This window comes from Mesorhizobium sp. Mes31, from assembly GCF_024519675.1.
In the GTDB taxonomy this organism is placed as follows: domain Bacteria; phylum Pseudomonadota; class Alphaproteobacteria; order Rhizobiales; family Rhizobiaceae; genus Mesorhizobium.
Map to the genome: position 1 here is coordinate 113172 of NZ_JALJRL010000004.1, position 115343 is coordinate 228514.

Genomic DNA, 115343 nt, shown 5'->3' on the forward strand with positions numbered 1-115343 from the left:
TCCAGTGGAAAACAGTCCTGACATCCCGATGGTCGATAAGGGCCTGGACGAGGCGGCTGCCGACGCCCTGCCCGCGATACCCGGGCCAGATGATGATATCGGCGAGATAGGCGAACACCGTGCGGTCCGTGTTCGCCCGGCCAAAGCCGACTTGCTTGCCATCGCTGTAAGCGCCGACGCAAAGCGAATTGGCAAAGGCGCGGCGATGCATCTCCTCGCTGCGCCCGGCACCCCAATAGCTGGCCATCAACAGGTCGGATGTCGCCCGGAAATCAATCCGTGACATGTCGAAGCTGATTTCACAGTCAGGCATGGCTACACTCGCCCTGCGGCATGGCGTGAACTTTCGCTCGGGAAACGGCGTCTAGCCGCGATCCCTGAACCGGTTCGTGATGGGATAGCGGCGGTCGCGGCCGAAATTCTTCCTGGTGATCTTCACACCGGGTGCCGCCTGCCGGCGTTTGTATTCGGCGATGTAGAGCAGATGCTCGATGCGCGTCACTGTCGCCCGGTCATGGCCGCGTGCGACGATATCGTCGACGCCCATCTCGTTTTCGACCAGGCATTCGAGGATATCGTCCAGCACCGGATAGGGCGGCAGCGAATCCTGGTCGGTCTGGTTCTCGCGCAGTTCCGCCGACGGCGCCTTGTCGATGATGTTCTTCGGGATCACCTCGCCGGATGGCCCGAGCGCGCCCGGCGGCACGTGGCTGTTGCGCCAGCGCGACAGCGCGTAGACCTGCATCTTGTAGAGGTCCTTGATCGGATTGAAGCCGCCATTCATGTCGCCATAGAGCGTGGCATAGCCGACCGACATCTCGCTCTTGTTGCCCGTCGTGACGACCATCGAGCCGAATTTGTTGGAGATCGCCATCAGGATGGTGCCGCGGGCACGGCTTTGCAAATTCTCCTCGGTGATGCCTTCCTTGGTGCCTTCGAACATCTGTGTCAGCGCGTGCAGAAAGCCTTCGACCGGCTCGAAGATCGGCACGATGTCGTATCGGCAGCCGAGCGCGCGAGCACAGTCCTCGGCATCCTTGAGCGAGTCCTTCGACGTATAGCGGTATGGCATCATCACCGCGCGCAATCGCTCCTCGCCGAGCGCATCGACGGCAAGGGCCGCGCAGATAGCCGAATCGATGCCGCCGGACAGACCGAGCACGACATTCTTGAAGCCGTTCTTGTTGACGTAGTCGCGCAGGCCCAGCATGCAGGCGCGGTAGTCGGCCTCTTCCCTCCCCGGGATCTTCGACATCGGCCCTTGCGAGCAGATCCAATGATCGCCTTGCCTGTTCCAGGTCGTGACATCGACCGCGTCCTCGAACTGGCTCATCTGGAAGGCCAGTGTCTTGTCCGCGCCGATGGCGAAGGATGCGCCATCGAAGATCAGCTCATCCTGGCCGCCGAGTTGGTTGGCATAGATGATCGGCAGCCCGCATTCGATGACCTGGCGGATGACGACCTGATGGCGGACATCGATCTTGGCGCGGTAGTAAGGCGAGCCGTTTGGCACCAGCAGGATTTCCGCCCCACTTTCCGCCAGTGTCTCGCAGATGCCGACATCGCCCCAGATGTCCTCGCAGATGGGAACTCCGATCCGCACGCCACGGAAATTGACCGGTCCCTGGATCTCGGGTCCGGCCTGGAAGACGCGCTTTTCGTCGAACTCACCGTAGTTCGGCAGATCGAGCTTGTAGCGCTCGGCGATGATCTTGCCGCCATCGGCAAAGACGATCGAGTTGTGCGTGCCGCTCTTGCGCTTCAGTGGCGTGCCGATGATGACGCCCGGGCCGCCATCGGCGGTATCGGCGGCAAAGTCCTGTGCCGCCTTTTCGCAGGCTTTCAGGAAGGCTGGCTTCAGCACCAGATCCTCCGGCGGATAGCCGGCGAGGAAAAGCTCGGTATAGAGCACGAGGTCGGCGCCCTGGCGGGCGGCGTCCGCCCTCGCCTCACGCGCCTTGGCGAGATTGCCGGCGACGTCGCCGACGGTCGGATTGAGCTGGGCAACGGCGATGCGCAGGATATCGGGCTTCTTGGTCATGCCTGCGGTTTAGCGCGGCAAAATTCGCCGGGCAATGGCGTTCATTTGGGCCACTCCAGACCGATTGAGGTATGTCAATCGTGTAGGACCGATTGACATGTGCCATTCGTGTCGGACCGAATGCCATATGCCATTCGTGTCTTGAGCGATCGATGGATTTCGATCGCGCCTGGGCGACCTGCGTTCAGTCCTGGTCACCCACGTATTCGCGCAAGGCTTCCGGCGAATTGTTTTCACCAATCGACATCGCCAGGATGCGCGAAATATGCCGGCGCGGCAGGCCCATCTCCGCAGCCCAGGTGTTGATCTGCACCTGGATCTTGTCGAGATCCTTCTTCGAGGTCGGGCTCTCGGCGATGTCGAGGCCGGCGTCGCATAGCGCCGCCGCCATATCGCCTGAAATGACGAAGGCGTCCCAGCCCAGCCAGCGCAGAAGATACTGCCCGGTATTGCCGCCGAGCCGGCTGCCATGCTTGCCGAGATAGGCCATCAGTCCGACCTGGTCGCCGGCCGGCCAGTTGGCCAGGAATTTGCCGAAGCCTCCATGCTCCTTCGATACGCGCTCGACGAACGCGGCGTTGTCACGCACGGACTTGATCTTCTGCGGGTTGCGAACGATGCGCTTGTCAGCCGTCAGATCGTGCCAGAAATCATCGGGCTGGAACAAAAGCCGCTTCGGCTCGAAGTGGAGAAAAGCCTCCTCGAAGCCCGGCCATTTCTGTTCGATGACGCGCCAGACGAAACCGGCGGCAAAGACGCGCTCGGCCATCGTCGACAAAATGCGATCGTCCGTGATCTCGGCCACGGCCGCATTGTCGGGCACCGGCCCCAGCAGCGACGAAAGCTCCGCCTCGCCGCCCTTGCGTTTGGCCGCACGAGCGCGGATTTTGGCGAAATCTGGCATTCTGCTCCGATCTCCATGTCGTGCTTTTGACGACCCCGCATCTTCCTATATGGAAACCAGGCTGCCAAGCCGATGCTTTTGTACGGAGACATCCATGAACAGAACCGTGCCCGAACTGGCCAACCGCTGGCTGAGGCGAAACCCGGAGAACCTGAGCGAGCTCGAGAGGCGGGTGCTGCAGAGTACCGTAGACCGCAAGCCTATATCTCAGGACATCAACAACAGCCTTGCCGGCATTCAGGGTGCAGGCGACCGTATCGCCGACGCCATCGCCCGTGTCGGCGGCTCGTGGGCGTTCATCCTGTCCTTCATCGCCTTCCTGATCCTCTGGATAGGTGCCAATTGGTGGCTGCTGGGGCGAGATTCGTTCGACCCCTACCCCTTCATCTTCCTCAATCTCGTCCTCTCGATGATCGCTGCCTTGCAAGCGCCGGTGATCATGATGTCGCAGAACCGCCAGGCCGCGCGCGACCGCATCGACGCCGCCCATGATTACGAGGTCAATCTCAAGGCCGAAATCGAGATCATGGCGCTACACGAAAAGCTGGACGAGTTGCGCCACAGCCAGATCATCGGCATGCGCGACGAGATCGCGCAGATAGCCGAACGGCTGAAGCGGATCGACGAACGGCTCACTCCCCAGACCCAGCCCTCATGACGGACGCTATCCATCATTTCATCGAACAGTATGGGCTGCTTGCCGTCTTTTTCGGCTGCGTCGCCGAGGGTGAAAGTGCTGCTATCCTCGGCGGCTTCTTCGCGCATCAACAGGTCTTCGTGCTGTGGCACGCCTTCGTCGCGGCCGCCCTCGGCGCGTTTGTCGGCGACACCTTCTTCTTCATCCTGGGACGAAGCTTTGCCGACCATCGCTATGTCGTCAGATTGCGCAAGCGGCCTGGTTTCCGCCGCGCCTTTCGCCTGCTCAACACCCATCCCAACATTTTCGTGCTGTTGAACCGCTATGTCTACGGCATGCGCCTCGTCGGCGGCATAGCAGCAGGGCTGTCGCGCATCACGGTGCAGCGTTTCGTTATGCTCAACGCGCTTTCATCGACCATCTGGGCCGTTCTGTTCGGCACCATCGGCTATGTTTTCGGGCTGGGCGCCGAACACATTGTCGGACAGGCACTGGCCCACCATGAACGGTTGTTGATCGCGCTTGCCATTGGCTTGGCGGTTGCGGTCGCTGCCTGGTTCGTCGCCCACCATGGCGCGAGGAAACAACGCGCCAGGGAGAGTTGATCGTCAGTCAATGCCGAGCGCCCGATCGCCCCGATCGAGGATCAGCGGGATGATCAGGTCTTCCTCGTCGGCAAGATGCCGGGTCAGCATGGCGATCAGCCGGCTGTTTTCGGCGGCATAAGCGTCGGCGGCAAAGCGCTGTCTGTCCTCGCTCTCCTGAAGCGTGTTGATGAAGACATTGGCTGCCTCGGCATTGCGCTCCAGCCCATCGTGAATGGTGTGGTGATCGGCATCGAGAATCTCGAAACCGCGCGTCAGGCGCGTCTCCGCTTGGGCGAAGACCGGAAAATAATGATGATCCTCGACATTGTGGTGACCGTCGAGATGGCCGAGAAAATGATTGAGGCGCGGCGCGAACCAGCGCGCGAAGTCGGGCGCCGTCAGCCTGCCCTCGCGATAGTCGCCAATGCCGTTGGTCAGCATGCCGCCGAGTTCGCGGAACATGTCGTGCCGCTGCAGCCACATGGTGGCGACGCCATGGATGTTGGCATGGCCCTGCCAGTTTTCGCGCGGGTATTTTTCGGCCAGCCAGCGCAGATCGTCCGGCAGCCGCACCCGTTCAAGCAACAGAAAATTGCCGGCCCCGCTCATGGCAGTCTCCTTTGGTGACCGTCATGTAGGGATCGAAAGGCTGGAAGGCCATAGCAGACATAGATCTCGTCATCCCGGGAAGACGGCGCGTCGTGACGCCCCGTTGGTGGCCAATGCTCCAGATCGATGCTTGAGCCGCCGGGCTGGCCTTACCGCCTTGGCCTCCTGTCGCGCGGCAGAGCGCTGACGAACCGCTTGATTGCCTCGAGCACCGGTTGCTGAGCGCCCGCAAAGAACCAATGATCATTGCCGTCGAGTTCAACGAACTGAGCGCCAGCGATTTGGCTTGCCATGTCGCGGCCCGCCGCAATGCGCACGGCCCGGTCATCCCGGCGGTGCAGCACCAGCGTGGGCACGGAAACCCGTGGCAGGAGGTGTCTCACGTCGGTGTCGCGCAACGCCTCGAGCACGGCCCAAATACCGCCGGGACTGGAGGCCGCGCGCAACAGCCCGGCCCACCAGGCCCTCGCTTGCGGATCACGCGAAAGGCTCGGCCCGAAGGTTTCGATCCCGGCAGGGCCACCCCATTCGGTGACGAGCTGCTGGCGCCAGGCGTCGTATTGGCTTGCCCGCAACGCGTGCGGAAAGTCCGGCGCCCAGCAGCCTTTGGCCAATGAGCCGAACAGAATGAGGCCAGCCACGAGGTGGGATTGATCGGCCGCGAACTTGATGCAGGCCGGCCCGCATTCCGACGCCCCGAACAGGACGACCCGACGCGCGTGCGCTGCCCGCAGGACAGTGCCGATATCCTCGGCCGTGACTTCGACGCTCGGAGCCGATCCGACCCGGTCCGACAGCCCGATCCCGCGGCGATCGAACAAGATCAGCCGCCCAAGCGTCATCAAGGAAAGTAGAAATGCCCGGCACGAGGGAAGCTCCCAAAGCCGTTCCACATGCGACACGAAGCCAGGCATGATCAGGATATCGAGCTCGCCGCTTCCGTATGTCTGATATGCCAGGTGTACGCCGGCGCCCTTTACGTAGAGTGTTGTTGGAACAGCATGGGCCAGCGGCGCCGTGGCGGGCTCCATGAGTGCTTCGGTTGCGGCTTCGGGCGCAATCCCAAGCTCGTCGCGCAGTCGCTGTCTCAGTGCCGCGTAGTGTCGTTCCGCCGAACTTCGATCGCCGGCAAGCAGCAGGCTGCGGATCAAATGTCGGCCATACACCTCGCTCAGCGGATCGAGCTCGACAAGGCGTCCCGCGTGCGCTGCCGCGGCAAAATGTTCGCCGGCGGCATTCTTGTCATGCACGAGGCGTTCAAGCCCATGCATCAGCCGCCCCCTGAGCGCCTCGCGGCGATAGAACGCCCAATCGTCGAACTCGGGACAATCGTGCAGAGAGAAGCCCGCTAGGAAATCACCCCGATAGCGCAGGCAGGCTTCCTCGAAAGCGCCCCCATCGCAGGCGCTCTCGAACAGATGCGAGTCAACTTTCAGTTCGACCGCCGGAGACCACCGCACGCTGGTGCGATCGGTCTCGAAAATATGCCGGCCGAGCGCAAGCTCGATACGATGAAGCATGCGCCGCAATCGCGCGCGGGCGGTCTCCAGGGGACTTTCGGGCCATAGCAGCGTGGCCATGACCTCTCGTGCAACAGCGCCCCGGGCCTCCGCGAGATAGATCAGCAGTGCGAGACCCTTGCGCAGGTTCAGCTTGATCGGGCGGTCGTCACCGTGGATCTCCGGAAACCCGAATGTCTGAAGCGAGAACCCAGTCATGAAATCTCCCGTTGCCTGTCGGCGCCCCAAGGGACGCGCAGGGGACGGTCCATGGATAACAGTCAGACCTGATCGAGCCTGATCGCTATCGCAGACACCTGCATGCGGCACCGCTGGCGCCGGCACAATAGGGAAACAGCCATGTTCGCACGCCTCCTGATCCTATTCTACGCCATCCTGAGCTATGCCGTATTCCTTGTTTCATTTCTCTACGCGCTCGGTTTTGTCGGCAACTTTCTCGTGCCCAAGTCGATCGATGTCGGCGGCCCGACGAATGTGAGCGAGGCCATCGTCATCGACCTGCTGCTGCTCGGCCTATTTGCAGTTCAGCACAGCATTATGGCGCGCCCGGCCTTCAAACGATGGTCGGCCACGATCTTTCCGGTGGCCTGCCAGCGCAGTACCTACGTGCTGCTCTCCAGCCTGATCCTTCTGCTGCTGTTCTGGCAGTGGCGGCCGATCCCGATCCAGATCTGGCAGGTCGACGGAATTGCGGCCTGGTTCCTGATCGGCGTCTACTGGCTCGGCTGGTCGATCGTGCTGGCCTCGACCTTCATGATCGATCATTTCGATCTATCCGGCCTGCGTCAGGCTTTCTTCGCGCTACGCGGGGCCGAGATGCCCGGTCAATCGTTCAAGACGCCGCTGCTCTACAAAATCGTGCGGCATCCGCTCATGCTGGGCTTTCTGCTCGCGTTCTGGGCCACGCCTGAGATGACCGCCGGCCATTTGCTGTTCGCGACCCTGACCACAGCGTACATCCTGGTCGGGCTGCAATTCGAGGAGCGGGATTTGATTGCCGAGTTCGGCACGACCTACCTGCGTTATCGCCGGCATGTTCCCATGCTTGTCCCGCTCCCGGGTCGCAAGTTCGTCGATCCGAGGGACGCCGACGTCTAGGGTCTGGACCCTAGATCGGTAGGCCCATGATCCGCTCGATGATGGCGATGCCCCAGACGCCGGCAACGATCAGCACCGAAATCAGCACCGCCAGCGAACCGCAGTCCTTGGCCAGCTGGATGTCGACATTGAACTCGCGGCTGAAGGCGTCGCAGGCCGCTTCGATGCCGGTGTTCAGCACCTCGACCATGATCAGCAGCAGCACCGCGCCGATGAGCAGGGCATAGCCGCGCCACGAGATCGAAACAAACCAGCCGAGCGGCAAGGCGAGCGCAAGCAGCATCAGCTCCTGCTGAAAAGCCTTCTCGCTGACGGCCAGCTTGCGAAACGCCCGCACCGAATTGAAAAAAGCGTCGATCAGCCGCTGCATGCCAAACCCCTTTCCGAATCACCGGCACGGGATAATGCAATGGCTGGCCAGATCAATGGAATAAGGCGACTTGTCCAAGATTCATTCGGCGACCGGTATGGCAGGCGTCGACTTTTCAAACTGCGGCAGCCCGTCATCGATCGAATAATAGTCGCCCTTGTCGCCGACGAAGATATGGCATTCGCCCTGGAGGTCTGTCGGCCTGTCGAACGATCCAGCCATGACCGAAATGTAATCCTGGTCGCGCGGCTTCCAGAACAGCAGCGATCCGCATGCCTTGCAAAAACCGCGCCTGGCGAAGGCAGACGCCTCGTACCAGGTGATGCTTTCCGCACCTTCGACCACGATGTTGGCGGCGGCGACATTGGTCGCGGCATAGAAATGTCCGCTCTGCTTCCTGCATTGCGAGCAATGGCAGTAGACGACGCCGCGCAGCGCTCCGCGCGTTCTGAAGCGAACCGCTCCGCACAAACACGATCCCCGGTGACTGTCACTCACGTCGAGCCCTCCTTGAAGAACTGCCTGACATCGGCATCGTCACAAGGATTCCAGCTTTACGGCCGCCACACGCAAGCAAATGCGACATGCACTGGTGTGGCGAATCCGAAATCCGGTTTCACTTTTGAAACAGCTCAATGCGCGAATTCCGAAATCAAGCCAACGAACTGGCGTTGTTTCGGATTATTGATGCACAATTCGATGCTTCTGCAGACGCAGGCAGAGAAAACCCCGTGCAATCTCCGCGAATTAAGGAAACTTTAGCGCCGCCGCATTTATGGTCGCTGCAAGTGAAGGTCGTGGGTGGGGACCCGTCTCTTCGCAAATTGTTCTGGACTGTCGGGTTGCGTTCCCCTGGTCGGCGACAATTGGAACCCCGGAAATTCCGCGGCGTGCTCCGAGGGGAAGAGTGAATCGAAGATGCAGCCGGCAGCAATCCAGACCGAACGAAGCACCGACATCGCAGCCACGGTTGTCGCCACGATGCGCCAGCTGGGCGTCCTCGGACTGCCGCGCAACTATGAGATCTTCTACGAGGCGCTGAGCGGCACCAATCGCGAGCTTAGCCTCGCCGTCGTTTCACTGAGCAACCGGCCGACACAGGACGAGCTTGACCAGATCGGGCGCACCTTCTTTGCACATAACCATGGGCCCAGCATCGTCGAGCATGCGCGAGACGTCATCGCCAAGGAGCTCGAGGACGTAGCGCTGCTGCTGAGAAGCGAACGCAGCCACATCGAGAAATACGGCAGGATTCTCGATGAAACATCGAGCGGATTGAGCAGCCGCAGCCTTCTCTCACAGGATCTTCTGCACAAGATCGCCAACGCCATGGCAATTGCCACCAATTCGACGATCGACCACGGCAGGCAGGTCGCCTCGACGCTCAGCGACAAGACCGCCGAACTCGAGAGCGTCAAGTCGAAGCTCGAGGAATACAAGCGGCTAGCCGATACCGATCCCTTGACCCACATCTGGAATCGCCGCGCCTTCGACAAGGAAATCACCAGAATCTACAACAGCAACAAGGGCATCCTGTTCAACGCGTTGATCCTTGCCGACATCGATCGTTTCAAGGACATCAACGATCGCTATGGCCACCCGGTTGGCGACAAGATCATTCAGATCATCGCCGACATTCTCCAGACCAGCATCCGTGGCGACATGTTCGTCGCCCGCACCGGCGGCGAGGAGTTCGCGCTGATCATCGAGGGCGCCAGCGAGGACGCCACCTACGAGATCGCGGAGCGCATTCGCGCACTGATCGAGCAGACGCCGTTCACCAGCAGCCAGACCGGCACGAACTACGGGACCGTCACTGTCTCGATGGGTATCTGTATGGCATCCGAAGCCGATGGTCCCGAAGACCTCTATACCAAGGCCGACCGGGCGCTTTATCGCTCCAAGGTCAGCGGCCGCAACCGCGTCACCAAGCATTCGACGATGGCCGGCCGCGCCGGCAAGAGCTGGCTGCTCTACAAGAAAGACTGATATCTTCGGTCTTTGCCGATCCCCGTCCGCCCGCGCCGGGAGCGCGGGTGCCGAGCTGAAAACAGAAAAGGCGCCGGATTTCTCGGGCGCCTCTTTCATGGGTTCCCTCGGATCGCGGCGAAAATCAGCCGTTGACGGCCTGCTTGTGCTGGACTGGATGGCTCTTCTTGAGCAGATCCGAGACCAGGAAGGCCAGTTCGATCGCCTGGTCGGCATTGAGGCGCGGGTCGCAGTGCGTGTGGTAGCGGTCCTGCAGCTCCTCGGCTGTGATGGCGCGCGCGCCACCGGTGCATTCGGTGACATTCTTGCCGGTCATTTCGACGTGGATGCCGCCCGGATGGGTGCCTTCGGCGCGATGCACCTCGAAGAAGGTCTGCACCTCCTTCAGGATGCGGTCGAACGGCCGCGTCTTGTAGCCGGCGGCCTCGATGGTGTTGCCATGCATCGGGTCCGACGACCAGACCACGCTGCGCCCTTCCTTCTTCACCGCGCGCACCAGCTTAGGCAGATAGTCGGCGACCTTGTCGGAGCCGAAGCGCGCGATCAGCGTCAGCCGACCGGGTTCGTTCTCCGGATTGAGCAGGTCGATCAATTCCAGCAAGCCGTCCGGTGTCAGCGACGGACCGCATTTCAGGCCGAGCGGGTTCTTGATGCCGCGGCAGTATTCGACATGGGCATGGTCGGGCTGGCGCGTGCGGTCGCCGATCCAGATCATGTGGCCGGAGGTCGCGTACCAGTCGCCGGAGGTTGAATCGACACGGGTCAGCGCCTCCTCATAGCCGAGCAGCAGCGCCTCGTGGCTGGTGTAGAAATCGGTCTCGCGCAGCGCGTAGTTGGTTTCCGAGGTGATGCCGACGGCCTTCATGAAGTCCATCGTCTCGGTGATGCGGTTGGCGAGCGACTCATATTTCTCGCCCTGCGGGCTGTCGGACACGAAGCTGAGCATCCAGCGATGCACATTCTCCAGGCTGGCATAGCCGCCCTGCGCGAAGGCGCGCAGAAGGTTGAGCGTCGCCGCCGACTGGCGGTAGGCCATCTCCTGCCGTGCAGGATCGGGAATGCGCGACTTGGCGTCGAACTCGATGCCGTTGATGATGTCGCCGCGATAGCTGGGCAGCGTCACACCGCCCTTGGTCTCGTTGTCGGACGAGCGCGGCTTGGCGAACTGGCCGGCAACGCGACCAACCTTCACCACCGGCTGTGCCCCGGCAAAGGTCAGCACCACGGACATCTGCAGGAAGACGCGGAAGAAGTCGCGGATGTTGTCGGCGCCGTGTTCAGCAAAACTCTCGGCGCAGTCGCCCCCCTGGAGAAGGAAGGCGTCGCCGGCGGCGACGGCCGCGAGCTGCTTCTTCAGCTTGCGCGCCTCACCTGCAAAAACGAGCGGCGGAAACGTCGCCAGCTGGGCTTCCGTGTTCTTCAGCGCGGCAAGATCCGGATAGGCAGGAACCTGCTTGATCGGCTTTGCTCTCCACGAATTCGGCGACCATTTCGTCATCGCTGCACCCAACGCTCTTTCCAGCGGCCTAGACTCCGCCATTCCCGGCCCCATACGGGGGATCGCGGCTCCATACACGAAGCCGATTTCCTATTCTAGACCGGAATTTCAGCGCTGGCGAATGATGGTCGGCAGGTCATTGCAAGTGGTCGGTCAGCCCCAGATAGAAAAAGCCCATCCCCAAAACCAGGCACAAAGGGCTGAAAAGCAAAGTGTCATAGCTGGCGAAGCGTGTTGTCCTGACCTTCTTGAACAAACCGACATATCTCGACCAACTCAGCGCTCGCGCGCTGAAGACGACCGCCCAAAACAGCACAGCTGCCTTCAACCATTCTTGCGGCACCGGCAAATGGATCCCGCCGACGAGGCCAAGAACGAGCAGCAACACCAGCGCCAGTATCAGCCCCACTATTGTGGCGCCGAAGGCCGTCGCCTTCACGGCCGTGCTGCCATCTTCGCGCTGCGGGAGCGAAACGCCAACGCCGATGTGACCGCCGAGACCCCAATAAAGATGAAAGCCGGCTGCGAACAGCAGAATGGCCGAGCAGAGGGCGACGACCGCCATTGTCATGCTTGTCGGGCGGCCTCGTTCACTCGCCTAAGGTGGCGGCCAAGGCCTCCAGTCAGGTCGAGTGCAAGCATGCGGAGCAGCGCGATGGCGCTCCACAGGGGGCGATCCGCGAAAGGCTTGTTGCTGTTGTGCTCGAGCAAAGGATGGGTGAACAGAGCAGCAAGGTAGAAGATGGGAATGATGACGAGGAAGGCCCACCAGACGACAAGAAATGACGCCGCGACCCCGGCGATCGGTGCGAAGAACAGGCCGAGGTAGTGGATAAACCGGGTCGAAGGTTTCGAATGGCCAGCGAGATAGCCGAGCCAGTATTCATCGAAGGTTTGCGGGTTCATGGATTCCCCCTTCAGCGATGAGTTGCAAGACCATCTGAACCCTTGGGCCAAAATACTTCAATTGCCCCAATCGTCGCACATCTCCCCCGCAGATACCGCTTGGTCCCTGCGCTTCAGTTACTTTCCCTTTCAACAACCCACAGGCGGCCGAAGGCCACCGTCCCCGTCAAAAAGGCGCCAGCCATGATACTACGCGGCCTTCTCCACCAGACGCGCCAGCTGCGTCATCACCACAGCGGAGCCCGCCAGCCGCTTCTCGGCCGTTGGCCAGTCGCGCACGAACACGACGCTGTGGTCCGGCCTGATCTTGGCCAATGACCCCTGCTCGCCAATGAACTGGACCAGCCCGACCGGGTTGGAGAACTCGCGCTTGCGGAAATGGATGACGACGCCCTTCGGCCCGGCGTCGAGCTTCTCGACATTGGCTTTGCGGCAGAGCGCCTTGATGAAGACGATCTTGAGCAGATGCTTCACCTCCTCCGGCAGCGGGCCGAAGCGGTCGATCAGCTCGGCGCCGAAGGCATCGATTTCCTCGGTGTTTTCGAGATCGCCGAGACGGCGATAGAGCGCCAGCCTGAGCTGCAGGTCCGGCACATAGCTTTCCGGGATCATCACCGCCGTGCCGACCGCAATCTGAGGCGACCAGCCGCCATCCTGGACTTCGCCGGAATCCTTTACCTCCGCAACGGCCTCTTCGAGCATCTGCTGGTAGAGTTCGAAACCGACCTCCTTGATGTGACCGGACTGCTCTTCACCCAGCAGGTTGCCGGCACCTCTGATATCCAGATCATGGCTGGCCAGCTGGAAGCCGGCACCCAGCGTGTCCAGCGACTGCAGCACCTTCAGCCGGCGCTCGGCAGTGTCGGTCAGCTTGCGGTTGGCCGGCAGCGTGAACAGCGCATAGGCGCGCACCTTCGAGCGGCCGACGCGGCCGCGCAACTGATAGAGCTGTGACAGGCCGAACATGTCGGCGCGGTGCACGATCAGTGTGTTGGCGGTCGGGATATCGAGGCCGGATTCGACGATGGTCGTCGACAAGAGCACATCGTACTGGCCGTCGTAGAAGGCGTTCATGATGTCGTCGAGTTCGCCAGGTGGCATCTGGCCATTGGCCACCGCCACTTTCAGTTCGGGAACGGATTCACGCAGGAAATCATGGATTTCGGCGAGATCGCTGATGCGCGGAACAACATAGAAGGAATGACCGCCGCGATAGCGTTCCCGAAGCAGCGTCTCGCGGATCACCAGCGGATCGAACGGCGAGATGAAGGTGCGCACCGCCATGCGGTCGACCGGAGGCGTTGCGATGAGCGACAGTTCGCGCACCCCGGTCAGCGCCAGCTGCAGCGTGCGCGGGATCGGCGTCGCCGACAGCGTCAGCACATGGACATCGGTCTTCAGGTCCTTCAGCCGTTCCTTGTGCTTGACGCCAAAGTGCTGCTCCTCGTCGATGATCAGCAGGCCGAGATTCTTGAACGAGATCGCGGACCCGAGCAACGCATGGGTGCCGACCACGATGTCGACCTGCCCTTCGGCGATGCCCTTCTTGGTTTCGGCCAACTCCTTGGCGCCGACCAGCCGCGACGCCTGGGCGACGCGGATCGGCAGACCGGAAAAGCGCTGCGAGAATGTCTTGAAATGCTGGCGCGACAAAAGCGTGGTCGGCACTACCACCGCCACCTGGAACCCTTCCATCGCTGCGATGAAGGCGGCGCGCAGCGCCACTTCCGTCTTGCCAAAACCGACATCGCCGCAGATCAGCCGGTCCATCGGCTTGCCGGCGGCAAGGTCATCCCGAACCGAGTCGATCGCCGTCTGCTGGTCGTCGGTCTCTTCATAGGGGAAGCGGGCAGCGAATTCGCCATAGAGGCCCTCGGCCGGCACCAGCGCAGGTGCTGCGCGCATCTGCCGTTCGGCGGCGATGCGGATAAGTTGCCCGGCCATGTCGAGCAGGCGTTTCTTCAGCCGCGCCTTGCGCGACTGCCAGGCGCCGCCGCCAAGCTTGTCGAGAGTCGCCTCGGCCGAATCCGATCCGTAGCGCGATAGAAGCTCGATGTTCTCGACGGGCAGGAACAGCCGGTCGTCGCCGGCATAGTGGATTTCCAGGCAGTCATGCGGTGCACCCACGGCTTCGATGGTGCGCAGGCCGATGAAACGACCGATGCCGTGATCGGCGTGGACCACGATGTCGCCGGCTGACAGCGCCGAGGCTTCGGCAATAAAGTCCGAGGCGCGCTTCTTGCGCTTCGAGCGGCGGATCAGCCGGTCGCCGAGAATGTCCTGTTCGGCGACGACGACCAGTCTTTCGGTCTCGAAACCGGATTCCAGCGGCAGCACGGCAAGGGCCGCCTGCCCAGGCTCGAGCTTTTCCGCCTCCGCCAGCGTGGCGACTTGCTTGAGATTGCCGAGATGGTGCTCAGCAAGGATCTGGCCGAGCCGGTCGAGCGAGCCTTCGGTCCAGCCGGCAATGACGATCCGGCGGCGCGCCGCGCGTTCGTCGGCAATGTGTCTGACGACGACGTCGAAGACATTGACGTTCGGATCGGCGCGCTCCTCGACGAAGCTGCGGCCGTGACGCGAGCCGGCATGAAAGACCTTTTTCGCGCCGGCATCAGGCGCGTCGAAGGGCGTGAAGTCTATCGCCTCACGCGGCCCGAGCGAGGCGATCAGGTTTTCTGGCGAGAGATAGAGCAGGTCCGGCGGCACCGGCTTGTAGGGCACGGCATCCTTGAGCGCGCCGTCGGCCTGCTTCCTGCGCGCTTCGTAGTGATCGAGGATCAGCGTGTGGCGTTCGGCGAGCGCTTCATGCGCCAGATGGTCGAAGACGACAGGTGTATCGGGCAGGTAGTCGAACACGGTCTCCAGTCGCTCGTAGAAGAACGGCAACCAGTGCTCCATGCCGGCGAAGCGCCTGCCCTCGCTGACCGCCGCATAGAGCCCGTCGTCGCGCTGGGGCGCGCCAAAGGCCTCGATATAGGAGCGGCGGAAGCGGCTGATGGTTTCCGGCGTCAGCGCCACTTCGCTCATCGCCTGCAGCGCCATCGACTTGCGCTGGCCGGTGGTGCGCTGGGTGGCGGCGTCGAAGACGCGGATCGATTCCAGCGTGTCGCCGAAGAAATCAAGCCTGAGCGCTTCGGTCCAGCCGGGCGCGAACAGGTCGAGAATGCCGCCGCGCACCGCGAATTCACCGATGCCGCGCACGGTCGGCACCCGCTCGAAACCGGACGTCTCCAGCCGCGACACCAGTGCGTTCATGTCGATCTGGTTGCCGGGCCTAGCGTGGAAGGTCTGGGCCTCGACCAGCCCGGCCGGCGGAATGCGCTGCAGCAGCGCATTGGCGGTGGTGAGGATGACGGCGCGATGTGGCTTCTTCGCCAGCGCGATCATGGCGGTCAGCGCATCGAGGCGCTTGGCGGCAGCGTCCGAGCCGGGCGAGACGCGGTCGTAGGGCAGACAGTCCCAGGCCGGCAATTCCAGCACTGGCAGGCCGGGTGCCGCGAAGGACAGCGCCTCGATGATCGCCGGCAGGCGCTGGCCGTCACGCGCCACGAACAGGACCGGCTTGTCGGGCGCGATCTCGAGTGCTGCCTGCACCAGCGCGAAGGCCTCGTAGCCATCGGCGACACCGTCGACAATGAACTGGCCGGCGCGCCCTTTCGGCAGGCCGATGGTGGGGATGAGGCTCATGAAATCACGTCGTTCAGAATGTCATGGAGTGGCGGAAAGCCAGGATCTTTTGCAGGACGGCACAATCAATATCCGCCGGGACCGGGTGTTCGCCGGTGACCATGGGCAGGAATTCGGTGTCGGGAATGTCGAGGAGCCTCTCATATTGGTCCATCTCCTCGCTGGTCAAGGCGCCGATTTCGGCGTCGGCGAACGTGCCAAGGATCAGGTCCATCTCGCGCAGGCCGCGATGCCAGGAGCGAAACAGCAGCTTGCGGCGACGGGCGTCGAGCCCCTCGCTTGCCAACCCGGCACTTGATCTCGTCGTTCCGGTCATTGTGCCGCATCCTCACTTGCTGCGGCGCATATAGCGTGGATAGAAGGTGCTGTCAGCCTTGCGCTGTGGCCGTCGCGACATAAGCTGACTTCATGCGTCCTTCCCTGCTCGACCCCTTGTTCGTCCCGATCACCTCGCTTGCCGGCGTGGGCCAGAAGGTTGGCGCGCTGATCGAGAAGGTCGTCGCCGCCGATCTCGGCGATCGCGTGGCGCGTGCCGGCGACCTTCTGTTCGTGCTGCCGCACACCGTCATCGACCGCCGCAACCGTCCGGGCATTGCCGGTTCGGCCGAGGGCGCGATCGTCACGCTCGACGTGCGCATCGACCGCCACCAGCCGCCGCCGCGCGGCAACAGGTCGGTGCCATACCGGGTTTACGCCCATGACGATACCGGCGAGATCGCGCTGACCTTCTTCCATGCTCATGCCTCTTATCTTGAAAAGGCGATGCCCGTGGGTGAGCATGTCGTGATCTCCGGCCGCATGGAATGGTTCAACGGCCGCCCGACCATGGTCCATCCCGACCATATCGCGCTCGCCAGCGAGGCGGGGAACCTGCCGCTCGTCGAGCCGGTCTATCCGCTCACCGCGGGGCTCTCGGGCAAGGTGCTGCGCCGGGCGATCGGCCAGGCGCTCGCACGCTTGCCCGTGTTGGCCGAATGGCAGGATAGCGCATTCATGCGCCGACAGAGCTTTCCTGCCTTTGGCGACGCGCTCGCCCGCATCCACAATCCGGCGGACCCAATCGATGTCTCCGTGGACGGTGCCGCCTGGCGGCGCCTCGCCTATGACGAGTTGCTGGCAGGCCAGGTCTCACTGGCGCTGGTGCGGGCTAAAGTCCATCGCCTGTCCGGGCGGCCTCTCATTGGAGACGGCCGCATTGCCGAAAGACTGCGCGAGGCCCTGCCCTATTCGTTGACGGCCAGCCAGGAATTCGCGCTTGCCGAAATCAATGCCGACCTCGCCGATCCCGAACGCATGTTGCGGCTTCTGCAGGGCGATGTCGGCTCCGGCAAGACTGTCGTCGCGCTGCTCGCCATGGCACGCGCGGTCGAGGCCGGAGGCCAGGCAGCACTGATGGCACCGACCGAAATCCTGGCACGCCAGCATCTGGCGACGATCGCGCCCCTTGCCGCCAGGGTCGGGCTGCGGATCGCCATCCTGACCGGCCGTGAAAAAGGCCGCGAACGCACCGACACGCTGGCCGGTCTGGCGAGAGGCGAGATCGACATCGTCGTCGGCACCCACGCGCTATTTCAGGAGACGGTGATCTTCCGCGACCTGGTCTTCGCCGTCATCGACGAGCAGCATCGCTTCGGCGTCCATCAGCGGCTTGCCATCACCGCCAAGGGCGACGCGCCCGACATGCTGGTGATGACGGCCACACCCATCCCGCGCACGCTGGTGCTGACCGCCTTCGGCGACATGGATGTGTCGAAGCTCACGGAAAAGCCGGCCGGCCGCCAGCCGATCCGCACCGTCACGCTGCCGCTCGAACGGCTCGACGAACTGGTCGGCCGCATGGTTGAGGCCGTCGCCGGTGGCCAGAAGATCTACTGGATCTGCCCGTTGGTCGAGGAATCCGAAGAAATCAAGCTGATGTCGGCCGAGGACCGTTTCGCTTCGCTGAAACCGCTGTTCGGCGACCGCATCGGCCTTGTTCATGGCCGCATGAAAGGCGCCGAGAAGGATGAAGCGATGCGCGCCTTCAAAGAGGGCGAGACGCGCATCCTGATCGCCACCACGGTCATCGAGGTCGGTGTCGACGTGCCTGACGCCACTGTCATGGTCATCGAACATGCTGAGCGCTTTGGCCTAGCGCAATTGCACCAGTTGCGCGGCCGTGTCGGACGCGGTGACATCAAGTCTTCCTGTGTGCTGCTCTACAAGGACCCGCTTGGCGAGACGGCCAAGCGACGACTGTCGGTCATGCGCGAGACGGAAGATGGCTTCCTGATCGCCGAGGAGGATCTGAAGCTGCGCGGTGAAGGCGAGTTGCTAGGCACCCGCCAGTCCGGCACGCCGGGTTTCCAGGTGGCGCGCATCGAGGCGCATGCCGACCTTTTGGAGGCCGCCCGCGACGACGCCAAGCTGATCCTGTCCCGCGACCCGGAGCTGCAGTCCGATCGGGGCGCTGCGTTGCGCCTGCTGCTTTACTTGTTCGGCCGCGACGAGGCGGTGCGGCTCTTGCGCGCCGGCTGAGCCAAGGCGCCAACCGACGGGTTGGCAAGCACGCCCTCGATCGGTTCGCCATTCACGACAACCGCTTTCGACTTGACCTCGGGCGCAACCAGCCCGGCAGACACGATCAGCTTTGCGCCGTCCTCGATCGTCATGTCGAGCAGCACGATGTCCGACTTCGGCACGTACATGAGAAAGCCCGTCGTTGGATTGGGCGTGCAGGGCATGAACACGGCGATCAGCGGATCGCCTTCCTGATCGAGCTTCTCATTGATCTCGTTTTCCTTCTCGCTGGCGACGAAGACCAAGGACCAGACACCCTTGCGCGGATATTCGACCAACCCGACCTGGCGGAACATGTCGCCCTTGTTCGACAGCACGGTCTCGAAGATCTGCTTCAGCGAACCATAGATACCGCGCACCAGCGGCATGCGGCCAAGCAGGCGTTCGCCAAAATTGACGATGGCGCGGCCGACGATGTTGGCTGTCAGGAAGCCGATCAGCGTGATCAGGATCAGGGCGACGATCAGTCCGAATCCCGGAACAGGAAACGGCAGATAGGAATCCGGGCTATAGCGCGCCGGAATGTACGGTTTTACCCAGGAATCGACCCAGCCTATGAACGACCAGGCGATATAGGCGGTGATCGCCAGTGGCGCGCAGACGATGAAACCTGTGAGGAAATAATTCCTCAACCGGGTCATGCCGGAAGTCTTCGGAGCATCGGACATGGTTCACCGGCGCGTGCTATTGCGACGCAACATTAGTGAACCGGAAGGCGCTTTGGAACTGCGAAGTTTTTAAAGGCGCCTATTCCACAGTCACCGATTTCGCCAGATTGCGCGGCTGGTCGACATCGGTGCCCATGAACACGGCGGTGAAATAGGCGAGCATCTGGATCGGCAGCGCGTAGATGATCGGTGAGATGATTTCGGGCACGTCCGGAAGCACGATCGTCTCCATCGTCTTCACGCTCGCAAGCGCTGCGCCCTTGCTGTCGGTGATCAGGATGATCTTGCCGCCCCGCGCCGCCACTTCCTGCATGTTCGACACGGTCTTTTCGAAAATCCGGTCATGCGGCGCGATGACGATCACCGGCATGTTCTCGTCGATCAGCGCGATCGGGCCATGCTTCAACTCGCCGGCGGCATAGCCCTCGGCATGGATATAGGAGATTTCCTTGAGCTTCAGCGCCCCTTCCATGGCCAGCGGGAAATTGGTGTCGCGGCCGAGATAGAGCACATCGCTGTAGCGCGACAATTCCCGTGCGATCCGTTCGATCTGCTCTTCAAGCTTGAGCACCTGGTTGGCATAGCGCGGCGCTTCCGAAAGCTCGCGCACCAGGGTTTTCTCCTGCTCCTTCGAAATCGTCCCGCGCGCCACGCCGGCACGCACGGCAAGCGAGGCCAGCACCGAGAGCTGGCAGGTGAAGGCCTTGGTCGAAGCGACACCGATCTCCGGGCCGGCCAAAGTCGGCAGCACGACGTCGGATTCGCGCGCCATGGTCGATTCACGCACGTTGACGACCGCGCCTATCTTCATCCCCGCCTTGCGGCAATAGCGCAGCGAGGCCAGTGTGTCGGCGGTCTCGCCCGACTGCGAGATGAAGAAGGCGGCATCGTCCGCCGACAGCGGCATCTCGCGATAGCGGAATTCCGAGGCGACATCGATGTCGACCGGCAGCCGCGCATAGCGCTCGAACCAGTATTTGCCGATCAGGCCGGCGAGATACGCGGTGCCGCAGGCTGAAATCGCCAGCCGGTTGATCCTGGCAAAGTCGAACGGCAGGTCGAGCGGCTTGCAGACGCCACCGACGAAATCCAGATAGTTCGCCAGCGTATGCGAAATGACCTCGGGCTGTTCATGGATTTCCTTTTCCATGAAATGGCGCCGATTGCCCTTGTCGACCATGAAGCTGGTGGAAAGCGACTGCTGGCGTTTGCGGTCGACCTTTTTGCCGTCGATGTCGAAAATGATGACGCCGTCGCGATGCACCACGGCCCAGTCGCCATCTTCCAGATAGGTGATTGAATTGGTGAACGGGGCGAGTGCGATGGCATCGGAGCCCAAAAACATCTCGCCATCGCCATGGCCGACAGCCAGTGGCGGGCCATTGCGCGCGCCGACGATGAGATCCTCGTCGCCCTTGAACATGATGGCCAGAGCAAAGGCGCCTTGCAGCCGCTTCAGCGCCTGGTGCGCGGCCTCGACCGGCTTCAGCCCCTTGGCCAGCTCGCGCGCCACCAGATGGGCGACGACTTCGGTGTCGGTCTGCGAGGAAAAACTGTAGCCGTCGCGGATCAGCTCGTCGCGCAGCTCGGCGAAATTCTCGATGATGCCGTTATGGACGATGGCGACGCCGTCCGAAAAATGCGGATGCGCATTGGTCTCGTTCGGCACGCCATGCGTCGCCCAGCGCGTGTGGCCGATGCCGATCGTGCCGTTGAGTGGCTCGTCCTTCAGCTTGCGTTCGAGATTGATCAGCTTGCCCTCGGCGCGACGGCGGCCGAGTTGGCCATGGTCGATGGTGGCGACACCGGCCGAGTCATAGCCGCGATATTCGAGCCGCTTCAGCGCATCGACGATGCGCGGCGCAACCTGCGAATGGCCGACGATTCCAACGATACCGCACATGCAGACAGCCCCAATTCCTTGCAGAACCCAGCGCTATTTAGGGATCGCCGGCCTGCCGCGAAAGTCACATTGCATTTCGTCCCGTATCAGCGGAACGGTCAACCTAGCCGATGCACCATGACAGACCGCTCTTGCAATCCGGTTACTGTAATCGCTCCGTTTTTCCGGGCCGGTTTTACTTCTTCTTGGCGGCCGCGGCCGAAGCAAACCGTTCGCGCAGTTCCTTGCCCTTGCCTGGGATCGTCTTCTGGCGGGCGCGGCCGAAGGCCAGCGCATCATCGGGTACGTCTTCGGTGATGACGCTGCCCGAGGCGATGTAGCCGCCCTTGCCGATCGTTATCGGCGCCACGAGCGCGGAATTCGAGCCTACGAAAGCCCCCTCGCCGATGTCGGTGAAGAATTTCGAATAGCCATCGTAGTTGCAGGTGATGGTGCCGGCGCCGATATTGGCGCCAGCGCCGACGCGGGCATCGCCGATATAGGTCAGGTGGTTGACCTTGGCGCCCTCCTCGATGGTCGCCTGCTTGACCTCGCAGAAATTGCCGACCTTGGCCTTTTGCTTGAGATCGGCACCCGGCCGCAGCCGCGCGAACGGTCCGACATCGCAGTTCGAGGCAATGGTGGCACCTTCTATATGGCTGAAGGCGTGTATCCTGGCGCCCGTGGCGATTTTCACGCCTAGGCCGAACCAGACATTGGGCTCGACGATCGTGTCGGCGCCGATCTCGGTGTCGTGCGAGAAGAACACGGTCTCGGGCGCTATCAGCGTCACGCCCGACAGCATTGCCTCGTGCCGCCGGCGTTGCTGCCAGATGCCTTCGGCTTGCGCCAGTTCGGCACGGTTGTTGATGCCGAGCGCATTCTCGAAACTGGCTTCGGTGGCGACGACATCAAGGCCTTGCCCGCTGGCGATCCCGACGATGTCGGTGAGGTAATATTCCCCCTTGGCATTCTTGTTGCCGACCGCGTCGAGCAGCTTCAGCGCGCGGCCACCGGCCACCGCCATCAGCCCGCCATTGCAGAAGGTGATCTTCTTCTCTTCGTCACTGCAGTCCTTCTCCTCGCGGATGGCGACCAGCTTGCCGCCCTTTTCGATCAGCCGGCCATAGCCGGTTGGATTGGGCGTGCGGAAACCGATGACCACCACGGCCGCGCCTTCGGCCAGTTTCAGCCTTGCCACGGTGAGCGCGCCCGGGTCGATCAGCGGGGTGTCGCCGAACATCACCAGGACATCGTCGTAACCCCTTGATATCGCTTCGCGAGCGGCAAGCACGGCGTGCGCGGTGCCGAGGCGTTTTTCCTGCACGAAGGTCTCGGCGTCAGGCGCGAATTTTGCCGCGGCCTTGCGCATTTCTTCCGCCCCGTGGCCGATCACCAGCACCTGGTCGCCGGCACCGGCGGTTTCGGCGGCCTTCACGACATGGGCGACCATCGGCAGACCGGCGATCTGGTGCAGGACCTTCGGCAACGCGCTTTTCATGCGCGTGCCTTCGCCGGCGGCAAGGATGACGGACAGGCAGGTTCTCTGGCTCATGGAAGGACAACCATATGAAAAGGGTTGGGAATCAAGACAGGATAGCAGTGGCGCCATGCTGCACCAATGCGGTTAAATTCCGGTGAGGTGGTGGAGCTGCTGACTCTTAGTCAGCGAGTCTTGGTATTGCAAAAAAATTTCAGGGATAGTGGCGCTGGCATGCTCTGAAAAAGGCCCCTGTAAATGTTGAGCCGTGACCTGCACGCTCTTGACGCGCTCGCAATTTTTCTTTGCATATTGATCTGCTCGGGAACCGCTCGGGCCGACTACTCCACCCCGCATGCCGAGGTGGTTTGCCAACCCGGCCACAATGTCGCGTTGGTCCGCTTCACAATGACGGCGGACGAAGATCCAGTTGTCTATCGTCAATTGCCGGCGAGCGCCGACCAGGGGTTGTCGGCAACGCCTACCCTCGGCCAATCGAATTGCACCATGGCCAATGGCTGGACAATCCGCCTTCGCGACGGACAGAAGCAAGCCTTTGGCTATGGCATGGGTGGCGCCGATCCGCCGGCCTTCTTCAGCCTCTGGATTGCAAAACGAAAGATTCTATCGCGCAAACAATGGAAGCCCGGCTACGCGATGGACGAAGACCCCTGGCTGATCGGACTCGTCATTCGGCCGGATCGGCTGAGCTATTGCTATGTTGCCCGCAGCTACACCGCGCCGCACGATGGGGCGATTACCTGTCGAGACGAGTCATTCCAGCTAAATCGCCATGAGATTGATCACGTCGAGTATGGGACATCCGGTCGTCGGCCGCCAGTCGGAACGATATTGCTGGCGCGTGGGACCACCCAGCCGCGTCTCTGCCGAAAATTCCTGCGGCTCCGGCCAAAAGGATTTCAAAGCGTTAGCACCACCGTGAACGACACCGCCAATGTCTTCCCCGTGGAGACTGCGGGGCAAGATATCAACATCGCAACAGTCGAAGTGTCGCCCGGCGTGCTTCGCAAGCTTGTCCGTTGGAGCGGAACCAATCATTATTTCGACGGCGACCTTATGCTGCTGGCACCGGTCACAGCCGACCCTTCAAAAATTCTGAAAGAGAGCATGCTTGATGACGATGGGGACAAGTTCTCTGCGGACAAATTACCATCGGGATGGAGCGTCATTGCCGGACACATGCCACGGCTCTATCCGGATGTGAGTTGGCGCTACGTCCATTTCGATACGCAGCGGATCGACGGAAGGCTCTATCTGCTGGCCCAACCAACCAATTGGGAAGAGCGCCCAACCGCTATCCTGGTCCAGCTGCTCGCCAACGGATTCAAAAGTGTGTGCGTCATCCAGCGTATCGAACCTCACTTTTGACAGCACTCAAAAGCGTGCGTCCGGATCGCTACCCCAGCCGCCCCAGCACCGGGAAATTCTCCAGCAGCCAGTAGGACACGGTCTGCACGCCGCCGGTGAGGAAAAACACGCCGGCAACGACGAGCAGCGCGCCGATCGCCTTTTCGACGCGGCCGAGATGGACGCGGAATTTGCCGAGGAAGCGCATGAAGGCGCCGGAAAACAGCGCCGCGATCAGGAACGGGATGCCGAGGCCGAGCGAATAGGCGGCGAGCAGCAGTGCGCCCTCGCCCACGGTTTCACGGCCGCCGGCCAGCGTCAGGATGGGCCCCAGCACCGGGCCGATGCACGGCGTCCAGCCGAAGGCGAAGGCCAGCCCCATGACATAGGCGGCAAGGGCATTTGCCGGCTTTCCTTGCGACTGGAAGCGCGCCTCGCGCGACAGCAGCGGAATGCGCAGGATACCGAGGAAATTCAGGCCCATCAGGATGATGAGCACACCGGCCGCCATCGCCAACGGCTCCTGCCAAACCCGTAGCCAATGGCCGATGGTCGAGGCGCCGGCGCCGAGCGCCACGAACACGGTCGAGAAGCCGAGCACGAAGGCGACCGATGAATAGAGCAGCGCGCCGCGCGTGCCTTCCCGAGCCGTCACGCCCGCATCGCCGCGAAAATCGTCGACCGAGACGCCAGCCATATAGCAGAGATAGGGCGGCACCAGCGGCAGCACGCACGGTGACAGGAACGAGATGGCCCCCGCCCCGACCGCGCTGACATAGCCAATGTCCAATGCCATTCCAAAACTCCGACTGTCCCGGCGCCGATATAGGCTCGACGCTGCTTCTCCACCAATCACCATTTTGTGGCAAGTCGACGCTGCATGCTGAGGCCGGGGAAGAAAGAACCCGCGGCTGGCGTTGATGCAGCGAGGCCGCGATTTCCGCGCCTCTTTGGAACATCCAGGGAGATCCCATGAAAACCATAACAGTCGGGTTAGCCGCGCTTCTGCTCAGCACCGCCGCATCCTTCGCCGCCGACGCGTGGAAGGAAGCCGAGGTCGGTGGCACCAAGATCTACACCGACGCCAACGGCATGACGCTCTATACCTATGACAAGGACGGGAAGGGCAAGTCCAACTGCTACGACAAATGCGCCACCAACTGGCCGCCGCTGAAGGCCGAGGCTGGCGCCAAGGGGGATGACGAATGGAGCGTCGTCGACCGCACCGACGGCAGCAAGATGTGGGCCTATGACGGCAAGCCGGTCTACACCTTCATCAAGGACAAGAAGGCCGGTGACATGAGCGGCGACGGCGTTGCCGACGTCTGGCACGTCGTCAAGGCCAACTAGACCCCTCAATGCCAATTCCCGCCCCTGGCGGGACATCAGCTGGTCGCCGGGCATCTTTCCATGCAGCCGGCGGCCAGTTCTTGTCTGTGGACCGTGTCACCCGGCCCTGGCACGGCATTCCGGCGGGTTTTTCCCCGACTCGCCAGAAAATGAAGCTGGTCGTTTCGGCGACTGGGGACCACCATCTCCACTGACCGGAATTCTGTGATTTCCATCATACACTCTAAGAGTGTATTGCTACGGGCATCCCCGCAATTTGGGACGCTTCCCCTTGACCGGATGCAAAAGCGCGGCCATGTGAGCGACAAATAGAGCGAGATTTCGTCGCGAGCAGCGGAATTCTTCTGCCGCATCACAGCTGATATGAGACCTCATGGACGTCGTCGTCGTCGAATCGCCGGCCAAGGCGAAGACAATCAACAAATACCTCGGCAAGAACTACAAGGTTCTGGCCTCGTTCGGCCATGTCCGCGATTTGCCGGCCAAGGATGGCTCGGTGCGTCCGGATGAGGATTTTGCCATGTCCTGGGCGGTCGACACCGCCTCCGGCAAGCGGCTTGCCGACATCGCCAAGGCGGTCAAGGATGCCGACGGCCTGATCCTCGCCACCGACCCGGATCGTGAAGGCGAAGCGATTTCCTGGCACGTGCTGGAAGTGCTGAAGCAGAAGCGCGCGCTCAAGGACAAGCCGGTCAGCCGCGTCGTTTTCAACGCCATCACCAAGTCCTCGGTGCTGGAAGCGATGGCCAATCCGCGCCAGATCGATGCGCCGCTGGTCGATGCCTATCTCGCTCGCCGGGCGCTGGATTATCTCGTCGGCTTTACGCTCTCCCCCGTGCTGTGGCGCAAATTGCCGGGCGCCCGCTCGGCCGGCCGTGTCCAATCGGTTGCATTGCGTCTGGTCTGCGATCGCGAATCCGAAATCGAGCGTTTCATCCGCGAGGAATACTGGCAGATATCAGCTCTTCTCGGCACGCCGCGCAACGAGAATTTCGAAGCGCGGCTGACCGCCTTCGATCGCAAGAAGCTGCAGAAGCTCGACATTTCCAACAAGGCGCAGGCCGACGACATCAAGTCGATGCTCGAAGGCGCGACCTTCAAGGCGGTGTCGGTGGAAGCCAAGCCCACCAAGCGCAATCCCGGTCCGCCCTTCACCACCTCGACACTGCAGCAGGCCGCCTCGTCGGGCCTCGGCTTTTCGGCCAGCCGCACCATGCAGGTGGCCCAGCGCCTTTACGAAGGCATGGAGATCGGCGGGGAAACCACCGGCCTGATCACCTATATGCGAACCGACGGCGTGCAGATGGCGCCGGAGGCGATCTCGGCCGCCCGCGACGCCATCGCCAAGGAGTTCGGCCCAAAATATCTGCCGGAAAAGCCACGCCAATATACCGCCAAGGCCAAGAATGCCCAGGAAGCGCACGAAGCGATCCGCCCGACGGATTTCATGCGCACCCCGGCATCGGTCAGGCAATATCTCGATTCAGACCAGATGCGGCTCTACGAGTTGATCTGGAAGCGCGCCATCGCCAGCCAGATGCAGTCGGCCGAGATCGAGCGCACCACCGCCGAGATCGAGGCGGTCAATGGAACCCGCACGGCGGAACTCCGCGCCATCGGCTCCGTCGTTCGCTTCGACGGCTTCATCGCCGCCTACACCGACCAGAAGGACGACGATTCGGAAGACGAGGAGAACCGTCGGTTGCCGGAGATCCGCGCCGGCGAGCAGCTTGCGCGGCAGGCGATCAATGCCACCCAGCACACCACCGAGCCGCCCCCGCGTTATTCGGAAGCCTCGCTGATCAAGAAGCTGGAAGAACTCGGCATCGGCCGACCTTCCACTTATACGGCGATCCTGAAGACGCTCGAGGACCGCGACTACGTCACCATCGACAAGCGCCGGCTGGTGCCGCAGGCCAAGGGCCGGTTGCTATCGGCCTTTCTCGAAAGCTTCTTCAAGCGCTATGTCGAATACGACTTCACCGCGTCCCTCGAGGAAAAGCTCGACGAGATCTCGGACGGCAAGCTCGCCTGGAAGGACGTGCTGCGCGACTTCTGGAAGGATTTTTCCGGCGCCGTCGCCGACATCAAGGAACTGCGCGTCACCGACGTTCTCGACGCGCTGAACGAGGAACTGGCGCCGCTGGTGTTCCCCGCGCGGGAAGACGGCTCGAACCCCCGCATCTGCCCGAAATGCGGCACCGGCAATCTGTCGCTGAAGCTCGGCAAGTTCGGCGCCTTTGTCGGCTGCTCGAACTATCCCGAATGCTCCTTCACCCGTCAGCTCGGCGATGCCGCCAATCCCAATGGGGAGAACGGTGGCGGCGAGGACGGCACCAAGGTCATTGGCAAGGATCCGTACACGTCAGAGGAAATCACGCTGCGCAGTGGCCGCTTCGGCCCCTATCTGCAGCGCGGCGACGGCAAGGAAGCCAAGCGCTCGAGCCTGCCGAAGGGCTGGACACCCGATTCGATCGATCATGAAAAGGCGCTCGCCCTGCTGTCGCTGCCGCGCGATGTCGGCCAGCACCCGGAAACGGCCAAGATGATCTCGGCCGGGCTCGGCCGTTACGGGCCGTTCGTGCTGCATGACGGCACCTATGCCAATCTCGACAGCATCGAGGATGTGTTCTCGATCGGCCTCAATCGCGCGGTGTCGGTGATCGCCGAGAAGCAATTGAAGGGCAAGGGCGGCCGCAATGGCGGCACTGCTGCTGCGCTCAAGGAGCTTGGCGACCATCCCGATGGTGGCGGCAAGATCGTCGTGCGCGACGGCAAATACGGACCATACGTGAATTTCGGCAAGGTCAACGCCACGCTGCCGAAAGGCAAGGACCCTCAATCGGTGACCATCGAGGACGCGCTGGCGCTGATTGCCGAGAAGGAAGCCAAGGGTGGTGGCGGCAAGAAGCCGTTCCGCAAGGCCGCGGCGGCGGCCAAGGCGCCTGCAACCAAGAAGGCGCCTGCAACCAAGAAAGCGGCGGCCAAGAAGCCGGCCGCGAAGAAAAAAGGATAGGACAGCGTGGCGCGCAGGATCACCGGTAGGAGCCACGGCGATCCGCGCACCGCCGACACGAGGGCCGGGGTCAAGGATGACTATCGGCCATCGCGTGACGAAATCCTGCGCTACATCGCCGAAAATCCCGACCGCGCCGGAAAACGCGACATCGCCAAGGCGTTCGCGTTGCGCGGCGACGACCGTATCTGGTTGAAGGACATTTTGCGCGACCTGCAGGACGAAGGTGTCCTGACCAAGGAGCGCAAGCGACTGGCGCGCGTCGGTGCCCTGCCCCACGTCGCTGTACTCGACATTTTTGGCCGCGATGGCGACGGCATTTTGCTGGCGCATCCGGCGGAGGCCGTGGGCGCGGGCGAGCCCCCGGTGGTCTCCATCCGCGTATCGCGTAGCGGCAATAGTCCGGTGCCCGGCATTGGCGACCGCGTGCTGGCCAAGACCTTCCCGACCGATGAGCCGACCGGCCCCGCCTATACCGGGCGGGTGATGAAGATCTTCGAGAAGCGCACCGATGCCGTTCTCGGCGTCTTTCGCGTGCTTCAGGACGGCACCCTGCGCATCGAGCCGGTGGAACGGCGCCAACCGGAATTGATCGTCGACAAGGAATTCCAGAACGGTGCCAAGAACGGCGACCTGGTCGAGGTCGAGCCCGCACGGGCCTCCCGCTATGGGCTGCCGAGGGCCAAGGTGCTCAACGTGCTGGGTTCGCTGACCAGCGAAAAGGCGGTTTCGATGATCGCCATCCACGCCCATGACATCCCGCATATCTTCCCGGCCGACGTCATCGCCGAATCCGAAGCGGCAAAGCCTGCAACGATGGACCACCGCGAGGACTGGCGCGAGCTGCCGCTGCTCACCATCGATCCGGCCGACGCCAAGGACCATGACGATGCCGTCTTCGCCACACCGGACATCAATGAGAAGAACCCTGGCGGCGTGGTCATCACGGTCGCCATCGCCGATGTCGCCGCCTATGTCCGCTATGGCACGGCACTCGATCGCGAAGCGTTGAAGCGCGGCAATTCAGTCTATTTCCCGGATCGCGTCGTGCCGATGCTGCCCGAGCGCATTTCCAACGATCTCTGTTCGCTGCGCGAAGGTCAGGACCGGCCGGCGCTGGCGGTGCGCATGACCTTCTCCGCCGATGGCCACAAGATCAGGCACTCCTTCCACCGCATCATGATGAAGTCGGCGGCAAAGCTCGCCTATGCGCAGGCGCAGGCCGCGATCGACGGCATGCCGGACGACAAGACGGGACCGATCCTCGACACGGTGCTGAAGCCGCTGTGGGACGCCTATGCGATCCTCAAGCGCGGGCGCGACGGCCGCCAGCCGCTCGAGCTCGACCTGCCGGAGCGCAAGATCATGCTCAAGCCGGATGGCACCGTCGATCGCGTCATCGTGCCGGAACGGCTCGATGCCCACAAACTGATCGAAGAATTCATGATCCAGGCCAACGTCGCCGCCGCCGAGACGCTGGAGGCGAGGAAACAGGAGCTGGTCTACCGCGTCCATGACGCGCCTTCGCTGGCCAAGCAGGAATCGCTGCGCGAATTCCTGCAGACGCTGGGCCTGTCGCTGGCGCGCGGCGCCCAGATGCGGCCAAGCCAGTTCAACGGCATCCTGGAGCGCGTGCGCGGTGCCGACAATGAAGGACTGGTCAACGAAGTGGTGCTGCGCTCGCAGAGCCAGGCCGAATACTCGCCGAAGAACATTGGCCATTTCGGCCTCAATCTCAGGCGCTACGCACATTTCACATCGCCGATCCGCCGCTACGCCGACCTCATCGTCCATCGCGGACTTATTGCCGCACTCGGGCTCGGTCCGGGCGGGCTCACTCAGGACGAAGCGGCACGGCTCGAAGATGTCGCGGTGCTGATCTCCGGCACGGAACGCCGCGCAATGGCGGCCGAGCGGGATACGGTCGACCGGCTGATTGCCGCCTATCTCGCCGAGCGCGTGGACGACCGGTTCGACGCCCGCATCTCCGGCGTCACCAAATCGGGACTATTTGTCCAATTGCCGCAGTATGGCGCGGATGGTTTCATCCCGGTGTCAACTTTGAACGGCGATTACTATATATACGACGAAACGGCCCGCTCCCTGTTCGGGGAACGCTCGGGCAAAGGCTACCAGCTCGCGGACCGCGTCGAGGTCCGACTGATCGAGGTGGCGCCGATGGCCGGCGCGATGCGCTTCGAGATGTTGACCGATCCGAAGCCTTTGCCCGGCTCCAAGCGGTCGTTTCACAAGGCCAAAGGCCGCGCCCGTGCGTCGCAATCGCGATCGGGTTCGCGCGGCAGGAGACGATGATGGAACAACAGGTTTTTGGCGGCGAACATCACTCAGGCCGGGTTGCCCGTCCGCTGTGGACTGCAATGAAGCGCGGCCTGCTCGGCCGCTGCCCGCGTTGCGGCGAAGGCAAGCTGTTTCGCGCCTTCACCAAGACCGTCGACACATGCAGTGTCTGCGGCGAGGAACTGCATCACCATCGCGCCGATGACCTGCCCGCCTATCTCGTCATCGTCATCGTCGGTCATATCGTGCTCGGCGCCTTCATGGGCGTGGAGGCGACATCGACCTTGTCCACATGGCAGCACATCGCCATCTGGGTGCCGTTGACCATCCTTCTGTCGGTCGCGCTTTTGCAACCCGTGAAAGGTGCCGTCATCGGACTGCAATGGGCCTTCTATATGCACGGCTTTGGCGGTGAGCAGGACATGATCGAGCCCCATCCCGGGGTTTAGACCAAGCTCCACTGCGCGCGCTGGCGCAACATACCGACCGTGAAAGGCCACTTTCGCTTGCCAGAAGTTTCCGCTAGGTCCTGCGCATGGACGGTATGACCAAGGCGGAAGTCGACAGGATCGAGCGGAGCATGATCGCTCATAGCGACCAGCCAATTCGCCCGCGCGACGCGGCAACCCTGATCCTTCTCGACCGCAGGGGCGATGAAGTGCTGGTCCTGATGGGCCGCCGCCACGCCGGCCATGCCTTCATGCCAGGCAAGTTCGTCTTTCCCGGCGGCCGTACCGACCCAGCCGACAGCCGCATCCCGATCGCCACCGGCTTGCACCCCGAGCAGGAAGCAAAACTCCTCGCCGGTCCCGGCCGCACCAGCGCGGCGCGGGCCCGCGCCATCGCCTTGTCGGCGATCCGCGAGACCTATGAAGAAGCCGGGCTGCTGATCGGCCGCAAAGGCGCGTTCGCCACGGCCAGGGCCGACTGGCAAGGCTTTGCCGAACACGGCGTGCGGCCTTCTCTGGACATGCTGCGCTTCGTCGCGCGCGCCATCACGCCGCCCAACCGGGTGCGCCGCTTCGACACGCGGTTCTTCAGCGCCTGGCGCGACGATGTCGCGGTCGAACTGCCCGGTGGCGGTCCGACCAACGAACTCGAGGAGCTGGTCTGGCTGCCGCTTGCCAAGGCCAGGGAAGCTGACATACCCGACATCACCCGGATGATCCTGGACGAGCTCGAAAAGCGGCTCGCCCATGATCCGCTGCTGCGTCCGGGCGGCCCGGTGCCCTTTTACCGGCTTGTCCGCAACCGCTTCACCCGCGAACTTCTGTAGAGTGTCCAGCATCCCATGACGGTCGATACCCAACCACAGGGCGACGAGCGCGTACACTGGCTGCCGATGGTGGCGGCGATCTCGTCGATCAGCGTCGTCGGCATCGCCATCGGCCTCGGCATGCCACTGCTCAGCGTCATCCTGGAAACGCGCGGCCATTCGGCCTCGATGATCGGCCTCAACACGGCCGTCGCCGGCCTGGCATCGATCGCCGGTGCGCCGCTGGCGACGCCGCTCGCCATGCGTTTCGGCGTCGCCTGGACCATGATCGCCATGATTGCCGCCGGCGCCCTGGCGTTTGTCGGCTTCCATTTCGCGCCGGATTTCTGGATGTGGTTCCCGCTGCGCATCGTGCTGCATATCGCGCTGACGGTACTGTTCATCCTGTCGGAATTCTGGATCAGCACCTCGGCGCCGCCACACCGGCGTGGCCTTGTCCTCGGCATCTACGCCACTGTCTTGTCGCTCGGCTTTGCCGCCGGACCGTGGCTGTTCGCCCATCTCGGCAGCTCCGGCTTCAGGCCTTTCGGCGTCATCATCGGATTGGTGACGTTGGCCGCGATACCCGTGCTGGCGGCGCGCAACGAGAGCCCGACGATCGTCTCCGACGGTGAGACCAGCAACTTCCTCCGCTACATCTGGCTGGTGCCGACGGCGACCGCCGCGGTGCTGGTGTTCGGCGCGGTCGAAACCGGCGGCTTTGCGCTGTTCCCGGTCTACGGCAACCGCATCGGCTATTCCGAAGCCGACGCGGCCCTTCTCTTGACCATGATCGGTCTCGGCAATGTGCTGTTGCAGATCCCCATCGGCATGATCAGCGACCGCGTCAGCGACCGCCGCTATCTGCTGCTGGCCTGCGCCACTGTCGGCCTTGCCGGCACGATCTTCATGCCCTTCTTCGCCGAGAACTGGCATCTGATGGCGGCACTTCTGTTCGTCTGGGGCGGCGTCGTCGCTGCCATGTACACGATCGGCCTTGCCCATCTCGGCTCGCAACTTTCCGGCCACGAACTGGCATCCGCCAACGCCGCCTTCGTGCTCTGCTATGGCGTCGGCATGGTGCTCGGCCCGCAGGCGATCGGCATCGGCATGGATGCGTTCGGTCCGTCCGGCTTCGGCTGGTCGCTCGGCCTGTTCTTCGCCGCCTATGTAGCCCTGGTCTGCGCCAGGCTGATCCGCAAGATTGTCCTGTAGCGCGACCGAGCCCCCGCATTCCACACTGGCGCGATGACAGGCTGCTGACAGAACCATGTCAGCAGCCCTCGGCTATAAAGTTGCCTCAAAACACCTGAAGTTGAGGACACTCCCATGATCGACAGCGGCTTTGAAACCACTTCGTTGCGAATGACACTGCTCCTGCTCGTGAGCTTCCAGGCGCCGGCCGCCGATGTCGATCGCATCATGGATGCGGTGGTAGCGATAGCGCCGCTGGTCATGGGCAAATATGATCGCAATGCCTATCAGTCGGCGCATGGCATCGAGCGCTACAGGCCGCTCGACGGTGCCGAAACCGAATTGCGGCGACGCCCGGGCACGGTGGAGGTTTCGTTCGAACTGCCCGATGACCAGGCACTGGCCGCCCGCGTGGTCGAGGCGATTTTCCAGGCCCACTCCTACCAGGAACCGGTGATCCGGCTCCAGCCGATCCTTGCCAGCCGTTCCAAGGGAATGGACGACCGCGCCAATCCGAATCGCTGGTGGAACACGACCGGAGACTGGAAGAAGGTTTCCGCGCCCGAGGCGGAAACCGCATGATTTGAAGCCGTTTGCCGGCCGCGGCGGGCCACATGAGCTCTGCCGGGCTTGACTTTCCGGGCGCGTTCTTTATGTGTCGCGCCAAGTTTCCCGCGTCCGGGTGTTTGCCCGTGCTCCAGCGGCCAAAACTCCACGAACATTAATGGACTGATATCATGGCCAAAGCCGCAAACATCAAGATCAAGCTTCTGTCGACCGCCGACACCGGTTTCTTCTACGTGACCAGCAAGAACAGCCGCACCAAGACGGACAAGCTGTCGTTCCGCAAGTACGACCCGGTCGCCAAGAAGCACGTCGAATTCAAGGAAACCAAGATCAAGTAATCTGGGTTTCCCCCTCCTCTGACAAAAACGCCGCCCGTTGGGCGGCGTTTTTGTTTGCACCGTGGCTGAAGTGCCTTCAACCCGGGCTGAGTCCCTCAGCCGATGCGATCGCCGCTTTTCGGATCGAACAGATGCAGCGACGCCGGATCGGCCGACAGCCGCACGATGTCGCCGGGCCTCACGCCGGCACGGCCCATGGCGAAGACGCAAAGCAGCTGGCCGGCCAGCTTGACATAGAACTGCGTCGACAGGCCGAGTGGCTCCACCACCACCACCTCGCCTTGCAGCGTGCCGTCATCCGCCAGCCGGATATGCTCGGGCCTCAGGCCGACGGTTATCGCGTCGCCATCCTTCAGCGGCAGGCCGTCCGGCAACCGCAGTGTCTGGCCGTCGGCCAGCACCGCGTCTGACTTCCCGCCGTTGCGAACCGCCGCCGGCAGGAAATTCATCCCCGGTGAGCCGATAAAGCCGGCGACGAATATGTTGGCCGGCCGGTCATAGAGATCGAGCGGCGCACCGACCTGCTGGATCATCCCGTCATGCATGACAACGATCCGGTCGGCCATGGTCATCGCCTCGATCTGGTCGTGGGTGACATAGACCGATGTGGTTTTCAGTTGCTGGTGAAGCGCCTTGATCTCCGCGCGCATGTGGACGCGCAGCTTGGCGTCGAGGTTCGACAGCGGCTCATCGAACAGGAAGACCTTGGGATCGCGCACGATGGCGCGCCCCATGGCGACACGCTGGCGTTGGCCGCCGGACAATTGCCGTGGCAGGCGTTGCAGGAAACTGTCCAGCCCGAGTCGCTTGGCAGCGCCATCCACCCTCGCATCGATCGTGGTCTTCTCCGCCTTCTTCAGGAGCAGGCTGAAGCCCATGTTCTTCGACACATCCATATGCGGATAGAGCGCGTAGGACTGGAACACCATGGCGATGTCACGGTCCTTCGGCGCGACGTCGTTGACCAGCCGCTCGCCGATACGGATCTCGCCACCGGAAGCCTCTTCCAGCCCCGCGATCATGCGCAGCAAGGTCGACTTGCCGCAGCCGGAAGGGCCGACCAGGACGACAAACTCGCCGTCGGCGATCTCAAGGTCGACCGCGTGCAGGACGCGGACGGCGCCATAGTCCTTGCGGACTTTTTCGAGTGTAACAGAAGCCATCGATCTATCCTTTGACGGCGCCGGCGGTCAGGCCGGTGACGAGATAGCGTTGCAGGAAGGCGAAGAAGATGCAGACCGGGATCAGCGCCAGGATCGACGCCGCCATCATCTGCCCCCAGTCGACGGCGAACTTGCCGATGAAAGTGAGCAGGCCGACGGCAAAGGTTTTCTGGTCGTCACTGGAAATCAGCATCAGCGCGAACAAAAGCTCGCTCCAGGCGGCGGTGAAGACAAACCCCAGCGTCGCCCCCATGCCCGGCAGCGTCAGCGGCACGATCACCTTGCGCATCGCTTGTGCGCGTGTGCAGCCGTCAATCATTGCCGCCTCTTCCAGGTCCTTCGGAATGCCATCGAAGAAGGACTGCATCAGGAAGGTGGCGAAGGCGGTGTTGAAGGCGGTGTAGATGATGATCAGCCCGGTCAGGCTGTTGATCAGACCGATCTGCCCCATCACGCGGTAGATCGGCGGAATAACCATCACCAGCGGAAAGGTCTGGGTCAAAAGCAGCATCAGCGCCAGCGCCGCCTTGCCGCGAAAGGTGAAACGCGACATCGCGTAACCGGCCAGCGTCGCAATGATCGTGACCAGCGCCGCGGTCGATACCGAGACGATGACGCTGTTGAGGAAATAGCGCGGGAAATCGGTGGCCTCGAGCACCGTGACGAAGTTCTGCAACGTCATTTGCGACGGCCAGAAGGTGATGCCCTCGGAATAGAGAAGCCGCTCAGGCGTGACCGAGATCTTCAGCGTCCAGTAGATCGGAAACAGGGCGAAAATCACATAGGCGGCGACGGCGGCGTAGAGGCCGATGCCGCCGAAGAAGCGCTGCGAGGCTGAACGTCCTGCGATCATCAGACGTGCCTCACTAATGTGCGACGAATGCCTATCAGCGCAATCGCATAGGCAATCAGCAGGACAAGCAGCAGCACGGCCACCGCCGAGGCATAGCCCTTGTCCAGCGACTTGAAGGCGCTGACATAGATGTAGACGGGCACCGTGTTGGTCGAGCCGGCCGGTCCGCCCTCCGTCATGACGAAGATCAGGTCGGCGAAGGTGGCGATCCAGATGGTGCGCAGCATGACGGTGATGGCGATGGTCGGCGCCAGGAACGGCAGCGTGACCTTGGTGAAGCGCTGCCAGGGCGAAGCGCCATCGATCGCCGCCGCCTCATGCAGCTCGGATGGAATGGATTTTAGCGCCGCCAAAAGCGTGATGGCGAAGAAGGGAATGCCGAACCAGACATTGGCGATGATCGGCCCCCACATGGCGGTTGAAGGATCGGACAGAATGTTGGTCGGCTCGGCTTTCAGCCCCAGCGCGAAAAGCCAATGCGGCAGCGGCCCGATGATCGGATTGAACAGCCAGGCCCAGGTCAGGCCCGAAAGGAAGGACGGCACCGCCCAGGGCAGGAACACCAGCGCCTGCACCACCTTGCGGCCCGGGAACGGCTTGTCGAGCAGCAGCGCCAGGCCGAGACCGAGGAAGAACTGGAAAAACAGGCTGGCCGCCGTCCACCACAAGGTATTGACAAGCGCCTGCCCCAGCACCTGATCCGACAGCATCGCCTGATACTGTCCGAGCCCGACATATTCGGACTTGAAAGCCGAGAACTTACGGAACGAATAACTGATGCCGATGACCAGCGGCACCAAAAGCACCACGATCAGCAGGATGATCGCCGGGCTGAGATAGAGCCATGGCTCGATAGCGGCATGCGATAGCCGCTTGCGACGCGGCTTGCCGGCGGATCGTATTTCGGACACGGCATAGGTCATTGGCTGCGGATCGGCTCCAGGAAGCATCGGGATAGGCAACAAGCGTCCTTCTCCTCGTTCACGGGGAGAAGATGCCGGCAGGCAGATGAGGGGCGGCGTGAGCCTTGAAATGCTTGGCCTGCCCCTCATCCGGCCTTATCGGGCCACCTTCTCCCCGTGAAACGGGGAGAAGGAAGAAGGCGTTATTTCTTGTTCTTCGCCAGCCAGTCCTGCTGTTCCTTGGTCAGGAAGGCAGCCCACTGGTCGGCGACGTCCTTGGCCGTCTTCTGGCCAAGCAGCACTTCCTGGAAATTCTTGATCGCCACCTGGTCGACGAAATTGCCGAGGTTCTCCAGATGCGTCGGCGGGGTCACCATTTCATATTTGGAGGTGTCGCTCAGCTCCGTGAACCATCCCTTGAACTGCTCGGTCTTGAAATGGGCATCCTGGTCGGCGCCCTTGTGGATCGGGACGACGCCGACTTCCTTGGCCCATTCCAGATTGTCCTTCGGCGACAGCAGCGTCGCCATGAGCTTCCAGGCGTCGTCCTTGTGCTGCGAGTTGGCAAACATCGCCCAGCCGGCATAGCCCAGCGTCGGATAGGACTTGCCGCTCGGCCCGACCGGCATCGGCGCCACCGCAAAGTCGTCGGCACTCATCTTGTCGGCGATGCCGAGCAGAGCGTCCGGATCCTGATTGAGCATGGCACAGGTGCCGGAATAGAAGCCGGTGACGGTCTCGTTGAAGCCCCAGCTCACCGCATCCTTCGGCGCCAGTCCGTCCTTGTACATGTCGGCCAGCATCTGCAGGCCCTTGACCGAGCCTTCGTCGTTGATGGTCGAGGTGCCGTCCTCGTTGAAGTAGCCACCCTTGCCCGCGGCGATGTTCATGAACATGTGCATGCCGTTGAAGGCGCCCGGCCCACCGCGCAGGCAGTAGCCATATTTGCCCGGCAGGGCCGAGATCTTCTTGGAGTCGGCGATGAAATCGTCGAGCGTCGCCGGCGGGCCGTCGAGGCCGGCCTCCTTGAACAGCTTCTTGTTCCAGAACAGCGCGTTCACATAGTAGCCGTAGGGGATCATGTACTGCGTGTTGTTGACCGTCGAGCCGAACTGCTTGGCACGGTCGCCGAGTGTCTTGGCATCGTCCCATTTGACCATGTAGGGCCCAAGATCCTCGAGCTGGGCATTGTTGGCATAGAGGCCCATCCAGCGTTCCGGCATCTCGACCACGTCGGGCGTATCGCCGGCCTGCACCATGGTCAGGAATTTCTCGAAGGCCTGCCCCCAGGGCAACGAGATCAGCTCGACCTTGACGCCGGGATTGGCCGCCTCGAACTCGGCGATCTGCTTTTTCAGGAATTCGGTGCGCGGCGGGCTGGTGATGACTTCGACCATCTTGAGGGTCGAATCGGCCAGCGCGCTCCCGGCGGAAATCGCCAGCCCCGCAACGGTGGCAAGCATGACGGTCAGTTTTTTCATGTTCAAGACTCCCATTTTGAACCCGCTTGTTATTTTCTGGCTTTTTCGAAGGCTTGGGCGACATCCGCCCAGAGGTCTTCGACACTTTCCAATCCGACATTGAAGCGGATGGTTCGGGGGCTGACGCCGAAGCGCGCCATCGAATTCAGTCCCGGCGTCTGCTCCAGCGACGCCTTGGCCGGCACGACCAGGCTTTCATGCCCGCCCCAGCTGACGCCGATGCGGAAATATTTCAGCGCGTCGACGAAGACGGGGATATCGATGTCGTCCGTCACCTCGAAGGAGAACAGTCCGGCATAGCCGGCCAGCGTCGCCTTGCCCGGGTGGTTCGAATAGACGGGATGATTGACCCGCTCGACATTGGCATGCGCCTTCAGCCGTTCGGCGATTGTCAGGCCGCTCTTCATGTGATGTGGCAGACGCAGCGGCAGCGTGCGCAGACCACGCAAGAGCAGCCAGGCTTCGAACGGCGACAGCTTGCCACCGAGATAGGAATAGGTCTGCTCGTTGATCTGCTTGATATGCGCGGCCGAACCCGCCACCACGCCGGCGACGGTGTCGCTGTGGCCGCCGAGATATTTCGAGGCCGAGTGCAGCACCAAGTCGACGCCATGCATGATCGGCTTCTGGAACACCGGCGTCGCCCACGAATTGTCGATCGTGGTGATGATGCCCTGCTCCTTGGCCAGCCGGGTCAGATGCGGCAGGTCCTGCAGCTCGAACATCATCGAGGTCGGGCTTTCCAGATAGAGCAGCTTGGCGCCGGGAAGTGCCGCCGCGACCGCATCCGGATCGGAACCGTCGACATAGTCGACCTTGATGTTGAGCCTCGGCAAAAGCCGCTCGAACAGCCGGTAGGCATCGCCGTAGCAGTTGCGCACCGCCACGATGCGCTCGCCCGCCCCGACAAAGGCGAGCACCGTGGCGCTGATCGCCGCCATGCCGCTGGAAAAGCCACGCGCGGCCTCAGCGCCCTCGAGTGCCGCCACCCGCGCCTCGAACTCCATCACCGTCGGATTGTCGCCACGCGAATAGATCGGCTGCCTGCGCTTGCCGGCAAAAGTGTCGGCCATCTCGGCATAGTTGGCGAAGGTGAACAGCGAGGTCTGGTAGATCGGCGGCACGACGGCGCCGCCCGGGAACGGCTCATCATGCGCCAGCAGCGTTGCCGCCTCGGCAAGGTAGTCGTGATCGAAACCCGATGGATGCTCGTTCATGTCTGGCTCGAAAGTTTGAGTTTGGCGGCACCGCGCTTGAGATCGTCCTCGACGGTGGCGATCAGCTTCAGCGCCTCGGCGCGCGCGCCTTGCGGATCGCGCGCAGCGATGCAATCGTAAATGGTGCGATGGTAGGGAAAGCTGGCATGGCCGAAGTCGCGCACGCCGAGTGGATGCTCCCAAAAGCGATGGAACAGCTCGTGCATGGCGGCGATGATCTGTTCGAACAGCGGATTGCCGGAGACCCGATAGATCGCCTGGTGGAATTCCCAGTCTTCTTCCGCCGACATGCCGTCGCGCGTGCGGAACGCCTGCTCCATGATGTCGAGCTTGCGCTCGATCTCGGCAATGTCGGCCGGGCTCGCCCGCTCGGCGCACAATGCCGCTGCCTCCGCTTCCAGGGCGCGGCGGATTTCAAGCGTCTGCATCAGGCTGGTGAAGTCGTTGCCGCCCGACAGCGTCAGCGGCATGTGCAGCATGTCGGGTGACACAGCCGCCTTGAGATAGGTGCCGCTGCCTTGCCGGCGTTCGACGAGACCGAGCCCTTCCCAGCGCGTCAGCGCCTCGCGCACCGTGTTGCGGCTGACCTTCAGCCGCTCGGCAAGGATACGCTCGGTCGGAAGCTTTTCGCCGGGCCGCAAGGCCTCGGCGCCGACAAAGCCCACCAACGCCTTCAGCACGGCGTCATCACGCGCCGTCGTCTGAATGGGTGGCAGGCTGTTCTGGTCCACAAATCCTCCAAGTGGTCCAATGGTCCAACCAATTTCTGCATAGATGGAAACTCCTGTCAACCGGTTGTCAGGAGGCCGCCCGCTAATTCGCGACCGGCGGCCCGAACCAAGTCGTCAGCGCATCAGCCAGCCCCTGTTGGGTTCCAACCCTAACCCAAGCCACATATCCATCGGGCCGGATCAAAACGGCCTCGGGCGCGGCGACCGTCCCGAGCACCGGAAGCTCCCAGGCACCGGCATATCTCGCGTCGATCTGCCGGACCCGATCCGCCCAAGGCGCAATGTCCAGTGTGCCTGGTTCACCGAGGTTGAGGAACATCGGCCGCGCGTCGTGCAGGAAGCTGAACAGCCGCAACGGGCCGTTGGTGGTGACCAGATCGAGGTCGGGCATTCGCCGCCCAAGGAGTGGGTGCCCCTCCCCGAGGTTGTAGTGGACACCCAGGCCGGACATCTCCGCGGCGATTCGCTTGCGGGGCTCGTCCATGCCGAGCAACTCGGCAACGGTATCGCCCAAGGCCTTGGTACGGTCGTCCATACGACGAAGCGCAACCTGCGCCATCGTGTTGCGCAACGCGCGGGCGGCGACCGGATGGCGCTCGGCGTGGTAGCTGTCGAGCAGGCCTTCCGGTGCTGTCCGGCTGACCACCTGGGCCAGTTTCCATCCCAGGTTCACCGCGTCCTGCACGCCGATGTTGAGGCCCTGTCCACCCATCGGGGGATGGACGTGCGCGGCGTCGCCGGCCAGCAGGACGCGTCCGTCGCGGTAGGCAGCGGCCTGGCGCGTCATATCGGTAAACCGGGAGATCCATGTGGGACTGTGGACCCCGTAGTCGGTGCCATAGACGGCTGTGAGCGCCTCGCTGAGATCGCGCAAAGTCGGCTCGCCGCCAGTGCTCAGTTGCCGTTCTGTCAGCACGACACGCACCGGCCCGCCCTCCTCGGTCTTGCCCATGGCATGGATACCGTAGGCGTCGCTACGAAAGCCCGATGCCGGCTCCTCCGACATCTCAACCTCCGCGATCATCCAGCTCATCGTCGAATCCCACCCCGCGAAATCGATGCCAGCTGCCTTGCGGATGACGCTGCGTCCCCCGTCGCAGCCGACGAGATAATCCGCTGTCACTCTTTGGCCGTCAGAAAGCTCGACCTCGACGCCGCTATGGTCTTGCGCGAAACCAGAAACCTCCTGTCCGCGATAGATCGGCACTCCCAGTTCGCCGACCCAGTCGGCCAGGATGCGCTCGATGTGGTTCTGCCACAGCCCGAGCACATAGTTGTGCCGGGTGGGAAAGTCGCTGACGTCCAACCGGATCATGTTGAAGCCCACGGACTGCGACCGCCGTCCTTGCGAGAGAAACCGGTCGGCGATTCCGCGCTGATCGAGAACCTCGATCGTGCGTGCGTGCAGCCCACCGGCGCGCGAGCCGACGAGTTCCTGCTTATGGCGCCGCTCGACAAGGGCGACGTCGACACCCGCCAGTGCAAGTTCGCCCGCCAGCATCAACCCTGTCGGACCACCGCCCGCGATCACCACCGCATGACGCACTCCATCTGCCGGCAACATCACACGCATTCTCATCACTCCCGTTTCCTTGGCATGGGCCGCGGTTTTACGGGAGGAGCCAGGCCTTGAAGCAAGTCCCTTGTGCGCCATATCTATGAAGTGGAGAGGGTAGCTGCTCACCCTCCCTTGATGAGCGGCAGCGAAAAACCGCCTCTTGCGAAGTGGCGGCGCGCCATTTGCGGCTGAAGCCGCCACAATCCGGTGAAACGCTATTAGATTTCGCGCACGCCAAAAGCCCCGCTTCTTTCGGGGCTTGGTACGGAATCCTTACGTCTTGATTTGAAGAAAAGGGGGCCGGTCGGCGTTTGGCAGCGGTACGAGGAGGCCACTATGTGCCAGCGCCGGCCGGCCGACCCCACGGACCCAGGAGATGCGGCGGACCTGAGCATCATGGGGTATTCTTGGGATCGAGCCGGCTGCCTACCCTCGTGCCGGCGTCGCTTGCGTCTATGGCCAGCACATTTGCGCAAGAGCTTATGAAAATCAACAGTTTCTTAACCAAGGCTCGCGAATCGCTTGGATTAAGGTAAATGGGTAACCCTGTCGGGTTGACTGGATAATCGGGGCTGGTCGTCACGCCGCCTTGGCGACGACGCGGTTGCGGCCACCGCTCTTGGCTTCGTAGAGCGCCAGGTCGGCGCGCTTCATCAGCGCCGCCACCGTGTCCACCCCCTTCAGCACGGACGACACGCCGACGCTGACGGTAACTTCGATCGTCTTGCCATCCGGACCGATCGCAAAAGGCGCCTGGGCGATTTCGGCGCGTATGCGCTCGGCGACCTTCTCGGCCACTACGCCCTCGGTGTCCGGCATCACCACGACGAACTCCTCGCCGCCGAAACGGCAGGCAAGGTCGATGCCGCGGACATTCTTGCGCAGCCGCCGCGCGAATTCCCGCAACACCTCGTCGCCACCGTCATGGCCGTACGTGTCGTTGATCGCCTTGAAGCGGTCGAGGTCGGTGATCATCACCGACAGCGGCCGGCGTCGCGCCACGGCGCGGTCGAACAGCGTCTGCAGATGGCTGTCGAGGTAACGACGGTTGTGCAGCCCGGTCAGGCCGTCGGTTACCGCCATTTCGATAGTCTGGGTGACGCTGGCGCGCAACTGGTCATTGTAGCGTTTGCGGCGCACCTGGGTGCGCAGCCGCGCCGTCAGCTCCTGCTGGTCGATCGGCCGCATCAGATAGTCATTGATGCCGAGTTCGAGGCCACGGATGATGCGCTCCTCCTCGCCCTCTTCCGCCAGCAGGATGATCGGCATGAAGCGGGTGCGGTCGAGCGAGCGCAACTGCGAGCAAAGCCTGAGCGGGTCAAAATCGGCAAAGGCGGTCGAGATCATCACGCATTCATAGGGAGTCTCGGCGGCCTGGAAGAAACCGGCATGCGGATCGCTGGCAATGTCGAGGTCCGCGCGGTCGCGCAGCATCTTCTGGATGCGCTCGACGGATGATTTGCGCTCGTCGATCAAAAGCACTTTCGGCGTGGTGTCTTCCGACGCGAAATTGCGGCTCAGCAGCTCTTCGATGCCGATGTTGCGCGTGGTCGAGGCACGCAGCCGCAACTCGTCGGTCAGCGACTTCAGCCGGACCAGGCTCTTGACGCGCGTCATCAGTTGCAGGTCATTGACCGGCTTGGTCAGGAAATCGTCGGCACCGGCCTCGAGCCCGCGCACGCGGTCGGAGACCTGGTCGAGCGCGGTGATCATCACCACCGGAATGTGCGACGTCGCCGGATCGCTCTTCAGCCGCCGGCAGACCTCGAACCCGTCCATGTCGGGCATCATCACGTCGAGCAGCACGACATCGACCTTGCCGTTCTCGCAGGTCTCGATCGCATCCGGCCCGTTGGTGGCGGTCAGCACTTCGAAATATTCGGCCAGCAGCCGGACTTCCAGCAGCCTCACATTGGCAGGGATGTCGTCGACGACGAGGATCCGCGCAGTCATTTCACAAGGCTCCGGCTCGGCTGAAAGGGCACATCAGGCATCGCCCAGATAGGATTTGATGGTCTCGATGAAACGCGGCACCGAGATCGGCTTGGAAATATAGGCCTCGCAGCCACCCTGGCGGATGCGTTCCTCGTCGCCCTTCATCGCGAAGGCGGTCACCGCGATAACCGGGATGACGTGCAGCTCGTCGTCCTCCTTCAGCCATTTGGTCACCTCCAGTCCCGACACTTCGGGCAACTGAATATCCATCAGGATGAGATCCGGCCGGTGCTGGCGCGCCAGATCGAGCGCTTCCAGACCGTTGCGGGTGCGCACGGTCTCGTAACCGCTTGCTTCGATGAGGTCCCGAAAGAGCTTCATATTGAGCTCATTGTCCTCGACGATCATCACCTTCTTAGGCATCGATATCCCGTCCCGGCCGTCCTTCCGCTCGAAAGTGGCCGTCATGCGCTCTGTCTCGGAACGCACCAAACCCTGCTTCACTCTACGGCAATATGATTGACGAAACGGAAACCTGCGGCTGACAAACAGCGCGAATTCCACCTCGACCCCTGCGCATCCAAAGGACGCGCCACGCCGGTAATGGCTTGCCGCAAGCCACTCTTGCCATTACTGCGGGAGAGACTCATTCCACACACCGAAGGTAGTGATGGCAAACGCAGCGTCAATGCGCGAAGAAGCGGAAAACATTGCCGTGAAGGCCCTGGGCTTTGTCGCCTCCGATCCGGAGCTGTTGCCGCGTTTTCTGGCGATCACCGGCATAGAGGCGCATTCGATCCGCAAGGCCGCCAGCGAGCCGGGATTCCTGGCCGGTGTTCTGCAGTTCATTCTCGCCCATGAGCCGACCCTGATGCGCTTTGCGGAGGAAACCGGCACGCCGCCAGCCTCCGTCGGCAAGGCTTTGCGCGCATTGCCGCTGGGCGACGACAACCACGAGCATTCCATATGAGCGATGATCCCGAAACGGCGCGACAGATCGAGGAACTGGCTGCCGACGACCGGCCACTGCTGGTGCTCGACGTCGACGACGTCGTGCTCGAATTCATCCGCCCGTTCCCGCACTTCCTCAAATCGCGCGGCTTTGGCCTGACTCTGGCCTCGTTCCGGCTGACCGGCAATATCGCCGAAACGGAAAGTGGCCGGCTGATCGAACAGGCGGAGGTAACCGCGCTTCTCGGCGAATTCTTCGATGCACAGGCCGACTGGCAGAGCATGACCGACGGCGCCGCGGACGCGCTGGCAGGTCTGGGCGACCGGGCCGAGATCATCTTGCTGACCGCCATGCCCCACAGGCATCGCTCCACCCGCCGCGCCCACCTGGATGCGCTCGGCCTGAACTACCCGCTCCTGACCACCGAAATGGCCAAGGGCCCGGCGCTGGCCAAGCTGCGCGGCGCCAAGGGCCGGCGCATAGCCTTCGTCGACGACCAGCCGCACAATCTCCTGTCGGCGCGCGACTCGGTTGCGGACGCGCATCTGTTCCATCTGATGGCCGACAATTCGCTGCGCGCGTTCCTGCCCCCGGTGCCGGACGACATCGTCGTCGTCCAGGACTGGCATGAAGCCGCGCCGAAGATCGCGGGCGCGCTGGGGCTCTAAATTCCGGCCTTCAAGGGTTCAGTTTCGCCCCTGCCCCGCCATTGTCGTCGCCGCCATCGTTGCCACTATCGTCTCCGCTGTCACCATCGTCGACGCTGTCCCCTACGGCTGGATCGGCAGGCTTCAGCATGACGCCGTTGACGGTGACCGAACCGTCGGCCTTGGTGTTGACGACCCATTCCAGACGGCCGTCCGGCAGCGTCTTGGCAAAACCCTTCACCATCAGGGCGGCAGGCACGTATTGCCCCACTTCCGGTTCTGACTTCGCCGCCTCCTGCAGATTGGCGACGACCTTGTCGAAACCGGCGACATCGACGGTCAGATTTGCATCAGGCTTCATCTCGGGCGCCTGACCAGGGAACGTCATCTCGCCTTCCAGCGCGATTTCCATGTCCTTGTTCTTCACCGTGCTGTGACCGATGACGACCTTCGGCGTCTTGGCCATGAAGTCTGCTTTGAGCTGGTCGCCGAACTCGGCCGAAAGCGGCGGATCCCGATTGAGATCAAAGGCTTCGATCGCCTTCTTGGCCATGCTGTCGAGATCGATGTTGGCGCCGCCGAAGTTGAGGTCGATGTCGGTGGGCAGCAGCGTAGCGGTCCAGCCAGGAAATATCTGGGGGAAGGTCAAGCCGGAGGCCTTGATCGCATAGTCGAGCTTACCGTTCTGTTCGATGCCATCAGCCCCGAATGCGGTGCTCAATTGCGTCGCGCCGAAATCGCCGGCGTATGTTTCAATGGCCAACTTCTTGAATGTGTAGGTTCCATCTATTCGTTCCCACAGCGGTAGCGCAGCGAGCAGAAGTGCTTTGAGCTCCGCTTGATCGGCTTTCACGCGGTCTTGGTCTTCATGGGCCACGGCGAATGCCAAGAGATCCAGAAACGGCTTTGTCCGAATGGCTTTGGCCGTCACATCCACGGCGAGATCCGACGCCTTTATCGCTCCAACAGCCCTGTCGTCGATCTTGACCGTCTCGCCGAAGTCGGCCACCGCCTGTGTCAGGTTGAGGTCGACGCCGCCTTTCGCCGACTCGCGTGCGCTGAATTTGGACGAGCCTGAGCCGACGCTAAAATCCGTTACTTGCCTGGGCATGCGCGACGTCATCGTCATGCCCGCCATTGAGCTGGCGCCGCTGGTAAATGCCGCCAGCTTGGGGTCATAGACGCCCGTGAACTTGCCATCCTTGATGGCGATCTGCGCGCTTGCCTGGCCGTCCGGATTACCCACCTCGAATGAACCGCTGGTCGAAAAATCCGAGGAGACGTCCCAACTGCCGTCGCCGCGCGGTTTGACCACCAGCGTGTAAGGCGGGAAATCGAACTTCGGCAGATCCTGCTTCGGCAACCCCGCCGCAATCGCCTTCAAATCGAAGGTGATCTCGTAGGCATCGCCTACGACCAAAACCTTCAGAATGCCCTCGTTGATCGCCTGCTTGCCGACATAGCGGGACAGATCATCGGACAGCTGCTTTGCACCCTGGCTGTCGACAGTCTGACCCCAGGCAGGCGCGCTGACGGCAAGAACCAGAACAAATGGAAAAACACATTTCACTTCGACTCTCCCCCTTTATCCCGAATAGACAAAATTGCTTCTCTGGTAGAAAAATACTGTTGCAATCGCAAGACGAGGTTCTCTCTTACAACACCAGCCGCATCAATGGCCGGCCTGCCTTGCGTTCCACGAGCCTCTCGAACCCGGCCTTCTCGAAGACCCGTGACGAGCCGACGAACAGCCCTATCGAACGCGAATCCCGGGACAGGTCTATCGGGCAAGCCTCGACCAGCCGCGCACCATTCTCGCGGGCGAAGTCGATGCCGCCTTCGACGAGGCGGTGCGTGATGCCCCTGCCGCGCGCCCTGGTGCGGATGAAGAAGCAGGAGATCGCCCAGACGGCCGGATCCGTGGCGTCGGCGGGATCGACCGGCGCCGAGCCCCTGCCCTGATTGTTCCATTCGGGCACGTCGGCGCGCGGCCCGATCTGCATCCAGCCGACCGCCTTGCCGTCCTCGAAAGCCAGCAGGCCAGGCGGCGGGCCGGCCTCGATGCGCGCCTTGATGTGGTCCTTGTTGCGCTCGCGGCTGCTCTCGCGGCGCACCGCCGGCGCCAGCCGGAAATGCGTGCACCAGCAGCCATAGCAGGCACCCTGCTTGCCGAAGAGGTCCTCGAAATCCGCCCAAAGTTCGGGCGCCAGCGGCGCTATGGTCGTGCTCATGCGTTCTCCCCAGGCCAGCCTTGTCGCTGGCCTTGCACTGTCGTACCATTGCTTCTGTTCTCTTTATGTTCGCAGCGATGGCGGCCCCTGTCAACAATCCCGATCACGGTTTTTGCCGCGACTGCCTGACTTTTCAGCGCGGCGACGTCAGGCGTTGCGAGCGCTGCGGCAGCCCCAGGCTGGCGCGCCATCCGGAGCTTTACCGGCTGCATCTCGCCCACATCGACTGCGATGCTTTCTACGCGGCGATCGAAAAGCGCGACAACCCGGCGCTGAAGGACAAGCCGCTGATCATCGGCGGCGGCAAGCGTGGCGTCGTCTCCACCGCCTGCTACATCGCCCGCATCCAGGGTGTGCGCTCGGCAATGCCGATGTTCAAGGCGCTCGAAGCCTGTCCCGAGGCGGTCGTGATCAGCCCGAACATGGAAAAATACGTGCGCGTCGGCCGCGAGGTGCGCGCCATGATGCAAGCGCTCACGCCGCTGGTCGAGCCGCTGTCGATCGACGAGGCGTTTCTCGACCTTGCCGGCACCGAACGGCTGCACGGACTGCCGCCGGCGGTGGTGCTGGCGCGGTTCGCGCTGGCTGTCGAGAGGGAGATCGGCATCACCGTTTCGGCCGGTCTGTCCTACTGCAAGTTCCTCGCCAAGATAGCGTCGGACTTCCGCAAGCCGCGCGGCTTCTCGGTCATTGGCGAGGCAGAGGCGGTCGGCTTCCTGGCGACACAGCCGGTGACCATGATCTGGGGGGTCGGCAAGGCGTTCAACGCCACGCTGGAGCGTGACGGCATCCGCACCATCGGCCAGTTGCAGCAGATGGATCGTGCCGATCTGATGCGCCGCTACGGCACGATGGGCGACCGGCTCTATCGCCTTTCGCGCGGCGAGGACGTCCGCCGCGTCGATCCCGACCAGGATGCCAAGAGCGTGTCGGCCGAAACCACTTTCGACACCGACATCGCTTCATTGGATGAGCTTGTCGCTGTGCTGAGAGGGCTTTCGGAGAAAGTCTCGGCACGGCTGAAGAAATCCGGCATTGCCGGGCGCACCGTGGTGCTGAAGCTGAAGACCCAGGATTTCAAGCTGCGCACACGCAACCGCCAGCTTGGCGACCCGACCCGGCTCGCCGACCGCATCTTTCAGACCGGAGTCGAGCTTCTGCGTAAGGAAACGGATGGCACGAAATTTCGGCTGCTCGGCATCGGCGTCAGCGACCTCTCCGACGACGACAAGGCCGACCCGCCCGACCTGGTCGACGTCCAGGCGCGCAAGCGCGCCATGGCGGAAGGCGCCATCGATGCCTTGCGCGACAAGTTCGGCCGCAAGGCGGTGGAAACCGGCTATACGTTCGGCAAGGGCCGCGACGCCCACCCGCCGGAGCCGCTCGAGGAGTGAACCTCGTCAGGTGCGCTGCAGGTCTATCCGGCTCGTCACCACGCTCTTGCCGGTTTTCGGGTCGGTGTCGGTGACCGTCAGCCGGATGCCGTTCTCGCCTCTCTTCTCGACCGTCATCCGCGCCTTGCGATCACCGTTGACCTCCTTGGCCCAGCGGATGCCGAGATTGATCGCATTGCCCGAGCGGCTGCCGTTCAGCTGTGCCGGCCCGGTGCGAGACCCGACATAGACGCCGCTGTATTTCGCAGCTGTGACCTTCAAGTTGGCGCTGATGGCCCGCGTCAGCACGACGAGACCCCGGCAACTGCCGTCCAGCGAGAGCGAGGTTGATGTCGCATTCGACTTGAAGTTGCAAGATACACCAACGTTCGGGACGTCGGTGGTTACCTGGACTGTGCCCTTGCCGGCGAAATTCCCCTGGAACGACTGGAGAAATTTGGCCTCGTCGGCATGGGCCGCGCCCGCGGCAACCAGCAGGCAGCTCGCAAGTGCGAATTGCGTGAATGGTCTCATGGAAAGCTCTCCTTGTCGGCGTTGTTCCGCAAAGCACGGGCGAATATCGGACTCAACGCCCCTTGCCGTGTCAGGTTCCGTCAGCAACGCTGGGTGGCCCAGAACCTGGCTGGCCCAGAAGAATGCAACCGCTAGCGATTGCGGCAGGAGCTCCGGCCTGCGACATAGCGGGCATGGTACCCACCCCCTCCATCCCCAAGGCCGCGTTCTGGATGGCGCTGTCGATTGCCTCGTTCCTGGCGATGTCGGTCGCCGGCCGCGCCACGACAGCCGAGCTCAACGTCTTCCAGGTGCTGGAACTGCGCTCGGTGATCGGCTTTTTCATCCTTCTGCCGCTGGTGATGATGAGCGGCGGCTTTGCGGCAATGCGCACGCAGCGCCCCGTCGCCCATATTGCCCGCAACGTTATCCACTATACAGGCCAGGCGGCCTGGCTTTACGCCCTGACGCTGATCCCGCTGGCCGTGCTGATCTCGATCGAGTTCACGACGCCGATCTGGACGGCCCTCCTGGCGGTCAGCTTCCTTGGTGAAAGGCTGTCTCGCCCAAAGCTTGCGGCGATCGTGCTGGGGCTGATCGGCGTGGTGATCATCGTTCGCCCCGGAGTCGGTTCGGTCGATCCGGGACATCTGGTCGTGCTTGGCGCCGCGGTCTGCTTCGGCATCTCGGTGGTCATGGTCAAATCGCTGACGCGGACGGACAGCGTCGTGCGCATCATCTTCTGGATGCTGATCATCCAGTCGGTGGTCGGCCTCGTGCCGGCGCTCTATGCGTGGCGCAACCCGCCGCCGGAGCTGTGGCCATGGATCCTGCTGATCGCCTTCAGCGGCATGTCGTCGCATTTCTGCATGGCCCGCGCGCTTGGCTATGCCGACGCCACCGTCATTTCGCCGATGGATTTCCTTCGCGTGCCGCTGTCGGCGCTGATCGGCTGGCTGCTCTATCAGGAGCAGATCGACGCCTTCACCGCCGCCGGCGCATTGCTGATCCTCATGGGCAACCTGCTCAATCTGCAGCGGAAATCGGCAAAACCAGCGGAAGTAGCGGCATCCTAGACTAGAGCCGCCGTCGGTCAGCTTCCGTCGTCGGGTATGTTGAGAACATGCCCAAAGGCCTTGCAGTGCACCGCGTCCGGCTCGTGCCGTTGCAACCCGCACTGCGGACAGGGAAAGAACACCTTGGCCGGACGGAAGATCGCCTGCGCCAGCCTGACGAACAGCGATATGCCGATGATCATGGTGACGATCGCGGTCAGCTTGCCGGCAATGCCCGGCAACACGATGTCGCCAAAGCCGGTCGTCGTCACCGTGGCGACCGTGAAATAAAGCGCGTCGATATAGTTTTCGAGGCCGGCGCCGGCGCGGAAGAAGAAGGTGTAAACGAAGCCGGTGATGACGAACAGGAAGGTCAACAGGTTGATGACGGCGTGACTTGCTTCGCGCCAGGGTCTCAGGCCACGCATCTCGAAATGCCGCCAAAGCGAACCGCTGCGCGACAGCGACCACAGCCGCAGGATGCGCAGAAAGCCGAGATTGGCGAGAGCCGTCGGCATCAGCAGGGTCAGGAGAATGAAGACATCGACCCATGACGTCGGCTGTTTCATCAGCCGCAGCATGTCGTTGGAGGCAAGCAGCCTTGCAATCATGTCGGCGGCGACGAGGGCGGCGACCGCATAGTCAAGCCAGAGAAACGAGGTGGATTGCTGGATGACGGGCGTCGCGATGAAGAAAGCGATGATGGCAAGATCGATGATGATGGCCACCAGCTGGAACCGAAAAGCGCCGGGCGTACGCCCGTGATAGAGCCTGCGCAGCGTATCGCGCAGGCGCGCCGTCACCGAACCATCCCTGTCAGGCATCTTCATGGCGAGTGCGGCAAGAGCCGCCCGGTGAATGTCCGCTTGCCGGAAAGACTGGTGATCACACCAGTTCCACTTCGACCACGCCGGGCACCGCGCGCATCGCCGAGGCGATCTGCGGCGAAATCCGGTAGCGGTTCGGCAGTTCGATCTCGATTTCCCCCTCGCCTTCTTCCTTGATCAGCACGAAGCTCACCTGGCCTTCGCCCCTGACGGCAAGCTGGCCGGCCAGCGTGTTGATCGGAGCCGCGCTGCGCACGAAAATGCGCAACGCCTTCTGGATACGGCTTGCCTCGTCCTCCAGCGATTGCACGGTCTGGATGCGCAGGTTGACGCCTTCCGGCCTGTCTTCGGCCGCAACGGTGATGACGACGGAACGGCCGGGCTCGAGCAGGTCGCGATATTGCGCCAACCCTTCCGAAAACAGCACGGCTTCATACTGGCCGGACGTATCGGAAAAGGCCACGACGCCCATCTTGTTGCCGGTGCGCGTCTTGCGCTCCTGCTTGGTGGTGACGGTGCCGGCCAGACGCCCGGCGGCGGCGCCCCGCTTGACGGCGGCCGAGAACTCCGCCCAGCTCTGCACCCGCATCTTCTGCAGCGCCGCCTTGTACTCGTCGAGCGGGTGGGCGGACAGGTAGAAGCCGACCACCTGGAATTCGCGGTGCAGCCGGTCGGCGGCGAGCCACGGGTCCGTCGCCGGCAGATTGAGCGCCTGCGACTGGGCGCCGAGCGAGGCGCCAAAGATGTCATGCTGGCCGGACACCGCGTTCTGTTGCGCCAGCGATGCCAGCCCCATCATGCGCTCGACGCCTGCCATCATGGAAGCGCGGTCGTGGCCGAAGCAGTCGAGCGCGCCGGCCATGATCAGGCTTTCGAAGACACGCTTGCCGACGATCTTGGGATCGACCCGCTCGCAGAAATCGGCAAGGTTCTTGAACGGTTTTTCGCCACGCTGGGCAACGATGTGCTCGACCGCCGCGTCGCCGACGCCCTTGAGTGCCGCCAGCGAATAGTAGATGCGGTTCTCGCCCACCTCGAAAGCGCGGAAGCTCGTCATCACCGACGGTGCCAGAACCTCGATGCCGAGGCGCAGCGCGTCCTGGCGAAAATCGGCGAGCTTGTCGGTGTTGCCCATGTCGAGCGTCATCGACGCCGCCAGGAACTCGACCGGATAGTGCGCCTTGAGGTAGGCGGTCTGGTACGAGACCACAGCGTAGGCGGCGGCGTGCGACTTGTTGAAACCATAGTCGGCGAACTTGGCCAGCAGGTCGAAAATGAAGTCGGCTTGCGGCTTGCCGACGCCGCGCTCGACCGCGCCCGAGACGAAGCGCTCGCGCTGCTTGTCCATCTCGGCGCGGATCTTCTTGCCCATGGCGCGGCGCAGAAGATCGGCTTCGCCGAGCGAATAGCCGGAAAGCTCCTGCGCGATCTGCATCACCTGTTCCTGGTAGACGATGACGCCTTGCGTCTCCTTCACCAGATGGTCGATCTTGGGATGGATCGACGCCATCTCCTCCTCGCCATGCTTTCTGGCGTTGTAGGTCGGGATGTTCTCCATCGGCCCCGGCCGGTACAACGCCACCAGCGCGATGATGTCCTCGATGCAGTCGGGCCGCATTCCGATCAGCGCCTTGCGCATGCCCGCACTTTCCACCTGGAACACGCCGACCACCTCGCCGCGCGACAGCATGGCGTAGGTTTCGGGATCGTCGAGCGGTATCGTGGCCAGATCGATCTCGATGCCGCGGCGGCGGATCAATTTGACCGCTGTCTCCAGCACCGTCAGCGTCTTCAGGCCGAGGAAGTCGAACTTCACCAGCCCGGCCTGCTCGACATATTTCATGTTGAACTGGGTGACCGGCATGTCCGAGCGCGGATCGCGGTACATCGGCACCAGTTCCGACAGCGGCCTGTCGCCGATGACGATGCCTGCGGCGTGTGTCGAAGCATGGCGATAGAGGCCTTCCAGCTTCTGCGCCATGTCGAGCAGCGTCTGGACGATCGGCTCCTTCTCGGCCTCTTCGGCGAAGCGCGGTTCGTTGGCGATGGCGTCGGCGAGCTTGACCGGATTGGCCGGGTTCTGCGGCACCATCTTGGAGAGCTTGTCGACCTGGCCATAGGGCATCTGCAGGACGCGGCCGACGTCGCGCAGCACCGCGCGGGCCTGCAGCGTACCAAAGGTGATGATCTGGCCGACCTGGTCGCGACCATACTTCTGCTGAACGTAGCGGATCACCTCCTCGCGGCGATCCTGGCAGAAGTCGATGTCGAAGTCGGGCATCGACACGCGGTCCGGATTGAGAAAACGTTCGAACAGAAGGGAGAAGCGCAGCGGATCGATATCGGTGATGGTCGTCGAATAGGCGACCAGCGACCCCGCACCCGAGCCGCGGCCGGGCCCGACCGGGATCCCTTGCGCCTTTGCCCATTTGATGAAGTCGGCAACGATCAGGAAGTAGCCGGGGAATTTCATCTTCTCGATGATGCCGAGCTCGAAATTCAGCCTCTCGCGATACTGCTCGATCGTATACCCCGGAGTGGGGCCATGCGCGGCGAGCCGTGCTTCCAGCCCTTCATGCGCCTGGCGGGCCAGTTCGTCGGCTTCCGCTTTCACCGCGGCATCGGCATCGGCGACATCACCGCCGGTAAAGCGCGGCAGGATCGGATTGCGGTTCTTCGGATAATAGGAACAGCGCAGCGCGATCTCGACCGTGTTGTCGATCGCTTCCGGCAGGTCGGCGAACAGCCTGGCCATATCGGCCTGGCTGCGCAGGAAATTGTCTGGCGACAGCCGGCGGCGGTTGTCGGCGGCGACGACCGAGCCCTCGGCGATGGCGATCAGCGCGTCATGCGCCTCGTAATCGTCGCGCGCCGAGAAGAACGCCTCGTTGGTGGCGACAAGCGGCAATTCATGGGCATAGGCGAGATCGATCGAGGATTTCTCGATCATTCGATCGTAACCCGAAACCCGATCCAGTTCGACATAGAGCCGATCGCCGAACATCGTCTTGAGGGTCAAAAGCCGTGCCTCGGCAAGATCGCGGCGATCTTCCTTGAGCGCGATTCCGATCGGGCCGCGCGGCCCGCCGCTGAGGCAGATCAGCCCGTCACAATGGCCTTCCATCATTTCAGTGGTCAGATGCACCGCCTCGCCGGGTGGCGTTTCGAGGTAAACCCGGCTGACCAGCCTGACCAGATTGGAATAGCCGGCCTCGGTCGCGGCGATCAGGACCACCGGCCGCATCTCCGGACCTTGCCGTCTGCGGTCGCGCTGTCCGTCGCTGTTCTCGCCGGAAAAGGCGAGCGCGACCTGGCAGCCGATGATCGGCTGGATACCGTCCTTCACGGCCTTCTGCGCGAACTCCAGCGCGCCGAACAGATTGTTGGTGTCGGTGACGGCAATCGCCGGCGCCTCGTCCTTCACCGCGTGAGCCACCACCTTGCCAATCTGCAAGGCACCTTCCAGCAGCGAATAGGCCGAATGCACGCGCAGATGGATGAAGGGCCGCGCCGGCGCCTCTGGCCGCGCAGCCGCTATTGCGGCTTCGCGCTTCAGGGGATCGCGTGGAAGTCTGTCATCCGCCATGGTTTTCGTACTGCCTGAAGGACTTGAGTCGATGGGGATGTATTGTCCGGGACCGGGCGATGCCAGTCCAGCACAAACGACCTCTGACCACAGGCTTGCCCAGCCCCGCCCGGCTCGATCTCAGGCGAATTCCATGATCACCGCGTCGACAGCCAGGCTGTCACCCGGCTTGGCGTTGAGTTTCGAGACGACAAGGTCGCGTTCGGCGCGCAGCACGTTTTCCATCTTCATCGCCTCGACCACGGCCAGCGTCTCGCCAGCCTTGACCTCCTGACCTTCGGCAACGGCAATCGACACGACGAGGCCGGGCATCGGGCAGAGCAGCAGGTTCGACGTGTCCGGCGCCACTTTTTCCGGCATCAGCCTTTCAAGCTCGGCGATGCGCGGCAGCATGGCGCGCGCGGTCACCGACATGCCCTTCCAGGCGATGCGAAAGCCGTTGGCAACAGGCCTGATCTGAGCGGCGACCTTGCGCTGGCCTACCGTGCCGCGCCAGATCAGGTCGCCCGGCCGCCATTCGGATGAAACGGTCAGCGCCTTGCCACCCTCAATCGACAGATCGATCTCCATCGGAATGGAAATCATGCCTTCGAGGATGGATACCGACAAATAGCCCTCACCGATCTTCACCACCCAGTCGCGTTTGAGCGCGCCCGAATGTGGCGCCAGGCGCCCGCCCAGCCGGTCGAGCCGATCACGGCGCAGCAGTTCCACCGCGGTGGCGATCGACGCCAGAACGGCCTTTTCCTCGCTGTTGGGTACAATCGGCGCGAAGCCGTCGGGGTATTCCTCGGCGATGAAGGCCGTCGATATCCGCCCGTCCCGCCAACGCGGATGCTGCATCAGCGCCGCCAGAAACGGGATGTTGTGCTCGATGCCATCGACGATGAAGCTGTCGAGCGCCTCCGACATGGCGTCGATGGCCTCGATGCGCGTCGGCGCCCAGGTGCACAGCTTGGCGAGCATCGGATCATAGAACATCGAGATCTCCGAGCCTTCGGTGACGCCGGTGTCGTTGCGAATGACGATATCGCCAAATTGTCCTTCCTCCGGCGGACGGTAGCGCGTCAGCCGGCCGATCGAGGGCAGGAAATTGCGGTACGGGTCCTCGGCGTAGAGTCGGCTTTCCACCGCCCAGCCGTTCAGCCTCACATCACTCTGCTTCAAGCCGAGCTTTTCACCGGCGGCCACGCGGATCATCTGCTCGACCAGATCGATGCCGGTGACGAGCTCCGTCACCGGGTGCTCGACCTGCAATCGTGTATTCATTTCAAGGAAATAGAAGTTCTTGTCCTTGTCGACGATGAACTCGACCGTGCCGGCGCTCTGATAGTCGACCGCTTTGGCCAGCGCCACCGACTGCTCGCCCATGGCCTTCCTGGTCTTGGCATCTAGGAAAGGCGACGGCGCCTCTTCGACCACCTTCTGGTTGCGGCGCTGGATCGAGCATTCGCGCTCGCCGAGGTAGAGCGCATTGCCATGCGCGTCGGCCAGTACCTGGATCTCGATATGGCGCGGATCGACGACGAACTTCTCGATGAAGACGCGGTCGTCGCCGAACGAGCTCTTGGCCTCCGAGCGTGCCCGGTCGAAACCGTCCCGCACTTCCGACTGGCTCCAGGCGATGCGCATGCCCTTGCCGCCGCCGCCGGCCGAGGCCTTGATCATCACGGGATAGCCGATCTCGCCGGCGATCTTCTCGGCATGGTCGGCGTTTTCGATGACACCGAGCCAACCGGGCACCGTCGAAACCTTCGCTGCATTGGCGAACTTCTTTGATTCGATCTTGTCGCCCATCGCCTTGATGGCCTTGGGTTTCGGGCCGATGAAGACGATGCCTTCCGCTTCGAGCGCCTCACAGAAGGCAGCCCGTTCCGACAGGAAGCCATAGCCGGGATGCACGGCCTGCGCGCCCGTCGCCTTGCAGGCGGCAATGATATTTTCAGGCAGCAGATAGCTCTGCGCGGCGGGCGAAGGTCCGATATGAACCGCCTCGTCGGCCATCTCGACATGCACGGCGTCGCGATCGGCATCGGAATAGACGGCGACGGTGGCGATGCCCATCTTCCGCGCCGTCTTGATGACGCGGCAGGCAATCTCGCCACGATTGGCAATCAGGATCTTGGTGAACATGCGGATAGCATCCCTCGGTCGGCCGTTCCTTTTATGGCCTGTGCTTGCAGGGTCAAGCCGGCCATGCAAATCACTGCCTTTCAATCGATTTGCGATTCCAATTCGCCGCTGTGGCCCAGTTTCGGCACCAGCTTCCAGTTGATCGCATCGCCAAAACCTGAAAGCTTGAGCGTAAAATCGCCTTGGGAGGAATTGTCTTATGAAAACCCGCGCCGCTGTCGCTGTCGCCGCCGGAAAGCCGCTGGAGATCATGGAGGTCGACCTCGACGGTCCGCGCGAGGGCGAAGTGCTGGTCGAGATCAAGGCGACCGGCATCTGCCACACCGACGAGTTCACTCTGTCCGGAGCCGACCCGGAAGGCCTGTTTCCCTCCATCCTTGGCCATGAAGGCGCCGGCGTTGTCGTCGATGTCGGCAAGGGTGTCACCTCGGTCAAGAAGGGCGACCACGTCATTCCGCTCTATACGCCCGAATGCCGCCAGTGCCCGTCGTGCCTGTCGCGCAAGACCAATCTGTGCACCGCCATCCGCGCCACGCAGGGCCAGGGCCTGATGCCCGACGGCTCATCGCGCTTCTCGATCGGCAAGGACAAGATTTTTCACTATATGGGCTGCTCGACCTTTTCCAACTTCACCGTGCTGCCGGAAATCGCGCTGGCCAAGGTCAATCCCGACGCGCCCTTCGACAAGATCTGCTACATCGGCTGCGGCGTCACCACCGGCATCGGTGCTGTCATCAACACGGCCAACGTCGAGATCGGCGCGACGGCCGTGGTCTTTGGCCTTGGCGGCATCGGCCTCAACGTCATCCAGGGCCTGAGGCTGGCCGGCGCCGACATGATCATCGGCGTCGACCTCAATAACGACAAGAAGGCCTGGGGCGAGAAATTCGGCATGACGCATTTCGTCAATCCGAAGGAGATCGACGGCGATGTCGTGCCCCACCTCGTCAACATGACCAAGCGCGGCGCCGATCAGATCGGCGGCGCCGACTATACCTTCGACTGCACCGGCAACACCAAGGTGATGCGCCAGGCGCTGGAATCGTCACATCGCGGCTGGGGCAAGTCGGTCGTCATCGGCGTGGCCGGCGCCGGCCAGGAAATCTCGACGCGGCCATTCCAACTGGTCACCGGCCGCACCTGGATGGGTACCGCCTTCGGCGGCGCGCGCGGCCGCACCGACGTGCCGAAGATCGTCGACTGGTACATGGACGGCAAGATCCAGATCGACCCGATGATCACCCACACGCTGAAGCTCGAGGACATCAACAAGGGCTTCGACCTCATGCACGAGGGCAAATCGATCAGGAGCGTGGTGATTTACTGAGGAAGACCACAAGCCGCCGACCAACCGGCCTGCGACCTCTGTGGTTCAAAACTGGGAGGAGAAAAGAATGGCGGAGAAACTGCATCCGAAAATCGACAATGGCCTGCCCAAGGAAAGCGCCAGCTTTGCCGGCGGCACGCTGGTCTGCGCTTGCACCAGCAAGCCGGTGAAGGTGAAGGTCAAGGGTCAGATCGCCCACAATCATGCCTGCGGCTGCACCAAGTGCTGGAAGCCGGAAGGCGCGGTCTTCTCGGTCGTTGCCGTGGCCGGCACGGGCGACGTCACGGTCACCGAGAACGGCGACAAGCTGAAAGTGGTCGATCCCGCGGCGCTGATCCAGCGTCATGCCTGCACCGTCTGCGGCGTCCACATGCACGGGCCGGTCGAGCGCGACCATGCGTTCAAGGGCCTGTCCTTCATCCACCCCGAACGCTTCGTCGAGGACGGCTGGTCGCCGCCGGGCTTTGCCGCTTTCGTGTCCTCGATCATCGAATCCGGTGTCGACCCGAAGCGGATGGACGGTATTCGTGCGCGGCTGAGGACAATCGGGCTTGAACCCTACGACTGCCTCAACCCCGGCCTGATGGACTACATCGCCACCTGGACGGCCAAGAAGTCCGGAGCGCTGCCGGCGTGAAACTGACGGGCGGGTGTGGTTGCACCCGCCCGCCTCGGTTTTTTCCAAATTCGCCGAATGGTCCAAAGCCGAACGGACCGACAAGACAAGATATGATATGAATTCCCCGGACATGCATTGAAGCAGTTGGGGGAGACGATGCTGCCGATCCTCTTTGCCGCCGGCGTTTTGATCATAGGAACAGGCCTCGCGTACAGCATCAAACGATTTTCGTTTGGCGACAGCACGACGCTGATCGCGCTGATGATCACTCCGCTGCTTGCCTATGGCATCGGCTCGGGAAAAATCAGCGAATTGGCGGGACCCGGCGGCTGGAGCGCGAAATTCAAGCAAGAAGCGGAAAAGACAATCGTCCCGGTGGGACACATTAAAGTCTCCGGCGATCTTTACGGCAAAGGCGGGCTTGACGACCTCAAGCGCATCGTTGGCAACCTTGGTCCCGGTCAACCGATAGCCGTGTCGCTGCAGTTGGGCAGAGGCGACTACTACAAGGCAGACATCATAGCGAAATACATCTCGGTTCTGGTTCACTACGACCCCAACGTGTTGATTATAATAGTTGATTCCGGAGGGGCCTACATCGCGTCGGCCAGAGCGGATATGATCCTCTCGCAACTGACAGACAAGGACGACTACGAACAGTCGCCTGAACCATTGTTCGAAACAAAACCATTCATCGATGCCATACACGGGAGCGACCCGGCGCCGGTTCGCTCGCTCTACGGCTTTTCTGATCAGTCAATTCCCGAAACGGCAAACAACGTGGCCGCCTTGCAAAGGATGCAAGAACTGAACACGCCAAGGTTGGTTGCGGTGACTTCCGATCGCAAGCCAAAAGGGCTAGTGGATCGTGACCCGATTGTAACGCAGCTGCTTCTTGGACTTGTGCCCGCCCAGTGACTTCCAGCCCCCAGATCCTCGTCGATGCCGACGCCTGCCCGGTCAAGGCCGAGGTCGAGAAGGTCGCCGAGCGCCATGGCGTTGTCGTCACCTACGTCTCCAATGGCGGCCTGCGGCCATCGCGCGATCCGATGATCCGCAATGTTGTCGTCTCCAAGGGCGCCGACGCCGCCGACGACTGGATCGTCGACAATGCGCGCGCCAATGACATCGTGGTGACGGCCGACATTCCGCTTGCCGCGCGTGCGGTGGCGCTCGGCGCGCATGTGCTCGGACCCACCGGACGTCCGTTCACCCCGGAAACGATCGGCATGGCGGTGGCGATGCGCGACCTCAAGCAGCATCTGCGCGAGACCGGCGAAAGCAAGGGCTACAATGCCAGCTTCGCGCCGCAGGATCGCTCGCGGTTCCTTGGCGAACTCGACCGCATCTTGCGGCGGGCGCTCAAATCCGCCACACCGGGCTGAGCCATGACGATCGATACGCCGATCAAGACGCCAGTGCACCGGCACATGCAGTTCGCGATGTCTGCCTGCGTCGGCCTACCGGCATTCGTGATCGCGCTCATCTCAGGCGTGCCGCTAGCCTATTCGATTTTGATCGGCGCCAATGTGTTCTTCGCCGCCTTTGTCGTGTTGGTCATTGCCCAGATGCCGCTGCTCACCGGCCGCTATCTGAGCAAGAATGCGCGTGAGATCGACCTGCCGGTTCTCGGCATCTTTGCCGTCACGCTTGGTGTTGTCGCCGTTGCCACCGTCCTGCTGTTCCAGCTGATCAATCACAAGGGCCGCGACCCCATCGAACTCAGCTTTGCGCTGTTGTCGATCCCGCTCGGCTGGTTCACCATCCATGCCATGGCAGCGCTCCACTATGCCCATGTCTACTGGATGGACGGTGATGCGATCGATGCCGAAACCAAGAAGAAGATCCCGGTCGGTGGCCTCGATTTTCCCGGCGGCAAACGGCCCGAGGGTTGGGATTTCCTTTATTTCGCGACGGTCATCGGCATGACCGCGCAGACCGCCGACACCGCCATAACGACCTCGCATATGCGCCGCGTCGTCCTTGTCCATTCGATCCTGTCTTTCTTCTTCAACACGGTCATCGTCGCTGCCGTCGTCAACCTCGCCGTCAGCCTCGGCAACTCGTAATAAATCCGTGATCGGATGAAACATCGGTTTGGATCTTTACGTATCAGGAGGACAATGAACGCGCAGGCCACGCCGCGAGGCCGGGAGACGAGACAAACATGGAATCCGCTGCCAGAAGCCAAACCACCGCTGGACCGGGCGCTCCCGCTTCGAGCGACAAAACGCTGATCTACCGGCAATCGCGCTGGACGCGGCTGACGCATTGGCTCTGGGCCATATCGCTGTTCTTCATGCTGCTTTCCGGCCTGCAGATCTTCAATGCCCGCCCGCAGCTCTACATCGGCAAGCAGTCGGGCTTCGAGTACAACAATACCGTCTTCGCCATCGGCGCCGAGAATACCGACGCCGGGCCGCGCGGCTACACCGAGGTCTTCGGCAAGCGCTTCGACACCACCGGGGTGCTCGGCTGGTCGGGTCCGGCAGGCAACGAGACGGCGCGCGGCTTTCCGTCCTGGGCGACAATTCCGTCCTACTACGATCTTGGCACCGCGCGTGTCGTGCATTTCTTCTTTGCCTGGATACTGACCACGACCTTGCTCATCTGGCTGGTCGCCAGCCTGATCAACGGCCATCTGCGCCGTGACCTCGCCCCGCGCCTTGATGATCTCAAGCGGTTGCCGCGGGACATCGTCGACCATGCTAAGCTCAGATTCCACCACACGCGCGAATACAACACGCTGCAGAAGATGGCCTATGGCGGCGTGCTGTTCGTGCTACTGCCGTTGATGATCATCACCGGTCTGGCCATGTCGCCAAGCATGAATTCGGTGCTGCCGTTCCTCAACGATCTGCTCGGTGGCAGACAAACTGCACGCACCATCCATTTCACCGTCATGGTGCTGCTGGTCGCCTTCTTCGTCATTCACATGCTGATGATCCTCGCCGCCGGCCCGATCAACGAACTGCGCTCCATCATCACCGGCTGGTACCGCACCGACCCACCGGTACATGAGGACGAAACCGCGCAGAGGAGTGCGTGACATGGCGAAATTTCAGATCAGCCGTCGGAAATTCCTGACCGCGGCCAGCCTCGGCGCTTCAGGCATCATGCTGTCGGGCTGCGACGCCTTCGACAGCCAGCTGAGCATCGGCAGCGGCCTGCGCAGTTTCCTCGAAAACGCCAATGGCCTGACATACCGCGCGCAACGCCTGCTCGCCGGCCGCGACGCGCTGGCGCCGGAATTCACCGAGGCCGACATCCGTCAGCCGCAGCGGCCGAACGGCGTCACGGCGCCCGACGACGATGTCTACAAGGGTCTGCTCGCCAACAATTTCGCCGACTGGCGATTGGAGGTTTCGGGCCTTGTCGAAAAGCCGCTGTCGCTGAGCCGCGAGCAATTGATGAACATGCCGAGCCGCACCCAGATCACCCGCCACGACTGCGTCGAAGGCTGGAGCTGCATCGCCAAATGGACCGGCACGCCGCTGTCGCTGGTGCTGGACCAGGCGGTGGTCAAGCCACAGGCGCGCTACGTCATGTTCCATTGCCTCGACACGATCGATCGCAGCCTCTCAGGCGACATCAAATATTACGGCACCATCGACCTGATCGATGCTCGCCACCCGCAGACGATCCTCGCCTATGGCCTGAATGGCAAGCCGCTGCCGGTCGAGAACGGCGCGCCGTTGCGCGTCCGTGTCGAGCGCCAGCTCGGCTACAAGATGCCGAAATATCTCTACAAGATCGAACTGGTCGATGGCTTCGCCAATGTCGGCGGTGGTCGCGGTGGCTATTGGGAAGACAATGGCTACGACTGGTATGGCGGGATCTGACCCACCGACACAAGGATGATCGGCCCGCGGAGGCCACGGGCCGATCAGTTACGCTTGGCTTTGCATGAGCCCCCCGGCCCCGCTCAATAGCCGGCGTAAATCCACTGACAATTGTTGTAGGAATCGCAGCTGTAGTACCAGTAGCCATCGCTGCGCGCCGTTTCACCGCTGGACGTGGCCTTGCTGGCAACGGCATCGGCCTTCTTGGCATCGGCCCCCATTTCCTTGGCCATCTTGGCCATCTTGCCTGTGTCCATGAGCACCGGCTTGCCGTCCTTCATCTTGGCGCCCTGCTCAGCCACCGGCCCGGCCTCGGCCAGCATTCTGGCGGCGACAAGCATTGCCTCGCCGTCCTTGTCGGCCTTGGCGATATTGGCCAGCGCCACGGCGGTTTCGACCTTCGTGCGCGCATCGGCCTGCTGTTCCGGCGTCATCCCGCCGGCGAAGGCCAGCGTTGTCGAGCCAAGGCCGGCAGCAAATGCAAGAGCAAGGACCTTACGGAATATGGTCATGTGTTGTTCTCCCTGAGTGGACGTCCCGCCGGGCAGAAGAGCAGTTTCACGACTGCAGAACCCTACCCAAACGGGTAGGCGGCGAGGTCCTTTTCGGTCAACCGCTGATCCTGGCTTCCACCAACGCACCGTTTGACAACCTGCCTCCAGTCGGGGACGATGGGCCGGGGTAATTCTGACAGAACTTCTTTTCGGGCATGCTGCGTGCTCCGATTCTGGGAGTGCGCCGCTGCCGGAAACCGGGGGCGGGCTTGACCTTGGTGCAGAAGCGCGAGACGCAGTTTCTCGACGCGCTCTATCTTGGGGTGCGCGACAGGGCGGAATTTGACGCCTCGCTTGACCTCCTCGGCGGCCTGTTCGACGTCGCCACGGCCATATTGCTGGATTTCGATGCGGCGCGGCCGGAAGTGTCGGCGCAGGCTTCCGTCGGCCTTTTCAAGGGTGAGGTGCTGGATCGCTATCAACGCGATTTCACCGCGCTGGACCCGGCGCCAAGGGCGTTCATGGCCTTGCCTGCCGGCACCGCCATGCCCACCTACCGCCTGCTTCCGGAAGAGACCCGCAAACCCGGCATTTTCTTCAACGAGTTCTTCCGGCCGCTGGGGCTGGAAGAATGCCTGGGCGGGACGCTTGCGTCGACAAAGGGCCGTTTCGCCATGGTCGGCCTGCAGCGGCCGCGTGACCGCAAGCCCTTCGACGACGACGATATCGCCAGGCTCGAGGCGCTCATGCCCCACCTTGCGCGGGCATTGCAGCTTCGCCGCAGTTTTCTGGAACTCGAAGGCGCGGCCGGCGCCATGTCCGAAATGTGCGACCGGCTGGCGGCTGGTGTCGTGGCGCTCGACGAATATGGGCGCAGCCTGTTCGTCAACGCCGCGGCTCGCAGGATCGCCGACGCCGGTGACGGCCTGTCGATTGGCCGTGGCGGCCGGCTTTTCGCCTTGAGTCGAGCCGCCAACAACAAGCTCGCGGAACTCGAGAACGATGTCCGCTCAGGCGGCGCGGGCGGCGTCGCGCGAGCAGCCCGGGCGGCCGGTAGACCACCCTATGGCGTCATGGTTGCCCCGTTCTTCCTCGATCATGGCGTCGACACCACAAGATCGCGGCCGCGCGGCGTCATGTTCATCATCCACGACCCGCTGCTCAAGGCGCAGTCGGACGCACAGATGATCGCAGCACTTTTCGGCCTGCCAAGAGGCACAGCGCAACTCGTCGCGGCCATCGCCGCCAACGAAGACCTGCAAACCTATGCCGATCGCGCCGGCATCTCGATGAACACGGTTCGCTATCATCTCAAGGCTGCCTACAGCCGAACCGGCGTGCGCCGGCAATCGGAGCTAGTACGGCTGGTAACCACGGCGCTGCGGGATCTAACCGATCACCGTGACAGCGGCGGTTCGTAGCGCTAAGCTGAATGACAAGCGTTGACGTCAAGCCGGGTTGCCGGGAAGCAGATGCAAAGGCCTCAACCTAAATCCAGCGTTCTGCAAAATAAGGCAGCGGGCCCGAACTCCGCTTTGACGAAAATCCAACAGGCGGTTTCAGCCATATTTATTGGAGTCTACCTTTCTGCATTCGCATTTTGTTTTACGATCGACGACGTTTTCGAAAGCAATCGCAGGCCCAAATCCCCCGATCTCGCAAATGGATTTACGTCTCTGGCTCACGTCAAGATAGGCAATTTCTACGGAACCCCGTTTGAAAGCTTCGTGGCCAACCATGGTATTTGGACATTCTCACTGCTCCTGATCGGAGCGCTGTTGTCGCCCGAAGTTCGCGCCGGCGAAAGACTCACCGGAACTGTTGCCGGCCGCAGATTTGCATTTAGCGCAGCCATTTTGTCCTTTGCGGCTTTGCTCGCCGTGTGGTGGAGCGGTTTTTGAAAGGCGGATGCCGGTTGGTCCTACTTTTCAAGCAACCGCGCTACAGCGGGCGGCGAAACAGTTCGCCCTTTCCGGCGATCTGTTCGGCGACGCCGCCGAGCCGCAGCATGTGCCAGGCAAGTGCATGGTTGCTCGAGGTGACCGGTTTCTTCAATTCCGTCTCGACCTCCTCGATGATCCGGGCAACACGCATGCTGGTGCAGGAAACGAACACCGCCTCGCATTCGCTGGACGCGCCGATCTCGAGAATGGCCTGCTTGACCGATGCCGGCGTGATGCGTGCCACGACATTGTCGTCCGCTTCGTTGAAAGAGCCCATGACCGGGATGTCCATCCCCCGCGCCATCAGCGATGCGCGCAGCGAATGATTGATTTTCGCAAGGTAGGGCGTCAGCAGTGCGATCCGCGAGACGCCCAGGGCCTTCAGCGCGGCGCGCGCCGCCGTCACCGGGTTGGTCACCTGTACGCCGGGCAGCACCTCGTGAACCCGCGCGGCGACCTTGTCCTCGCCGATGACAAGCGCTCCCGACGTGCAGGCAAAGCCGATCACGTCGAATTTGACGTCGGGCAAAAGGCCGACCGTGCCGGGGATCACCGCCGACATCTTCATCAGGTTCTCCGGCGTGATCTCGACATCGCTGTAAAGCCGGGCCTCGTAGAGCGCGACGTCACGCGCGGGCAGTGCGTAGCGGAATTCGTCCTCGATGGTCTGGTCGGTCCGCAGGACCAGCAGACCGAGATTGGCACGGGTGCCGATACCATCGTCGGTCTTGAATGGAATGTGTTCCTTGTCGAGGACGAGAGTGTCGTCGGCGCGTGTAACCGGGGTGTCCAAATGCAGTCCCCTTTCCAGATGCCAATCCGAATTGTCGACAATAGAAAACGGCGACAATGTCGAAGGTGTCAAGAGGCACCTGAGGCTTGAAGTATCGAAAAACGTGCGAATTCTGGTCTGAACGGACCACTTCCCGGTCGCCAATGCATGCGCCGTTGACAACAATCGACGTCTTCCTATTGAATTGTCGACAATGAACGACGGCCATTCGGTGGGGCGGCGATGCGCGTAGTGATCTTGGGCGGGGGCGTTGTCGGGATAACCACCGCCTATCAGCTGCAAAAGGATGGCCACGCGGTCACCGTTCTCGAGCAGGCGCCGCAGGTGGCCGAGGGCGCGAGCTGGGCCAATGCCGGCATGATCGCGCCTGGCCATTCCTTCGTCTGGTCATCGCCAGCCGCGCCAAAAATCCTGCTGAAGTCGCTGTTCCTCAAAGACCAGGCGCTTCGCTTCAGGCTCTCCGCCGACCCGCATCTCTACAGCTGGTCGCTGCGCTTCCTCATGCAATGCACGGCGGCCAAAGCGCGCCGCAACACCCTCCTCAAGCATCGCCTGGCGGTTCATTCCCAATCGGTCCTTCAGGCGGTCGTCAGGGAGGAAGGCCTGGAATATGACAGGACGTCGGCCGGCATCCTTTACTTCCATCGCAACCGTCAGGCGCTCGACAAGGGCGTCGCCAACATGCGCCTGCTGGAAGCGGACGGCCAGGAGATCCGCATTGTCGACGCGCAGCAAATCGTTGACCGCGAGCCGGCACTTGCCTCGTCGCGCGACAGCATTGCCGGCGGTATTTTGTGTCCGACCGACGAAACCGGCGACGCCGCCAAGTTCACGCGCGCCCTGGCGGCCATCGTCGAGTCGCGGGGTGGCAAGATCCTGACCGGCACCAGGATCCTCGGCATCGAACGCAGCAACGGTGCGATCACTCGGGTGACCACCGACAAGGGTGAGTTTTTGGCCGACAGCTACGTCCTGTGTCTGGGCGCGGAGAGCCCGATCCTCGCCCGCAAGATCGGCCTGGGTCTGCCCATCTATCCGATCAAGGGATATTCGCTGACCATTCCCATCGTCGACCAGGCCCTGGCTCCAAAGCTTCCCGTCATCGACGAGCACAACCTCGTTGCCATCACGCCGATGGGCGATCGCATCCGCGTTACCGCCACTGCGGAATTCGCCGGCTATGATCGCAGCCACAAGCCCTCGGATTTCGCCTTCATGAAACGCGTCACCCAGGGCCTGTTCCCCCGCGGTATCGACTATGATCGCGCCGAGATGCGGGCCTGCCTCAGGCCAATGACGCCCGACAATCTGCCGGTCCTCGGCCAGCGGGGCATCCGGAACCTTTGGCTGAACACCGGCCATGGCCATATCGGGTGGACCATGGCGCATGGGTCGGCCCGCATCGTCGCCGATCTGATCGCCGGGCGCGCCGCGCCAATCGCCCTCGACGGAATACTCCCTGCACAAGTGCGGCTCGCCACGCCGAGCGCAGCAAAGGCTTGACCGACGCCATGCTCCGATCCACCAGGCAAAGCAGCCAGGACAACAGCGCGGCGTTGGCATCCAAACCGATCAAGACCGGCCCGCGGGTCTATGCGGAGATCCGTTGGATGGCGATGGACTATCGCTTCAAGCCGAACGAACGCATCAACGAAGTGGAGCTTGCCGCCAGACTGAATGTCAGCCGCAGCCCGATCCGCGAGGCCCTGCAGCGGCTGGTCACGGAGGGGCTCATTACCTTCCAGACCAATCGCGGCTTCTTTTGCCGCGGCTTCGATGTCGAGGAGATCGTCAATCTTTCCGACGTGCGCATCGTGCTCGAGCAGCGTTCCGTCAGGCTGGCAATCGAGCGCGCCACGGATGAGGACCTCGCCGCGCTCGCCGACTGGTGGGCAAACACCATGGCGCGCGCGGACGCCTTTTCCAGCGCCGAACTGACAGCCAGGGACGAAGAATTCCACATCCGCATCGCCCGGCTGTCAGGCAATTCCGAACTGGCGCGCATGCTCGAAGGCATCAACACCCGTATCCATTTCGTGCGCAAGATCGAAGTGGAAAAGCACCGGCGGCTATCGACGACCTACACCGAACACAGCGACATCGCCCGCGCCATGGTCGCCCGCGATGCCGACAGGGCCGCCAGGCTCATGCATGACCACATCAGCATCAGTGTCGCCGATGCCATGTCGACCGTCAGGGAAGGCCTGGCTCGAATCTACATCGACGTCGACCAGATCTGATAGGTAACCCAGGACTGGTCAGGCAACCCAATATTTGTCAGGCGACCTTGTCGAGCAGCGGCTTCAGCGCCGGATGAATCTCCGGCGTGGCATGCTTGATCAGCGTCAGCAGTGCGCGTTCGTTCTCGTACAAGGGCCTGTCGACGCCGATATGCTCGATCAGCCATCCGGCTTCGCCTGCATCGATCGTCTCGGCACGACGGGCCAATGCCTCGGCCGCCCTGTTCTTGGCCTCCCATTCGGCATCGATGTCGTCCGGGGACCGATAGGCCTCCATGAGGCCGGCAAATCCACCCGACATCATGCGGCTGAAAAAGCCGCCGATTTGCGGATCGGCCTGATCCAGGAAGGATTCTTGGCGCAGCGCCACATCGCGTGTCGGTGCCTCATAGCCGGCCGAGCACATGACGAAATTGGCGATCGCCTTGACGAACAGCTCGTTCCAGGACGGATCGTTGTTGGCCTGGGCCGTCCGCTCGTTGATCCTGAACAGCACCTCGGCCTCGGCGCGGGTGATGGCAATGTTGCCGTCACCGCCATGGGCATGGAGGATGCGGCGCAGCAGCTCGACCTCCGCCTTGGCAATCAGTCCGGGAACCAACGCACCACCGAGCATCAGCGGCCCCTTGCCATCGATGACCGCGTGGGCGACCTGCTCCAGCGCATAGACGCAAAGCCGGCCCGGCGACGACCGTGCTTCTTCCAGCACATGCACCAGCAATTCGAGTTCGGTGCGGCTGTCGACCATGCCGTCTCGAGAGATCGTGCGGATCAGCCAGTCGGCATTGTCCTGCGAGATGTAGCCGGAGGGCTTTTCCTGGTGGACGATATAGTCGGTAACCGCCTCGACGAAGAACGGCGGCCATTCCGGGCATTTCTCCCGCGCCGTGGCGTCGAGAGCGAACAGCGCCTCGGCCTCGCCGCGCGTGACCACGCCGTCGCCGAACACTTCGTGCCGCAACATGGCCACGTCTTCAGCGACGATGCGGCTTTTCGAGGTCAGCCCCGCCACCGGCGCGCTCATGATCAATTCGCCCATTTGTCGTCCCCAGCTACCGGCAGAAACCGGCCCAAAGCGTCATTTTTGCCGGTATATCAGGAGTGTCTTGAAAAACCGGCAAACGGCGTGGTTAGCGAAGACTTGCCGGCCAATGCATGCCGCCCAAAAATGTGCAGCGGTTTTGGGCGAACGACATGCGCCAAAATCAAAAAGCTAAGGCGCATCGCCTGAATCCGTTTCAGCGCGATGCGCTTTAGATGTCGCTGGGAGGTGACAAGGTGTCGCCGACGGGCTATGGATGGCGCGTCGAGGGCTCAGGTTTGAGTCCTACCTGTTTGCGGGAGAGAGCAGCGAGAGCTGTCGCCGAAGGGGAAATCGCCCGAAATCTCTCAGGCAAAAGAACCGTAGACGGGAAAGACACTCTGGAAAGTCGGGGCTTGCCCCCGCGCCGAAGGTGTAAGCGCCGCTGACAGAGTTCCGGCTGCGCGAGTCTCTCAGGCTTCAGACAGAGGGGCACGGACTGGTCGCCATCAGCGGCCGATTGCGTGCGACTCTGGAGACGACATGACGGGCGACGACACCAAACACCTTCCCCTCGAAGATATCCATGTGGCCGCCGGTGCGCGCTTCGGCGCCTTTGCCGGCTGGTCGATGCCGCTGACCTATCCGGCCGGCGTCATGAAGGAGCATCTTCACACCCGCGAACATGCCGGCCTGTTCGACATCTCGCATATGAAGCTGTTCGAGGTCAGCGGACCAGGCGCGGCTTCGCTGCTCAACCGCGCCTGCCCGCTGGATGCCGGCGCGCTGGAAATCTCACAGTCCAAACTGACATTTTTCCTCAATGAAGCAGGCGGCATTCTCGACGATCTGATCGTGACCAGGCTCGGTGACGAGCGCTTCATGGTGGTTGCCAACGCCGGCAATGCCGTCGCGGACGAAAAGCATCTGCGTGAGCTTGCCAAGGCTTTCGATGCCAAGGTCGAGCCGCTCGACCGCATCTTCCTGGCCATCCAGGGACCGGAAGCCTGGGCAGCCCTTTCCCGTGCCGGCATCGAGACCGGGTCGCTGCTGTTCATGCACGGTGTCGAGCCACGAAAGAACTGGTTCATGAGCCGGTCGGGCTATACCGGCGAGGACGGTTTCGAGATCGGCCTGCCGGAGGCCGATGCGCGCGGCCTTGTCGCAAAACTCCTTGCAGATGAGCGGGTGCTGTGGATCGGCCTTGCCGCTCGCGACAGCCTGCGGCTGGAAGCCGGGCTCTGCCTGCATGGCCAGGACATCACGCCGGAGACCGACCCGGCCGCTGCCGCGCTGATGTGGGCGATCCCGAAGGAGATCCGCGCTTCCGGCGCTTTCATCGGCGCCGACGCCCTGCGTGCCAGCGCAGAACGAGGATCCGCGCAAAAGCGCGTCGGGCTGAAGCCGGACGGCCGCCAGCCCGTGCGTGCCGGTGCTGCGCTCTTCGACGGCGACGGCAAGCCCGCCGGCCATGTCACCTCAGGCGGCTTCGGCCCGTCGGCCGGCCATCCGGTCGCCATGGGTTATGTCGCGACACCACTGGCAAAGCCCGGAACACGGGTTTTCGCCGACGTGCGCGGCACGAAAATCCCTGTCGATATCAGCTCCCTGCCCTTCACACCGCATCGCTACCGCAAAGGATAATCTTCATGGCAACGACCTATTTCACCGAAGATCACGAGTGGCTCCGCGTCGAGGGCGGCGTCGCCACCGTCGGCATCACCGACTACGCGCAGGAACAGCTCGGCGACCTCGTCTTCGTCGAACTGCCGGAAACGGGAAGGAAGCTGTCCAAGGGCGACACCGCCGTCGTGGTCGAATCCGTCAAGGCGGCCTCCGATGTCTACGCGCCGGTCGATGGCGAAATCACCGAGGCCAACGGCAAGCTGTCCTCGGATCCGTCACTGGTCAACTCGGCGGCCACTGGCGCCGGCTGGCTGTGGAAGATGAAGCTTGCCGACGAAAGCCAGCTCGCGGGCCTCATGGATGAGGCCGCCTACAAAGCCCATATCGGCTGAGATCAGGACTTGGACAAGATGACCGCAGCACCCTACCCCTTTTCGGCCCGCCACATCGGCCCGGGCCTCAATGACACCAGAGCGATGCTCGCCGCCATCGGTGTTCCCTCTGTCGAGACGCTGATCAGCCAGTCCGTGCCGAAGTCGATCCGGCTCGACCGGCCGCTTGCCTTGCCCGCACCGGCGAGCGAGGCGGAAGCGCTGGACGAGCTTTCGGCGACGATGGCTGGCAATACGGTGCTGAAGAGCTTCATCGGCGCCGGTTATCACGGCGTCCATGTCCCGCCGGTCATCCAGCGCAACCTTTTCGAGAACCCGGCCTGGTACACGGCCTACACGCCCTACCAGGCCGAGATCAGCCAGGGCCGGCTCGAAATGCTGTTCAACTTCCAGACGCTGGTGGCCGAACTGACCGGCCTGCCGGTGGCATCGGCCTCTCTGCTTGATGAAGCGACAGCGGTCGCGGAAGCCGTCGGCATCGCGTTGCGCCACCACCGCGACAAGCGCACCAAGATAGCGCTTGCCGGCACACCGCATCCGCAGACGCTGGACGTGGTGCGCACCCGTGCCGAGCCGCTCGGCATCGAGATCGACGGCCAGACGATCGATGACAACACGGCCGCCCTGCTCGTCTCCTGGCCGGACACGTTTGGCGTCTATGGCGACCACAAGGCCGCGATCGAAAAGGCCCGAGCGACCGGCGCGCTGGTCGTGTTCATTGCCGACCCACTCGGCCTGACGCTGACCGACGCCCCAGCAAAACTCGGCGCTGATATTGCTGTCGGCCCAATGCAGCGCTTTGGCGTGCCGATGGGCTTTGGCGGCCCGCACGCCGCCTACTGCGCCGTTTCCGACAAGCTGACGCGACTGATGCCCGGCCGTCTGGTCGGCCAGTCCACCGACAGCAAGGGCCGTCCCGGCTACAGGCTTGCCCTGCAGACGCGCGAGCAGCATATCCGCCGCGACAAGGCGACCTCCAACATCTGCACTGCGCAGGCGCTGCTCGCCAACATGGCGACTGCTTACGCCATCTGGCACGGCCCCGCCGGTCTGCAGGCGATTGCCGGCCGCATCCACGCGCTCGCCAACCGTCTGGCAAGCGGCCTCGAAGCGGCCGGCGTGTCGGTGCTGGGCGCCAGCCGCTTCGACACGGTGACGGTGGAAACGAAGGGCAAGGCCGCGCAGATCGCGACGGCCGCCGAAAAGACCGGCCGGCTGCTGCGCGTCATCGACGCCGACCATGTCGGCATCAGCTTCGACGAAACCTCGACCGATGCCGATCTCGACGCGATCGCGGCGTTGTTCGGCGCCAAGGCTGGTCCCTCAGCCGGCAGCACTGTGCCTGGCAAACCGCGCGGCAAGGAGTTTTTGACCCAGCCGGTCTTCCATGAAAACAAGTCGGAAACCGACATGATGCGCTTCCTGCGCCGGCTCGCCGACAAGGACCTGGCGCTCGACCGCGCCATGATCCCGCTGGGATCCTGCACCATGAAACTCAACGCCGCCGCCGAGATGATGCCGGTGAGCTGGCCGAGCATCGCCAACCTGCATCCCTTCGCACCGGCCGCGCATTCGGCCGGCTATCGCGCCATGATCGGCGAGCTGGAGGGTTGGTTGTCGGAGATCACCGGCTTCGATGCGGTCACCTTGCAGCCCAACGCCGGCAGCCAGGGCGAATATGCCGGCCTGCTCGCCATCCGCGGCTACCACCGCTCGCGCGGCGACAATCACCGCACCGTCTGCCTAATCCCGTCCTCGGCGCATGGCACCAACCCGGCAAGTGCCGCGATGGCCGGCATGAGCGTCGTCGTCGTGCGCTGCACCGAAGACGGCAACATCGACATGGACGACATGAAGGCCAAGGCGGCCGAACATGCGCACAATCTCGCCGCGCTGATGTTCACCTATCCTTCGACGCATGGCGTGTTCGAGGAAGGCGCGCGCGACCTCTGCGCGCTGATCCATGAGCATGGCGGTCAGGTCTATTTCGACGGCGCCAACCTCAACGCGCTGGTCGGCCTGGCGCGGCCCGGCGACATCGGCGCCGACGTCTGCCACATGAACCTGCACAAGACCTTCTGCATCCCGCATGGCGGCGGCGGTCCCGGCATCGGCCCGATCGGCGTCAAGGCGCATCTGAAGCCCTATCTGCCCGGCCATGTCACCGAAGGCTCCGCGCATGCCGTATCGGCGGCTCCGTTCGGCAGCGCCTCGATCCTGCCGATCACCTGGATGTACATCCGCATGATGGGCGCGTCTGGCCTCAAGCAAGCGACTGAAACGGCGATCCTTTCCGCCAACTATGTGGCAACGCGGCTCGGCGCGCATTTCCCGGTTCTCTACAAGGGCAGGCACGGCCGCGTCGCGCATGAGTGCATTCTCGACACCCGCGTGCTCAAGGACAGTGCCGGCATCAGCGTCGACGATGTAGCCAAGCGCCTGATCGACTATGGTTTCCATGCACCGACCATGTCGTTCCCCGTTGCCGGCACTCTGATGGTGGAACCGACAGAGTCCGAGCCGAAGCGGGAACTCGATCGCTTCTGCGAGGCAATGATCGCCATATCGGGCGAAGCGGCAAAGGTCGCCAAGGGCGAATGGCCTTTGGCCGACAACCCGCTGGTCAACGCACCGCACACCGCCGCAGAGGCGCTGGCCGGTCAGTGGACGCACCCCTATTCGCGCCTGGAAGCGGCCTATCCCGCCGGCGATGCCGACACCGCCGCAAAGTACTGGCCTCCGGTGTCGCGCATCGACAATGTGGCCGGGGACCGCAACCTGGTCTGCTCCTGTCCGCCGTTGTCGGACTATCTGGGAGCCGCGGAGTAAGTCACGCGGAGCGCAAGGCCGGCTTGACTGGTTCGGCCTTGCCAATCCTTTTTTGGCTGATGACACAATTTCGTCCGGCGCGCTTGGCGGCATAGAGCGCCGCGTCGGCCTCGGCCAGCACTTCATCGAGGCTGCTGCCGCCTGCCTCGCCAAAACCGATGCCGCCGCTGACCGTGCTGCGCAACGGACCGTTCTGGGTGGCAACGATTTCGGTGCCGAAGGCAACGCCGATCTTGCTGGCGAGATCATACGCCCTGTCTTCGGTCATCCGCGACATGACGATGGCGAATTCCTCGCCGCCCAGGCGAAAGGCGTCGACGCCGGTCCTGGCATATTTCTTGATGACCGAGGCGAAGCGGCACAGGACCTGGTCCCCCACCGGGTGGCCATAGACATCGTTCGTCCTCTTGAAATGGTCGAGGTCAAACATGACGATGGACATGAAGGGACCGAAAGTCCGCTCGCCATAGATTGACTTCAACCCCCGACGGTTCATAAGCCCCGTCAACGGATCGGTCATGGTCTCGGCCTTCAGCTCGATCTGCGCCTGCAGATGGTGGAGGGACAGCGTCAATGCGCCGAGACCGGTCATGCAGGCCACCGCCACGACGGTGTTCAGTCGTTCGGCCCAGTTGTCGGGCGCGGCCCCGAGCGTCCACTGCCCCCTGGTCAGCAGAACAACGCCGCAAAGCGCAAACGATACCGCACAGGTGCCGCTCAGAAACGAAACCACCAGCAGGATCCGGCGATCATGGCTGCCGTTGATCCAGAACATGGCCCCGATCGCCGCCAGCAGAGCGGTCACCGTCGTATAGGTGATGATGAAGCCGACACCATCAAGGCCGAAGAAGGTCACCACCGCACAAACGGCCATGGCGGCAAGCGTCGGTACAACGGCACGCCGGTAGCCGGGCACGCCGAGATACTGCATGGCCGAAAGGCAAAGGATCAGGAACCCCAGACTGAGCAGCGCAAGCGCGATCTGGCAAAGCAGCGGATCAGGTTGCCTGGCGTATCGCCAGAACAGGATCACATGCGCGACGAGCACCAGGATGCCGCACGCCACCGTCAGGACGAAGCCTGCCTTGGGCGCGGCGAACCAGATCGCAAACATGGTGATGCTGAGGCAGGTGCCCGACAGCGCGGCCGCGAGCAGGAGCGAACTGAAGTCCAGCATGTTTGGAGAGGGCCCTCGAGCGTCGGCGGTTGCGCTGCATTCTAGGTCAGCGACGGCCCTCAGATATGGTTTTCAGCTGATCTTTCGGCCCGACCTGCGGAGAGGGTTTACAAAGTGTCGATGCCATGTGTCCCGAAACCGGACCGCTGCCGCGACGGCCCAGATCAACCCTTGTTCAGCAGAGCAAGGTTGGCGTTGACGACCGTGGGATCGGCCATGCCGGCCTTCGCTTCGAGCAGCAGCACCTTGGCCTTCTTCTTGTTGCCGCGCAGCAGTTGCGAATAGCCCATGTTGTTGACGATCTGCGGCTTGCGGCCGGCGACTTTCAAAAGCTGGCTGTAGGCGCGGTCGGCGAAGTCGAAACGGCCGAGCTCGTCATAGGACGCGGCTAGCCCCATCCAGGCCTCTGCGTTGTCGGCCTTCAGCTCGACGGCCTTGCGGAAGTGCTGCTCGGCAAGACCGTAATTGGCGTCGCGAAACTGCGCCTTGCCTTGCGCCAGATCGGAGGTGTCGATGTCCTTTGCCGCCGGCTGAATGGCCGTGGTCTTGGTCTTGTCGATGGTGCTGGTCGAACAGCCGGTTACCATAAGAATGGCCGCCATCGCGGCCGCCGCCGTGAAAGTTGTATGACGCATGCCCCTGCCCCGTCGCCCGATTTGCCGGGTCGTTTCTTCAGGAAAGACATTACAGAAAAGCGATTAAACTTCGGTGCCGAAATGCACCTAAGATTTGGTTTCCGGCACACGAGCCATTAACCACCAGGCACAGGGCGCGAACCGCGTTCTCACGATCCCAGGACCTTGAGCGCCGCCGGAGCGGGATGGCGGCTGCCGTCATGGCGCAGCGCCGCATGCTCGACGCTCATTTGCTGCCTTTGCAAATCCGATGTACCGCTGCGTTGCAGGCCGGCCTCATCTGAAGATCAATACATCCTAATGCGAGGTCATCCTGACGATGATCGGGATGATCGCGATCATCAGCACCACCGGCAGGATGCACAACGTCACCGGCACCGACATCTTGGCTGGCAAGGCATGCGCCTTTTCCTCGGCCAGCGACATGCGTTTGTGGCGCATTTCGTCGGAAAAGACGCGCAGCGCCCCCGACAGGCTGGTGCCGAGCTCCTTCGACTGCTGCAACAACGTGGCGAAGGAGCGAACCTCGTCCAGGCTGAGACGGTCGCCGAGCGCCTTCAGCGCGTCGTCGAGGCTGCGCCCTGCCCTCAGCTCCAGCGACACCAGCTGCAGGTTCTGGCTGAGCGCCGGATAGGTCTTGGCGAGTTCCTTCGAGACGCGCTCGATGCCGGCCTCCATGCTCATGCCGGCATCCGAGCAGACGATCATCAGGTCCATGAAATCGGGAAAGCCGTTGCGGTATTCGCGCCGCTTTTCCCGCACCTTCTGGCTCAGCACCAGGCCCGGCAGGAAATAGCCGGCCGCGCCCGACAGGATGACGAATGTCCAACGGCTGGCCATTGTCGCGTCCGGACTGGCCATCCACTGGTTGAGCCCAAAGACACCGATCGCCGTGCCGATCATCGCCGTGAACCGGACAAGGAAAAACATGCCGACAGCACGCGGTTCCATGTAGCCCGCCTGGATGAGCTTCATGCGCAGCCGGGCGACATTTTCCGGGTCGCTCCTGGCATAGAATTCCTGTGCCTTCTTGACTGCCTTCTCGCGCACCACGCCGGCATTCTTCTTCTGCACCGGCTCGGGCTTCGCGGCCGCGGGACCGTCGTCGACCTTGAGCCGGCGCTTGACTTCGTTACGGTCGCCCTTCGCCGCCACCATCGGCCAGGCAACAGCGATCGCGCCCGCGGCCAGCAGCATGATGGCCACCGGCATCAGCGAGGTCGGTGCAAGCGAGGCGAGGAATTCGACGAAGCCCTGCATGTCAGAACCGGAAATTCGACATCTTGAACATCATCAGATTGCCCAGCATCAGCCAGGTGATCGACCCGCCGATCAGGTACCAGGTTTTCGGCACACCCCAGACGTCGCGATAAAACTCAGGCATCAGCGCCATGATGGCGGCAAACAGCAGTGCCGGTATCGCCGTCAGAATATACGCCGACATGCGGCCTTCGGTCGAAATGGCCCGCACCTTGCGGCGCAGCTTGCCGCGCTCGCGGATCGTCGCCGACAGGCCATCGAGAATCTCGCGCAGATTGCCGCCCGAACTGGTCTGGATCGAGACGGCGGTGACGAACAGCGGCAGGTCCTCATGGCCAACCCGGTCGAACAGCGAGTTCAACGCCGAAACCAGATCGGATCCATAGGTCACTTCGTCTGCGATGACGCCGAACTCGGTGCCGATCGGGTCAGGCATCTCACGCGACACCATGGCGATCGCCACCGGCACCGGATGGCCGGCCTTCAGGCCGCGCGTGATCAGTTCCAGTGCCTCCGGCAGTTGCACGCCGAACCGCTTCAGCCGGCGCTTGCGCATGGAACGCATCGTCATCACCGGCAGCACCGGCACCAGCACGACAAACAGCACAAACCCCATCAACAGCGGCAAGCCGTACCAGATGGCGACCAGAGCCGCGGCGAATGCCACGCCGGAGGTGATCATGAGGAATTTCGGCTGCGGCATGATCATGCCGGACTGGGTGCGCAGCGCACGAAACCGGTCAGGCGAGAACAGCGATGTCCCCGCATCGAGGCCGCGCTCCTTGCGCAGCTGGATCAGCACCTGCTCCTGGCTGATCTTGTTTCCCTGCAGCTTCATGCGCCGGTTGATGGCGGTCCGCTTGTCGCTGCGGCCGGCGTAAAGCAGATAGCAGGCCTCGGCGATCAGGATGCCGGTAAGCCCGGCTGCCGCATAGATGACATAGATCGCGCTGAACCCGTCGAACACTTGGCTACTCCTGCGGCCGGCCCGGTTCGAAGTATCGCCCGGGAAATTCGATGCCCATGGCGCGCAGATCCTCGAGGAAACGCGGCCGGATGCCGGTCGCCTCGTAGTAACCGAGGATCTTGCCGTCGGCCTCCATGCCGGTGCGCACGAAGCGGAAGATCTCCTGCATCTGGATGACGTCACCTTCCATGCCGGTCACCTCGGCGACGCTGGTCACCTTGCGCTTGCCGTCGGACAGGCGTGTCAGCTGGACGATAAGGTCGAGCGCACTGGCGATCTGGCTACGGATCGACTGCACCGTCATCGGCATGCCGGTCATGCCAAGCATCTGCTCGAGACGCGAAATCGCGTCGCGCGGCGTGTTGGCATGGATGGTCGCCATCGATCCTTCGTGGCCGGTGTTCATTGCCTGCAGCATGTCGAAGGCTTCTTCGCCACGGCACTCGCCAAGAATGACGCGGTCGGGACGCATGCGCAGCGCGTTCTTGACGAGATCGCGCTGCTTCAGTTCGCCATGGCCTTCGATGTTGGCCGGGCGCGTCTCCATGCGCGCGACATGCGGCTGCTGCAACTGCAACTCGGCCGCGTCCTCGATGGTGATCAGCCGCTCGTCTTCGGGAATGAAGGCCGACAGCGCGTTGAGCATGGTCGTCTTGCCGGTGCCGGTACCACCCGAAATGATCGTCGTTTTGCGGGCGTGCACCGCCGCGGCCAGCACTTCGGCCATGTTCTGGGTGATGGCGCCGAATTCGACCAGCTTGTGCAGGCCGAGCTTGTTCTTGGAGAACTTGCGGATCGACACCAGCGGCCCGTCGACGGCGACCGGGCGGATGGCGGCGTTGAAACGCGAGCCGTCCAGCATGCGCGCGTCGACCATCGGCTGAGATTCGTCGACGCGGCGGCCGACAGCTGCAACGATCTTGTTGATGATTCGCAACAGATGCGCCTCGTCCTTGAACGGAATATGGACCTGCTGCAGTTTGCCCTTCTTTTCGACAAAGCAGTTCTGATGGCCGTTGATCAGGATGTCGTTGATGTCGGGATCCTTGAGCAGCGGCTCCAGCGGGCCGAGACCAACCATCTCGTCGACAATGTCGTCGACCAGCGCGCCAAGCTCGGCGGTGTTGATCGCCATCCGCTCCTGCCTGGTTTTTTCCGACACGAAATCATGCACCTGGCGGCGCATCTCATCCTTGGGCAGACGCTCCAACGCGACAAGATTGATTTCCTCGAGCAACAGCCGGTGGATGCGCACGCGTGCATCGAGCACCTTGTTGGCACTCTTCGCGGGCGCTGCTTCCGGCTTTGCCGGCAAGGCCTTTCGGCTCGTCGGAATGACGACGGCGTGATGCGCGACCGGCGTTGGCTCGGCGGCGCGCTGCGGACGCGCGTCGCGGTTCTGCAGGGTGGAGAAGCGGCTGCTCATCCTGCCTTCCTCTTCAGCAATTCGCGGCCCATGCCAAACAGCGAACGCGACTTCGTCCTGGTTGGGACCGCTTCCTCTGGCAGGATGATCTTCTTCAGGTCGTTGATGACATTGGCGTTCGGATCGATCTCGTGCAGCGGCACGCCGCGGTCGACCGCCTCGCGCACCAGACGGTAGTTGTTCGAAATACCGCCGACGAAATGCTCGCCAAGGATCTCCTGGACGTCCGCTTGCTTGATGCCATTGTCGAACATCTTCTGCTCGAAACGGTTGACGATGACGTTCGGCTTCACTTCCTTGCCCACGGTCTCATAGACCGCCTGGATCAGCCGCTGCGTGTGGCGCAGGCACGGCACCGTCATTTCGGCGACGATGTAGAGCTTGTTGGAACCGAGCAGGACCGTCTCCGTCCATGGAAACCAGGTGCGTGGCATGTCGATGACGACATTGTCGAAATAGGCCGAGACAAGATCCAGCATACGCACCACGACATCGGTCTTGAACGAGCGCATCTCGGCGGGATGCGTCGGCGCCGCCAGCACGCAAAGTCCGCTGGCATGCTTGGACAGCATCACGTCGAGCAGTTGCCGGTCGAGGCGCTCGGGCTGGTTCTCGATCTCGGTGATGTCGAAGCGCGGTTCGAGGTCGAGATATTCGGCACAGGCGCCCTGCTGGAAATTGAGGTCGACCACGCAGGTCGAGGCGCCGCGCGTCACCGAGTGATGCAGCTGGAAAGCGGTTTGCAACGCCAGCGTCGTGGTCCCGACGCCGCCCGCGGCCGGCATGAAGGTGTAGATCTGCGACTCGGTGTTTTCCTCACGCCCAGGCCCTTGCAGCGCACGGACGACGGAGCGCACGAGGTCGGCGGTGCCGATCGGCTTGACCAGGAAATCCGCGACCTTGAGCTGCACGAGGATGCGCACCGCGGCCGCGTTGAACTCCTGGGTGACGACGACAACAGGCGCCTTGCCCTCCAGCCGGCGCATGATGCGCTGCAGCGACTCTACCTCCTCCAGTTTTGCCGCATCCATGTCGACGATGATGACGCCGAAGTCGGCCTCCTGGATCTCGCCGCGCAGCTCGCTGACATTCTTTTCCACGGTCGCGAGCTGGATGATCTCGGAGGAGGCGAATGCGGTCCGCGTATCCTGCACAAACGTCCTGTCGGTCGATATGAGCAGGATCTTCCTGGTCTTGGTGCCGTTTGCCATTCTTGTCAGCCTGTCAGGTCAGTCGACCGTTGGATCAGTTGGTTGTGGTAGTCTGTGACGCCTTCGCACCGGCCGCCTGATCGGGGGTGGCGGCCGCCGCGTTGCCGCGCTGGGCGGGTACCAGGAGCCTGGTGTTCTGGACGCCGTATTTCCACGGATCGACCATCTGCATGACAGTGTTCGCGGCCTGTGCGTTGCCGGCGTCCGTCGTCACCCCTTCGCTGCGCACATAGTCGTCGCTGGTGCAGCCGGCGGCGAAGCAGGCAAGCAACAACGTGAAGCACAGTCCTCGAACCTTACGCATGACTTCACTCCTTCGGCAGGTCGAGGAAATGACCGGCCGTGGTGACCGCCGCGGGTTGGGTGACACGGCCGTCAGCCATCGCGACAGTGCGGTCGGGATCGGAGCCCTTCACTTCCTCGGTGTTGTTGAGGAAATAATCGACGTTGCTGGCCGGCTGCGTGCCGTCGGTCGGTTCGACGAGCTTCTTCGACGGGTCGACCGGTTTGACGAGGTAGGGCGTGACGATGATGACCAGGTCGGTCTCGCGCCGCTGATAGGATTTCGACGAAAACAGCGCCCCTAGCACCGGCATCTTGCCGAGGCCGGGAATGCGCGACGTGGTGATGTCGTTCTGCGACTGCAGCAATCCGGCGATCATGAAGCTCTGGCCGTTCTTCAGGTCCACCGACGTCTTGGCGCGGCGCACGATGAAGCCGGGCACCGAAATGGTGCCGATGTTATAGGAGGCCGAGGCGTCGATCGAGGAGACTTCCGGCGCGATGTCCAGGCTGACCAGCCCATCCTTGAGCACCGTCGGGGTGAAATCCAGGCTGACGCCGTATTTCTTGTAGCTGACGGAAATCTTGCCATTGTCCTCGGAGACCGGGATCGGGAATTCGCCGCCGGCGAGGAAGCTGGCCGTCTCGCCAGAGCGGGCGATAAGGTTCGGCTCGGCCAGCCGCCGGGCCAGGCCGCGCTCCTCCAGCGCCTTGATGGCAATATCGATCGATACGCCGTTCGACAAAAGCCGGCCGATGATCTCACCGGTGCCGGCGGCCGGCACCGAACCCGCATCGAGCGTGACGTCGCGCCCACCGATGCCGTAGGCGAAATTGGCGCTATATTTGGCACCCAGATCCTGACCCGCCTGGCGATTGATCTCGACGAAGCGGACATTGAGCTGAACCTGCTGCGAGGACGAGATGTTGACCGAATTGATCACTTCCTCGTTGCCGGAAAACCGCGTCGCGATCTTGTTCGCCTTTTCGGCGGCAACGGCGTCATCCGCCTCGCCCGACAGCACGACGCGGCCGTTGGCCGAGCCGACCTTGATCCTGGCGTCCGGCACGCTGGCGCGGATGGTGCTCGCCAACTGGTCGGTGTCGAGCGTCACCTCGATGTCGATGGTGCCGACGAGCTGCTTGTTCTGATCGAACAGAGCAACGCCGGTGGTGCCGAGGTTGTTGCCGAGCACATAGAACGACTTGTCGGTCAGCGGATTGACGTTGGCGATCTCCGGATCGCCGATGACGATCTGGTAGAAGGCAGCACTCGTCATGATGGTCTTCGGCTTGCCCTTCGCCACCTTTATCGAGGCATTCTTGGTCGACGACACATAGACGATGTCGTTGTCGGCCCTGGCCGAGGCGCCGAAAGCCAGCATCGCGGCAGCGGCCAGCGAAGCCGCGACAGCCAGGCTACGCAAAACGCGCAACCTTCCCACAATCCGATACGTGATCAGCCCGAGCATTGTCCCGTCCCTCACCCAGTCCCCACTGGCTTCTATTTCTGGTCCCGCGAAGGAACCTGATATTCCTCGGCCTGCGTGCCGCGCGTTACGATAATCGTCTTGAATTTTGGCTTCTCCGGCTCCTTCGGCATGGCATCGAACAGCGATCCTGCCGCCGCCTTGACGTTGGATGCCACCGACCCGCCGAAGGACGAGATGGTGGTGACGCCATTGTTGCCATCGCCGCCTTCGCTGGCCGAGCGGAGCGACAGCGACAGCGTGCCGACGGTGCGGGCAAGCGCCACTTTCTGCGCCCCGTCGGTCGTCACCTCGATAGTCACCGAATTGGCAATCTGCGGCGTCGTCTGACGCACGTCCGCGCCCTGCCCGACACTCAACACCTTGGCGTCGGCGACGACGATCTCGGAGGTGATCGTCGAACCGGCCGCCCCTTGCGCGTTCTTGGCCACCTCCTGGATTTCGCCGGCGTCGCGCGTCAGCACGACATCGACGCGGTCGCCCGGGGTGACGAAGCCGCCGACACCGGCAATCTCGTCGGTGCGGATGGTCACCGCCCGCATTCCGGGCGTCAGCATGTTGGAAAGCGTCGCGCGGCCATTTGCCCCCGACAGCTTGGTGAGCAGCACCGGTTCGTTGACCTCGATCGGCGACAGCACCACGCGACTGCCTTCGCCCAGCAGCCCGTCGATGGTGGCAAAGGCGCCTTGCGGCAAGGAATCCTGCGGCCAGGGGATTTCGCTGAGCTTCGCGCGGTCGAGTTCCATGCCATAACGCAACGGGGCACTCGCCACCACGATGGTCTTGAACTCGATCCTGGGTGCCGCGGGAGGGGCGATCGACGCCGTCTTCTCTTCGGAATCGGCCGCAGCCTGGCGCTTGACCCAGAAATCCGCGGCAAAGATCGAGATCGCGCCGAAAACGGCAGCGATGCCGATCATCGTTATGGCCTTGCCCCTCACGCCGAAACCCCTGATGCCCGCAGTTTCTTGTTTTGTTGGGCTCACGCTAGGCGGCATTGTTAAAGAATCAGGAATCTTGAGCGGCGGCGGCGGACCTATTTCCGCCGGCTTGGTTATCGAATGGTTTTGAGTTAAGACGGGGCAGATCCCCGAACGGAACAGGAACCTCGGTCGCTTGGCGCTGAAAAGCGTGGCAGTATCACGGGGTGATTCGCAGCACCGGACTCTATGGCAGGCATGGACGACAACAACGATCTCTTCGGCAATCTGGACAAGCAGCCGCAGCCGGTCCGCACACCGGCGCGCCCGGCGGACCCGCTGGTGCAGGCCACCAAGCGTCCCGCCGCGACCAAGGATGGCAGCGAGGGCTATAGTGCCGCCGACATCGAGGTGCTGGAAGGGCTGGAGCCGGTGCGTCGCCGGCCAGGCATGTATATCGGTGGCACCGACGACAAGGCGATGCACCATCTGTTTGCCGAGGTCATCGACAACTCGATGGACGAGGCCGTCGCCGGCCACGCCACCTTCATCGATGTCGAACTTTCCGCCGACGGCTATCTCGCCGTTACCGACAATGGCCGTGGCATCCCGGTCGATCCGCACCCGAAATTCAAGAAGCCGGCGCTCGAAGTCATCATGACGACGCTTCACTCGGGCGGCAAGTTCGACTCCAAAGTCTACGAGACCTCGGGCGGCCTGCACGGCGTTGGCGTTTCCGTGGTCAACGCGCTGTCGGACCATCTCGAGGTCGAGGTCGCGCGGGGACGGCAGCTTTATCGGCAAAAATTCTCGCGTGGTGTGCCAGTAACCGGCCTGGAGCAACTCGGCGAGGTGCATAACCGGCGCGGCACGAAAATACGGTTCCATCCCGACGAGCAGATTTTCGGCAAGGGCGCTGCATTCGAACCGGCGCGGCTCTACCGCATGACGCGTTCGAAAGCCTATCTGTTCGGCGGCGTGGAAATCCGCTGGACCTGCGATCCGTCCCTGATCAAGGAAAAGGACCAGACGCCGGCCAAGGCGGAATTCCATTTTCCCGGCGGCCTGAAGGATTATCTCAAGGCATCGCTCGGCGACGACTTCCAGGTGACGCGCGAAATCTTCGCCGGCAAGAGCGACAAGCAAGGCGGCCATGGCTCGCTCGAATGGGCGGTAACCTGGTTCGGTGGCGACGGTTTCATCAATTCCTACTGCAACACCATCCCGACCGGTGAAGGCGGCACCCACGAGGCCGGCTTCCGCAATGTGCTGACGCGGGGCCTGCGCGCCTATGCCGATCTCGTCGGCAACAAGCGCGCCTCGATCGTCACCTCGGAAGATGTCATGATCTCGGCGGCGGGCATGCTGTCGGTGTTCATCCGCGAGCCCGAATTCGTCGGCCAGACCAAGGACCGGCTGGCGACGATCGAGGCGATCCGCATTGTCGAGAGCGCGATCCGCGATCCGTTCGACCATTGGCTGGCCGACAATCCGCAAGAGGCCTCGAAGCTGCTTGAATGGGTGATCGCCCGCGCCGACGAGCGGGTGCGCCGCCGGCAGGAAAAGGAAGTGTCGCGCAAAAGCGCGGTGCGCAAACTGCGGTTGCCGGGCAAGCTCGCCGACTGCACGCAAAATGCCGCCGCCGGCGCCGAACTCTTCATCGTCGAAGGTGACTCGGCCGGCGGCTCCGCCAAGCAGGCGCGTGACCGCGCCAGCCAGGCGGTGCTGCCGCTGCGCGGAAAAATCCTCAACGTCGCCAGCGCCGGCAACGACAAGCTTGCCGGCAACCAGCAGATTTCAGACCTGATCCAGGCGCTCGGCTGCGGCACACGATCGAAATACCGGGATGAGGATTTGCGCTACGACCGCGTCATCATCATGACCGACGCCGACGTCGACGGCGCCCACATCGCCTCGCTGCTGATTACCTTTTTCTATCAGGAGATGCCGGCCCTGGTGCGTGGCGGCCATCTCTTCCTGGCGGTACCGCCGCTTTACTCGATCCGGCAAGGCGGCAAGGTCGCCTATGCCCGTGACGACGCGCACAAGGATGAGCTTCTGCGCACCGAATTCACCGGACGCGGCAAGGTCGAGCTTGGCCGCTTCAAGGGGTTGGGCGAGATGATGGCCGCGCAGCTCAAGGAAACGACCATGGATCCGAGAAAGCGCACGCTGCTTCGGATCGACGTGATCGATGCCGAGGCGGCAACCAAGGATGCGGTCGACGCGCTGATGGGCACCAAGCCGGAAGCCCGCTTCCGCTTCATCCAGGAACGCGCCGAATTCGCCGAGACGGAAGTGCTGGATATCTGAACATCGTCTGCTCTAGCTAGCTTGTTGGCGTCGAGTGCGGAGATGAGCGATTGATCTGGGACCGGCTGCGCAGCGGTTTTATGGCGAGGCTTGCCGCGCTGACACAGCCGACGCGTTCGGACTGGATTTTCGCCCTCCGCACCGTTTCGGCCGGCTTGATGGCGCTTCTGGTCGCCTACGCCCTCAAGCTCGACCACCCGCAATGGGCAATGATGACGGTATTCATCGTTGCCCAACCCGTTGCCGGCATGGTGCTTGCGAAAGGCTTCTACCGGTTGCTCGGCACGCTTGCCGGCGGCGTGGCGGCGATCGGCATTACCACGGTCTTTGGCACCAACCCCTGGGTGCTGGTGACCGTGCTTGCCGTCTGGATCGGCATTTGCACCTTCGTCTCGTCGCTGCTGCGCAATCCCGAAGCTTACGGTGCCGCCCTTGCCGGCTATACCGCGATGATCATTGGCTTGCCCTCCTTCGGGCAGCCGCACCTCGTTGCCGATCTCACGGTCGCCCGTTGTGCCGAGATCGTGCTCGGTATCGTCTGCGCCGGCCTGACCAGCCGGCTGATCCTGCCAAAACTGGCCAGCGACGCCATCATCTCGCGGCTGAAGCGCTGCATTCTCGATCTTGCCACCTATGCCGGCGGCGCGTTCTCCGGTGGCGATGCGGCAACGCTCTCCGGCCTGCATCGAAAGCTGGTCTCCGACACCCAGACGCTCGGCGAGATGCGCGCCTATGCCAGGCTCGAAGCGCCGAGCTTCGCGCCGCGCGCCCATCCGGTCCGGCGCACCATCGGACAACTGCTCTCCGCACTGTCGGCCGCTCGCACGCTGCATTCCCACGCCGCTCCAAAGAACGCGGCCCTCATACCCGTGCGCTCAGAGTTGCAGGCCCTTGTCACCGAGTTGGCGGCCAGGCCGGGCGCGCTCGACGACACGGCGCCCTGGGTGGAACGGCTCGATGCGATCGCGGCCAAGGCACGGCAGATGCCCGTTGCTTCTGTCGACCAGGGCGATGACAGGGTCGGCACCATCACCCGCCTCATCATCGCCGCCGATTTCGCCGAGGCCCTCAAGCAGGTCCTGCGCGGCCTCGACGCCCTGCGCGCCCCTGTCGCGCGCCCGGCCCAGGGCAGCCGGCAGCCCGCGCTGGTGGTTCACCGCGATTACCCCGGCGCATTGCGCAACGCCGTACGCGCCGCCCTCGCGACGCTGCTGGTCGCGGCTTTCTGGCTGACGACCAAATGGACGGAAGCCGCCGGCACCGTCATCCTCGTCGCCGTCGTGTCGAGCCTGTTTGCCGCGCGGCCGGACCCGGTCCAGGTGTCCTGGGGCTTCTTCAAGGGAACGCTGCTCGCTTTGCCCTTCGCCTTTCTCGTCGGCCAGATCGCGTTGCCCGCACTGCCCGGCTTCGGCTGGTTCATGCTGTTTGTCGTGCCCATCCTGGTGCCAACGGCCCTGGCCATGGCCAATCCGCGCTATGTTGGCGTGGCGACGGCCTTCGCCATCAACTTCCTCGCCTTCCTCAGTCCGCATCAGGCGATGACCTATGATCCTGGCCCGTTCTTCGCCGGATCGGCGTCGATCCTGGTCGGCATCCTGCTGGCAATCGGTGTCTTCATCGCCGTGCTGCCTGCCAATCCGTGGCTGGCGGCCAACCGCATCGTGCGCGCCATGCGCGAGGATCTGGCGCGGCTTTGCCTGCATGAGCGCCTGCCGAGGCGTTCGGCCTTCGAGAGCCTGGCCTATGACCGCATCAACCAGCTGATGCCGTTGGTGCAGAATGCCGGCAGGAGAGGCGATGCGGTTCTGGGCGGCGGCGTCGCCGCGGTCACGGTCGGCCTCGAAATCCTGCGGCTGCGTGGCGCAAGCCAGGACCATGCCATCCCGTCCGAGACCGCGCTTTCGATCGCCGACTTCCTGAGAGGCCTGGCACGCGAGCTGCTCTTCCGCGCCCCCGGCGATCCGCAGACAGCGACCGTCGCCGTCGCCCGCCAATATGCGGCGGCCATCGGCCGGCGGAACGACACTGGCGAACTGCTGCGGATCGCGGCATCGCTGCGCATCATTGCCGCCGCGATGGACGATTTCCCGGACTTTTTCGCGAAGAATAAAGGTTAAGCCGCCGCGATCGCCAGCGCATGGCCGCGCGCATTCTCACGCAGCGCATCGAGATGGATCGACTTGACCAGGGCGGCGAGGTCGCCTTCCGCCGACTGTCCGCCCACCTCCTTGAGCATCAGCCAGCTGACCTCCTGCACTCCAGCGACGCGCTTGCCGTTGGCGACCTCGCGCCAGATCTTCAGCGCGCGCAGGATGACGGCATGCGTGGCGGCGGCGAGGCCAGCGCTGCGAAACAGCGCCTGCAAAGCCACATCGTGCCCGCCGGCCAGCAACGCCCTCACCCTTTGTTCGGATTGCTGGCTGAGCGCGACCAGCGCCGAGCCGAAGAAATCGACCTTGCCGTGCGCGATAGTGCGGATGAGGAAGCTGGCGGTGAGATCGCCGCGCAGGCGCAGATGTTCGATCAGTGCCGAATGTTCTTCCTGACGCGTGCCCTCGATCAGCGTCACCGAGGCCTTGATGCAAGCGTCGCGCATGACCCGGTCGGCCCGGGCGGCGCCCATCAACGCCATGACCAGCGGCGACGTCTTGAGCGTTTCACCGAGCTTGACGAGCAGCATATGCCGGCAGTCGGCAGGCAGGCGGGCGTCTGATATCAGCGCCTCACGTACCAAAGGCAGGTGCCCATGACGTTCGGCCATGCGGCGGAAGCTGAGCGAGGCGATGTCGGCGCCGCTGTTGGCGAGCAGCACGGCACAGGCTTCCGCCTCGCCGATCTCGGCGATGGCCGCCGACAGCGCCATCGAGACGAGCGGCCGATCGGCGATGAGTTTTTGCGTCACTTTCGCACTGCTGGCCACGCGGTTGATCAAATCGGCGTCGGTGAGCAGCGGCGAGCGCGCCAGCACCACGCCGGCGACTTCCGGCTGGTCGGACGCCAGCGCGCTGATGATCTGCAGCGGCGCGTGGTGGCTCATGGACAGCGCGTCGGCCATCGCCAGCCGCACCTTTGACGAGGCGTCGTCGAGCAGCAGCGTCAGCGCCGCCTCGGCGGCGCAGCGATCCTCGAAAGGCAGGTCGGAATTGACGTAGGCTCGAGCCAGCGCGTTGGCCGCGGCGGCGCGCTCCGAGACCCTGGCCGTGCAAATCCATCTCAAAAAATGTGAAACAACCATGCCGCCTGCCTACGCCCCTTACCAGAATGCTTCTGGCCCCGTGGAGACGGTAGGCAGAAATGGTTTACGAACGGTTCACCATGTTCATTAACTGGCTTGCGAGCGTGGTTTGCAGCGCCTATCAACCGTCAAGCAGCGGAGGAGAGGGAAAATGGCCGGGCTTTATCTCCAGGAGTTCGTCGTCGGCCACGTCTTCCAGCACACACTGCGCAAGACCGTCACCGAGAGCGACAACATGCTGTTTTCGGTGATGACGCTGAACCCGCAGCCGCTGCATATCGATTTCGACTTCGCCGCCAAAAGCGAATGGGGCAAGCCGCTGGTCAACTCGCTGTTCACGCTTGGCCTGATGATCGGCATTTCGGTCAATGACATCACCGTTGGCACCACGGTCGCCAATCTCGGCATGAAGGAAACCGTGTTTCCGCATCCGGTTTTTCATGGCGATACCATCCGCGTCGAAACGACGGTGATTTCGGTGCGTGAATCGAAATCGAAATCTGATCGCGGCATCGTCGAATTCGAGCACCGCGCCTACAACCAGCATGGCGACCTTGTCGCCAAATGCACCCGGCAGGCCATGATGCTGAAGAAGGCGGCCTGATGCGCTCGCTGCTGTTCGTCCCCGGTGATTCGGAGAGGAAGCTGGAGAAGGGCTTTGGCGCCGGCGCCGACGTTGTCATCGTCGACCTCGAGGATTCCGTGGCGCCCCAGAACAAGGCGCTGGCGCGCGAGATCGCTGCACGTTCCATCGCCAGCCACAGGATGCAAACCGGCTCCGCGATCTATGTCAGGGTCAACGACCTCTCGACCGGGCAGACCGATGACGATCTGGCGGCGCTCGTTTCAGCCAGGCCCGACGGCATCATGCTACCGAAGTCGAACAGCGGCCAGGATGTGCAGCACCTCTCGGCAAAGCTCAGGGTTCGCGAGGCCGAAAACGGCTTGGCCGACGGCGCGATCAAGATCCTGCCGATCATCACCGAAACACCGGCGGGCGTGCTGGCGGCGGCGACCTATGCCGGGGCAAGCGCGCGACTTGCCGGCCTCACCTGGGGGGCGGAGGACCTGTCGGCAGCGCTCGGGGCGCGCGCGGCGCGCGACGAGCGCGGCCGCTACACCGATGTGTTCCGCCATGCTCGCCTGACGACCATCCTTGCGGCCGCCGCCGCCGAAGTCGCGGCGATCGACACCGTCTTTCCGAATTTTCGCGACATGGCCGCCTTCGAAGCGGAATGTGCCGAGGCGGAGCGGGACGGCTTCACCGGCAAGATGGCGATCTACCCCGATCAGGTGCCCGTCATCAACGCCGCTTTCACGCCTTCGCCCGAGGCGGTGAGACAATCGGCGGCAATCGTCGCGGCGTTCCAGGCGGCGGGAAACCCCGGCGTCGTCGGCATCGACGGCAAGATGGTCGACCGCCCGCATCTGCGGCTGGCCGAACGGCTTCTGGCCCGCGCCAGGGCAGCCGGGATTTCGGCTTAGTCTCAGTCCCGCGCCAGCACGATGATCCGGTCCTCCGGCAGATAGGCCAGCGCTTCCGACTTCAGTGGGTTGACGGTCACCCCGCCCAGCGCCCGCTGGTCGGTGTCTCCGGCCCGGATGCGTCGGTGACCTATGGCGATCTCGCCGCGCAGCCGCGCTGATTCCGCGATCGTCCAGAAGGTCAAAGGCTGGTCGATGGCGACATAGTCGGCGACCGGACGCATGTAGATTTCAGAGCCCTTCTCGTCGAGCAGGTCATCGAAGATCGCGGCGAGGTGCTGGTTCTCGGACGCCTGCGCCAGCATCAGGCTGACCAGCCTGTTGCTGACGACGAAGTCATCGGCCTTGGTCACCGCCGCAAGCTCCCGGTTGCGCACATCGATCATCTCGCTGACGATGCTGATGTGCAGGCCGGCATCATCCGCGATCTTGCGCAGATGCAGCAGCGTCACCAGGGTGCGCGTGTCGGCGGGCTGCGCTGCCATGGTTTCGCTGTAGCCGAGGACGAGCACGTGGTCGTAGGAAGGCACATCCAGGCCTGCCAGCGCGTTGCTGCTCGACGTGTCGGTGACGCGGCAATTGACCGTCAGATTGTCGCCGGCGACAGGCAGTTCGGCAACTTCCTGCTGGAGGCCGGGCGTATCGGCGGCGATGGTCAGGATCGAGCCAAGCGCAACGTAGCGCGACAGTTCGTAGGTGATGATCGGGCCGCGCCGGTTCCAACCAAGGATCAGCATGCGCTCAGGCTTGGTCTCAACGGGCTGCGGGCCGCGGATCGCCGCCGCGTCGATCTTGATCCCAGCGCTTCCCAGCTTTATCGCGGCGTCGTCCTCGGCGATGATAATGGCGCGCATGTCCTTGGCGATCACGGGGTTCGACGAAGGATTGAGACTGACGCGCCCCTCCCGGTCGCAAAGCCCGATCAGCGTGCAGTGCTCAAACGCCATCACCGCCTCGCCAAAGGTCTTGCCGGTGAGGTCCGGCTGCTCGATCGTGTAGATTTCGCAGCCATCGAAATCGAGCAGCTCCGAATAGACGCCGCTGAGACCCGACTGCCGGCTCGAATGCACGACGATGCGCGAGATCAGCTGGTCGGCCAGCACGAGTTGCACCTCGGCTCCGCCGACGACGCGGGCGACCTCGGCGTTCTTGCCATCGCGAATCTCGGCCGCGATGTTGTAGGGGTCGGCGCGCCGGTTCGGGTCGTTGACCAGCGCCAGCACCGTCTTGATGACCTGCGAATCCGGATCGTCGCCGTCGGGTGACAGCACGATGACCGAGCGCGAAGTCTGCGGATTGACGATGGCCAGGTCGTAGAGATCGGTCGGGTCGCCGCTGCGGCAGATGATGCGCGTATTGCCCAGTTTGCCGACCTTGGCCGCGATCTCGTCCTCCATCTCGACCTTGTCCATATTGGCCATGACGACGATGCGCGGATGGCGGCGGCTGGCATTGGCAATGACGAGTTCGGAGATGACGTCGAAGATCGATGGCGACCAGTTGAGGATGATGGTGTGATCGGTCTCCAGCACCCGCGAACGGCCCTTGCGCAATTCATCGAGCTTGCTGTCGACGCCGGCGCTGAGCACGCCGATGAGAGCCGAGACGACGAAGATGCCACCCAGCGTGACCAACAGCATGACGAGACGGAAGGCCCAACCAGTGTCACCGCCCATCGTGCCGGAATCGAGCGTGCGCATCAGCGATTCCCAGAACGCTTCGACAAAGTTCAGCGGCTCGCCGCCTTCCGGCGCGATGCGGGTCACCGCAAGGAAACCCGCGGCGGCGATGATGATCAGCAGGGAAATGACGGCAAGCCAGCCGATCAGCGCGATCGGGCCGGCGGCCATGCTCTTGTCAAAGCCGTAGCGCAGCCGGGTTCCCAGCGAGTCTTGTTTCTTCATGTCGCCGGCGCCCCGCACTATCCCCAAGGTCGATGCGCCAACCCCAACGCACCGCCGAAGCCGCTCTCTTAGCGTGTGTTTTGATAAAGGGGAATCGCTTTCGCTTTTTCACCGCCGATCGCTCTGGACCGCATATCGGCCTTCAAAACCGAAGCATTGGGATTGCGGACGGGCCGACTCTGAGGGTTAGTCCGTACCCCAGCGCGGCCGGCGCATCGAAAACACCTCATCGACGCTGGCATAGTCCATGTAGCCGAGACGAGCGACGTTGCCGGCCTTGGTGATGTCGAACAGGCCGTCTTTCAGGAAGGCATCGTCGATGTGCACGCCGACCACTTCGCCGGCGACGACGACGGCGCTCGTCGGCGTCCCATCGAGCCCCCTTGGCCGAAAGACCTCCGTCACCCGGCATTCGAGCGCCGCCGGTGCTGCCGCCACTCGCGGCGGCGCGACGAGGCGCGACGGGGCCATGGCAAGGTCGGCATAGACGAACTCGTTGACGCCGCGCGGTGCGCTGACCGAGGTGCGGTTCATCTTCTCCGCGAGATCGCGGCTGACGAGATTGGCGACAAATTCGCCGGTTTCCTGGGCGAAGGTAGCGCTGTCCTTTTCACCTTCGGAGGAGAACCAGATGATGAAAGGCCGCGTCGAAACGGCGTTGAAGAAGGAGTATGGCGCGAGATTGATCTCGCCAGCCCCGCTCAGCGTCGAAATCCAGCCGATCGGACGCGGCGCCACGATCGCCTTCGATGGATCGTGCGGCAGCCCGTGGCCCTTTGACGGCTCGTAGAACATTCAGCCCACCCACGGCCCCGAATAGTCGCCGTAGAGCTTGGCCGGATCTGGCCGTGGCCGCTCCGGTGCCGGGCCAGCATAGGAGCCGATATGGACAAAGCCGATGACGCGCTCCTGCGGCGCCAGCCCCAGCAGTGCCCTGCCCTCCGGCACATCGGAATACCAGTTGCTGATCATGTTGGTGCCATAACCCAGCGCGTTGGCTGATATCATCAGGTTCATCGCCGCCATGCCGCCGGACAGAAACATCTCCCATTGCGGGATTTTTGGATTCTCCCTCGGAATCGACACGACGCCGATGACGAGCGGCGCCCGCGAGAACCGCGCCAATTCCTGGTTGCGGCGGCCCTCTGGCAAAGGTCCTTCCCGCTGTTCGGCAAGCGCAGCCAGTTGTCTGCCGATCTCGACGCGCGCGTCGCCACGGTAGAGGATGAAACGCCAGGGTTCCAGCCGGCCGTGGTCAGGAACACGTGAGGCGGCGGCGATCATCGTCGCGATGTCGGCGTCATTCGGCGCCGGCTCCTTGAGCTCCGGGATCGGCGCTGAATTTCGGGTCAGCAGGAAGTCGATGATCGGCGACGCCATGGGCGCAAGTCTCCTGGAACTCTTGTTTTGAGCTGAAGCGCGCCATCGGGAACACGGGCGGCTCGGGCATTGGCGCGGGCTGCGCCGGACGGAAGAGTCCTGTCGATCGGACTCTTAAGCCTTGAAATTGCCACCGCCATGGGCTTCAACGCAAGGCATGTTTGAGGGGACACTGCGTCTTTTCCTGGTCTGGCTCTGTGCCGCGCTGTTCGTCGCGCCGGTTTCGATGGCTGTTGCACAGCAAAAGGACGGCATCAACGACCTTAAGCTGCCCGGCATTTCGAGCTATGCGACGCCGAAAAGCGAAACACCGCTCGCGCTCGGTGGCGGCGGCGCCATCACGCTTTCCGCCCAGCTGACCGACAAGGGTGCCGACATTACCCGAGGCATCGTCTGGCGCGTCTTCAAGCCCGAAGCCGTCAACGGCAAATTGCCGATGGTGGCTTCCGCGCATGGCGGCACCGCCGTCTTCCAGCTCGAACCCGGCAGCTATCTGGTCCATGCCTCCTATGGCCGGGCCGGCGCCACCAAGCGCATCACCGTCGGCAAGGACACCAAGCGCGAGAACCTGGTGCTCGACGCCGGCGGGCTGAAACTTGACGCCGTGCTGTCCGGCGGGGTGCGCATCCCGCCCAAGAATCTGCGCTTCTCGATCTACGAAAGCCACGCCGAGCCCAATGGCGACCGCGCGCTGATCATCCCCGACGTCGAACCCAACACTGTCGTTCGGCTCAACGCCGGCATCTACCACGTCGTCTCGACCTATGGCGCGGTCAACGCGGTCATCCGCTCCGACATTCGCGTCGAAGCAGGCAAGCTGACGGAAGCCACCGTCGAGCATCACGCCGCCGAGATCACGATGAAGCTGGTGCGCGAAACCGGTGGCGAGGCGATCGCCGACACATCCTGGTCGCTGCTCAACGAATCCGGCGATCCGATCAAGGAAACCGTCGGCGCCTTCGCCTCCATGGTGCTTGCCGAGGGCGACTACACCATCATCGCCAAGAACCGCGACCGCATCTACCAGAAGGATTTCACGGTCGTGGCTGGACAGAACCAGGAAATCGAGGTTCTGGCCACCGAGGCAGCGGCGATGGACCCCGAGGAAGGCGCGGATTAGCCTTCTGCCGGAACGTTTCCAAGCGGCAAATGCCCGTTTCTTTGACCTTGTGACCAGGACCGTACGTGGCGACTGATTTCAGGCTGCCAGCTTGGTCCGCGCCGGCAGAAACGGAATCTTGCGACGCGCAGTGATTGGCGCCAGATCGAACACCCCGCGATGAAGGCGATCGAGCAATGCCTTGCGGTCGCGCAAAGGTTCCAGTTCGCTCCAGCTCAGCACATCGCCGACGCGCACGTCGATCGCCTTGCCCGACAGCCGCGCGAACTCGTGTATGAGCAGCGAAATGCGCAGCGTCAGCGAGGCCTTGCCGACGAATTTTGCCACCCGGCCGTCGCGCTCCGCCATGTTCATCGGGCCGCTGACCAGATGGAACAGCCGGCCGTTCTGCCCGGAAAAATGCATCGGAATGACCGACGCCCTGGCGTCCTGGACGAGACGGGCGGGAAACATCTTCCACGGTAGGTCGCGCGCACGGCCAAAGCCCTTCGGCGCGGTGGCGACACCACCGGCCGGAAACACCACGATGGTGACGCCTTCCTTCAGCAGCCGCACCGCCTCGTGTCGCACGGCCATGTTGTTCTTCAGTGCGTCCTTGGTCTCGGAAAAATCGATCGGCAGCGAATAAGGCTCCATCTCGCGAATCTTGAGCAGGTCCTTGTGGATCATCACCCGGAACGGGCGCCCCAGTTGCTCGGCCAGCGAAAGCACGGCAATGCCGTCACCGATGCCGAACGGATGGTTGGCGACGATGACCAGCGGCGTATCCGGCAATTGCGCGGGCGGCCATTGATCGGCGGTCCGCACGCGGACGTCGATCAGCTCGAGCATGCGGCTGAACACGCGCTCGCCGGTCGGCACGACCTGCCGGCGCCAGAAATCATAGAGCGCCGTATAGCGATCGCGTCCCGACAGGCCTTCGATGGAATGGATGACCCACCGCGTCAGCGCCGGCTGGCGCGGATTGGCATAGGAAAGCTCGGGAAACGGTTTTTCGCGCATTTTCAGCTTGAGCATGGAGGCTCGTTACAAGGTCGGCGTGACAAGGATATGAAAATGGCGGTGGATCGCTCCACCGCCATTTCGTCGAGACTGTGCGGATCAGGCTGCGCGTTTGCGCCGGCGGTCGGGTGTGATCGCTTCTTCGGTCAATTGTGCGATCGCCTCGGCAAGGTCAAGCGATTCCTGGTCGCGCGATCCCAGCCGGCGCATGTTGACCGTCTGCTCTTCCGCCTCGCGCTTACCGCAGACGAGGATGACCGGAACCTTGGCCAGCGAATGCTCGCGGACCTTGTAGTTGATCTTCTCGTTGCGCAGATCGGCCTCCGCCAAAAGCCCGGCGGCCTTGAGCTTTGCCACCACCTCGGTCGCATAGCCGTCGGCGTCCGACGTGATCGTCGCCACCACCACCTGCAGCGGCGCGAACCACAGCGGGAAATGACCGGAATAGTTCTCGATCAGGATGCCGAGGAAGCGTTCCATCGAACCGCAGATGGCGCGATGCACCATCACCGGCTGTTTCTTCTCGGAATCCGAGCCGATGTAGAAGGCGCCAAAGCGTTCCGGCAGGTTGAAGTCGACCTGCGTCGTGCCGCACTGCCATTCGCGGCCGATGGCATCCTTCAGCACATATTCGAACTTCGGTCCGTAGAAGGCGCCCTCGCCCGGATTGATCGATGTCTTGATCCGATTGCCGGACCTCGTCCTGATCGTCTCCAGCACACTGCCCATGATCGCTTCAGCGTGGTCCCACGCCTCGTCGGTGCCGACGCGTTTGTCCGGCCGCGTCGACAGCTTGACACTGATCTCGTCAAAACCGAAATCGGCATAGGTCGACAGGATCAGGTCGTTGATGCGCAGGCACTCCGACGCCAGCTGCTCCTCGGTGCAGAAGATATGCGCATCGTCCTGCGTGAAGCCGCGCACGCGCATCAGCCCGTGCAGTGCGCCCGATGGCTCGTAGCGATGCACATTGCCGAATTCCGCAAGTTTTACGGGTAGGTCGCGGTAAGACTTCAACCCATGCTTGAAAATCTGCACGTGGCCAGGGCAGTTCATCGGCTTCAGCGCGAAAACGCGGTCATCGTCGGTATCGTCGCCGGCAACCGTCACCTTGAACATGGCGTCGCGATACCAGCCCCAGTGGCCTGACGTCTCCCACAGGCTCTTGTCGAGCACCTGCGGCGCGTTGACCTCCTGATAGCCCTGCTCGTCGAGGCGGCGGCGCATGTAGTTGACCAGGTTCTGGAACATCCTCCAGCCCTTGGCGTGCCAGAAGACGACGCCCGGCCCCTCTTCCTGGAAATGGAACAGGTCCATCTCGCGGCCGAGCTTGCGGTGGTCGCGCTTCTCGGCCTCCTCCAGCATCGTCTGGTAGGCGTCGAGCTGCGCCTGGTCGGCCCAGGCCGTGCCGTAGATGCGCGTCAGCATCGGGTTGTTGCTGTCACCGCGCCAATAGGCGCCGGCCACCTTCATCAGCTTGAAGGCATTGCCGATCTGGCCGGTCGAGGCCATGTGCGGGCCACGGCAAAGGTCGAACCAGTCGCCCTGGGCATAGATCTTGAGATCCTGGTCCTCGGGAATGGCATCGATCAGTTCCAGCTTGTAGCGCTCGCCCTTGTCGGCGAAGATCTTCTTCGCCTTGTCACGCGACCAGACCTCCTTGGTGAACGGCTTGTTGCGCGCGATGATCTCGCGCATCTTCTTCTCGATCACCGGAAAGTCGTCTGGCGTAAACGGCTCGTTGCGGGCGAAGTCATAGTAGAACCCGTTCTCGATCACCGGGCCGATGGTCACCTGCGTCCCCGGCCACAGTTCCTGCACGGCTTCCGCCAGCACATGGGCGGCGTCGTGGCGGATGAGCTCCAATGCGCGCGCATCGTCGCGAGTGACGATCTCGACCTTGCCGGACTTGCCGAGCGGGTCGGAGAGGTCGCGCACCGTGCCGTCGATGCTGTAGGCGACGGCCTTCTTGGCCAGCGACTTCGAGATCGATTCGGCAAGACCAGCACCGGTCATCGCCGCGTCGTAATCGCGGACGGAGCCATCGGGAAATGTCAGGGAAACGGAATTCAGCATTTGTATCTCCTATCCAGTCCCGCAAACGAGCGCGGGTGGTCGTGGGAAAGCCGGAGGCGTCCGGCAGCGGGCGAGGTTTTAGAGGCAGCGTTGCGTCAGGTAAAGAGCGGCAATTGGCGCAGCCGTCAGGAAATGTCACCACAGATGTCGCAGACCAGTCGCAGAGGCTTGCGAAAATGCACGACATAAACTGGAATCACCAGCATGGAAGACGCAACACCCAGCCGAACCGCCCTTGGCGTCGCACGCATGAGGGCTCTGCATCAGTTTTCGCCGCAGGCAGGGCTGTTTCGCGATCCCTACGCGATCGCGATTCTGGGTGAAGCGGCTCCCGCGGCACAAGAGCTTGAGCAGGAAGACGAGCGCCGTCGGCGCATGCGCCTGTTCGTGACCGCGCGCGCCCGGTTCGCCGAGGACTGGCTGGCGGCGGCGGTGCATCGCGGCATCCGGCAGCTCGTCGTGCTTGGCGCTGGCCTTGATACGTTTTCGCTGCGCAATCCATATGCGGGTCTCAGCATCTTCGAAGTCGACCACCCGGCGACGCAAGCCTGGAAACGCAAATGCATTGCCGATAGCGGTCTTGCCGAGCCACCCGCCACCAGATTCGTGCCGGTCGATTTCGAGCGGCAAAGCCTGTCCGCAGAATTGGCTGCGGCCGGTTTGCGGTCGACCGAACCGAGCTTCTTCATCTGGCTGGGCGTCGTCCCCTATTTGACGAAGGAAGCGATCTTCAACACGCTGTCCTGGATAGCCGGTGTTCCTGGCTCGGAGGTGGTGTTCGACTATAGCGAACCGGCCGAGAACCGCGACGCTGCGGGAAAGGCCGCTCTCGCCTTCCATGCGGCGCGCGTCGCGTCTGTCGGGGAGCCATGGATCAGCTTCTTTGTTCCGGACGAGCTGGCGAAATACCTGACTGACCTAGGCTTCGACGAAATCGAAGATCTCGAGAGTGGCGATATCGCCGCCCGCTTTTCCGGGGTCCCGAAGGGAACGACGAGCAATTCCGGCGGCCACATCATCCGCGCGCGCCGAAGCTGGTTGTCGGTCCCGTCCTCCTAAAGTGTCTAAGCGCTCGCCGCATCGACGATCAACGTACACTGCACGTCCCCGAGCGGCGCCGATTGCGCGCGCATCGGGAACCCCAGCAGCCAGGCAAGCAGGAACAGGACTCCAGCCAGGATAAAGGGAAGACGGTCGACGTTGCGCATGTGATACTCGCTCCAGAAGGGTGTTCGCGAACGGGCTTAGCGAGGTCTCTTGTCTCGATTTTGTCTCAAATGCGCAGTCTTTGTGCAGGCTGGCGTTAACCCTACCAGAAGGTTAAGTCGTGTGCCCGCGGCCTTGATCGGCGCGATCAGACTGGCGGATCGCCACGTTTTCTTCCGACCCGCCAGTATCGCCAGGGCATGAACCACACGAAACGATCCGCGAGCGTCTCCGGCACAAGGTCGATGCCATGCGTGCCGAATGGCCCGCAGCGTAGCACGCGGAAAAATCCCATCCAGCCGCCGGCCCACAGCCCATGGCGGGCGATTGCCTCATGCGCATATTCGGAACAGGTCGGCAGGTGCCGGCAGGAATTGCCGACAAAGCCGGACAGCGTCAGCTGGTAAAGGCGCACAAGCGATGTGCCGAGGAGACGCCCCGGCGTCTTGCGCCATGGCCCTGGCCAGTTGCGCCCGCGCCTCGGCCGTCCGGCGATATGCGCATGCCCATGTTGGTCGCGCACCGCATTCTCCGTATCGCGTTTTCCCAACGGATAGATGTGGACTTCGGCCGCAGAACGCAATCCCCGTCCACCCGTTGCCGTGTCACCCGCTTCAGGGTCTGGAACGACGAAAGGGATATCGCCCTGCCGAAGGCGCCCAGCGGACAGGACTGGCCGGCTCTTCACGGCGCTTTGCATGCTGCTGTTCGTCACGCCATTGAAACGTTGCGACCCGCATGACATCGCCAAGGATGCTCAGGAACTGGATCATTGTCGTGTCTCCTTTGACGCGATTAGACCGCCACTGGCTCTCGCCTTCAAACGAGTATAATTTCCACTACGGATAATCTGAGGTTATGCGAATGAAGCGCGGGCGATTACCACTGACGGCATTGAGGAGCTTCGAGGTGGCGGGCCGGCATCTGAGCTTCAGCAGGGCCGCCGAGGAGCTTTTTGTCTCGCAGGCGGCAATCAGCCGGCAGATCCGCGAGCTCGAAATCTTCCTGCGCCAGCCCCTGTTCGAACGTCACCACCGCCGCGTCGAACTGACCGATGCAGGCCGGCGTCTGCTCGCCCAGTTGGTCCGGAGTTTTGACGACATCGACAGACTGCTTTCGGAATTGGTCACGGTCCCGGCGCAGTCCGTGGTCCGCGTCAGCGTCGAACCCTCACTTGCATCCGTGTGGCTCGTGCCACGGCTCAATCGATTTCGCGAATTGCGACCCGATATCGACGTTTCCCTCGAAGTCGATCCAAGGCTGATCGAGTTTCGTAGCGATCAGCCCGAACTGGCCTTGCGCTTCAGCGCGCATGCCGCCTCGTGGCCACACAGTGAGGCCGAGCGACTTGCCTCGACAGTCGACTCACCAGTTCTGTCGCCGGCGCTGCTCGCCTCCGGTCCTGCCCTCGGGAAGCCTATCGACCTTGGTCGCTACACGCTTTTGCACGAGGAAAACCGGCAGGGCTGGGCGCGCTGGTTCGAAGCAGCCGGCGTGCCCGCCGATGCCGTGCCCGCGCGCGGTCCCATGCTGGCGGATGCGTCACTTTCAAAGCAGGCCGCCCTGCTCGGGCATGGCGTGGCGCTGGGCGATCTCTTGCAGATCGGCGAGGAAATCGCATCCGGCGCCCTGATCAAGCCGTTCGACATCGATGTCGCCTCCGGCGCCTACTGGCTGGTGGCGAAAAATTTGAAGGATCTGTCGGAGCCAGCCGCGGCTTTCGCCGACTGGGTCCGCGGCGAATTTGCCGAAAGCAGGCGCGCGCGGAATTTGGGGGATCCGGCCTAAGCCGCTTCTTCGGCGCGCTTCTTCTCGATCTGGCCGATCGCGTCGACCACGGCGTCGAAGGTCAGCATGGTCGAGGCATGGCGCGCCTTGTAGTCGCGCACCGGCTCCAGATACTTCAGGTCGGCGAAGCGGCCGTCAGGCGGAGCGCCATTTTCCTTCAGCATCTTCAGCATGGTGTCGCGCACCGCGCGCAATTCGTCGGCGCTCGCGCCGACGACATGCTGCGCCATGATCGAGGATGACGCCTGGCCGAGCGCACAGGCCTTCACGTCATGGGCGAAATCGGTGACCACGCCATCCTCCATCTTGAGGTCGACGGTGACAGTCGAGCCGCACAGCTTGGAATGCGCCTTCGCGGTCGCGTCGGGATGGTCGAGCCGGCCGATGCGCGCGATGTTTCCGGCAAAACCGAGAATTTTCGCATTGTAGACGTCGTTGATCATTATTTTCCAATCCGTCGCCGCCAAGCGAACAGCGATTGCCGCTGCCGTGTCTTCCTTTCGCTCGTCATGACCATATATAATGCTGGCAGTCCGGTATCGACAAGGCAGCGAAAGCCAGCGTCCTTGCCGGAAAGTTCACGCCGCTTACGGGGCTGGAAACGGGGCGAGTTTCCGACACCGAAAGGTCGTGGTCCGTTCAACTCGTTCCTCCGCGGAGAGGGACTACGGGAGACGCCTTTTATGGATGCCGTCATCAAGAAACTCATGCCCCAGTCCGCCTACATGGAAAAGCCGGTCACAGACCGTCCGAGCGAAGCCGAGGTCGAGGCTGCCGTGCGCACGTTGCTGCGCTGGACCGGCGACAATCCGGACCGTGAGGGGCTCGTCGACACGCCGAAACGCGTGGCCAAGGCCTATCGTGAAATGTTTGGCGGCTACGACATGTGCCCGGCCGATGAACTCGGCCGCACCTTCGAGGAGGTCGCCGGCTACGACGACCTGGTCATCGTCAAGGACATAAGTTTCCATTCGCATTGCGAGCACCACATGGTGCCGATCATCGGCAAGGCACATGTCGGCTATCTCCCCGACGGCAAGGTCGTTGGCCTGTCGAAGATCGCGCGCGTCGTCGATATCTTCGCCCATCGCCTGCAGACGCAGGAAGCACTGACCGCGCAGATCGCTGGCGTCATCCAGGATGTGCTCAATCCCCGTGGCGTCGCCGTCATGATCGAGGCCGAGCACATGTGCATGGCCATGCGCGGCATCCGCAAGCAGGGTTCCACCACCCTCACCTCGACCTTCACCGGCGTCTTCAAGGACACTCCCGATGAGCAGGTTCGTTTCGTCACCATGGTGCGCGGCGGCGGAGTCTGACCGGTCACCGCCGGCTTCGCCAGACCATGATGCCGAAAATTGGAAACCGGTTTTCGCGGACAAACGAAAACGTTTGTCCAGAGATCATGGTCAAACAGGAAAATGAACCGGCGATGTCGGCACTGGAATTTCCGAAAGCTCCGTCAGACAAGAAAGCGCTGGAGGAAGGCACTGTCCTCTCGCCGCGCTTTGATGCCGCCGGCCTCGTCACGGTGGTCGTCACAGATGCCGAAGATGGCATGCTGTTGATGGTGGCGCACATGAATGCGCGGGCGCTGGGGCTGACGCTGGAAACCGGCATCGCCCACTACTGGTCGCGCTCGCGCAATGCACTTTGGAAGAAGGGTGAAACCTCGGGCAATTTCCAGCATGTCGTCGAAATGCGCGCCGACTGCGATCAGGATGCATTGTGGCTGCGCGTCAAAGTGTTGGGCCACGACGCAACCTGTCACACCGGTCGGCGTTCATGCTTTTATCGGACGGTGGGGTTGATCAACGGCAAGGCGACGCTTGCCGGCGATGGCAGCAAGCCGCTGTTCGATGCGGAAAACACGTATCGGAAGCCTTTGTGAACCATTCAATATTCACAAACCACTCATATTCACTATTCTCAAACGTACTTCCCGTAGAAAGGGAGTGGGACAAGGGAGATTATGGTGCTCGAGTGGGCGTCATTGCGTAACAGACCAGACGTTCGGGAAGCCAACGGCCTCTCTTCGTCGGGCGGCGCATCAGAACCAAAACCTGCAAAGAAAACAGGCATTTCGCTCGCCTTGGGTGGCGGTTGTGCCAGAGGCTGGGCCCATATCGGCGTGCTGCGCGCGCTCGATGAGGCCGGTATCGAGCTCTCGATGATCGCCGGCACTTCGATCGGCGCGCTGGTCGGCGGCTGTTACCTCGCCGGCAAACTGGATGAGCTGGAAGACTTCGCCCGCAGCCTGACCAGGCGCCGCATCTTCGGTCTGCTAGACCTCAATCTGCGCGGCAGCGGCCTGTTCGGCGGCATGAAGCTGGATGCCCGCCTGCGTGAACACGTGGCCGGTGTTCGTTTCGAGGATCTGCCCAAGCCCTTCGTCGCAGTCACGTCCGAGATCCGCACCGGCCATGAAATCTGGCTGTCGAGCGGCTCGCTGATCACCGCCATGCGCGCTTCCTATGCGCTGCCTGGCGTGTTCGAGCCCGTGAATTGCAACGGCCGCGTGCTGGTCGACGGTGCACTGGTCAACCCGGTTCCGGTTTCGGTCTGCCGCGCCTATGAGCAGCCGCTCGTTGTGGCGGTCAACCTTCACTATGATCTGTTCGGCCGCGCCGCCGTCATCAAGCACAGCGCCGGCGAACTGGTCGTTGAAAAGGACGCGCCGAGGCCCGGCCAGGTCGACATGGAACGCCAGTCCCGCGAGACACGGCTCGGCATTACCGGCGTCATGGTCGAAGCCTTCAACATCATCCAGGACCGCATTTCGCGCGCCAGGCTTGCCGGCGATCCGCCTGACATGTCGCTGCAGCCGAAGCTCAGCCATATCGGCCTGACCGAATTCCATCGCGCCGACGAGGCGATCCGCCTCGGCTATGAGGCAACGATGGCGCAGATCGGCGAACTGACACGGCTGCAGACCGTTCTCGCCTGATCAAACCTACGCGCGGGCCGCGTCGACAATGCGAAATTGCACCGTGCGGTTGCCGTTCCAGTAATTGCCTGACAGCGAGCCGGCGACATGCACCGTCTTGCCCCGGTTCTTGAACAGGAATTCGCCAAGCGCGGTATCGACGGCGCGGAAGGCGATCGCCTGGATGCGGCCGCCACTTTCCGACTGCAAGTCGACGCGAATGTGGTTGGTGCCGACCGGCCTGGCGTCGGCCAGCCGATGACGCGGCAGCACAAAGACGGGGGCGGCATGCCCGGCACCGAATGGTCCCGCCTTCTCCAGCGCGTCGAGCAAACCAACCGTCGCGCCTTCGGCGGCCAGCGCGCCATCGATCGCCAGGCGTTCCTCGCCCTGCAGCCGGAACACATCGGCCGCCGCCCGCTCTTCAAAGAACGCCCGGAGCTCGCCAAGTCTCGACCGCTCGACCGTGATGCCGGCCGCCATGCCATGGCCGCCACCCTTGACGATCAACCCGGCATCGGCGGCCTCTCGCACCAATCGGCCAAGGTCGAAACCCGATACCGATCGGCCCGAACCGGTGCCGACGCCGTTGGCATTGAAGGCGATGGCGAAGGCCGGCCGCCGCGCGTGATCCTTCAGCCGTGAGGCGAGCAGGCCGACAATGCCCGGATGCCAGTTGTTGCTGGCGGTGACGACGATCGCAGGGCCATTGCCACCGGCAAGCTCGGCATCGGCCTCGGCGCGCGCCGCCGCCAGCATCTCCTGCTCCATCAGCTGCCGTTCCTGATTGAGCCGGTCCAGCGTTTCGGCGATGGCGCGAGCCTCGACCGGATCGTCGGTGGCAAGCAGGCGGCTGCCAAGTGCCGCATCGCCAATGCGCCCGCCGGCATTGATGCGCGGCCCGATGAGATAGGCCAGGTGGAAGGTGCTGATCGGCTCGCCGATACGCGAAACCCGGGCGAGTGCCGCCAGCCCTTCGTTCTTTTGCTGTCGCGCCATTTGCAGCCCCTTGACCACGAAGGCGCGGTTGACGCCGATCAGCGGCACCACGTCGCAGGCGGTCGCAAGTGCCACCAGATCGAGCAGCGAAAGCAGGTCTGGCGGCTCGGCGTCGGCCATACGGCCACGCAGGATCTTCGCCGTCTGCACGAGGGCGAGGAAGACGACGCCGGCGGCGCACAGATGGCCCTGTCCGGAGAGGTCGTCGTCGCGGTTGGGATTGACGACAGCGATTGCCGCCGGCAACGGACCGCCAACCTGATGGTGATCGAGCACGACGACATCGGCGCCGGCCGCATTGGCGGCATCGATGGAGGCGGCGCTGTTGGTGCCGCAATCGACGGTGACGATCAGTGTCGCGCCGCGCGAAACGAGTTCGCGCATGGCGTCGGGATTGGGACCATAGCCCTCGAAAATGCGATCCGGGATATAGATTTCCGACGGCACCGAGAAATGCGCGAGAAAACGCTTCAGCAAGGCCGACGAGGCAGCGCCGTCGACGTCATAGTCGCCGAAGATCGCCACCTTCTCCCTGGCGATCACCGCAGCGGCGATGCGGGCCGCCGCCTTGTCCATGTCGGTCAGCGATGTCGGATCCGGCAGCAGGTCGCGGATCGTCGGATCGAGAAACCGCTCGGTCTGCTCGGCGGTGACGCCGCGGCCGGCAAGCACGCGCGCGACGATGTCGGGCACGCCATGGCCTTGCGCGATGGCGAGCGCAATCATGTCCTGCCGCTCGGTCAGCCGGTGCTCCCAGGAAACGCCGGTAGCCGATTGCCTGACGTCGAGGAAGAGGCGCCGTTCGCCGGTCATGCGGTTTGCCAACTCATATGTGGCCGCAGGATAGGCCAAAGGCAGGCAAAGCCAAGCGGTTCGCGGTGATGGGAGACCTCAAGAAAACTACGCTTTCCGCTTTTCAGCCTGGCGCCGAAGCCATTCGTCGGCGGCATCCCCCATCGTCTTTTGCGCACCGTCCTTGAGCCAAGCCATGAAAGGTCGGTCGAACCTGAACGCATCGCCGCATTCGCGGATGAGAAAGCGGCGCACGTTCTGGGTGTTGCGATAGGATTTGGTGATGGCCGTGGCACGCGAGATCGGGTCGGCGTGCCAGTCGAACGGTTTCATCGCCAGGTCCTTACAGCCAGCATCGGATGCAACCAGATGGCTAACGACTGCGAGGTGGCTTCGCAAGCCGGTCTAGAACTTATCCAGATCCTGGTGCCGGGCCTTGATCTCGCGCACGGTCCGCGAGGACGAGCGCAACACGATCGTGTGGGTGGTGATGTAGTTGCGGCCGAACTTGACCCCCGCCAGCATATTGCCGTCGGTGACGCCAGTGGCCGCGAACAGCACGTCGCCGCGCGCCATGTCTTCCGCACGATAGACCCGCTTCGGATCGGAAATACCCATTTTCGCGGCGCGCGCGACCTTCTCCGGCGAATCGAGGATCAGCCGGCCCTGCATCTGGCCACCGGTGCACCGTAGCGCCGCCGCGGCCAGCACCCCTTCTGGTGCGCCCCCGGTGCCGAGATAGATGTCGATGCCGGTTTCCTCGGGATCGGTGGTGTGGATGACGCCGGCGACATCGCCGTCGCCGATCAGCCGGATCGCGGCACCCGTGGCGCGCACGGCGTCGATCAGCTTGGCATGGCGTGGCCGGTCGAGGATGCAGGCGGTGATGTCCGACACCGCGACGCCCTTGGCCCGGGCGAGGCTTGCGATGTTGTCGGCCGGCGAGGCATCGATGTCGATGACACCATCGCCATAGCCTGGCCCGATGGCGATCTTGTCCATGTAGACGTCGGGCGCGAACAGCAGACTGCCCTTCTCGGCGATCGCGATGACGGCGAGCGCGTTGGGAAGGTTCTTGGCGCAGATCGTCGTGCCCTCGAGCGGATCGAGCGCGATGTCGACGGCCGGACCTTTGCCGGAGCCGACCGCCTCGCCGATGTAGAGCATCGGCGCCTCGTCCCGTTCACCCTCGCCGATCACCACCGTGCCCTTGATGGCAAGCCGGTTGAGCTCCTGGCGCATGGCATCCACGGCGGCCTGGTCAGCCGCCTTCTCGTCGCCGCGACCGCGCAACCTCGCGGCGGCGACAGCGGCCCGTTCGGTGACGCGCACCAGCTCCATGGTGAGTATCCGGTCAAGACCGGCGACGATGTTCTGGGCCACATTCATTTCGGCAGATCCTCGCTTGCACGCCGCCTCCCGCCGGAGGCGCGTCTCTTTTGTCAAACGAGCATGACAACGGCAAGACCTGTCGAGAGTTTTATCGAATAACCAGCAATATCAATCGATTAAACCACATTTTTGAAAATGCGGCCGGCCCGGTCGGGAAGAACCGGGCCGGCCTGAAAAAGTGAAAAATCATGATCGGTTGCCGGTCGGCTGCATGATCCTATCACAGCCAGCCGCGACGCATTGGCGCGCTTCGCGCGCGCCTAGAAGACCGCGAGATATTTGAGCAGAGAAATAATGCCAATGATGATGACGATGATCTGGACGATCTGCCTCATCCTGGCGTCGAGCGGCAGACGCTGAACCAGATAGAGAACGAGAATGATCACAAGGAACGTGATCAGGATGCCTATCAACATCGATGAAGCCATAATGCCCTCCTGGAAATGATTTACCGAAACGAGGAAATGAGCCGGCAAAGCCGGCTCTATCGTTACGCCATCAATACCAGCGGCGCGGCGTGTCGTTCATCGACTGGCCAATCGCGAGCCCGGCCAGAAAGCCGAGCAGGCCGATCACACCGACCACGGCGGTCGTCGTGCCGGGATTGTCGCGCGCGACTTCCGACACTGCCTGGGCCTGAGTGCGCAGCTGCTGCGCGGTTCGCGACGCGCGGCTCGCCGCCGTCTCGTAGAAATCGGAAGCCTGCTCGCTGGCGTCGTCCAGCATTTCCGCGCCGCGCGCCGAAATGCTCTTGTTGATCTTGGTGATCTCCTTGCGCAGTTCGGCGATCTGCTTTTCCAGCGCTTTCTGGATGTCGTCGATATGGGGGGTGTCGGACTTGTTGGTATCGGCCATGAAGCGGTTCCTTTGGGTTGCTGACCAAGAGAACGGCGCCGGGGCGAATTCGTTCCGGCATATCGCGGCTGTTTGCCATGGTGCCGAGGTGCAAGACCGGCGCGATCTTGCTCGCGCTGCGGCCCGACTGGAAGCTACCCTGCCCGCTCGATGCGGATAACCTGCGGCTTGTCGGTCAGGTGACCATCCTTGGTGATGCCGTCGACGGCCTTGCGCACGGCGGCCTCGGTCGTCTCGTGAGTCACGAGGATCACCGTCTTCTGCGCCGCCGCCTCCTCGCTGACCGCGTGCTGGACGATCGATTCGAGCGAGATATCGTTGTCGGCCATGCGTTTGGCGATCGCCGCGAACACGCCGATGCGGTCGTGCACGGTCAGGCGGATGAAGTAGCCGCCGGCATGGCTGCGCATCTGCGCTTTCTTGTAGGGTTTCAGTTCCTTCGCCGGCCGGCCGAATACCGGGCCATGCTGGAAGCCGGGCCGGCTCTTGGCGATGTCGGCGATGTCGCCGATGACGGCCGAGGCTGTGGCGTTGCCGCCGGCGCCGGGGCCGGAGAGCAGCAGTTCGCCCAGTATGTCGGTCTCGATCGCCACTGCATTGGTGACGCCATGCACCTGCGCGATGACCGAGGCCGTTGGCACCATGGTCGGGTGCACGCGCTGCTCGATGCCGCTTTCGGTGCGCTGCGCGACGCCGAGCAGCTTGATCCGGTAGCCGAGATCGCCGGCCGCGCGGATATCAGCCTGGGTGATGTTGGAAATGCCTTCCATATAGATGTCGTTGGCGGCGATCCTCGTGCCGAAGGCAAGGCTGGTCAGGATCGACAGCTTGTGCGCGGTGTCGTGGCCCTCGATGTCGAAGGTCGGATCGGCCTCGGCATAGCCCAGCCGTTGCGCGTCCTTCAGGCAAGCGTCGAACGAGATGCCCTCGGCCTCCATGCGGGTGAGGATATAGTTGCAGGTGCCGTTGAGAATGCCGAACACGCGGGTGACCGAATTGCCGGCCATCGCCTCGCGCATCGTCTTGATGACAGGAATACCGCCCGCCACCGCCGCCTCGTAGTTGAGCAGCACGCCACGCTTCTCGGCGATCTCGGCCAGCGCAACACCATGCTTGGCGAGCAGCGCCTTGTTGGCGGTGACGACATGATGGCCGGCTTCGAGCGCCGCCTTCACCGCGGCGCGCGCCGGTCCCTCGTCGCCGCCGATCAGTTCGACGAAAACATCGATATCGTCGGCCTGCGCCATCTTGACCGGATCGTCGAACCATTTCGCCGAACCGAGATCAACGCCGCGATCGCGTTTCCTGTCGCGCGCCGAGACCGCGGTGACGATGATATCGCGGCCGCACTGCCGGGTCAGTTCCGCCGCCTTGTCGCGCAGCACGCGCGCCACCGAAGCGCCAACCGTGCCAAGACCGGCAATTCCAACACGCAGTGCTTCAGCCATAGCCGGCGACGTCCTTCAGGTCAGATCGAAATTGTGTGCGGCAAGCCTACCGGTGTGCGGAAAGCGGCACCACGTTGTTGGGTTGCTTGGCGCTGGTCGACAGGAAGCGCTTGATGTTGCGCGCCGCCTGCCGGATCCGGTGCTCGTTCTCGACCAGCGCGATGCGCACGTGATCGTCGCCATGTTCGCCAAAGCCGACACCGGGCGCCACCGCCACGTCGGCGTGCTCGATGAGCAGCTTGGAGAATTCGAGCGAGCCGAGATGACGGAACGGCTCCGGAATCGGCGCCCAGGCGAACATCGAGGCCGCGGGCGCGGGAATGGCCCAGCCGGCCCGGCCGAAGGAATCGACCATCACGTCGCGACGCTTGTGGTAGATGTCGCGCACCTCGGCGATGTCGGCGCCGTCGCCGTTGAGCGCATGCGCGGCCGCCACCTGGATCGGCGTGAAGGCGCCGTAGTCGAGATAGGATTTCACCCGCGTCAGTGCCGAGATCAGCCGCTCGTTGCCAACGGCAAAGCCCATGCGCCAGCCGGGCATGGAAAAGGTCTTCGACATCGAGGTGAACTCGACGCAGACGTCGATCGCGCCCGGCACCTGCAGCACCGAGGGTGGCGGATTGCCGTCGAAATAGATCTCCGAATAGGCAAGGTCGGAAAGGATGATGATGTCGTTCTTCTTCGCGAACGCCACCACGTCCTTGTAGAAATCGAGCGAAGCGACCAGTGCCGTCGGGTTCGACGGATAGTTGAGGATCAGCGCCAGCGGCTTCGGGATCGAATGGCGAACACCGCGCTCGAGCGCCGGGATGAAGCCGTCATCAGGCTCCACCTGCAGCGAGCGGATGACGCCACCCGACATGATGAAGCCGAAAGCATGGATCGGATAGGTCGGATTGGGGCACAGGATCACGTCGCCCGGGGCGGTGATCGCCTGCGCCATGTTGGCGAAGCCCTCTTTCGAACCCAGCGTCGCCACCACTTGCGTGTCGGGATTGAGCTTCACGCCGAAGCGGCGGGCGTAGTAGTTGGCCTGGGCGCGACGCAGGCCCGGAATGCCCCGCGAAGAGGAATAACGATGGGTGCGCGGATCGCGCACGACCTCGCACAGTTTGTCGACGATCGCCTTGGGCGTCGGCAGGTCCGGATTGCCCATGCCGAGGTCGATGATGTCGGCGCCGCGCGAACGGGCGCTGGCCTTGAGCCGATTGACCTGCTCGAAGACGTAAGGCGGAAGCCGGCGGACCTTGTGAAATTCTTCCATGGCAGTTCCAGACATCACTTGGTGTTTGGGAGGGCGCGTTTGCGCGCGCCCTATATACTCATTTGCAGGTAGGGTCGAGGGCGGGGTCGCATTTGCCTTCGATCTGCTTCAGCGTTTCGCCGCCATGTTTTTTGGCCAGATCCTTGAGCGCCGCCTGATCGGTGACCTTGGGGCCGCCCCCTTTCGCGCCTTGCGCGTTCTCATCCGCCTTCAATTGCGCAAGCTTGGCGTTCCTCTCGGCTTCGGTGAACTGCGGCGCCGCCACTTGCGGCTTGATGTTCAGGTTTGGAAAGGTGCCGGTGTCCTTCGGCCCCATGCCCGCCGCGACGGGCTCCGGGCCGTTGGTGCTCGAACACCCGGCAGTCCCCAGAAGGATGATCGCCGCGCCGGTGCGCAAAAAACGTCCAGCGCCGAAAAAAACAGTCTCGCCAATATTAATCGTCATATTGTTTCCTTGGCAGCCGAGGTAGAGCGAGATTGGACCCGGTCGGATGTCCCATGTTAATATGTCAAGAAAACGCTTCGGGAGGAACCCCGCGAACCATGTCCAAGACACCCGATTCGGGCAAAGCGGAAGATGACGAGCCTTCGACCGTCGAGCAATATCTGGTGAAGGACCCGGAACGCTTTGCCCTGAACATGGCGCGCATGATCGAGCAGGCCGGCAAGGCTGCTTCCGCGTGGGCCGAGCCACGCGAAAAAGGCGAGGTGCGCGATAGCGTTGCCGAGCCGGTTGTCGACATGGTGAAGACCTTCTCCAAGCTCAGCGAATACTGGCTGTCCGATCCGCAGCGCGCACTGGAAGCGCAGACGCGGCTGTTCTCCGGCTACATGACTGTCTGGGCCAACGCCATTCAGCGCACCAGCAACGCCGCCGAGGGCACTGAAGACGCCGTCAAGCCGGAACGCGGCGACAAGCGCTTTCTCGACCCCGAATGGGGCCGCAACGCCTTCTTCGATTTTCTCAAGCAGGCCTATCTCGTCACCTCGCGCTGGGCGGCCGACCTGGTTGAGCACGCCGATGGCCTGGACGAGCACACCCGCCACAAGGCCGGCTTCTACGTCAAGCAGGTGTCCAACGCCATCTCGCCGTCGAATTTCATCCTGACCAACCCGGAATTGTTTCGCGAAACCGTAGCCTCGAACGGCGAAAACCTGGTACGCGGCATGAAGATGCTGGCCGAGGATATCGCCGCCGGCAAGGGCGATCTGAAGCTGCGCCAGGCCGACTATTCGCCCTTCGAGATCGGCAAGAACATCGCCACCACTCCCGGCAAGGTGGTTGGCCGCAGCGATGTCGCCGAGATCATCCAGTACGATCCCGCGACCGAGATGGTGCTCAAGCGGCCGCTGCTGATCTGCCCGCCATGGATCAACAAGTTCTACATCCTCGATCTCAATCCGCAGAAGTCCTTCATCCGCTGGGCGGTTGAACAGGGCCACACCGTGTTCGTCATCTCCTGGATCAACCCCGACGAGCGCCACGGCACCAAGAGCTGGGAAGCCTACATACGCGAAGGGCTGCAATACGGCCTCGACACGATCGAGAAGGCTACCGGCGAAAGGGACGTCAATGCGATCGGCTATTGCGTCGGCGGCACGCTGCTGGCGGCGGCACTGGCGCTGATGGCGCAGGAAGGCGACGACCGCATCAAGTCGGCCACCTTCTTCACCACGCAGGTCGACTTCACCCATGCCGGCGACCTCAAAGTCTTCGTCGACGAGGAACAGGTCGCGGCGGTGGAAAAGTCGATGAGCGAGAAGGGCTACCTCGACGGCACCAAGATGGCGACCGCCTTCAACATGCTGCGTTCGGGCGACCTGATCTGGCCCTATGTCGTCAACAACTATATGCGCGGCAAGGATCCCCTGCCCTTCGACCTGCTCTACTGGAATGCCGATTCGACCCGCATGGGCGCGGCCAACCACTCCTTTTATCTGCGCAACTGCTATCTCGAGAACAACCTTTCGCGCGGCACGATGGAACTGGCGGGCCACATGGTGTCGCTCGCCGACATCACCATTCCGGTCTACAACCTCGCCTCCAGGGAAGATCACATCGCGCCGGCGCTCTCCGTTTTCCTCGGCTCGAAATATTTCGGCGGCAAGGTCGACTACGTCATGGCCGGGTCCGGCCATATCGCCGGCGTCGTCAATCCGCCGGCATCCAAGAAGTATCAGTACTGGACCGGGGGGACGCCGGCGGGCGACTTCGGCCAGTGGATTGCCGCGGCCACCGAACATCCAGGATCCTGGTGGCCGCACTGGCAAGACTGGATCGAGGCCAAGGACAACACCCGCGTGCCCGCTCGAAAACCCGGCAAGCATATGAAAACCTTGGGGGATGCTCCCGGCACCTATGTGAAGGTGCGTGTGTAACGGACTGTAATGTCTGGTGAGTTGACGGGCCGGTAAAAGCGGGCGAAATGGTGTCGTCAACCTTCGAGCGGCCGTAATTCGGCAATCACGACAAAAATACTTCCAGGCTTGCGGATTTGACACAGGTCTCGTTTCCGGATCGGAGACAAAGGTACCTCGTCGCGACGTTTCAGGGCCGCGCCAAGGATATGCCGACCGGACATCGAGGGGGAATTTGGCTTTGAAATCAGCAGGATGGAGCCTCGCAAAGGGAGAACGCCGCGCCATCGTGGCAGCGCTTTGCTCCGTGCTTCTGGCTTCCTGCACCTCGGCCGGCGACCCGACAATGTCGGTTGGAATGCCGGGTTACAACGCTACCGCATCGGACATAAGCGCGGCCTCGAGCGCCAAGGCTGCCACCGTCAGCGATTCGTCGCAGATCACCACCGAGCAGACGACCGTGATGACGGCAAGCGATACGGCGCTTCCCGAGAAGGTCGCCTATGTACCAATAGCGAACCCCCAGGCCGCCTTTCCGCTGACCACTCCGGCGGGCGCCGAAACGATCGCGGGTAACACGCCGCAGTCGTTGCAGCAGCCGGCACAGACGGGGCGGGAGAACGACGCGGTTGCGCAACAGATTGCAGCCGCCGATGCAGGCGTGACCGCGCCAAAGCCCACAGCCGCGCCGGCGATGAACAATCCGGTCTACGTGACGGCTGGCGAGATGCCACAATCGCCCCAGGCCGAAGTACCCAAGAAAAGAGGCTTCTTGGCCTCGATGTTTGGCGCCACGCCCGCCTCGGCGACGCCGCTCATCAACACCAGGTCGGGTGAGCCGCCCGCAGTGCAGGCCAAGCCGGCGCCAGCACCGGCAAAGCCGATCATCACTCTGGCCTCGGCCAATTCCACGGCAAAGCCGGTGCAGCTGGCCTCGATCGGCGGCGAGACCGGCCACATCACTGGCAGCGATGCCCTGCCCGGCGTGCGCCAGACGGCCTTGTTCGAAATCAAGCGCAAATCCGGCCTCGACGACGAAAGCGACGTCGACCTCAATGAGGACGAGGGCACGGGCGCCGGCGCCTATCAGGTCGCGTCCGCCGCCGGCATGGCCCGGCTGGCGCCCAACGGATTGCTCAAGCAGAACGAGAGCGTCGACGTTGCGTGCCTGAAGCCCTCGCTGGTTCGAGTGTTGAAGACGATCGAGGGCCACTACGGCCGCAAGATGACGGTGACGTCAGGCTATCGCGACCCGGCCCGCAACCGGCGTGCCAACGGTGCCAAGAATTCGCTGCACATGTATTGCGCCGCCGCCGACATCCAGGTCCCCGGCGTTTCGAAATGGGAGCTGGCAAGCTATATCAGAAGCATGCCCGGCCGCGGCGGCGTCGGCACCTACTGCCACACCGAATCCGTGCACGTCGATGTCGGACCCGAGCGCGACTGGAACTGGCGTTGCCGCCGGCGCAGCGGCGGTGGCGACGGCTAACAGCACTTCGTCATCCCAGGGCGAAGCAGGAGCGAAGCTCCGTCGCGGAGCCCTTGGGATCCATGCCGTAACCTTGGCCGAGGAGTGCAGCCGAGCAGATACCGGCACCTTGCCGCGCCTAGGGAAATACCCGGTTTGACAGGCTGGAAAAAAGTTGTCCAAGGCGGCAACTGACGGGTTGCCGGTTGCACGCAACGCCAGTATAAGCCGCTTTCATCTGAGCGCGCCCATCGTCTAGCGGTCAGGACACCGCCCTTTCACGGCGGTAACAGGGGTTCGATTCCCCTTGGGCGTACCAATTAACCATCTGAATTCAATACGATTTTTGAGAGCTCGCCGAGGCTAGGGAATTTTCGTTGTCGAAATCGTTGTTTCGAGATCGCTCAGCCCGTGCTCGATTCGACTCTCAGTTTCGGAAAGATCGAACTATCAGTCGAAGCGGAAGCCGAATAACCCGCCGGTTTCAGTTTCGTCGGACAGCCGCGTTTTTACCACGACGGCGTCTCGATCGATTTCAGCTGGCAGTGGTAGGCTGTCAAAAATGTCTGAGTTCATCGTGACGATATATTGAAGATGGTCCCCGATCGTCGCTCGAGCTCCCAACAGCAGGGCACGCGCTATCTGGCGGGCATCCACACCATCAAACAAATGGCTGTCATGAAAAAGGAAGCGCGGTCCGCCGAACCGCTCGGTCGCCAAGCGTAGGAGCGCGAGGTCGAAGCAAAAGATTTCGACATTTGAAATGCCACCGCCCCGATCACCTTCGATCGATATACGAAACTCAGGTCCATTTTCTGTGGCCTCTACAATGAACCGCCCGACGCGGTCATCGTAAAGTT

The 115343-nt window shown here is 62.9% G+C and carries 105 protein-coding genes, 1 tRNA gene, 1 pseudogene and 1 riboswitch (2 of these 108 cut by a window edge); of the genes and pseudogenes, 46 read left to right on the forward strand and 61 right to left on the reverse strand.

All coding sequences use genetic code 11. From position 1 onward, the window contains the following. The 3 genes from NR193_RS08365 to NR193_RS08375 form a co-directional block, all read right to left on the reverse strand. A protein-coding gene (locus NR193_RS08365) for a GNAT family N-acetyltransferase (RefSeq protein ID WP_256750402.1) crosses the window boundary here: on the reverse strand, positions 1-313 show its 5' portion. The gene continues 98 nt to the left of window position 1, outside the view; the window shows 313 of its 411 coding nt (coding positions 1-313); its start codon is at positions 311-313; its stop codon lies beyond the left edge, outside the window. A 51-nt stretch (positions 314-364) separates the two neighbouring features. Continuing rightward, positions 365-2041 (reverse strand): NAD+ synthase, encoded by a 1677-nt coding sequence (locus tag NR193_RS08370; protein WP_256750403.1) that lies wholly within the window; start codon positions 2039-2041, stop codon positions 365-367. Positions 2042-2225: 184 nt separating this feature from the next. Next, complete coding sequence (locus NR193_RS08375) at positions 2226-2945, reverse strand: DNA-3-methyladenine glycosylase I (RefSeq protein WP_256750404.1); 720 nt, start codon at positions 2943-2945, stop codon at positions 2226-2228. Positions 2946-3039: 94 nt separating this feature from the next. Here NR193_RS08375 and NR193_RS08380 point away from each other — a divergent pair, with 94 nt between their 5' ends. Both NR193_RS08380 and NR193_RS08385 read left to right on the forward strand, forming a co-directional pair. Beyond that, on the forward strand, positions 3040-3603 hold the full coding sequence (locus tag NR193_RS08380; RefSeq protein ID WP_256750405.1) for a DUF1003 domain-containing protein: 564 nt from the start codon (positions 3040-3042) through the stop codon (positions 3601-3603). Further along, positions 3600-4187 carry a DedA family protein gene (locus NR193_RS08385; protein WP_256750406.1) on the forward strand — a complete coding sequence of 196 codons (588 nt, stop codon included), beginning with the start codon at positions 3600-3602 and terminating at the stop codon, positions 4185-4187. Before NR193_RS08380 ends, NR193_RS08385 begins: the two co-directional genes overlap by 4 nt. 3 nt (positions 4188-4190) lie before the next feature. Here NR193_RS08385 and NR193_RS08390 read toward each other — a convergent pair whose 3' ends face one another. Both NR193_RS08390 and NR193_RS08395 read right to left on the reverse strand, forming a co-directional pair. Next, the gene (locus tag NR193_RS08390) at positions 4191-4778 is read right to left on the reverse strand and encodes a hemerythrin domain-containing protein (protein ID WP_256750407.1); all 588 of its coding nucleotides are present in this window, start codon (positions 4776-4778) and stop codon (positions 4191-4193) included. A 149-nt stretch (positions 4779-4927) separates the two neighbouring features. Beyond that, a complete protein-coding gene (locus tag NR193_RS08395) occupies positions 4928-6496 on the reverse strand; it encodes an alpha/beta hydrolase (protein WP_256750408.1) in 1569 nt (522 codons plus the stop codon). A 141-nt stretch (positions 6497-6637) separates the two neighbouring features. Between NR193_RS08395 and mddA the strand changes: the two genes are divergently transcribed. Beyond that, entirely contained in the window at positions 6638-7396 is a 759-nt protein-coding gene (mddA, locus tag NR193_RS08400; protein WP_256750688.1) for a methanethiol S-methyltransferase, read from the forward strand. 10 nt (positions 7397-7406) lie between these two features. Here the strand turns inward: mddA and NR193_RS08405 are convergent, their stop codons facing one another. Together NR193_RS08405 and NR193_RS08410 are read right to left on the reverse strand one after the other, a co-directional pair. Further along, positions 7407-7766 carry a diacylglycerol kinase gene (locus NR193_RS08405; protein WP_091575119.1) on the reverse strand — a complete coding sequence of 120 codons (360 nt, stop codon included), beginning with the start codon at positions 7764-7766 and terminating at the stop codon, positions 7407-7409. Between the two features lie 81 nt (positions 7767-7847). Further along, a complete protein-coding gene (locus NR193_RS08410) occupies positions 7848-8264 on the reverse strand; it encodes a GFA family protein (RefSeq protein WP_256750409.1) in 417 nt (138 codons plus the stop codon). Between the two features lie 420 nt (positions 8265-8684). Here NR193_RS08410 and NR193_RS08415 point away from each other — a divergent pair, with 420 nt between their 5' ends. Then, on the forward strand, positions 8685-9755 hold the full coding sequence (locus NR193_RS08415; protein WP_256750410.1) for a GGDEF domain-containing protein: 1071 nt from the start codon (positions 8685-8687) through the stop codon (positions 9753-9755). Between the two features lie 124 nt (positions 9756-9879). Here the strand turns inward: NR193_RS08415 and NR193_RS08420 are convergent, their stop codons facing one another. The 5 genes from NR193_RS08420 to NR193_RS08440 form a co-directional block, all read right to left on the reverse strand. Further along, complete coding sequence (locus NR193_RS08420; RefSeq protein WP_256750411.1) at positions 9880-11253, reverse strand: class II 3-deoxy-7-phosphoheptulonate synthase; 1374 nt, start codon at positions 11251-11253, stop codon at positions 9880-9882. A 136-nt stretch (positions 11254-11389) separates the two neighbouring features. Beyond that, positions 11390-11818, reverse strand: coding sequence for a DUF3995 domain-containing protein (locus tag NR193_RS08425; RefSeq protein WP_256750412.1), 429 nt, complete (start codon positions 11816-11818; stop codon positions 11390-11392). A 2-nt stretch (positions 11819-11820) separates the two neighbouring features. After that, a complete protein-coding gene (locus NR193_RS08430; protein WP_256750413.1) occupies positions 11821-12159 on the reverse strand; it encodes a DUF962 domain-containing protein in 339 nt (112 codons plus the stop codon). A 189-nt stretch (positions 12160-12348) separates the two neighbouring features. After that, positions 12349-15846: a transcription-repair coupling factor gene (gene mfd, locus NR193_RS08435; protein ID WP_256750414.1), complete on the reverse strand. Its 3498-nt coding sequence runs from the start codon at positions 15844-15846 to the stop codon at positions 12349-12351. Between the two features lie 13 nt (positions 15847-15859). Further along, entirely contained in the window at positions 15860-16162 is a 303-nt protein-coding gene (locus tag NR193_RS08440) for a succinate dehydrogenase assembly factor 2 (protein WP_256750415.1), read from the reverse strand. A gap of 92 nt (positions 16163-16254) precedes the next feature. On the opposite strand from NR193_RS08440, the gene recG reads away from it, so the two are divergent. Continuing rightward, the gene (gene recG, locus NR193_RS08445; RefSeq protein WP_256750416.1) at positions 16255-18363 is read left to right on the forward strand and encodes an ATP-dependent DNA helicase RecG; all 2109 of its coding nucleotides are present in this window, start codon (positions 16255-16257) and stop codon (positions 18361-18363) included. Here the strand turns inward: recG and NR193_RS08450 are convergent. From NR193_RS08450 to glmU, 3 genes are all read right to left on the reverse strand, one after another. After that, positions 18315-19073, reverse strand: coding sequence for a DUF502 domain-containing protein (locus NR193_RS08450; protein ID WP_256750417.1), 759 nt, complete (start codon positions 19071-19073; stop codon positions 18315-18317). The genes recG and NR193_RS08450 overlap by 49 nt on opposite strands. Positions 19074-19152: 79 nt before the next feature. Beyond that, complete coding sequence (glmS, locus tag NR193_RS08455) at positions 19153-20976, reverse strand: glutamine--fructose-6-phosphate transaminase (isomerizing) (RefSeq protein ID WP_256750418.1); 1824 nt, start codon at positions 20974-20976, stop codon at positions 19153-19155. A 175-nt stretch (positions 20977-21151) separates the two neighbouring features. Beyond that, on the reverse strand, positions 21152-22510 hold the full coding sequence (glmU, locus tag NR193_RS08460; protein WP_256750419.1) for a bifunctional UDP-N-acetylglucosamine diphosphorylase/glucosamine-1-phosphate N-acetyltransferase GlmU: 1359 nt from the start codon (positions 22508-22510) through the stop codon (positions 21152-21154). Between the two features lie 183 nt (positions 22511-22693). Between glmU and NR193_RS08465 the strand changes: the two genes are divergently transcribed. Then, positions 22694-23824 carry a hypothetical protein gene (locus NR193_RS08465; RefSeq protein ID WP_256750420.1) on the forward strand — a complete coding sequence of 377 codons (1131 nt, stop codon included), beginning with the start codon at positions 22694-22696 and terminating at the stop codon, positions 23822-23824. 28 nt (positions 23825-23852) lie between these two features. Here NR193_RS08465 and NR193_RS08470 read toward each other — a convergent pair whose 3' ends face one another. Then, complete coding sequence (locus NR193_RS08470) at positions 23853-24599, reverse strand: cytochrome c biogenesis CcdA family protein (RefSeq protein ID WP_091575136.1); 747 nt, start codon at positions 24597-24599, stop codon at positions 23853-23855. 176 nt (positions 24600-24775) lie between these two features. Here NR193_RS08470 and NR193_RS08475 point away from each other — a divergent pair, with 176 nt between their 5' ends. From NR193_RS08475 to rpmG, 8 genes are all read left to right on the forward strand, one after another. Beyond that, on the forward strand, positions 24776-25153 hold the full coding sequence (locus NR193_RS08475) for a hypothetical protein (protein ID WP_256750421.1): 378 nt from the start codon (positions 24776-24778) through the stop codon (positions 25151-25153). A 373-nt stretch (positions 25154-25526) separates the two neighbouring features. Further along, the gene (gene topA / locus NR193_RS08480; protein ID WP_256750422.1) at positions 25527-28169 is read left to right on the forward strand and encodes a type I DNA topoisomerase; all 2643 of its coding nucleotides are present in this window, start codon (positions 25527-25529) and stop codon (positions 28167-28169) included. Between the two features lie 6 nt (positions 28170-28175). Continuing rightward, a complete protein-coding gene (gene rnr / locus NR193_RS08485) occupies positions 28176-30482 on the forward strand; it encodes a ribonuclease R (protein ID WP_256750423.1) in 2307 nt (768 codons plus the stop codon). Further along, on the forward strand, positions 30482-30916 hold the full coding sequence (locus tag NR193_RS08490) for a DUF983 domain-containing protein (protein ID WP_256750424.1): 435 nt from the start codon (positions 30482-30484) through the stop codon (positions 30914-30916). The genes rnr and NR193_RS08490 overlap by 1 nt, the downstream gene beginning before the upstream one ends. Before the next feature lie 86 nt (positions 30917-31002). Further along, the gene (locus NR193_RS08495; protein WP_256750425.1) at positions 31003-31743 is read left to right on the forward strand and encodes an NUDIX domain-containing protein; all 741 of its coding nucleotides are present in this window, start codon (positions 31003-31005) and stop codon (positions 31741-31743) included. 15 nt (positions 31744-31758) lie between these two features. Then, positions 31759-32937, forward strand: coding sequence for an MFS transporter (locus NR193_RS08500; RefSeq protein ID WP_256750426.1), 1179 nt, complete (start codon positions 31759-31761; stop codon positions 32935-32937). A gap of 114 nt (positions 32938-33051) precedes the next feature. Then, positions 33052-33498 carry a hypothetical protein gene (locus tag NR193_RS08505; RefSeq protein ID WP_256750427.1) on the forward strand — a complete coding sequence of 149 codons (447 nt, stop codon included), beginning with the start codon at positions 33052-33054 and terminating at the stop codon, positions 33496-33498. Between the two features lie 155 nt (positions 33499-33653). After that, entirely contained in the window at positions 33654-33821 is a 168-nt protein-coding gene (gene rpmG, locus NR193_RS08510) for a 50S ribosomal protein L33 (RefSeq protein ID WP_006201775.1), read from the forward strand. Positions 33822-33916: 95 nt separating this feature from the next. On the opposite strand, the gene NR193_RS08515 is transcribed toward rpmG, so the two are convergent. From NR193_RS08515 to NR193_RS08555, 9 genes are all read right to left on the reverse strand, one after another. Further along, the gene (locus NR193_RS08515; protein WP_256750428.1) at positions 33917-34984 is read right to left on the reverse strand and encodes an ABC transporter ATP-binding protein; all 1068 of its coding nucleotides are present in this window, start codon (positions 34982-34984) and stop codon (positions 33917-33919) included. Between the two features lie 4 nt (positions 34985-34988). Further along, positions 34989-35837 (reverse strand): carbohydrate ABC transporter permease, encoded by an 849-nt coding sequence (locus tag NR193_RS08520; protein WP_256750429.1) that lies wholly within the window; start codon positions 35835-35837, stop codon positions 34989-34991. Beyond that, positions 35837-36760 (reverse strand): carbohydrate ABC transporter permease, encoded by a 924-nt coding sequence (locus NR193_RS08525; RefSeq protein ID WP_256750430.1) that lies wholly within the window; start codon positions 36758-36760, stop codon positions 35837-35839. The genes NR193_RS08520 and NR193_RS08525 overlap by 1 nt, the downstream gene beginning before the upstream one ends. 182 nt (positions 36761-36942) lie before the next feature. Beyond that, entirely contained in the window at positions 36943-38220 is a 1278-nt protein-coding gene (locus NR193_RS08530) for a sugar ABC transporter substrate-binding protein (protein ID WP_256750431.1), read from the reverse strand. A gap of 29 nt (positions 38221-38249) precedes the next feature. Continuing rightward, complete coding sequence (locus NR193_RS08535; RefSeq protein ID WP_256750432.1) at positions 38250-39437, reverse strand: PLP-dependent transferase; 1188 nt, start codon at positions 39435-39437, stop codon at positions 38250-38252. Next, positions 39434-40168, reverse strand: coding sequence for a FadR/GntR family transcriptional regulator (locus NR193_RS08540; protein WP_256750433.1), 735 nt, complete (start codon positions 40166-40168; stop codon positions 39434-39436). The genes NR193_RS08535 and NR193_RS08540 overlap by 4 nt, the downstream gene beginning before the upstream one ends. Before the next feature lie 82 nt (positions 40169-40250). Next, a complete protein-coding gene (locus NR193_RS08545; protein ID WP_256750434.1) occupies positions 40251-41741 on the reverse strand; it encodes an FAD-dependent monooxygenase in 1491 nt (496 codons plus the stop codon). A 564-nt stretch (positions 41742-42305) separates the two neighbouring features. Continuing rightward, complete coding sequence (locus NR193_RS08550) at positions 42306-43679, reverse strand: PleD family two-component system response regulator (RefSeq protein ID WP_256750435.1); 1374 nt, start codon at positions 43677-43679, stop codon at positions 42306-42308. 33 nt (positions 43680-43712) lie between these two features. Beyond that, positions 43713-44129, reverse strand: a complete 417-nt coding sequence (locus tag NR193_RS08555) for a response regulator (RefSeq protein WP_306280002.1) — start codon at positions 44127-44129, stop codon at positions 43713-43715. Positions 44130-44331: 202 nt separating this feature from the next. Between NR193_RS08555 and NR193_RS08560 the strand changes: the two genes are divergently transcribed. Together NR193_RS08560 and NR193_RS08565 are read left to right on the forward strand one after the other, a co-directional pair. Then, positions 44332-44631, forward strand: coding sequence for a DUF3572 domain-containing protein (locus NR193_RS08560; RefSeq protein ID WP_256750436.1), 300 nt, complete (start codon positions 44332-44334; stop codon positions 44629-44631). Beyond that, positions 44628-45281, forward strand: coding sequence for a DUF2608 domain-containing protein (locus NR193_RS08565; RefSeq protein WP_256750437.1), 654 nt, complete (start codon positions 44628-44630; stop codon positions 45279-45281). Before NR193_RS08560 ends, NR193_RS08565 begins: the two co-directional genes overlap by 4 nt. A 10-nt stretch (positions 45282-45291) precedes the next feature. Here NR193_RS08565 and NR193_RS08570 read toward each other — a convergent pair whose 3' ends face one another. Continuing rightward, entirely contained in the window at positions 45292-46830 is a 1539-nt protein-coding gene (locus NR193_RS08570) for a hypothetical protein (protein WP_256750438.1), read from the reverse strand. An 85-nt stretch (positions 46831-46915) separates the two neighbouring features. After that, positions 46916-47491, reverse strand: coding sequence for a GNAT family N-acetyltransferase (locus NR193_RS08575; RefSeq protein ID WP_091575163.1), 576 nt, complete (start codon positions 47489-47491; stop codon positions 46916-46918). A 65-nt stretch (positions 47492-47556) separates the two neighbouring features. Here NR193_RS08575 and NR193_RS08580 point away from each other — a divergent pair, with 65 nt between their 5' ends. Then, a complete protein-coding gene (locus tag NR193_RS08580; RefSeq protein WP_256750439.1) occupies positions 47557-48885 on the forward strand; it encodes a DNA polymerase IV in 1329 nt (442 codons plus the stop codon). Positions 48886-48891: 6 nt separating this feature from the next. Here NR193_RS08580 and NR193_RS08585 read toward each other — a convergent pair whose 3' ends face one another. Continuing rightward, positions 48892-49398: a hypothetical protein gene (locus NR193_RS08585; protein WP_256750440.1), complete on the reverse strand. Its 507-nt coding sequence runs from the start codon at positions 49396-49398 to the stop codon at positions 48892-48894. A gap of 173 nt (positions 49399-49571) precedes the next feature. Here NR193_RS08585 and NR193_RS08590 point away from each other — a divergent pair, with 173 nt between their 5' ends. Then, positions 49572-50453, forward strand: coding sequence for a DMT family transporter (locus tag NR193_RS08590; protein WP_256750441.1), 882 nt, complete (start codon positions 49572-49574; stop codon positions 50451-50453). Between the two features lie 17 nt (positions 50454-50470). On the opposite strand, the gene NR193_RS08595 is transcribed toward NR193_RS08590, so the two are convergent. From NR193_RS08595 to NR193_RS08605, 3 genes are all read right to left on the reverse strand, one after another. Continuing rightward, positions 50471-51256 (reverse strand): potassium channel family protein, encoded by a 786-nt coding sequence (locus tag NR193_RS08595; RefSeq protein WP_375162697.1) that lies wholly within the window; start codon positions 51254-51256, stop codon positions 50471-50473. Between the two features lie 61 nt (positions 51257-51317). Further along, positions 51318-54845, reverse strand: a complete 3528-nt coding sequence (dnaE, locus tag NR193_RS08600) for a DNA polymerase III subunit alpha (protein ID WP_256750443.1) — start codon at positions 54843-54845, stop codon at positions 51318-51320. Positions 54846-54965: 120 nt separating this feature from the next. Beyond that, positions 54966-56978 (reverse strand): acetyl/propionyl/methylcrotonyl-CoA carboxylase subunit alpha, encoded by a 2013-nt coding sequence (locus NR193_RS08605; RefSeq protein WP_256750444.1) that lies wholly within the window; start codon positions 56976-56978, stop codon positions 54966-54968. 199 nt (positions 56979-57177) lie between these two features. Here NR193_RS08605 and NR193_RS08610 point away from each other — a divergent pair, with 199 nt between their 5' ends. The 7 genes from NR193_RS08610 (at position 57178) to NR193_RS08640 (ending at position 62766) form a co-directional block, all read left to right on the forward strand. Further along, positions 57178-58305 carry an S-(hydroxymethyl)glutathione dehydrogenase/class III alcohol dehydrogenase gene (locus NR193_RS08610; RefSeq protein ID WP_256750445.1) on the forward strand — a complete coding sequence of 376 codons (1128 nt, stop codon included), beginning with the start codon at positions 57178-57180 and terminating at the stop codon, positions 58303-58305. Between the two features lie 67 nt (positions 58306-58372). Continuing rightward, a complete protein-coding gene (gene gfa, locus NR193_RS08615; protein WP_256750446.1) occupies positions 58373-58942 on the forward strand; it encodes an S-(hydroxymethyl)glutathione synthase in 570 nt (189 codons plus the stop codon). A 138-nt stretch (positions 58943-59080) separates the two neighbouring features. Then, the gene (locus NR193_RS08620) at positions 59081-59842 is read left to right on the forward strand and encodes a hypothetical protein (RefSeq protein WP_256750447.1); all 762 of its coding nucleotides are present in this window, start codon (positions 59081-59083) and stop codon (positions 59840-59842) included. Beyond that, positions 59839-60309: a YaiI/YqxD family protein gene (locus NR193_RS08625; protein WP_256750448.1), complete on the forward strand. Its 471-nt coding sequence runs from the start codon at positions 59839-59841 to the stop codon at positions 60307-60309. Before NR193_RS08620 ends, NR193_RS08625 begins: the two co-directional genes overlap by 4 nt. A gap of 3 nt (positions 60310-60312) precedes the next feature. Then, on the forward strand, positions 60313-60993 hold the full coding sequence (locus NR193_RS08630; RefSeq protein ID WP_256750449.1) for a DUF1345 domain-containing protein: 681 nt from the start codon (positions 60313-60315) through the stop codon (positions 60991-60993). Between the two features lie 98 nt (positions 60994-61091). Continuing rightward, a complete protein-coding gene (locus NR193_RS08635; protein WP_256750450.1) occupies positions 61092-61973 on the forward strand; it encodes a cytochrome b/b6 domain-containing protein in 882 nt (293 codons plus the stop codon). Between the two features lies 1 nt (position 61974). Continuing rightward, on the forward strand, positions 61975-62766 hold the full coding sequence (locus NR193_RS08640) for a molybdopterin-binding protein (RefSeq protein WP_256750451.1): 792 nt from the start codon (positions 61975-61977) through the stop codon (positions 62764-62766). An 83-nt stretch (positions 62767-62849) separates the two neighbouring features. On the opposite strand, the gene NR193_RS08645 is transcribed toward NR193_RS08640, so the two are convergent. Then, the gene (locus NR193_RS08645) at positions 62850-63278 is read right to left on the reverse strand and encodes a hypothetical protein (protein ID WP_256750452.1); all 429 of its coding nucleotides are present in this window, start codon (positions 63276-63278) and stop codon (positions 62850-62852) included. 251 nt (positions 63279-63529) lie between these two features. Here NR193_RS08645 and NR193_RS08650 point away from each other — a divergent pair, with 251 nt between their 5' ends. Next, positions 63530-64681: a hypothetical protein gene (locus tag NR193_RS08650; RefSeq protein ID WP_256750453.1), complete on the forward strand. Its 1152-nt coding sequence runs from the start codon at positions 63530-63532 to the stop codon at positions 64679-64681. Positions 64682-64795: 114 nt separating this feature from the next. Beyond that, positions 64796-65161 carry a hypothetical protein gene (locus tag NR193_RS08655; RefSeq protein WP_256750454.1) on the forward strand — a complete coding sequence of 122 codons (366 nt, stop codon included), beginning with the start codon at positions 64796-64798 and terminating at the stop codon, positions 65159-65161. Positions 65162-65201: 40 nt separating this feature from the next. Here the strand turns inward: NR193_RS08655 and NR193_RS08660 are convergent, their stop codons facing one another. Then, positions 65202-65996 carry an Asp/Glu racemase gene (locus tag NR193_RS08660; protein WP_256750455.1) on the reverse strand — a complete coding sequence of 265 codons (795 nt, stop codon included), beginning with the start codon at positions 65994-65996 and terminating at the stop codon, positions 65202-65204. 222 nt (positions 65997-66218) lie between these two features. Here NR193_RS08660 and NR193_RS08665 point away from each other — a divergent pair, with 222 nt between their 5' ends. Beyond that, positions 66219-67499, forward strand: coding sequence for a D-amino acid dehydrogenase (locus NR193_RS08665; protein ID WP_256750456.1), 1281 nt, complete (start codon positions 66219-66221; stop codon positions 67497-67499). Between the two features lie 53 nt (positions 67500-67552). Further along, positions 67553-68236, forward strand: coding sequence for a GntR family transcriptional regulator (locus NR193_RS08670; protein WP_256750457.1), 684 nt, complete (start codon positions 67553-67555; stop codon positions 68234-68236). Between the two features lie 37 nt (positions 68237-68273). Here NR193_RS08670 and NR193_RS08675 read toward each other — a convergent pair whose 3' ends face one another. Then, positions 68274-69275, reverse strand: a complete 1002-nt coding sequence (locus tag NR193_RS08675; RefSeq protein WP_256750458.1) for a hypothetical protein — start codon at positions 69273-69275, stop codon at positions 68274-68276. 289 nt (positions 69276-69564) lie between these two features. Beyond that, positions 69565-69651, forward strand: a riboswitch (glycine riboswitch). Positions 69652-69800: 149 nt separating this feature from the next. Here NR193_RS08675 and gcvT point away from each other — a divergent pair. From gcvT to gcvP, 3 genes are read left to right on the forward strand one after another with little or no spacing between them, the layout of a single operon-like run. Continuing rightward, complete coding sequence (gcvT, locus tag NR193_RS08680; RefSeq protein ID WP_256750459.1) at positions 69801-70901, forward strand: glycine cleavage system aminomethyltransferase GcvT; 1101 nt, start codon at positions 69801-69803, stop codon at positions 70899-70901. Positions 70902-70906: 5 nt separating this feature from the next. After that, the gene (gene gcvH, locus NR193_RS08685; protein ID WP_256750460.1) at positions 70907-71275 is read left to right on the forward strand and encodes a glycine cleavage system protein GcvH; all 369 of its coding nucleotides are present in this window, start codon (positions 70907-70909) and stop codon (positions 71273-71275) included. Positions 71276-71293: 18 nt separating this feature from the next. After that, positions 71294-74104, forward strand: a complete 2811-nt coding sequence (gene gcvP, locus NR193_RS08690) for an aminomethyl-transferring glycine dehydrogenase (RefSeq protein ID WP_256750461.1) — start codon at positions 71294-71296, stop codon at positions 74102-74104. A gap of 1 nt (position 74105) precedes the next feature. Here gcvP and NR193_RS08695 read toward each other — a convergent pair whose 3' ends face one another. The 9 genes from NR193_RS08695 to cpaB form a co-directional block, all read right to left on the reverse strand. Continuing rightward, the gene (locus tag NR193_RS08695; protein WP_256750462.1) at positions 74106-75281 is read right to left on the reverse strand and encodes a diguanylate cyclase; all 1176 of its coding nucleotides are present in this window, start codon (positions 75279-75281) and stop codon (positions 74106-74108) included. Between the two features lie 164 nt (positions 75282-75445). After that, positions 75446-75916, reverse strand: a complete 471-nt coding sequence (locus NR193_RS08700; RefSeq protein WP_256750463.1) for a type IV pilus biogenesis/stability protein PilW — start codon at positions 75914-75916, stop codon at positions 75446-75448. A 297-nt stretch (positions 75917-76213) separates the two neighbouring features. Then, complete coding sequence (locus tag NR193_RS08705; RefSeq protein ID WP_256750464.1) at positions 76214-77176, reverse strand: type II secretion system F family protein; 963 nt, start codon at positions 77174-77176, stop codon at positions 76214-76216. 1 nt (position 77177) lies between these two features. Beyond that, complete coding sequence (locus NR193_RS08710) at positions 77178-78143, reverse strand: type II secretion system F family protein (RefSeq protein ID WP_256750465.1); 966 nt, start codon at positions 78141-78143, stop codon at positions 77178-77180. 4 nt (positions 78144-78147) lie between these two features. Then, the gene (locus tag NR193_RS08715; protein ID WP_256750466.1) at positions 78148-79569 is read right to left on the reverse strand and encodes a CpaF family protein; all 1422 of its coding nucleotides are present in this window, start codon (positions 79567-79569) and stop codon (positions 78148-78150) included. Next, on the reverse strand, positions 79566-80780 hold the full coding sequence (locus tag NR193_RS08720) for a CpaE family protein (RefSeq protein WP_256750467.1): 1215 nt from the start codon (positions 80778-80780) through the stop codon (positions 79566-79568). Before NR193_RS08720 ends, NR193_RS08715 begins: the two co-directional genes overlap by 4 nt. Before the next feature lie 34 nt (positions 80781-80814). After that, entirely contained in the window at positions 80815-81084 is a 270-nt protein-coding gene (locus NR193_RS08725; RefSeq protein WP_256750468.1) for a hypothetical protein, read from the reverse strand. Between the two features lie 4 nt (positions 81085-81088). After that, a complete protein-coding gene (locus NR193_RS08730) occupies positions 81089-82534 on the reverse strand; it encodes a type II and III secretion system protein family protein (protein WP_256750469.1) in 1446 nt (481 codons plus the stop codon). A gap of 32 nt (positions 82535-82566) precedes the next feature. Further along, complete coding sequence (cpaB, locus tag NR193_RS08735; protein WP_091575207.1) at positions 82567-83472, reverse strand: Flp pilus assembly protein CpaB; 906 nt, start codon at positions 83470-83472, stop codon at positions 82567-82569. On the opposite strand from cpaB, the gene NR193_RS08740 reads away from it, so the two are divergent. The 3 genes from NR193_RS08740 to NR193_RS08750 all read left to right on the forward strand — a co-directional run bounded on the left by NR193_RS08740 (position 83462) and on the right by NR193_RS08750 (position 87902). After that, positions 83462-83623, forward strand: a complete 162-nt coding sequence (locus NR193_RS08740; protein ID WP_256750470.1) for a hypothetical protein — start codon at positions 83462-83464, stop codon at positions 83621-83623. The two genes, cpaB and NR193_RS08740, sit on opposite strands and share 11 nt — an antisense overlap. 107 nt (positions 83624-83730) lie before the next feature. Next, a complete protein-coding gene (gene parE / locus NR193_RS08745) occupies positions 83731-85785 on the forward strand; it encodes a DNA topoisomerase IV subunit B (protein WP_256750471.1) in 2055 nt (684 codons plus the stop codon). A 50-nt stretch (positions 85786-85835) separates the two neighbouring features. After that, positions 85836-87902, forward strand: coding sequence for an FUSC family protein (locus tag NR193_RS08750; RefSeq protein WP_375162692.1), 2067 nt, complete (start codon positions 85836-85838; stop codon positions 87900-87902). Here the strand turns inward: NR193_RS08750 and NR193_RS08755 are convergent. Further along, positions 87899-89020: a DUF2336 domain-containing protein gene (locus NR193_RS08755; RefSeq protein WP_256750472.1), complete on the reverse strand. Its 1122-nt coding sequence runs from the start codon at positions 89018-89020 to the stop codon at positions 87899-87901. The two genes, NR193_RS08750 and NR193_RS08755, sit on opposite strands and share 4 nt — an antisense overlap. Before the next feature lie 151 nt (positions 89021-89171). Here NR193_RS08755 and NR193_RS08760 point away from each other — a divergent pair, with 151 nt between their 5' ends. Both NR193_RS08760 and NR193_RS08765 read left to right on the forward strand, forming a co-directional pair. After that, positions 89172-89624 carry a MaoC family dehydratase gene (locus tag NR193_RS08760; RefSeq protein WP_256750473.1) on the forward strand — a complete coding sequence of 151 codons (453 nt, stop codon included), beginning with the start codon at positions 89172-89174 and terminating at the stop codon, positions 89622-89624. After that, positions 89624-90505: a CoA ester lyase gene (locus NR193_RS08765; RefSeq protein ID WP_256750474.1), complete on the forward strand. Its 882-nt coding sequence runs from the start codon at positions 89624-89626 to the stop codon at positions 90503-90505. The genes NR193_RS08760 and NR193_RS08765 overlap by 1 nt, the downstream gene beginning before the upstream one ends. Before the next feature lie 2 nt (positions 90506-90507). Here the strand turns inward: NR193_RS08765 and NR193_RS08770 are convergent, their stop codons facing one another. The 3 genes from NR193_RS08770 to NR193_RS08780 form a co-directional block, all read right to left on the reverse strand. Next, positions 90508-92409, reverse strand: coding sequence for a hypothetical protein (locus NR193_RS08770; RefSeq protein WP_256750475.1), 1902 nt, complete (start codon positions 92407-92409; stop codon positions 90508-90510). A 186-nt stretch (positions 92410-92595) separates the two neighbouring features. After that, positions 92596-93204: a flavin reductase family protein gene (locus NR193_RS08775; RefSeq protein WP_256750476.1), complete on the reverse strand. Its 609-nt coding sequence runs from the start codon at positions 93202-93204 to the stop codon at positions 92596-92598. Further along, on the reverse strand, positions 93205-93789 hold the full coding sequence (locus NR193_RS08780; protein ID WP_091575218.1) for a nitroreductase: 585 nt from the start codon (positions 93787-93789) through the stop codon (positions 93205-93207). A gap of 157 nt (positions 93790-93946) precedes the next feature. Here NR193_RS08780 and NR193_RS08785 point away from each other — a divergent pair, with 157 nt between their 5' ends. Then, positions 93947-94909 (forward strand): hypothetical protein, encoded by a 963-nt coding sequence (locus tag NR193_RS08785; RefSeq protein ID WP_256750477.1) that lies wholly within the window; start codon positions 93947-93949, stop codon positions 94907-94909. A 78-nt stretch (positions 94910-94987) separates the two neighbouring features. Here NR193_RS08785 and NR193_RS08790 read toward each other — a convergent pair whose 3' ends face one another. Together NR193_RS08790 and thrS are read right to left on the reverse strand one after the other, a co-directional pair. Continuing rightward, positions 94988-95926 (reverse strand): lysophospholipid acyltransferase family protein, encoded by a 939-nt coding sequence (locus NR193_RS08790; protein ID WP_256750478.1) that lies wholly within the window; start codon positions 95924-95926, stop codon positions 94988-94990. A gap of 84 nt (positions 95927-96010) precedes the next feature. Beyond that, positions 96011-97987 carry a threonine--tRNA ligase gene (gene thrS, locus NR193_RS08795; RefSeq protein WP_256750479.1) on the reverse strand — a complete coding sequence of 659 codons (1977 nt, stop codon included), beginning with the start codon at positions 97985-97987 and terminating at the stop codon, positions 96011-96013. 204 nt (positions 97988-98191) lie between these two features. Here thrS and NR193_RS08800 point away from each other — a divergent pair, with 204 nt between their 5' ends. Beyond that, entirely contained in the window at positions 98192-99046 is an 855-nt protein-coding gene (locus NR193_RS08800) for an SAM-dependent methyltransferase (protein WP_256750480.1), read from the forward strand. Between the two features lie 11 nt (positions 99047-99057). Here NR193_RS08800 and NR193_RS08805 read toward each other — a convergent pair. Together NR193_RS08805 and yidD are read right to left on the reverse strand one after the other, a co-directional pair. Then, positions 99058-99195: pseudogene (locus tag NR193_RS08805) on the reverse strand (class D beta-lactamase); the annotation flags it as partial. 146 nt (positions 99196-99341) lie between these two features. Next, on the reverse strand, positions 99342-99716 hold the full coding sequence (yidD, locus tag NR193_RS08810; RefSeq protein WP_256750482.1) for a membrane protein insertion efficiency factor YidD: 375 nt from the start codon (positions 99714-99716) through the stop codon (positions 99342-99344). A gap of 341 nt (positions 99717-100057) precedes the next feature. On the opposite strand from yidD, the gene NR193_RS08815 reads away from it, so the two are divergent. Continuing rightward, positions 100058-100981: a LysR substrate-binding domain-containing protein gene (locus tag NR193_RS08815; RefSeq protein ID WP_256750483.1), complete on the forward strand. Its 924-nt coding sequence runs from the start codon at positions 100058-100060 to the stop codon at positions 100979-100981. Here the strand turns inward: NR193_RS08815 and NR193_RS08820 are convergent. Beyond that, complete coding sequence (locus tag NR193_RS08820) at positions 100978-101424, reverse strand: iron-sulfur cluster assembly scaffold protein (RefSeq protein ID WP_256750484.1); 447 nt, start codon at positions 101422-101424, stop codon at positions 100978-100980. The genes NR193_RS08815 and NR193_RS08820 overlap by 4 nt on opposite strands. Positions 101425-101664: 240 nt before the next feature. On the opposite strand from NR193_RS08820, the gene folE reads away from it, so the two are divergent. The 3 genes from folE to NR193_RS08835 all read left to right on the forward strand — a co-directional run bounded on the left by folE (position 101665) and on the right by NR193_RS08835 (position 103928). Beyond that, on the forward strand, positions 101665-102300 hold the full coding sequence (gene folE, locus NR193_RS08825) for a GTP cyclohydrolase I FolE (protein WP_256750485.1): 636 nt from the start codon (positions 101665-101667) through the stop codon (positions 102298-102300). A 113-nt stretch (positions 102301-102413) separates the two neighbouring features. Next, the gene (hisI, locus tag NR193_RS08830; RefSeq protein WP_256750486.1) at positions 102414-102872 is read left to right on the forward strand and encodes a phosphoribosyl-AMP cyclohydrolase; all 459 of its coding nucleotides are present in this window, start codon (positions 102414-102416) and stop codon (positions 102870-102872) included. Positions 102873-102956: 84 nt separating this feature from the next. Continuing rightward, a complete protein-coding gene (locus tag NR193_RS08835; RefSeq protein ID WP_256750487.1) occupies positions 102957-103928 on the forward strand; it encodes a patatin family protein in 972 nt (323 codons plus the stop codon). Positions 103929-103934: 6 nt separating this feature from the next. Here NR193_RS08835 and recJ read toward each other — a convergent pair whose 3' ends face one another. The 8 genes from recJ to NR193_RS08875 all read right to left on the reverse strand — a co-directional run bounded on the left by recJ (position 103935) and on the right by NR193_RS08875 (position 111102). After that, entirely contained in the window at positions 103935-105719 is a 1785-nt protein-coding gene (gene recJ, locus NR193_RS08840; protein ID WP_256750488.1) for a single-stranded-DNA-specific exonuclease RecJ, read from the reverse strand. A gap of 87 nt (positions 105720-105806) precedes the next feature. Continuing rightward, positions 105807-106031 carry a DUF6434 domain-containing protein gene (locus NR193_RS08845; RefSeq protein WP_256750489.1) on the reverse strand — a complete coding sequence of 75 codons (225 nt, stop codon included), beginning with the start codon at positions 106029-106031 and terminating at the stop codon, positions 105807-105809. A gap of 72 nt (positions 106032-106103) precedes the next feature. After that, positions 106104-107087 (reverse strand): class II fructose-bisphosphatase, encoded by a 984-nt coding sequence (gene glpX, locus NR193_RS08850; RefSeq protein WP_256750490.1) that lies wholly within the window; start codon positions 107085-107087, stop codon positions 106104-106106. A gap of 263 nt (positions 107088-107350) precedes the next feature. Continuing rightward, entirely contained in the window at positions 107351-107518 is a 168-nt protein-coding gene (locus NR193_RS08855; RefSeq protein ID WP_081293949.1) for a Thivi_2564 family membrane protein, read from the reverse strand. A gap of 70 nt (positions 107519-107588) precedes the next feature. Continuing rightward, positions 107589-107945 (reverse strand): hypothetical protein, encoded by a 357-nt coding sequence (locus NR193_RS08860; protein WP_256750491.1) that lies wholly within the window; start codon positions 107943-107945, stop codon positions 107589-107591. A gap of 134 nt (positions 107946-108079) precedes the next feature. Continuing rightward, entirely contained in the window at positions 108080-109393 is a 1314-nt protein-coding gene (locus NR193_RS08865; RefSeq protein ID WP_256750492.1) for a homoserine dehydrogenase, read from the reverse strand. Between the two features lie 46 nt (positions 109394-109439). Further along, positions 109440-110657 carry an LL-diaminopimelate aminotransferase gene (locus NR193_RS08870; RefSeq protein WP_256750493.1) on the reverse strand — a complete coding sequence of 406 codons (1218 nt, stop codon included), beginning with the start codon at positions 110655-110657 and terminating at the stop codon, positions 109440-109442. A gap of 58 nt (positions 110658-110715) precedes the next feature. Beyond that, positions 110716-111102, reverse strand: a complete 387-nt coding sequence (locus tag NR193_RS08875) for a hypothetical protein (RefSeq protein WP_256750690.1) — start codon at positions 111100-111102, stop codon at positions 110716-110718. A 98-nt stretch (positions 111103-111200) separates the two neighbouring features. Here NR193_RS08875 and NR193_RS08880 point away from each other — a divergent pair, with 98 nt between their 5' ends. From NR193_RS08880 to NR193_RS08890, 3 genes are all read left to right on the forward strand, one after another. Further along, on the forward strand, positions 111201-113036 hold the full coding sequence (locus NR193_RS08880) for an alpha/beta hydrolase (RefSeq protein WP_256750494.1): 1836 nt from the start codon (positions 111201-111203) through the stop codon (positions 113034-113036). A gap of 214 nt (positions 113037-113250) precedes the next feature. Beyond that, the gene (locus NR193_RS08885; RefSeq protein ID WP_256750495.1) at positions 113251-114504 is read left to right on the forward strand and encodes a D-Ala-D-Ala carboxypeptidase family metallohydrolase; all 1254 of its coding nucleotides are present in this window, start codon (positions 113251-113253) and stop codon (positions 114502-114504) included. Between the two features lie 223 nt (positions 114505-114727). Beyond that, positions 114728-114802: transfer RNA gene (locus tag NR193_RS08890), tRNA-Glu, on the forward strand. A 131-nt stretch (positions 114803-114933) separates the two neighbouring features. Here NR193_RS08890 and NR193_RS08895 read toward each other — a convergent pair. Then, positions 114934-115343, reverse strand: partial view of an ABC-three component system protein gene (locus NR193_RS08895; RefSeq protein ID WP_256750496.1) — the 3' portion only. The gene runs 1366 nt beyond the window's last position; only the last 410 of its 1776 coding nucleotides appear in the window; its start codon lies beyond the right edge, outside the window — the gene reads right to left on this strand; it ends in the stop codon at positions 114934-114936.

Excerpts from the sequence above, each read along its gene's own strand:
- NR193_RS08425 (WP_256750412.1), bottom strand. The coding sequence starts at position 11,818 with ATGGCGGTCGTCGCCCTCTGCTCGGCCATTCTGCTGTTCGCAGCCGGC.
- NR193_RS08760 (WP_256750473.1), top strand. The coding sequence starts at position 89,172 with ATGGCCGGGCTTTATCTCCAGGAGTTCGTCGTCGGCCACGTCTTCCAG.
- NR193_RS08715 (WP_256750466.1), bottom strand. The coding sequence starts at position 79,569 with ATGAGCAGCCGCTTCTCCACCCTGCAGAACCGCGACGCGCGTCCGCAG.
- hisI (WP_256750486.1), top strand. The coding sequence starts at position 102,414 with ATGTCGGCACTGGAATTTCCGAAAGCTCCGTCAGACAAGAAAGCGCTG.
- NR193_RS08500 (WP_256750426.1), top strand. The coding sequence starts at position 31,759 with ATGACGGTCGATACCCAACCACAGGGCGACGAGCGCGTACACTGGCTG.
- NR193_RS08370 (WP_256750403.1), bottom strand. The coding sequence starts at position 2,041 with ATGACCAAGAAGCCCGATATCCTGCGCATCGCCGTTGCCCAGCTCAAT.
- dnaE (WP_256750443.1), bottom strand. The coding sequence starts at position 54,845 with ATGGCGGATGACAGACTTCCACGCGATCCCCTGAAGCGCGAAGCCGCA.
- NR193_RS08790 (WP_256750478.1), bottom strand. The coding sequence starts at position 95,926 with ATGCTCAAGCTGAAAATGCGCGAAAAACCGTTTCCCGAGCTTTCCTAT.
- NR193_RS08415 (WP_256750410.1), top strand. The coding sequence starts at position 8,685 with ATGCAGCCGGCAGCAATCCAGACCGAACGAAGCACCGACATCGCAGCC.
- NR193_RS08560 (WP_256750436.1), top strand. The coding sequence starts at position 44,332 with ATGGCAAACGCAGCGTCAATGCGCGAAGAAGCGGAAAACATTGCCGTG.
- folE (WP_256750485.1), top strand. The coding sequence starts at position 101,665 with ATGGATGCCGTCATCAAGAAACTCATGCCCCAGTCCGCCTACATGGAA.
- NR193_RS08700 (WP_256750463.1), bottom strand. The coding sequence starts at position 75,916 with ATGCGTCATACAACTTTCACGGCGGCGGCCGCGATGGCGGCCATTCTT.
- NR193_RS08605 (WP_256750444.1), bottom strand. The coding sequence starts at position 56,978 with ATGTTCACCAAGATCCTGATTGCCAATCGTGGCGAGATTGCCTGCCGC.
- NR193_RS08645 (WP_256750452.1), bottom strand. The coding sequence starts at position 63,278 with ATGACCATATTCCGTAAGGTCCTTGCTCTTGCATTTGCTGCCGGCCTT.
- NR193_RS08595 (WP_375162697.1), bottom strand. The coding sequence starts at position 51,256 with ATGCCTGACAGGGATGGTTCGGTGACGGCGCGCCTGCGCGATACGCTG.
- NR193_RS08550 (WP_256750435.1), bottom strand. The coding sequence starts at position 43,679 with ATGACTGCGCGGATCCTCGTCGTCGACGACATCCCTGCCAATGTGAGG.
- NR193_RS08505 (WP_256750427.1), top strand. The coding sequence starts at position 33,052 with ATGATCGACAGCGGCTTTGAAACCACTTCGTTGCGAATGACACTGCTC.
- mddA (WP_256750688.1), top strand. The coding sequence starts at position 6,638 with ATGTTCGCACGCCTCCTGATCCTATTCTACGCCATCCTGAGCTATGCC.
- NR193_RS08845 (WP_256750489.1), bottom strand. The coding sequence starts at position 106,031 with ATGAAACCGTTCGACTGGCACGCCGACCCGATCTCGCGTGCCACGGCC.
- glmS (WP_256750418.1), bottom strand. The coding sequence starts at position 20,976 with ATGTGCGGTATCGTTGGAATCGTCGGCCATTCGCAGGTTGCGCCGCGC.
- NR193_RS08475 (WP_256750421.1), top strand. The coding sequence starts at position 24,776 with ATGAAAACCATAACAGTCGGGTTAGCCGCGCTTCTGCTCAGCACCGCC.
- cpaB (WP_091575207.1), bottom strand. The coding sequence starts at position 83,472 with ATGATCGGCATCGCTGCCGTTTTCGGCGCGATCTCGATCTTTGCCGCG.
- NR193_RS08590 (WP_256750441.1), top strand. The coding sequence starts at position 49,572 with ATGGTACCCACCCCCTCCATCCCCAAGGCCGCGTTCTGGATGGCGCTG.
- NR193_RS08440 (WP_256750415.1), bottom strand. The coding sequence starts at position 16,162 with ATGACCGGAACGACGAGATCAAGTGCCGGGTTGGCAAGCGAGGGGCTC.
- NR193_RS08375 (WP_256750404.1), bottom strand. The coding sequence starts at position 2,945 with ATGCCAGATTTCGCCAAAATCCGCGCTCGTGCGGCCAAACGCAAGGGC.
- NR193_RS08565 (WP_256750437.1), top strand. The coding sequence starts at position 44,628 with ATGAGCGATGATCCCGAAACGGCGCGACAGATCGAGGAACTGGCTGCC.
- NR193_RS08720 (WP_256750467.1), bottom strand. The coding sequence starts at position 80,780 with ATGGCAAACGGCACCAAGACCAGGAAGATCCTGCTCATATCGACCGAC.
- thrS (WP_256750479.1), bottom strand. The coding sequence starts at position 97,987 with ATGCTGAATTCCGTTTCCCTGACATTTCCCGATGGCTCCGTCCGCGAT.
- NR193_RS08860 (WP_256750491.1), bottom strand. The coding sequence starts at position 107,945 with ATGGCCGATACCAACAAGTCCGACACCCCCCATATCGACGACATCCAG.
- NR193_RS08395 (WP_256750408.1), bottom strand. The coding sequence starts at position 6,496 with ATGACTGGGTTCTCGCTTCAGACATTCGGGTTTCCGGAGATCCACGGT.
- NR193_RS08740 (WP_256750470.1), top strand. The coding sequence starts at position 83,462 with ATGCCGATCATCGTTATGGCCTTGCCCCTCACGCCGAAACCCCTGATG.
- NR193_RS08405 (WP_091575119.1), bottom strand. The coding sequence starts at position 7,766 with ATGCAGCGGCTGATCGACGCTTTTTTCAATTCGGTGCGGGCGTTTCGC.
- NR193_RS08630 (WP_256750449.1), top strand. The coding sequence starts at position 60,313 with ATGACGATCGATACGCCGATCAAGACGCCAGTGCACCGGCACATGCAG.
- NR193_RS08575 (WP_091575163.1), bottom strand. The coding sequence starts at position 47,491 with ATGAGCACGACCATAGCGCCGCTGGCGCCCGAACTTTGGGCGGATTTC.
- NR193_RS08865 (WP_256750492.1), bottom strand. The coding sequence starts at position 109,393 with ATGGCTGAAGCACTGCGTGTTGGAATTGCCGGTCTTGGCACGGTTGGC.
- rpmG (WP_006201775.1), top strand. The coding sequence starts at position 33,654 with ATGGCCAAAGCCGCAAACATCAAGATCAAGCTTCTGTCGACCGCCGAC.
- NR193_RS08515 (WP_256750428.1), bottom strand. The coding sequence starts at position 34,984 with ATGGCTTCTGTTACACTCGAAAAAGTCCGCAAGGACTATGGCGCCGTC.
- NR193_RS08755 (WP_256750472.1), bottom strand. The coding sequence starts at position 89,020 with ATGGTTGTTTCACATTTTTTGAGATGGATTTGCACGGCCAGGGTCTCG.
- NR193_RS08820 (WP_256750484.1), bottom strand. The coding sequence starts at position 101,424 with ATGATCAACGACGTCTACAATGCGAAAATTCTCGGTTTTGCCGGAAAC.
- NR193_RS08780 (WP_091575218.1), bottom strand. The coding sequence starts at position 93,789 with ATGGCGTCGCCGATCATCGACTTCCTGCTGACCCGAAATTCAGCGCCG.
- NR193_RS08765 (WP_256750474.1), top strand. The coding sequence starts at position 89,624 with ATGCGCTCGCTGCTGTTCGTCCCCGGTGATTCGGAGAGGAAGCTGGAG.
- NR193_RS08665 (WP_256750456.1), top strand. The coding sequence starts at position 66,219 with ATGCGCGTAGTGATCTTGGGCGGGGGCGTTGTCGGGATAACCACCGCC.
- NR193_RS08585 (WP_256750440.1), bottom strand. The coding sequence starts at position 49,398 with ATGAGACCATTCACGCAATTCGCACTTGCGAGCTGCCTGCTGGTTGCC.
- NR193_RS08730 (WP_256750469.1), bottom strand. The coding sequence starts at position 82,534 with ATGCTCGGGCTGATCACGTATCGGATTGTGGGAAGGTTGCGCGTTTTG.
- NR193_RS08705 (WP_256750464.1), bottom strand. The coding sequence starts at position 77,176 with ATGCAGGGCTTCGTCGAATTCCTCGCCTCGCTTGCACCGACCTCGCTG.
- NR193_RS08785 (WP_256750477.1), top strand. The coding sequence starts at position 93,947 with ATGTTTGAGGGGACACTGCGTCTTTTCCTGGTCTGGCTCTGTGCCGCG.
- mfd (WP_256750414.1), bottom strand. The coding sequence starts at position 15,846 with ATGAGCCTCATCCCCACCATCGGCCTGCCGAAAGGGCGCGCCGGCCAG.
- glpX (WP_256750490.1), bottom strand. The coding sequence starts at position 107,087 with ATGAATGTGGCCCAGAACATCGTCGCCGGTCTTGACCGGATACTCACC.
- NR193_RS08725 (WP_256750468.1), bottom strand. The coding sequence starts at position 81,084 with ATGCGTAAGGTTCGAGGACTGTGCTTCACGTTGTTGCTTGCCTGCTTC.
- NR193_RS08530 (WP_256750431.1), bottom strand. The coding sequence starts at position 38,220 with ATGAAAAAACTGACCGTCATGCTTGCCACCGTTGCGGGGCTGGCGATT.
- recG (WP_256750416.1), top strand. The coding sequence starts at position 16,255 with ATGCGTCCTTCCCTGCTCGACCCCTTGTTCGTCCCGATCACCTCGCTT.
- NR193_RS08555 (WP_306280002.1), bottom strand. The coding sequence starts at position 44,129 with ATGACGGCCACTTTCGAGCGGAAGGACGGCCGGGACGGGATATCGATG.
- parE (WP_256750471.1), top strand. The coding sequence starts at position 83,731 with ATGGACGACAACAACGATCTCTTCGGCAATCTGGACAAGCAGCCGCAG.
- NR193_RS08775 (WP_256750476.1), bottom strand. The coding sequence starts at position 93,204 with ATGTTCTACGAGCCGTCAAAGGGCCACGGGCTGCCGCACGATCCATCG.
- gcvH (WP_256750460.1), top strand. The coding sequence starts at position 70,907 with ATGGCAACGACCTATTTCACCGAAGATCACGAGTGGCTCCGCGTCGAG.
- NR193_RS08580 (WP_256750439.1), top strand. The coding sequence starts at position 47,557 with ATGTTCGCAGCGATGGCGGCCCCTGTCAACAATCCCGATCACGGTTTT.
- gfa (WP_256750446.1), top strand. The coding sequence starts at position 58,373 with ATGGCGGAGAAACTGCATCCGAAAATCGACAATGGCCTGCCCAAGGAA.
- gcvT (WP_256750459.1), top strand. The coding sequence starts at position 69,801 with ATGACGGGCGACGACACCAAACACCTTCCCCTCGAAGATATCCATGTG.
- NR193_RS08520 (WP_256750429.1), bottom strand. The coding sequence starts at position 35,837 with ATGATCGCAGGACGTTCAGCCTCGCAGCGCTTCTTCGGCGGCATCGGC.
- NR193_RS08450 (WP_256750417.1), bottom strand. The coding sequence starts at position 19,073 with ATGTCCGATGCTCCGAAGACTTCCGGCATGACCCGGTTGAGGAATTAT.
- NR193_RS08525 (WP_256750430.1), bottom strand. The coding sequence starts at position 36,760 with ATGACCTATGCCGTGTCCGAAATACGATCCGCCGGCAAGCCGCGTCGC.
- NR193_RS08875 (WP_256750690.1), bottom strand. The coding sequence starts at position 111,102 with ATGACGATTAATATTGGCGAGACTGTTTTTTTCGGCGCTGGACGTTTT.
- NR193_RS08855 (WP_081293949.1), bottom strand. The coding sequence starts at position 107,518 with ATGGCTTCATCGATGTTGATAGGCATCCTGATCACGTTCCTTGTGATC.
- NR193_RS08545 (WP_256750434.1), bottom strand. The coding sequence starts at position 41,741 with ATGCGTGTGATGTTGCCGGCAGATGGAGTGCGTCATGCGGTGGTGATC.
- NR193_RS08770 (WP_256750475.1), bottom strand. The coding sequence starts at position 92,409 with ATGAAGAAACAAGACTCGCTGGGAACCCGGCTGCGCTACGGCTTTGAC.
- NR193_RS08610 (WP_256750445.1), top strand. The coding sequence starts at position 57,178 with ATGAAAACCCGCGCCGCTGTCGCTGTCGCCGCCGGAAAGCCGCTGGAG.
- NR193_RS08430 (WP_256750413.1), bottom strand. The coding sequence starts at position 12,159 with ATGAACCCGCAAACCTTCGATGAATACTGGCTCGGCTATCTCGCTGGC.
- recJ (WP_256750488.1), bottom strand. The coding sequence starts at position 105,719 with ATGACCGGCGAACGGCGCCTCTTCCTCGACGTCAGGCAATCGGCTACC.
- NR193_RS08675 (WP_256750458.1), bottom strand. The coding sequence starts at position 69,275 with ATGGGCGAATTGATCATGAGCGCGCCGGTGGCGGGGCTGACCTCGAAA.
- NR193_RS08535 (WP_256750432.1), bottom strand. The coding sequence starts at position 39,437 with ATGAACGAGCATCCATCGGGTTTCGATCACGACTACCTTGCCGAGGCG.
- NR193_RS08695 (WP_256750462.1), bottom strand. The coding sequence starts at position 75,281 with ATGCTGGACTTCAGTTCGCTCCTGCTCGCGGCCGCGCTGTCGGGCACC.
- NR193_RS08380 (WP_256750405.1), top strand. The coding sequence starts at position 3,040 with ATGAACAGAACCGTGCCCGAACTGGCCAACCGCTGGCTGAGGCGAAAC.
- NR193_RS08870 (WP_256750493.1), bottom strand. The coding sequence starts at position 110,657 with ATGGAAGAATTTCACAAGGTCCGCCGGCTTCCGCCTTACGTCTTCGAG.
- NR193_RS08815 (WP_256750483.1), top strand. The coding sequence starts at position 100,058 with ATGAAGCGCGGGCGATTACCACTGACGGCATTGAGGAGCTTCGAGGTG.
- NR193_RS08635 (WP_256750450.1), top strand. The coding sequence starts at position 61,092 with ATGGAATCCGCTGCCAGAAGCCAAACCACCGCTGGACCGGGCGCTCCC.
- NR193_RS08465 (WP_256750420.1), top strand. The coding sequence starts at position 22,694 with ATGTTGAGCCGTGACCTGCACGCTCTTGACGCGCTCGCAATTTTTCTT.
- NR193_RS08800 (WP_256750480.1), top strand. The coding sequence starts at position 98,192 with ATGGAAGACGCAACACCCAGCCGAACCGCCCTTGGCGTCGCACGCATG.
- NR193_RS08620 (WP_256750447.1), top strand. The coding sequence starts at position 59,081 with ATGCTGCCGATCCTCTTTGCCGCCGGCGTTTTGATCATAGGAACAGGC.
- NR193_RS08495 (WP_256750425.1), top strand. The coding sequence starts at position 31,003 with ATGGACGGTATGACCAAGGCGGAAGTCGACAGGATCGAGCGGAGCATG.
- NR193_RS08420 (WP_256750411.1), bottom strand. The coding sequence starts at position 11,253 with ATGACGAAATGGTCGCCGAATTCGTGGAGAGCAAAGCCGATCAAGCAG.
- NR193_RS08880 (WP_256750494.1), top strand. The coding sequence starts at position 111,201 with ATGTCCAAGACACCCGATTCGGGCAAAGCGGAAGATGACGAGCCTTCG.
- NR193_RS08390 (WP_256750407.1), bottom strand. The coding sequence starts at position 4,778 with ATGAGCGGGGCCGGCAATTTTCTGTTGCTTGAACGGGTGCGGCTGCCG.
- NR193_RS08385 (WP_256750406.1), top strand. The coding sequence starts at position 3,600 with ATGACGGACGCTATCCATCATTTCATCGAACAGTATGGGCTGCTTGCC.
- glmU (WP_256750419.1), bottom strand. The coding sequence starts at position 22,510 with ATGAGCCAGAGAACCTGCCTGTCCGTCATCCTTGCCGCCGGCGAAGGC.
- topA (WP_256750422.1), top strand. The coding sequence starts at position 25,527 with ATGGACGTCGTCGTCGTCGAATCGCCGGCCAAGGCGAAGACAATCAAC.
- NR193_RS08470 (WP_091575136.1), bottom strand. The coding sequence starts at position 24,599 with ATGGCATTGGACATTGGCTATGTCAGCGCGGTCGGGGCGGGGGCCATC.
- NR193_RS08640 (WP_256750451.1), top strand. The coding sequence starts at position 61,975 with ATGGCGAAATTTCAGATCAGCCGTCGGAAATTCCTGACCGCGGCCAGC.
- gcvP (WP_256750461.1), top strand. The coding sequence starts at position 71,294 with ATGACCGCAGCACCCTACCCCTTTTCGGCCCGCCACATCGGCCCGGGC.
- NR193_RS08490 (WP_256750424.1), top strand. The coding sequence starts at position 30,482 with ATGGAACAACAGGTTTTTGGCGGCGAACATCACTCAGGCCGGGTTGCC.